Origin of the sequence: Halovenus halobia (assembly GCF_051414135.1) — an archaeon.
Classification (GTDB): Archaea; Halobacteriota; Halobacteria; order Halobacteriales; family Haloarculaceae; genus Halovenus; species Halovenus halobia.
In genome coordinates this window covers 53562-162505 of record NZ_JBLKOA010000004.1, presented here as the reverse complement: position 1 = coordinate 162505, position 108944 = coordinate 53562, and the positions used below count along the sequence as shown (strand labels likewise).

The window sequence follows — 108944 nt, the reverse complement described above, 5'->3', positions numbered from 1 at the left end:
TCAACTACTCGGCGGCTGCCCGATTCCTCGATGTCGGCGAAGAGGAGGCGGTTGCGGCCGCACTCCGGCGCTACGGCGAGCAACTTGACGCCCCGGCGAGGGAGGCTGACGTCCGAGTGACGATGGAGACAGGTCTCGGCCGTGGCGACGGTGGACTGTTGACCGTCGGCGACACCGGCTTCGTGCCCGGAGACGGCTCGCTAACTGCGATTCTCGTCAGTGGCGAGGTATCGCTGGGGCTCTGTCGGCGCGTGCTCGGTAGCTGCGAGACCGCCGAAATTGACGTTCTCGGCGCTGGGTTCGGTGAATCTGTAATTCTCGTGGTCGTCGAGCGTCGTGACGGGCCGGACGCGCTTCGGCTCGTCGAATCGGTCTGTTCCTGAGAGTGCAGTCGCCGGGGATTGGGCGGTAATTAGTAACGATAAATGCTATGGCGCTATATAGAATTGGCAGAACGGCGAGAGAGCCGGGGTCGATGAGCGAGCGATTAGCTGTCGGTCGGTTCCTCTGGGATTCGCTCGATTGGCGCCTCCCACAGCAGGATGCCCAGCGAGCAGGCGACGAGAACAACACCGGCCACCGCGAGCGCGAACAGCGGCGAGACTGCGTCAGAGATGACGCCACTGGTGAGTTGAAATGGGACGACAGCGAAGCCGCTGACCATCGCCATCGCACTGAGGACCGTTGCGCGGCCAATCGTTTCAATACGGTCGTTGATATACTGGCCGGCGAACGACCGCGTAACGTCCGAGAGGCCGCGAATCAGCAGGAACGTCGGCAACGCAAGCACTGGGACGAAGTACATCCCGATCAGCGCGCCACCGACGACGAACGGCAGCCACAGGAACCACGTTCGGAGTCCGAGTCGGTCGCGAATCGCCCCGGTGTAATAGCTCAGCCCAGCCCCGAAGAGACTGTAGGCGGCGTAGAACCACCCCAGCAGTGACCGAACTTGGGTCTCGGCCACACCGAAGTCAACGACGACGGTCTCGAAAATCGGCTGGAGAAAGACGAACACGAGGTAGGTCACTGCCGCGTACAGAACGTAGTAGTAGAGCACGAACGCGCGAATGTTACGCTGTGCAAGCGTGCGGCGGACGATGCCGACGGTCCGACGAAAGGTCAACGCCGCCGTCTCGGTCTGCTCGTAGGTCTCCGGTTCCTCGACTGTCAGGAGCACAACCACACCGAGTGCCGTGACCGCGGCGGCGACGAACCACGGGTACGAGAGGTCGATACTCCCCAGATAGCCGCCAGTGATTGCGGCACCGGCACCGATGGCCAGCGAGACAGATTCGCCGCGTCCGCGGACGTGTGCGAACTCGTCTTCCGAGAGGTCGTCGGTGAGGGTGTCGTACAGCCAAGCGTCTTCGCTGCCCGAGCGGAAGTTGTACCCCGCCGACCAGCAGACGTACAGGACCGCAAGCGCGAGGAAGGAACTGGCAAGGCCGATGCCGAGCAGTGTGAGTGAGATGAGCGTCGTACCGATGAGCAGGCTGTTGCGCCGGCCGAGTCTGTCGCCGACGTAGCCGGTCGGAATCTCGCCGACCAGCGTCGTCAGGTTGTATATCGCTTCGAGGGCAGCAATCTGTGTGAAATCGAGGCCCTGCGCGAGAAAAAAGAGGTACATAATCGGCCGATAGAATTCGACGGCCTTCGTCGACTTGTAGAGATAGTACTTCAGAACGCTTCGGGGTGGGAACTCGGCGCTCAGCGACTGCGATGGCACGGCCACATCGAGGCTGTTGCCGCCGGGAAGATGGTTGTTGTGTTATGACGTGTTCGGCGTTTCGTAATACCCGTCCAGGATGACTAGAGTTGGATGTGTTGCTCGCTGCACTGCTTCGGAGCGGTACTGTCTAAGCGACCAGTATCTTGCGCAACCTCGGACGTAAGTAAGAAGTGTATAACTACGGGCACCCAGCAATCAGTTGTGGATATGTCAAGCGAGCAGACAGGCGACTCGAATGGGAGACGGTCAGGCTCGTCGGCGGAGCCGAGCTACCAGCTTCGCTGTGCCACGGCGCGGTTAGAGGCTGCGCTGCAGTCGCTGGACCTCAAATCGGAGACTGAGCGAGCAAAGGAAATTATCACAGCGCTGCGCGCAACGGACCGGGCGAGCAGACTCGAAACAGACCGGGACGATTGAACGCTCACTCGCCGCGAAAGTCCGGGTCCCGTCCTTCGAGGCGTGCCTCGACACCTTCGCGGTAGTCCGCCGTTCGGTAGGTTTCCTTCGCGAGTGCCCGCTCGAATTCGAGCCCTTCGTCGAGCCCCATGTCCCCGGCAGCGTTGAGCGCCTGCTTGGCCATCCGCATCCCGATGGGTCCGTTGTCGGCCAACTCCGCAGCCAGTTCTCGCGCAGTTTCGACGACAGTGCCGGGTTCGACCACCTCGCGGACGAGACCAGCGTCGGCGGCAGCCTCCGGGTCGACGTACTCACCAGTGAGCACGATTTCTTTGGCCTTCGCGAGGCCGACGAGTCGCGGGAGTCGCTGGGTCGCGCCGCCGTGTGGGAAGGTGCCGAGCTTGACCTCGACAACGCCGTATTTTGCCTCACTGTCGATAATCCGGAAGTCGAACGGCAGCGTCAACTCGAAAGCCCCGGCCGGCGCAGCGCCGTGGATGGCTGCGATTGTCGGCACCGAACAGCGCTCGATTGTGTCGAGCAGGTCGGGGAACAGCGAGTCCGTCACCGCGTGGTTGGTCGACTCGTCAGCCAGACCTCGCATCATTTCGAGGTCCATCCCGGCGCTCAGGACTGGTCCCTCGCCGCGGAGGATTGCAGCGCGACACTCCGTGTCTCCGTCGAGGTGCTCGAACGCCTGCGCGAGGTCAGCCATGAGCGATTCGTTCATCGCGTTGCGTTTCTCAGGGCGCTGGATGACCACCTCTGCGCGGTAGCCCTCGCGGTCGATTCGGACGAGTTCGTTGTCCATCTCGGTCGTTGTGTCCATAGTTCGGTCTGCGGCTGACAGTACTGTAAAACCACAGGCCGATCAGTTGCGTCTGGTTTAGCGGGGGTTGGTGGTATTTTTGACTTAAACAACCAGAAAGCCCCGAGGCTCTCGACTCAGGGGACTCGCTGTCTCAGAAAATCGGAGATTTTCAGGATGACGAGAGAGCAAAGCTCTCTCGAACCACGCGCGCTCCTTCCAGTCGCGTGCTTACGTCGTCCGCCGTCGCCGAGACCCTCGCCCCTTTTCAGTCCCACCCTGTTGCCTGTGTCACGGGCCACCGCGGGTGGGATTGAAAGGGGCCGTCGGCTTGGTCTGTCCCGGACGAAGTAAGCACCTACTGGAGCGCAGCGAGTGGCGAGGGACCGTAGGTCCCTCGAACACTGTGAATTGCGCGGAACGGAGTTCCGCGAACCATTCGAGCGGCGATGCCGCGAGAAGACGGCGGCACTGCCGCCGTGAACAGGTCCCGGACAGCCAAGCCGACGGGGGCTTTCTGGTTTTCGAAGCCCAGTTTGCGTACTTAGAGACTACAAACCGAACCCACGAGTTTAAGCTTCGTCGGGCGGCAGTACGACCGTGGAGCCGTCACGTCTCTTCGAGGAGTTTCCCGCCCCCTCTTACCGCGGCGCACAGGAGCAAGCGCTCGCGGATATCCGCGACGCCTTCGAGGCTGGCAACGACGTGGTCCTCGTCCGCGCACCGACCGGCAGCGGCAAGTCGCTACTGGCTCGGGCCGTGGCTGGCTGTGGTGCGCGCCCGAGTGAGGTCGGCCCAGAAGAGCCCATTGGCTCGTACTACACCACCCCACAGGTGTCCCAGCTCGACGACGTTGCCAGCGACCCGCTGCTCGAAGACCTGAATATCATCCGTGGCAAGAACAACTACAGCTGTATCCTCCCCGGCGAGACGGACACGCCGGTCAACCAGGCGCCGTGTGCCCGCGAACGCGAGTTCGACTGTCAGGTGAAACACCGCTGTCCGTACTTTTCTGACCGCTCGATTGCCGCCAACCGTGAAATTGCGGCGATGACACTCGCGTATTTCATGCAAACGGCCGGCTCGGACGTGTTCGGCCAGCGTGACGTAGTCGTCATCGACGAAGCACACGGCCTTGGCGAGTGGGCCGAGATGTACGCCGCCATCGAACTCGGCCCCGCGACGATTCCGCCGTGGGAAGATGTCAAGCCCGACGTAATCGATGGACTCGACGACGCCGCAGAGTACGCAGAGTATCTGACGACAATCTGTGACCGTGGCCTCGATGGCTTGCGGGGCAACGCCGAACTCACGCCCGAAGAAGTCGCCAAACGCGACCAGTTGACGAAACTGCGCACCGACCTGAACTGGTTTCTGGAGGACTACCGCGACCCCGAGAGCGCAACGACGTGGGTCGTCGACCAGCACGGCGACGCGGGCGCGCCGGCGACGATCAAGCCGGTCAACCCAGAGCGCTATCTCAAACACACGGTCTGGGACCGCGGGAAGAAGTTCTTGCTTCTGTCGGCGACGATTCTCAGCCGAGATTCCTTCTGTGCGGGTGTCGGTCTCGACCCGGACCGCGTCGGGATGGTCGAAGTGCCACACACATTCCCACTGGAGCACCGGCCGCTGTTCGACGTGACACAGGGGAAGATGACCTACGAGCACCGCGACGAAACGCTGCCGAAGATTGCCCGCATACTCGTCCGGCTGATGGCCAAACATAGCGACGAGAAAGGCCTCGTTCACTGCCACTCGTACGCGATTCAGGACCAACTGGAAACGCTCCTTCGAGAACACGGTGTCGGCGAACGGATTCGCAGTCACGACCGCGAGGACCGCGACGGCCAACTTGGGGCGTGGCAACGAAGCGACGAGCCGACGGTCTTTCTCTCGGTCAAGATGGAGGAAGCCCTGGACTTGGAGGGTGACCTCTGTCGGTGGCAACTGCTCTGTAAGGCACCGTATCCGAACACGAACGATTCCCGTGTGGCCCGCCGGCTCGAAGACGGCCAGTGGGGCTGGTACTACCGGACTGCGCTGCGAACAGTGATTCAGGCCTGCGGTCGCGTCGTGCGTGCCCCTGACGACTACGGTCACACCTACCTCGGTGACAGTTCGTTACTGGAGTTGTTCGACCTCGCTCGGACAGACACGCCGGACTGGTTTCGCGCACAGGTCGAGGCGATGGAACAGCCAGAGCTGCCGCCGTTCTCGGCAAATGCGGCGCTCAGCACGGGGACCACAGAACGACGGACGCGAAAAACGAATCAGTCGACACAGCAGAGTGCCGACGACCACCCGCTCTCTGATGTCTGGGACTAGAGCCCGCGGGCCATCATCACCTCGTCGATGTAGTGCCCGTTGAGTTTGTAGTGGTCCTCGCGAACGGCTTCAGTCTCGAAGCCGTGGTCGTCGAGGAATGCAATTGCTGACTCGTTCGAGGCGGGAATCGCGTTGTAAATCTTTTCCAACCCCTGTTCGTCGGCCCAGCTAACCCCCCGGTCGAGCAGTTGGCTGCCGATGCCCATCCCCCGATAGGCTTCGAGCACGCCCAAGGTCAGTTCTGCCGTGTGTTTCAGCTTTTCGAGGTCGACGTGTTTCAGGTGGACCCAGCCGACGACGTCGCCCTCGACACAGGCGACGAAGAACATTCGTGACTCGATTTCGTTGTGTCGAATCAGCACCCCCTCGCTGTCGACGATGTCTGCGACTGTCTCGGCTTTGACGTACTCGCCGCTGCCGATGGCCTCCCGAATCGCGCCGACGAGGCCTGTCAGGTCTTCCTCGCGGGCCTGTCGTATGGTGTAAGAAACGTCCTTCGTCTCGTACTCTTCTTGCTCGCCCGCGTCGAAGGCAACACGGAGTTTCCCCTCGACTTCTTCGATCACGCTGTCGCGTTTGAGAATCGCGACGTGGTGACCGAACTGCCGCGGTTCCATCCCCAGTGCGCGACGCACACTATCTGGTTTCGTTGCCCCCTCTCGCTCGACGTATTCGTAGAGATCACGCCGGTCGTCGTGGCTGATCTCTGGTTGTTCCAGTACCTCCATGGCGTGATATACCACACCATAGTACTTAATTCATCCGGCGAAACATGCCGGAGTTGTGCTGACAGTTTGAGTGCCCCAAACGTATAGTCAACCCCGTGTGTACAACCCGCATGGTCTGTCCACACCTCTCGTACCGGAGTTCGGCTAACGACAGAGAGTTCGACCACGAGCGAGCGTACTGTGCCGTCGCCGAGCAGTTCGTCCAGCCAATGCGGGCTGATATCTGCAACGACCGCTACGACCTCGCACACGACGAGCACTGTGAAATCTACCGGGAGTCATGAGCTACGAGCAGTATCTCGCGGGCGAGCCACTCATCATTACCGCCGCGCTGACCGGCGGCGTCCACGGCAAAGAGACCTCGGCCAACCTCCCAGAAACGCCTGAAGAAATCGGGCAGGCAGCGGCCGCCGTCGCAGCGGCTGGTGCCGCGGTTGTCCACATCCACGCCCGCCGCCCGAACGGCGAACGGTCCTTCTCGACCGAGCGATTCCAGGCAATCGACGACGAGATTCGCGCCCGGACAGACGACGTCATCATCCAGCACTCGACAGGCGGGACGGGCGCGCCCGCGGAGCAACGCCACCAGCCACTCCGAACTGACTCGCCACCCGAAATGGCCTCACTCGATATGGGGCCGCTAAATCGCTACGACCATCTGACAAGCGAGAACACCCGCGGGCTCGTCGACTCGCTGCACGAGGAGATGGTCGAGCGCGGCATCAAACCAGAGATGGAGGTGTTCAACGACGGCCACCTCAACGAAGTGTACGGGTTGCTGGACCGGCGGGAGATGGCCGAGCCAGTCTACGCGACGCTGATATTCGGCGGCGGCACGCTGACCCGACCTCGCCCGCGGAACCTACTCAACGCCGTCGACAATCTCCCCGATGGCGCGCTGTTCAACACGCTCGGCTTCGGTCGCCACCAGCTGCCGCTGACGACGATGGGGCTGCTGCTGGGCGGCCACGTCCGCGTTGGTCTCGAAGACAACGTCTACTACCGCGACGGCGAGTTGGCGACGAACGCACAACTCGTCGAGCGAACTGCCCGTCTCGCAGACGAGTTGGGTCGACCGGTCGCCACGCCTGCCGAGGCGCGAGCGATTCTCAATCTCTAGGTCTGTTTGGCGTTCGGCACGGTCAACTGGACAGTCGTGCCGTCGTCGTTAGTGATACTGACCGTTCCGTTGAGCTTCTTGATTCCCCACTTGATCCGCCAGAGGCCAAGTCCGGTTCCGTGTTGCAACGGTGTCTCTGAGCCAGCGTCGATGGCGGCCAGTTCCGACTCGGGGATGCCCGAGCCATCGTCTGTGACCACGATTCGGTAGCCAGTGGCGTACTCAGTGAGGCTGACTTCGACCGTCGTCTCAGCGTGTTGGACAGCGTTGCCGACGGCGCTGTCCAGTGCCGCAGTCAGCGCTTCCCAGTCAGTTACCAGCGGCGCAGTCTCGGGACTGTCGAGTTCGATGGCAACGTCACCGTTCGTCCGGCGTTTGCGGTCCGCGATCACCTCGGTGACCGCAGTGACGAGGTCGCGCTCGGTTTCGTGGAGACGCCGAGAGACAAATCGGTCGATGGAGCGCGCCTTGTGGCCCAGGTCAGCGAGGTCGTCCGCAGAGTCGATAATCGCTTCTGCGCGGTCGTCGTGGCCAGTCTCCTCGAGTACCTCGGCGTTGCTTTTGATTACGTCGACGTTGTTCCGGAGGTTGTGCCTGAGCACGCGGTTCAGCACCTCGAGTCGCTGTTTGCGTAGTTCACGCTCGGTCACGTCGTGGAGGCTCACGATGTTGCCCAGCTGGCGGCCGTGCTGGTCGGTGAACGTCGAAATCTCGGGGTCGAACTGCTGTCTGCTGACGCCCGAACTGCGCTCGTAGGTTTCCATCCCGCGCAGTTCCTCAAGTGTGAGCCCGAGGAGGTCGCTGAGTGGTTCGCCAAGCGGTTCTGTCGGGGCAACACCAAACTCCTCGGCCGCCTTGGGGTTGAGTTTGATCACCCGCTCGTTGTCGTCAACGACAACGATCAGGTCGTCGGTCTCGCGGGCAATTGCCTGCTCGCCGACGGTCCCGGCGGCGGGCGTGGACTCGAACATGTCGTATCGAACGAGCGCGAAGGTAAGCAGGCCACACGGGATGGCGAACCCGGAGGCGTAGCCGGCCGCCGCCGCGGTGAGGCTCACGTCATCAAGCAACACTGGCGTGATGTTGAGCACGAGCAACGGCACGATAGCACTGGTTCCGAGACAGACGCCCTGCGTCAGCGAGAGGTGGCCGTACTCGTGGGTCGTGCGGACGACGAGATAGACGCCAATAATCGCCAGAAACAGCACGTGAACCGTCGCGAGTGAGCCGATAGTCTGGAGCGCAACGCTACTCGTGTTAAGGTCCAGCGAGGAAATAATCACCAGCCCTGCGACGGCAGCCAGCGGCAGCGACAGCAACGCGATGGTTCGGCGCCGGACACGTGTGTACGTACCCGTGTACTGCAGCGCAAACACCAGCCACGGCAGCATGGCGAACGACCACGAGAGGAAAGCAAGGTCGGACCACAGTGGCTGGCCGCTGCTCGGGCCCTCGGCGCCAAAGATAACGCCGGCCGCGCCGCCAGCGAACGCACCGAGTCCAATAAACAGCGTGAACATCCCGAATGCTGTCACGCCCGGTTCGTTCCAGCGGCGGACACAGTACACCCCCAGCGAGCACAGCACCAGCCCCGAAAGCAGGGCCACAGCGAACAGTCCAGCAGCAAGCGGGGGTGTCATTATAGAGATGTTTATCCGGATTGGGTAAAAAACTGTACTCCTTTTGCTGTCGGAGAGACAACGCCGCTATCGCTCCGGCACGCCGGTCAGAATCTGGGCCACATCTGCGATATTTTCGGTGTCGAGCAGCAGTTCGGCGGCCTCTCGGAGGGTGTACGTTGCTGCGCTGTCGACACCGTAGCAGGCCGCATACAGCGCCAGCCAGTCGTTCATCGCACCCTCCAGCGCGTGGTACTGGTCGGGCGGAAACTGGACCATCTGCCCGCCAGTGCGGGCTTCGATGTACAGCGAGATTGCTGGCCCGGCCCCGTCGCGGAGGTAGTCCATCGCCTGTGCTGTGTCCGGCGGCGTCTCCGGTTGCTCGAAGGCTGCGCAGTCGCTGGTCGCGCGGTCGGCCAACTCGTCGATGCGCGCGCCGAAGCGTTCAGCCGCCGACTCGCCCTCGACTGAATCACTCATCCCTGTTTGAACTCGACGCCTTTGCCGCCGCTCGGGTGTTCCCACTTCGTGTCGGCGACAACTGCACAGGTACCACACTCGACGCAGGGCTGCGTGTCGAGGCTGACTTTCTTTTGTTCGCTCCCGTTCGATTTCACAGATTCTTCGCGGTAACAGCCACCACCGAACCCTTCGGCGCTGACTGGGCAGGCCGTGACGGCAACGCCGCTGGCCTCGAAGCTGTTGTCGAGTACTTCGATGTGCGGGTCGTCGACGTTGTAGGTCAGGTCGCCAATCCGGTCGTCCAGTTCCGGCGGTTCGATGTCGCTGTACTCGTCCACTTCGGTTCCGAGTACCTCGCCAATTTTGCTGGGGACGTCGACGTAGGTCAGCCGCGTGTCGGGAATCATCCCGAGCAGCGTCGGCGAGTTAAAGCCGCGCTCGACCAGCCCGCCGAACAGTTTCAGTCCCGCTGTCCCGACTGGCGAGTCGAGAAGTTTGCTTCCCACCGCCGTTACGGTATCGCTCTCCGAGAGCGCCCGCGTTGCTCGGTACCGCCGGGGTCGGAGTTTCGCCATTACGCCCTCGTCGTAGAGTTTCTGCTCGTAGCGGTGCCCCGCAGCCATCGGATTGCCGCGGCTTCTGGCCTCCGCAATCGCTTCGGCGGCCAGCCCACCCGCGGTGACAGCGTGGTTCATTCCCTTGATCACCGGCCCCTGTGCCTGCATCTGGCCGGCCGCGTCGCCGACCAGCAGGAGTCGCCCGCGGTGTGGCGAGGGGTGGGCTGCTTTTTTCGAGTCTGGGACGAGTTTCGCCGAGTATTCGCGCTCGTGGTACTCGCCGTCGAACCACTGTTCCATCAGCGGGTGCGTCAACAGCGAGTCCAACAGTTCGTGTGGCTCGGCGCGGCTCTCGGCAATCGAATCCAGATGGAAGACGGTTCCAATCGACAGCGAGGACTCGTTGGTGTAGAGGAAGCCACCGCCGCGAACGCCTTCGAAGAGGTCACCCGAAAAGAGGTGGGCGTCACCCTCGCTATCATCGAGTCCGAACCGCTCGTTGATTGTCTCCGGCTCCATCTCGACGACAGCCTTGACACCCTGGAACCACTCCTCTGGTTCCTCCCAGTCCATCAGGCCAGCGTCGCGGGCCAGCTCCGAGTTGACCCCGTCGGCCGCGACAATCACGTCCGCCCGAATCGGGTCGAGTTCGTCCAGCGTGACGCCGGTAATCTGGCCGCCCTCTCGCAGGAGCCCGTTGACTCGGACGTCGGTCAAGACGCCGCCGCCTGTCTCTCGTGTCGATTCGTGGACTCGCTCGGCGACCCACGAATCCAGTTTCCGGCGCAGGACCGCGTCACACCAGTCTGTGTCGTGGTGGTGGAGTTTCCCCAGGTCGAACGTTTTCACCTTCCGACCGGAGATGTTGTGGATGTAGTGGTCGTCGACGGGTCGTTCGGTCGCCGCGTCGCGGACGCCCGGAAACACGTCGTCGAGCGTGTAGGGGGCCGACGACTCACCGTAGAGCAATCCCCCGGAGACGTTTTTCGAGCCGGCGTCTGTGCCGCGTTCGAGCACGAGTGTTTCGACGCCGTGCTCGGCCAGTACCTGTGCCGCCGTTGCGCCGCCGGGACCAGCCCCGACGACGACTGCTTCGTAGTGTTCGTATTCAGTCATCGTTAGTCGTCACTCGCCTGTGCGGTCAGTTTGGCGAACTCGCCCGCTTCGAGTGCGTCGGTCAGTCGCGGCAGCACCTCGAACAGGTCACCCTCGATGAAGTAATTCGAGAAACCACGGATGTCGGCGTCGGGGTCGGTGTTGATTGCGATAATCGTGTCCGATTCATCCATCCCGACCTTGTGCTGGACCGCACCAGAGACCCCAGCAGCGATGTACAGGTCCGGTTCGACAACCTGTCCGGATTCGCCGATCTGTCGTTCCTCGGTGATGTACTGCTCGACGTGGCCCTCGAACTCGTAGGAGGCCGTGATGACACCCCGAGTCAGGCCGAAGCCAGCGTCCTCGAATCGGTCCGCGAGTTCGAGACCGAGTTCGATCCCGTGAGTTGGGTCTTCGCGGTCGATTCCCCGTCCCATGCAGACGACGACATCGTGGCCCGAGAGGTCGACACCGTCGTCGAGACGGTCGTAGTCGGTTACCTCGATCTGGAACCAGTCGTCAGGAAGGTCGATATCGTGTTCGACCACCTCGCCCTCGCGGTCAGGCTCTGGCTCTGGCAGGTCGAACGTCCCCGGAATGACGCTTGCGCCCTGCGGATGGAAGTCCCGGTGCGGTTTGTCGATACAGAGAATCGTCGAGTACTCGAAGCCCGAGAAGTCCGGCCGGGGCATGTGCAGGACGCGCTGGAAGCGCTTGGATTCGCCCGGTGCGCCGGTCTTCGCAGGATTCGAGATCATCGTCTCGTCGATGTACAGGTCCGAGCAGTCCGACGCCAGCCCAGAGTCGAGTTCGCCCTGCACGAGCGCCGAGAGGTCACGGCCGTTGTGCGTCGCCGGGAAAATATTGTACCGGGGTTCGTGATAGTCGCGCCAGTCCGTCTCGAAGTCCCGGCACATGTGACAGAAGATTTCAGTGTAGGGCTTGTGTCGGAATCGCCCGAGGCGGTCGTCTTCGTGATAGACAACCCGGTCGGCGCCGTAGGCGATTGCTTCCTCGGTGAGGTCGGCAACGTCGTCGCCGATGAGCACCGCAACGACATCCTCGGGAGCGCCCTCCTCGTCGCCACCGTAGGCAGCGGTGTCGGCCTCGTCACTGCCAGATGGCTCGCTGTTGTAGCGGTCCATCATCTCGCGAGCGCGACCGAGCATCTCCTTCGAGACATCGAGCAGGTCGCCCTGCTGAGTCTCGCAGTAGACCCACATATCCCGGTAGCTCTCGCCGGCGACACCCTCGACGTACTGTTTGTCTGCCGTTGGGTGGTCGAGGTCAGGGTACTTCTCTTCCGGCGGGACGTACTCGACTTCGATGGCTTCCTCCTCGTCGGTGCCGGCAACGGATTCGATGCGGTCTTCGATTTGGCTGATTGCGCCCTTTCGGTCCTTTCCGTCTTTCTCGCGCTCCAGCAGGTCTTCGAGTATCGCCACGTCGTCGATGTCTCGGACCATGTTCGCCACGTCGGCAATCGTCAACTCCGTCAGGTCGACATCGCTCGGATCGGCGTCCTCGTCGTCTTCCTCGACAGCCTCGATACGGCTCTCGATGAGTTGTTTGACCGGCATCCGGTCCTCGGCGTCCTCTTCGAGCGCCAGCATCTCCCGGAGTTCGTCGGCGTCCTCGATATCTTTGATCTTCGGGCCGAGCTCTGCAATCTCGTGTTCAGTCGGGTCGAGGTCGACCATCGTTAGTCACCCCCCGCGTGAGCGTTCATCGTTTGGAAGACATCTTCCATCGCCGACTCGTCGTCGGGGTCGACCATCGTCGCCTCGCGCTCGTCCGGTCCCTTCGGAATCGGGTCGACACCCGCGACGATTGTTGGCGAGCCATCCAGCCCGATGAAGTCTGGGTCGAGGTTGAGGTCTTTCTGATTCCAGACAGTCACGTCGTCGTCGAAATCGAGCTCTGCTGCCCGCTCCTCTGCGTCTTCACGCAGGTCTTTGTACCGGAGACGGTGTTCCGCCCGGCGGTAGGTTGGCTCGAACTCCGGGTCCGTGACGATGAACGCCGGCAGGTCCGCCTCCACAGTCTCAATTTCAGAGACATCGCCCTCGACGAGTCGTTTCGCCCGAACGCGGCGCTGTTCGGGGTCGACTTCGAGCGAGATAACGTGTGTAATAATCGGTCGGTCGGTCAGTTCGTCGTTGATGTCGATACACCAGTTCGTCTGCGGGCCGGTGTGGCCGGTTTCGCCGTCTGCGGTCTTGAAGCCAGCGAAAATCAGGTCTGGTTCGTCGTCGAACATCGCCAGCCCTGTTGCGATTGTCATCGCTGTCGCCCACGTGTCGGCCGCACCCATCTCCCGGTCTGAAAGCAGGTAGAGGTCGTCGGCGTAGACATCACCCATTCCCTCCTGCAGGACTTCCTTGTAGCCCGGCGGCCCCATACTCATCAGCGAGACGCGACCCCCGGCGCGGACTTTCGTCTGCAGCGCTGCCTGCAGGGCCGTCTTGTCGTTGGGGTTCATCACCGTCGGCGTCTTCCCCCGTTCGAGGTGGCCATCCTCGTCGAACGATACCTTCCCTTCCCTGAAGTCGGGTACTCCCTTCGTAAGTGTAACCATGTGCATTTCTACCACGACTCTAGGTTCAAGAGGTGCCCCACTATGTTGTAAGTGTTTTGTTCTCATCACCGACACAAACGGTCGACGGGAGTGTTGGTTCCCCAGCCACGAATGTCCTAAATTTCAAGCTGTGATAATAACGAGCAACTATTACATTATCAGGGGGAGATATTCGAGTGTATGACCCTGTTCGAGAACGGATTCGCGCTTGCCGTTCTCTCAACCGGAGTGTTTTCGCTGATATTCGCGGGATTTGCGTACCGAAAGCGAGCGGAACCGGGGGGGAGCCCACTTGCGATTTTCAATATCGCAATTACAATTGCGCTCTTTGCCTACGGCGTGGACATCCTCTCGACAGACCGGACGGTCCAGTTGCTTTCGTTCGGTATTTGGTTTCCGCTACAGGCTGTCGTTGGGGTGACCTGGCTCTATATCGCGCTCGAATACGCCGGCATCAAGCGCTTCGCGACTCGACGGACGGCGGGAGTGCTCTGTCTCGAACCGATACTCGTCACAGTGCTCGTTATCGTTCCGTCGACACGTCCGCTGTTGGTCGATCTGCCGGCAACGGGCACCGAGGGGTCGTTGTTTTTCACCAGTGCGACCGGTGGGCCGTTGCTCGTCATCCATTACGTGTTTCTCAACGTCACGTTGCTCGCCGGCACCGTCCTGTTACTCCGTCTCATCTTCCAGTCGAACTATCTCTATCGACTGCAGGCGGTTGCGGTCGCAATCGCTGCCGTCGCGCCCTGGTCGGCGCTGGCTATCCAGGCACTCGGTCTGAGCCCGGCACTGCAAGCGCTGGGGGCCAGCCCACAGGAAGACCCGAGCGCAATCGCCTTCGCGGTTTCGGGGATTGCACTGACAGCGGGACTCTACCGGTTCAACACCCTCAATCCGGTACCGGTCGCACGGGAGGCAGTCGTCGAGGAGATGGGCGACGGGGTGGTCGTCCTCACGACCGACGGTGCGGTGAGCAACTGCAATCCGGCAGCGCGGGAGTTACTGGCTCCGGGAACCGACAAGGACGAGCTTCTCGGGACACACATCGCCGAACTGCTCCCGGACTGGGAGCCTCCCGACGGTGTCGCAACCGAACGGAGCGAGTGGCAGCAACTGTCGATAACTGTCGAGGGAGCCGAACGGTTTCTCGAGGTGCAGGTCTCACCGCTGCGGGATCGGTTCGATCGGCTGGTCGGTCAGTTCGTCGTCGTTCGTGATGTCACCGAGCAAACCAGACGCGAGCAGAATCTCGCCCGGTACAAGACGATCTTCGAGTCCGTTACCGACCGCGTGTTCGTCCTCGATGCTGACGACCGGTTTGTCGTCGTCAACGACCGGTTTGCAGAGTTTCTCGGTGCTGACGCCGTCGACCTGGAAGGAACGCAGTTTGCGACGATGCTCACGTCCGACCAGCCGCTTCCGACTGACGCTGCCCCGACGACAGTCGAGCGCCAACTCGAAACCGCCGACGGCGAACAACTTCCCTGCGAGATTCGACTTGCCCCGATCTCCTTCGAGGGAGTCGAGGCCGGGACAGTGGGCATTCTCCGAGACATTTCCCGCCGTCGCCAGATCGAGAGTTCGCTCAAGGAGACGACAGAACGGCTCGAAACCATCGTCGAGGCCTCACCGCTTGCGATTATTGCGACCGACGTTGACGGGTCGGTCGAGGTCTGGAACCAGGCAGCGACGGAGATGTTCGGCTGGTCGTCGGCGGAGGTCCGCGGTTCGTTCTTGCCAGTGGTCTCCGGCGAGGCGGAGACGCGACTCCGCTCGCTCGCCGACCAGGTCGCCGACGGCGAACGGATCACGGGCGAAGAAATGACCCTCGACTGTAAGGATGGCAGCGTCATCGAAGCCAGTTTCTCGCTGGCACCGCTCTCTGACGAATCCGGGACCGTCCAGGGCATTGTCGGCATCGTGACGGACATTACCGACCAGAAGGAGCAACAACGCCGACTCGAACGACAGAACGAGCGGCTAGACAAGTTTGCCAGCCTGCTCTCACACGACCTCCGGAGTCCACTTCAGGTCGCGTCCTCCCGACTCGAACTGCTCGCAGCGGACGTTGACGGCGACCCGGACCACCTCGAACGCTCACAGGCCGCGTTAGGTCGGATGGAGACGTTGATCGACGACGCGCTCGCACTCGCACGCGAAGGCGACGACATCGGCGAGACTCGGCCGTTCGTACTCGCAGATGTCGCGGAGCGCGCCTGGGAGATGGTCGAGACGCCAGCCAGCAACCTCGTCGTCGACGATAGGTCGGACCCAATCGAAGGAGATCCGACACGGGTTGTCGAACTCTTCGAGAATCTCTTTCGGAATGCAATCGAGCACGGACGTGACAGCCAGGACGAACCACTGGAGATTCGTGTCGAACGGCTCGAAGATGGGTTCGCCGTCGAGGATGACGGAGTCGGCATCGACGAGTCGGTGGCCGATCAACTGTTCGAGACGGGCTATACGACCAATCCCAAGGGGACGGGCTTCGGGTTGGCAATCGTCGAACGGATTGCGAATGCCCACGGTTGGACTGCTCGGGCGACGACAGGAACTGACGGCGGTGCTCGGTTCGAGTTTCGGAGCTAGATCCGGCCAGCGCGGCTTGGGTCGACGTCGATAGCGTCGACGGGACAAACGTCGACACAGAGCATACAGTCGATACACTGTTCTTCGTGTGTCGGGTGGGCTTTGATCTCACTTTCCGGGTGGCCCGGCGTGTCGACCCACTCGAAGACGTCGACTGGGCAGTCTTCGAGACAGGCACCGTCGGCGATACAGATGTCGAAATCGACCGCGACGTGCGTGCCGTGAATCCCCTGTTTGTCTTCGGTCAACTCCTCCCCGTCTGGCGACCAGATTGCGACATCGTCGTTCTCCCCAATCTGCTCGTAGCTCCCTTCGAACTCCGGATCGATTGCCATTGGTACTTACACCCACTCCCGCCGGGTAGTTAAAACTTCCACCGAATCAGACGGTGTACTCCCGCAGCGCCGTCTTGATGTCGCTAATCTTCCGGCGCTGGTCGCCGGTGGCTTCGGCAATCTCTTCGACTTCGAGCGCCACTTCGTCGGCTTTAGTCGTCGCCTCGTCGACCATACTCGCGATCTCCTCGGCGCTGGCGGCCTGGTCGTCGGTGGCGCGGGCGACTTCCTCGATGCCCTCGGAGGCTTCGGTCACGGCCTCGACGATCGCTTCGAGATTCTCCATGACGGTTTCGACCTCTTCGATGCCCTCCTCGACTTCTTCGACAGTCTGTTCGATACCGCCGATTGTCTCGGTGGCGTCGGACTGAATGTTCTCGATTGTCTGTTCGATATCGCTGGCGTGACTCTTCGACTCCTCGGCGAGTGATTTCACCTCGTCGGCGACGACAGCGAACCCTTCGCCGGCCTGTCCGGCGCGGGCAGCCTCGATGTTGGCGTTCAGCGCGAGCATGTTCGTCTGCTCGGCGATGTCGTTGATAACGGCGGCAATCTCGTCGATTTCGCCGACACGCTCGTTGAGTTGTTCGACATCGTCGGCGACGGTGTTGGTCGTCTCCTCGACAGAGCCCATCGCCTCGAGGGCGTCTGCGGCCGAATCCCTCCCCTCGCGAGCGAGGTCGTCGGCCACATTGCCGCGACTCTTCACCTGGTCGGCCGTCGAGGCAATCTCCTCGACCGTCGCGGAGAGATTCGAGATTTCGCCGTCGATTGTCGACATCGTCTCTGATTGCTCGTCAGCAATGTCGGTAATCTCTCGTGCCCGGTTGGCCACCTCGTCGGCGGTGTCGTCGAGGTCTTCCACCTCGCTGGCGACGTGTGTCGAGAGTTGACCGAGTTGCTCTGCGAGACTGTTCAGGTCATCGAGAAGTTTGAGGTCCTCTTCCTCGAAAAAGTCGCCGCGGTCGAAGGAGGCCCGCACGTCGTGGTTGCCTTCGCTGATTGCGCTAATCGTCTCTCTGAGTTCCGCCACCAACTCCTCGACGGCCTGACGCTGTTCGACATCCTCAGTCCGGTCGAGCACCATCTCGACGACCCCGACGAGGTCACCGTCGCGGTACAGCGGCGCGGCGCTGAACTCGATATGTCGCTCGACGTCGTTGCGGTCGACCATCGTCGAGCGGTCCCGATACATCGTGACCGACCCGCTCTCGACCCGGTCGAGGCCGTACTGCTGGTCGGCCGAGTCAGGGTGTTCGAGCACCTTGTCGGCCAGCGTCTCCCCACGCCGACCGTCCGGATAGAACGCCTGACTCGCCATCTCCATCGACCGAGCGTCCTCGCGGTCGACGCCGGTCAGTTCCTCGATGCCCGCGTTCCAGTGGACGACGTTGCCCTCGGCGTCGAGCGTGAACAGCGACGTGCCGATGCGGTCGAGCAGTGTCTCCTGAACGACCGGCAGGTCACCGCCCGCAGACGTGGCGGCGACACCGCCGTCAGCGACCACTGGCTCCGCTCCGCTGTCGTCGGTCAGTTCTGAGTTGAGTTCGTTTCGAGCGGTGTCGAGCGGGTCGGTCGGTGTCTCGGCTGGTAGTTCTGTTTCCAGTTCGTCGAAGACGCGGTCGACGACCCCACCGTCGACCCCCGTCGATTGCTCCCCGTTCGGTTCACCTGATAACAGTCGATAGATACCTGACTTCATCCGTGACGTCTACCACATATTCGTGCTGTACGGCCATAATAGCCGCTCCTCAGTCTCAGATTTGATAGACTGAGTCAGGAGTGAGTGTAGTAGGCCACGTACTCCTCGCCGGTGGCGTCGATGCGGGCGAACCCAACACGCTCGAACTGCAGCAAGTCGTCGGGGTCGTAGTCGGCAACGCCGGGTTCGGCGTAGCCCGACACGTCACCGTCGGGCGTCCGCAGGCGGAGCGGTACCGCTTCGTCGGCGGGCACCCAGTGAACGATGTCGACGCCCTCCTCGCGAGTGACATCCAGCGAGTCATCAGTGTAGACGAAACCATCGTCAGTGTGGCGGACACAGCCGTAGCCTTTCAGCCAGACGCGGTCGCCAACCGCCGGCAAGTCCGCCGATTCGACGAACACGCCGCCGGTGGCCGGCAGTTCTCGCGTGCCACGGTCCTCGTGGTCCGGGTGGACCGGAACGCTCCCCGTCGTCGGCCCGCCCGACACCGACAGTTCGACTGCGTCGTCGCCGTTCCGGACGAAAAACGCCCGGTCGGTGTCGTCGTCAATCAACTGGAGGTTGTTCGCGTACACCGTCGACATCGCCAGGTCGACATTCGAGGTGGACATTCCCAGTCCAGTCATCGCCTCGACGAGTGCTTCTCCGCGGATGCCGCGGCGTCGAAGGCTGGCGAGCGTCGGCGCTCGCGGGTCGTCCCAGCCGTCCAGCTCGCCGTCTTCGATCAGTTCTGCAATTGTCGAGGTGGACATCGGCACGTCGTAGGCGTCGACCTGGACGTGACCCCAGTGGATAACCTCGGGGTACTCCCAGTCGAAGTAGTCGTAGACGAAGCGCTGTTTTTTCGCGGAGTCCTGCAGGTCGATCCCCCGGATGATGTGGGTGACGCCGGTGAGATGGTCGTCGATACCGGACTGGAAATCGAGCATCGGCCAGCAGCGGTAGTCGCTGGCCTCCGGTCGTGGATGGGGTGTGTCGATCATCCGAAAGCCGACAAAGTCACGCAGTGCCGGGTTCTTGTGGCTGATATCGGTCTTCACCCGGAGCACCATCTCGCCGCTTTCGTACTCGCCGTCGACCATCTCGGTGAACTCCTCGTGGACCTGTTCCACGGGCTTGTCTCGGTGTGGACAGGGTTCGCCGGCGTTTTTTAGTTCCGAGAACTTCTCGGCCGGACAGGAACAGGTGTAGGCGCCACCAGCGTCGACCAGGTCTCGCGCGTGGTCGTAGTACGTCTCGACGCGGTCGCTCGCTAACAAGACTTCGTCTGGTTCGAAGCCGAGATACTCGATTGCGTCGAGAATCTGGTCGTATGCGTCCAGGTCCGGTCGTTTCGTTTCGGGGTCGGTATCGTCAAACCGGCAGATGAAGCTCCCGTCGTAGAGCTCTTTGTACGTCCCGACGACGGCGGCCATTCGGGCGTGGCCGATATGCCACGGGCCGTTAGGGTTCGGAGCGACGCGCATGCGAACCTCGCCATCCTCGGCGTTGGGCAAATCCGGCAGTACCTGGTCGTCCTCTTCGTCCTCGGCGTCGATTTCTTCGAGCAGTTCGGGAGCGAGTTCACCAAGTCGGTCGCGGCGCTCGCTGTGGCTCAGTCCGTTGACCCGCTCGATGACCGGTGCGATGATACCGGGAATCTCGTCGCCGTACTGTCGGAAGTCGGGATTGTCGCCCATTAGCGGCCCCATAATCGCGCCCACCTGCGCCTCGCTTTCGTGCTCGACGGCGTTGTACAGCGCGTCGATCTCTGCCTGTTCTTTGATCCGCTCACGAAGGTCGTCGTCCATTAGTCTCACTTTGAGAGCGGGGACGTGAAAACTCGGCCGGTCTCTGTCGAGGTGGTGTTTGCTCCAGCGGGACGGGGGCCTTTTTAGCTCCAATCTCACTTCTGCGCGATTGGTTGATCCCGATTACAGTCTTTTTACTGGTGTTTGGCGGCGGTGCCTACCTGCTAGTCACTGGGATTTAGTCACAGACTGCTCGGTTGAAGCTCTCAAACAGTGAGATGTTCTTGTAGCCGTGCTGAATACAGAACGCGTATGTAGTACGGTCGTCGCCGTCGGCGAAGTCGTTGGATCCCACCATGTCATCGCCTCCACCCCGATAATTGAAATGAACTGCCTGACAATGTGCCGCTATGCCAGAATGTGAACGGTGTGGCGCGTTCACCGACAATCGTCGGAGTGGGAAATATCATTACTGCTCAGATTGCTTGGATACCTTCGACGAGGTTCGGCATGGTGGCGTTGTAGTCAAAGGTGAAGATGAATACGACGTTTTAGTAAACGTCGACGGGCATGAGGAGAAAGGCGGACAAGAGTACTCACAGGCGGATGCACTTGCCCGTGGGAAGCTCGTCGCTGATGAACTCGGTGTTGATGGACTATTCGAATACGATGGGACTGGGTCGATATGGCTGATCGAGGAGTATCTGAATACCCACCCAAGTATCCAGAACGACGTCTCCAGACGGTTGAATCGGGTCCCCGAGGATGATAGCGGCCTACTCTCGAAGCTCCGTAGCGTGTTCGGTTGATTATCGACCCCGACTCACCATTTGCGAGTGAGGTATGCCTTCAGACGAGCACTAACTCTCTGAAAACCACTGGGTGATGGAGCGAGGTCGTCGTGGTCATCATGCGCGGTATGTTGCTGAAGCGCCTTCTCTGTCTGTTGCCACGCCTGAACGGTCGTCGCCTCATCTGAACGTAGATATTCTCCGCGCGGGACGTCGTACTCCCACATCATCGACCGATTATGGAGGCTCGTAATCCGATTGGCATAGCAATCGAACTGCGGGTCGTACTGAGTCTGGGCGTATTCCAAAATCTCGTCTAACCTGCCGCCGACATCTTTGAACGCCAGCGTGATATGAAACTCGTGGAAGTAGTTCGCGTCGTAGTCAGGATAGTCGTAGCAGATCGGGCGTAACTCACGCGAGATATCCCGTCGAAGTGAACGCAATTCCTCTGATGGGACGACATCAAAGTAGACAACGTTTGAATCCCGAAATACGTCGAATCCATCAATCCGATACGGGACAGCGTCGTAGTCCTCGTATATTTCGAGCAGGCGGGACTTGACTGTCTTACCATTGTCAGTGTCATACGGACCGAACAATGTGATATGTGGTACTGGTCGTGGGTCAACAGCTCCCCGAACGCCGAACTCCTCGGCAACATCATACATAATGTCGCGGAGTCGCTGTTTCACTTCGCCGCCCGTTCGAATCTCATTAAGATATGGTCCTGACATCCGTGTTTAACAAAATCACCTATTATCGGACCATTCCAGACATCGCCAAATTGTAGTACGACTCCGTTTCCTCGTCTTCTATCATCGTCTTCTGATGCATACGATCTGGGAGTGGGAACGAACCTTTTTATTAGTATGTGCAGAGTTGTTCATATGGCTCGCTGCAACCACTGTGGCGACGCTATTGAGCATCCATTTACCTGCAATCACTGTGAGCGGAGTCACTGCTCAGATCACCGGCTCCCGGAGCAGCACGACTGCCTGCTTCACAACCCGGAGACTGACAAACGATTCGAGTCTGCTGCGCCGAATACCCGTGAGAGGGGCACTGGTCGCAGCCGGAAGACTGGCCGACAACCAGAATCGAAGGAAGATACCGGACAGTCAAAAAATCACTGTGAGGAGTGTAATCGCGTGATCCCACCGACGGAGAAGAAATGTGCCCAGTGCCGAGCATCGACCCCAACACCATCATCGCCAGATGTCGCGCCGGACGGCTCAGTTGTTGGTAGTAAACGGCAAGTTGACAACGACTCTGTCGGCTCAATTGGGGCTGGAAGACGAATCTGGTACAAACTCCGTGGGGCCTTTCTGGCACCAATCTCCCTTCTGCGCGACTGGTTGATCCCGATTACAGTCTTTTTACTGGTGCTTGGCGGCGGTGCCTACCTGCTATTCACTGGGATTTAGTCGCAGACTGCTCTGTTGAACTGCTCAACCGGTGATATACCTTTGGAGCTGTGCTGAATACAGGGCGCATACGCAGCATTCTCTGATCGTTGAGTAGCAAAGGATGGTGAGCAGTCAATACATGACGAGTGATTATTAGATGTAGCGTGGATAACGGTCTTTGAACATCTCTACACCAATGCGATACCGGAACCGACGAAAACACACGTCAGCGCGAGGCTGGCAAGTGCAACTGTTGTCCAGTCACGGCGGTTGTCATCATCGTCAGAATCGAATCCACCGAAGCCGGTCAAAACACCGAAACCGACAGCGACCGCGGAGAGACCACCAGTGAGCGCCAATACCGTCCAGATTTCGAGTCCGTGCTGTGCGACTTCCCGCGCAGCTGTCCCAGCGAGGATAGTTCCAGTTGCTATCGGGGCTGCAGCTGTCGCCTTGTTGGAGGCCATATGTGGATGTTTCCCCGTATTCGCATAAACCCGGGGAAGGGTCAAGTCGCCCTTTTACCCATTATTAGTACTTTTGCGAGACTCACCCCTCTGTATCGTTCACGCGTTATCTGACAGCATATCGGCAGATCGATTCGGGATGTGCAAGATGGAAGGCGCGCATCTCGCGTGGGGGTGTTTGAAGGACATGGTCTGTTCGAATCAGCCAGTACCGGATACAAGTACGGTGATGGGAGATACGTGAATTCGGTTACTCTGGCAGTTGGCCCAGTCGTCTCACTATTGACGGTTGTCAAGCACGAACTCTTGGAGTTCCTCAAGAAGATCCGGGCGTTCATCGACGATCTGCTTCATGCGTGAGTGTACCTCAGTATGACAATCACTACAGAGAACGATGAGATTGTCAACATGGTCAGGGCCACCAGCTGAAAACGGAATAATATGGTGTACTTCGAAGGAGGGGCCGTCCTCGTTAGTGAAGGTAACTTCGTCACCACATCGTTGACATTTTTGTTCGTCTCGTTCGATGACCCGTTCGCGTAGTGATTGAGGCAGTCGTCTGGTTTCCGCGATGCTCTCGGAGTGGGCTATTTTGTGGTGTGCGCGCATCCCTCCCTCATTGGCAAACACCTCCCCGCACGTTGGGCACTCTCTTGGGTTGTTATAGTCGGCGAGTTTCTCTCCATGAGCGATTGTATGGTGTGCCTTCATATCTCGTTCATGGACGAAATCATCTCGTCCACAGGACGGGCATACGTGTTTACTCATTACGGGATATTTAGTAAACAGAGTAGTATAACTGTTCAGGTAGGATTTTCGCCGCTTAATATAAATTTCGAGTACTACAGGCCAGAGGTAAAATGAATGCATTCTTCATGCTGTATACATCCTCTCTATCTTGCACGGTAGTGCTGTCAGTTGTTGGAGATTTCCGCAGATCTGTTCCGATTGAGTAAACGCTGCGTTTCCGCGATACCCTTATGTCACGCTGGGCAGTACGCGATGTCATGAGCGAGGACGACGACGGTATCGAGCCGTACGGTCGCTCGCGGCGGCCCCAGAGGCGGGACGACGACAGCCCCGTCAGCACGGACCGGGATGGGCACCCGCCAGCGGCCGCAACGTCGCTCGCAGACGCGGTTGCACAGACAGCCAGTCGCCCGACAACCGTCGACACAGGGTCGCTGTCTGCCACACTCGTCGGCGTCCCACGAATCGATCTGCAGGAATTCGTCTATCCACACCAGCTCGACCCGGACCGAGAAGAAGGGCCGCGGCCGGTCGCGCTGTTCGACATCGAGAACTGTAGTGACCAGCGGCTTCGCTGGCGCAGCGCCCGCACGAAGTTCATCGGCTCCGACGAGTACGCCTACCAGCCCGCACGGCTCTCGCTCGAACCCGACCAGCTCGGGCCGGGCTGTCACACCCGGCAGGTCGAACTCGAACCCAACAGCAAGGCGCGGATGGTCACACTCGTCGAGCAGTTGCCACAGGGCGTCGAGGTGGCGAAGGTCGTTCAGACGGTCCCGCGGGCTGGCGCGGCACAGAACGAGCGACTCGTTTTCGCTGTCGAGTGATTCTGGGGGATATTCAATAGGGAGGTTCAGGAGGCGTGAGGAAACAGAAGGCCCTCGGCTGTCTTGACTGTTGCTCGCGGCTGTGCCGCTCGCACGTTACGAGAGACGGAGTCTCTCGCAGCCCGGGACGCGACCGTTGAAGTACCTGGCGTCCAACAGGCGGGCATGCAGCTTCATTGGCATCGTCGTGACCTCCGGCTCGCAGACAACCGCGGTCTCGCAGCCGCCACAGAAACCGGGAAGGCGGCTGGCGTCTTCATTTTCGACCCGACAGTCCTCGAACACGGCGCGTCGCCGCGGATGGCGTTCATGCTCGACGCGCTCGACTCGCTCAGAACGGCATATCGCGAGCGCGATAGCGACCTCCTGATTGCGCACGGCAATCCAACCGAGGTACTTCCAGAGATTGCGGCGGACCTCGGCGCCGACGGCGTGACGTGGTGTCGGGATTACACCGGGCTGGCTCGCAAGCGAGACGCGGCGGTCCGACAGGCGCTGGACGATGTCGATATCGAGCGCACCGCGGTACAGGACGCAGTGCATCACGAACCCGGCGAAATCACGACCAACGACGGCGACCCGTACAAGGTGTTCACCTACTTCTCGAAGAAGTGGCACGACCGGGAGAAACTCGCCCCAGCCGAACCACCGACGAGCGGCGAGCTCGCGGCTGTCGAATCCGGTGACGTGGCCGAGACACGCGAGTCGATTCCCACGCTTTCAGAGCTCGAGTTCGAGGAGCCAGCGGCGACGATTCTCGAGGCGAGCACCGCGGCCGCCCGCGAGCGCCTCGAGGCGTTCTGCGCTGATGACATCTACCAGTACGACGACCGGCGGGATTACCCGGCCGACGAGTGTACCTCAGGATTATCGGTCCACCTGAAGTACGGGACCATCGGGATTCGTGAGGTGTACGACGCCACCGACCGTGCCCACGCCGACGCCGGCAGTGAGAGCGCCCGCGAGTCGGTGTTCGAGTTTCAGGACCAACTCGCCTGGCGGGAGTTCTACACACAGGTGTTGTGGGACCGGCCAGACGCCGTCACGGAGAACTACAAATCCTACGAGAACGACATCGAGTGGCGCGAGGACCCCGAGGCGTTGCAGGCGTGGAAGGACGGCAAGACGGGCTATCCCATCGTCGACGCGGGAATGCGTCAACTGCGCGAGGAAGCGTTCATGCACAACCGCGTCCGGATGCTTGTCGCGGCCTTCCTGACGAAGGACCTGCTCATCGACTGGCGGGAGGGGTACGACTGGTTCCGAGAGAAGTTGGTCGACCACGACACCGCCAACGACAACGGCGGGTGGCAGTGGGCCGCCTCGACGGGAACCGACGCACAGCCGTATTTCCGGGTGTTCAATCCGATGACGCAGGGCGAGCGCTACGACGCTGACGCGGAGTACATCAAGGAGTACGTTCCTGAGTTGCGAGACGCTGACCCGGAGATTATCCACGAGTGGCACGAGGCGTCGTTGACACAGCGTCGGAGTGCTGCGCCGGAGTATCCCGACCCGATTGTCGACCACAGTGAGCGGCGGGAGGAGGCGATCACGATGTTCGAGAGGGCGCGTGGTGACAAATGAGCGCTAGCGAGTGAGTCACCACGAGGCGAAGCGGCGAACGGAGTGAGCCGTGGAGCAAGCGAGGGGCGATGAATGACGCGAGGACGACCAGCGGGAGTCCTCGGAACGAGCGAGCGGCACCGCCGCGAGCAGCGCCAGCGAGCGAATCGGCCCTCGACGGAACGGTGAGCGGGTGGACGAGCGAAGTGAGTCCACCGACTGCTCGAACGGAGTGAGCCGTGGAGCGCGTGGTGACGAATGACGCGAGGACGACCATCGGGAGTCCTCGGAGCGGGCGAGCAGCAGGACCAGAATGTCAGCCGTGGCGCCGGTCGTATTCGAGCGCCGTCTGGTAGGCAAGCAAGTATGCAACAGCGCCGAAGACAACTGCGAGCACGAGGTTTCCGACAAGCAGGCGCGTAATAACCACTCGTCCGGCGTCGAACCCAATTTCGGCCGCGCTACTGCCTGCAACCGGACCGAGCAGTTGGACGCCGAGCAGAAAACTCCCGACGTAGACGGTTCCCTTGGCCAGCGGATTCATGATCGCCATCGCCGCAAGTAACGAGAGTCGGTTGGCACGGTCAAAGCGTGCACCGACCCACGTGAGCACCGGAAGGATGAGCCCAAACGACGGTAGCGTCGTCAGGAAAATCCCAGCAGCGAAGTACCGGGCAACCACCCGTGGGGGATGGTCCTCGGCGAGCGCACCTCGTAGCCTGCGTTGCATCCGCTGGAGGTGCCCACCGAAGCGAGTCAGTTCCATTGAGTTCGCAGACGTAACTGACAGAGACGGATAAGGTTTGATTTTGCAGCGTGATAGAGTACGGGTATATCACCGCCTCGGGAAGCTTTTTCACACTGCCAGCCGAGTAACAAATGGAGGGATTACAATGCCAGAACACTCAGACCCAGCACTGCCGGAACTACCGTATGATTACGACGCGCTCGAACCGCACATCTCCGAACAGGTTGTGACGTGGCATCACGACACACACCATCAGGGATACGTCAACGGCCTCGCAAGCGCCGAAGAGACACTCGCCGAGAACCGCGAAGCAGGTGAGTTTGGATCATCCGCGGGCGCAATCGGAAACGTCACCCACAACGGCTGTGGACATTATCTCCACACACTGTTCTGGGAGAACATGCACCCAGACGGCGGCGGCGAACCAGCGGGTGAACTCGCTGACAGAATCGAAGAAGACTTCGGTTCCTACGAAGGTTGGAAAGGCGAGTTCGAGGCTGCCGCGTCCGCAGCAGGCGGGTGGGCGCTGCTGGTCTACGACCCGGTTGCGAAACAGCTTCGCAACGTCAAAGTCGACAAACACGACCAGGGCGCGCTCTGGGGCGCACATCCGATTCTCGCCTGCGACGTGTGGGAGCACTCCTACTACTACGACTACGGTCCGGCCCGCGGCGAGTTCATCGACGGCTTCTTCGAGGTCGTCAACTGGGACAAAGTCGCTGACGAGTACGCGACTGTCGTCGAACTGTTCGAGTAGAGTTGTCGCTGCCGGAATCGAGCGCAACACCACCACAATTTTTTCGACACTATCCCGGTAGCTCTGCTATCGAGACACAGCAAGCGTTCGAGAATCGACCGCTGACGCCGGGTTATCAGCCGAAAATCACTCCATCGGCTCGATCAGTTCGACGACGTGGCCGTCAGGGTCGTTGATGAACGCCGTCCGCGCGCCGGCCGCAGGCTGGTCTGCTGGCTCTTTGACGACGCCGTGGTTGTCGATATCCTCGAAGGCGGCGTCGACATCTTGAACGTGGACTGCGAAGTGGTCCCAAGCAGTGCCGGCCTCGAAGTCGTCCTCACTCTCGGTGTCCGACAACTGCAGCTCGAAGCCGTTACCGTCAGCGACGTAGACGTTTCGTGTCTCGCCGTCTTCGCTGGTGAACTCCCAGGAATCCTCGAAACCAAGCTGGTCTTTGTACCACTGTGCGAGTTCGTCGGCGTCCGAGACGTTCAGACAGACGTGGAGTGCGTCCATGCTATCGAGTGGGTCGGCACCGAAAATAAACACGTCGAAGGGCTACTCGGCAGTCTTGGCGGTGCGGCCGTCCGGTGCGGTTTCGACGCCGGTGAACTCGAAGCGAGCGCCGCCGTCTGCAGAGTCGGTGACGGAGACGGTCCAGCCGTGAGCTTCTGCGATACCGGAGACGATTGCGAGTCCGAGTCCGGTCCCCTCGTCGCCGGCAGTGTAGCCAGCCTCGAAGATTGCGTTGCGGTCCGTCGGGTCGATTCCCGGGCCGTCGTCAGCGACGAAAAAGCCTGCTTCCCCGTCGAGACTCCCGACGACGATCGAAACATCGTCAGGGCCGTGCTCGACGGCGTTCCGAAAGAGGTTCTCGAGAACTCTGACGAGGCGCTGTTCGTTCGCCTCGATAACGAGTTGCGTTTCGACCGAGACCGTTGCCCCGTTGGTGTCGACGTGTGACCACGCGTCCATCGCCGCTGTTTCCAGCGGGACAGCCTCCAACTCGCCAACATCCTGGTCGCCCCGGGCCAGTGTGAGCACGTCGGTAATGATCTGTTGCATCCGTTTGTGAGCGTCCTGTGTGCGAGCGAGATGAGCGTCGAGGTCAGGGTCCTCGGCCATCTCTCTGATGGCGTTCGTCCGGCCGATGGCGACATCGAGCGGATTCCGAAGGTCGTGAGAGATGAGACTCGCAAACTGCTCTAGCTGTTCGTTTTCGGCTTCGAGTTCGCGCTGGCGGGTCTCGTGTTCGGTCACGTCGTGCAGAACGACAACCCACTTTCGGGGTGGTCGTGGCTGCGCACCGATTGGGTACAATCGGAGCTGATAGGTCCGTGTGTCTCCCTCATTTTGAAGCTCAGTCGTAATTTCTTCTTTGTCGGCGACAGCCGTCACGAGGTCCGAGTGGCCCTCGAAGACAGTTTCGGCGGCGTCACCCTCGACCTCGCTGCCGAATATCATCCGGAACGGAACATTTGCCAGCAATACGTCGTCGCTGGGGTCAAGGACAGCAACAGGTTCCTCGAAGGCGTTGAGCAGGCGTTCGGAGTCGACAGGCTGGTCGCCAGCGTCGGTCCGGACCCACCAGACACCGAGCCCTGCCCCGAGAACGAGTAAGGCGAGAATAAACGCGATCACGTAGTAGGTGAATGACAGCCCTCCGGCGGAAAGCGGCGCCACGAGAGGCTGACCCAACCAACTCATTACACAATGTTGGTACCAGAGACTCATATATGTTCAGCAACCGCTTCGAGGCGCAGAGACGAGCCACACACGACGGAATGAACACAGCGGTCGACCGGAGTGTTTACCAGTTTCTTGCTACTACGGGTCGGCATGCCGATTGAACGAGCCGCTGCGGACGATTTGCGAGCGCTCGAATTCCGAGACCCCGAGGAAGTGCTGGACCCAGAGAAGCTGTACACTGTCTACGAAATTGGCCGGTTGTTGCAGGGACTCGACCCCGAGGCAGAACTCGATATCGAGACGGAAAATGTCTTGCTCGACTGGGCGATTCCGTGGATGATGAACCACGCCGACGAGTTCGTCTTCGCGGAGCCAACTGACGAGACGGACCCGGGCTACTACGGACTGGCCCAATGACGCTGCTTGTCGTCGGGTCCGAACGCGTCGACGCCGGAAAAACGACGTTCTCGACTGGACTAGTCGCACAGACAGGCGCCGTCGGGTTCAAACCGCGAGCCGGCAACGACTACTGGTATCACCACGACGACTACCGCAACGCAGTCGAAGCGGGGAGTATCTACGGTAAGGACGCCCGCCGGCTGGCAGCGGCGAGTCCGGGCGCGTTCGACCCGACCGATATCAATCCTGTCCACCGCCTCTGGCAGCCGACCCCAGAGAGCGGAGAGATACTCGGACAGGATGGCCGGGAATTTCTCCTCGACCGGGCCGGCGACCAGTACGTCTACAATGGGACGGCTGACATCCCCGAGTCTGCACGCGAGCAACTCCCGCTGTCTGAAGCTGTCGCCGTCGCTGATGTTGACCAGCTCAATCACGTGATGGAACGCGCCCACGTCCCGGCACTGCAGAATCTCGCGCGAATCGTCGAGACGACCGACCGGGCAGTCGTCGAGTCCTACAGCGACGTTGCCCGACCGCTGCAGGGAATCGAGCCTGGCGCCGTTGCCGTCGTTGCGCCGAGCCAGGCACGAATCTTCGATGGCTCTCGGTTCATCAAGGCCTGTACAGTTTCCTCTGGGACAGCAAGTTCGTTCCACGGCCAGCTCGAAGAGCGCGTGTCATCGGTCATCGACCTCGCTGACCCCGTTGCAACGGTTTCGTTGCCGGCACTCACTGACGAGCAACGCCACGACCCCGAGATGGTCGCAACAGAGTACGGTGAAGCCTACGACGCACTGCTGGAGACTGCCGAGTGGTAGCTAGGTCGACAGCACACTTTTTGCGACGGCGCACAACAACAGAACGTGAAACAGATAGACGTAAGCGGACTGGAGACAGGCGAAATGAACAGTGCAAGTGTTGCTGACAAACTTGAGGCAGACGACTTTGCGCTAAACTACTACGTGCTGGACCCGGGCGAGGAGTTCACCGGTGGCCTCCACGCCCATCTCGACCAGGAAGAGGCCTTCTACATACTGGAAGGAGAGGCAACCTTCGAGTACGCCGACGGGCCGACTGCCGACACAGAGACGACCACCGTCGACGAGGGGGCAATGGTCAGATTCCCGCCAGGAGAGTTCCAGCAGGGTCGCAACGACTCCGACGAAACGGTGCGCGCACTCGCGCTCGGTGCACCACAGGAGTCGAGCGATATCCGCGTCGCTGCCCCGTGTCGGGCCTGTGGCGACAGCGAGTATCTGGCGTTCGTCCCGACTGACGAGGGCCCGATGATGGAATGTCCTGAGTGCGGCGAGTCCTTCGAAGCCTGAGCTACCGCATCTGGGCGGCCTGCAGCGCGAGTTCGATATCCTGTCTTGGAGTGGCGTCGACGCTCGGGCCGTGACCGGTGTGCATCGCTGTGAGATTCTCATCGACGCCGTCGAGTAGTCGCTGGATGCTCTTGATCAGCACCTCGCGGTTGCCTTCGTCCAAGTCAGTCCGACCGAATCCACCGTTGGCGAAGACCAGGTCACCCGCGAAGAGCACCCCAGAGGCTGGAGAGTACAGACAGAGATGGTCGTTCTTGTGGCCCGGAGTATGCAGTGCCTCGTAGGAGTGGTCGCCAATTTTGACCTGCGCTTCGTCTGCGATTTTGTGGTCGACGCCCGGTTGGTCAGTATCGTATCCCCAGACATCGACGCCGAACGCGTCGGTCACGTCACCGAGATTTCCGATGTGGTCTGGGTGGGTGTGTGTCAGCACGACGGCGTCGATATCGTCGACGTATTTTCGTGTTTCACTGACGACGTCGAACTGCATGCCAACATCGACCAGTACTGTGCGCTCGCCGTCGACGAGAAAGACGTTGCTCGTCATTCCGGCCTGTCCCGCCGCGAGATTCTGAATCATACCCCCGATAGGAGTGGGATTGGTTTGGGGATATCGGTCCGCTCGCTCAATCTGCCTGCTCGGGAGCGGCGCTGGCCGTCGAAGGCTCCGAGTACGTGTCAGTGTACCACAGCGCCCACGCGACGAGGACGGCCTGCAGTGGAAGCCGGCCCCACTGGACGAGTTCACTCCCCATAACATCAGCAACGGCCATGTAGATGTTTGCGGGGTAGACCGCAACCAACAGCGCAACCGTCCCCAGCGCCGCGTAGTGTCGCGTCTGTGGAATCAGCACGCCGACACCGACGACAATTTCGGCGACACCGGAGAGATAGACCAGAAGCAACGGTGCCGGTAGCATCGGCGGCACAATCTGGAGGAACCACTCTGGGTTGAGGAAATGTGTCACACCTGCAGTGATGTAGAACAGCCCCATCACGTAGCGCAACGGAGTCTTGAGGCGAGCGAGAATGGAATTCATGGGAATCGATAGTTGTTGCTTGGATAAAATCCGACCGATTACCAGAAGCCGCGCCGTCGCTCCGCTATTTCCTCGAGCACCGCTGAGAGTACGTCTCGCCAGTCTGTCGGGTGTGTCGCGTCGTCGCCTGGGGTTGGCGCGTCCGGTCCCGGGTGGACGTGCTCGCGCGTATTGTGTTCTGAGGGGTGTCTATCCCACCGATGGTCGAACGTGCTGGCGTCGTGGTCCTCGTGGTAGTGAATCGAGAAATCGCCGTTCTGGAACCACGTGATTTCGAGCCGAGCCTCCTGCACCTGCTGCGGGTAGAGCGTCGGGTCGTAGACACAGACGACGCGCTCTGGCGCGACTGCTGGCTCTGACTCGACGCAGCGGAACCGCTCGTTCGAAGCGAGTCGCTCTGCGATGCGGTCGAGACGGTCCCAGTCGACGGGCGCACCGTCGGTCATACTGCCGGCGTGCTCCCGCTGGCTTCGGTAGTCCCTGTCAGCGCCCGTTCGAGGAGTGCAATGCGGCGGCGGGTCGTTTGCCACGCCGTCACGTCTTCCCAGACTTCCGTGACCGACTGCTCCGTCTCGGCTGCGTAGTCGGTAATCGAAACCGCACTGGGAGCCTCGACACCGAACGCCTCGGCGAACGCTGCGTCGCGCTCGGCCGCCCGTTCGAGCAGTTCGACCAACTCCTCGTCGGTGTACTCCTCCCGGATGCGCTGGACGCGACGCCAGTCCAGATACTCTTGGTTTCGCCGGTACGTGGCTGGCGACTCCCCAACCTGTGTGACGATGCCCATCTGCTCGAACCACTCTAGATACTCCCGGGCAGCGTCGACACCGTGGCCTGCCCGGTCGGCGACCTCCCCGGCAGTCTGTGGACTGTCGAGGGAGAGCACCGCGTCGAAGAAGTCGTCTCGCGTTCGCTCGCCACGGACGAGTTCGTCGGCCGGAACTGGGTCGAACTCCGGCACCTGCTCGTCGTCGGCCTGTAACTCCGGGCGTGGCTCTTTCATACCGCCACGTACGCCGGCAAACGGAATAAACCTTTTTCAAGGCGATTATTTCCGCCCTACCACCTTTTTCAGCGTCGGGTGCGCTTCGCGCACCACTCCTTGAAAAACGTGGGCGAAAAAAGCCGGACGCTCACTGCGTTCGCGTCCGGTGAGAAATCGTGGTAATAAAACCGCGCCTTACTGATAGTCGAGTTCGCCTTCACCTTCGCCGACCCACGCTTCGCGGTCAGGTTCACGCGTTTGCACCGGGTCGATATCGTTGTACCACGGGACGTTTTTCAGTTCCTCCATGTTCAGCGCGAACTCGTCTTTCGTGTCGGCGACGAACTCGAAGTTCTGGGTGAGGACAATCGCCTCGACGGGACAGACTTCCTCACAGAGCCGGCAGTAGATACACTGGCCGATATGGAGGTTGTACTGCTCGCCGTTGCGCTTGTCGTCCATCACAATCTGAATCGTATCGTTCGGACAGACGTTCTCGCACTGGCGACACCAGATACAGCGCTCCTGGCTGAACTTGTGGACCCCACGGAACCGCGGCGAGACTTCGGGTTCGTCCTCGGGGTAGGCAACGGTAAACGTCTCTCCGTCCAGCGCGTGTTTCATCGTCGTCGCCATGCCTTTTAGGACCCCAATCATTGTTCGGTACCCCCGTCTACGTCCTCGACGGTTGAATAGCTCACGTTCATGATGGGAGCACCCCGACGATAATCGCGGTCAGGAAGAGATTTGCAATCGAGAGCACGAGCATTCCCTTCCAGCCAATCTCGATCAACTGGTCGATTCGGACACGCGGCACCGCCGAGCGGAGCCACTGCGTGAAGAAGAACACACCCCAGATTTTGACCAGGAACCAGATGAAGCCGGGAATGACGCTCAGCGCCCCAATCGGCGCGGCCGGGCCACCGAGGAAGATGGTCGCAATCAGCGCGCCGCCGAGGAAGATGTGAACGAACTCCCCGAGATACAGCAGGACGAAGTAGACTGAGGAATATTCGGTCTGGAAGCCAGCGACAATTTCGGTTGGGGCTTCGGGAATGTCGAAGGGGTTACGGCCGACCTCCGCAACGTTTGCAATCATAAAGAGCACGAACGCGAAGGGGTTGACAAGCCCGAACCACGCTGGAATCCCGACGGGGCCAAGCACCAGCGTCTCCTGCTGGGCAGCCACAATCTCGCTCATCTGTAGCGACCCCGCGAACAGCACCACCGAGAGGCCGGTAAGAATCAGTGGAATCTCGTAGGCGAGGTTCTGTGCGACTGCCCGCAACCCACCGAGGAAGGAGTACTTGTTGTTCGAGGAGTAGCCCGCCATCACGAGGCTCACGGAGGCGATGGAGGCAACAGCGAAGGCAAAGATGAGTCCGACCGGCGGGTCGGCCAGATGGATGCCGCTGCCCATCGGAATCACGGCAAAGCCAAGCAGTGCCGAGAAGACCATCACGATGGGTGCGATGTCCCACGCCGGGCGGTCGACGCCCTCGGGAACGATCAGTTCCTTCGAGAGCAGTCGGACCGAGTCGGGGATGATAATCCCAATCCCGCCGGGACCGAACTTGTTGACTGAAATGCGGTCGGTGAAGGCGGCAGTAATCTTTCGCTTGGCCCACGGGCCAGCGAGGGCGGCGTTGGCGAGCATAATCGTCCCGATTAGTGCGGCCCCGATGAAGGAGCCAATAATCGTCCCGGCCAGCCCCTCGATACCGAGTAGGCCGCTAATCGTGTCCGGGAGTGTCATCGGTCCACCTCCCCGAGCACGATGTCGAGACTGCCAAGCGCCGCAATCATGTCGGGGACGTACTCGCCCTCGGCCATGACTTCCAGCGACTGCAAGTTCGAGAAGGCCGGACTGCGAATCTTGAATCGCGCGGGCTTGTCGGTCCCGTCAGCACGCATATAGATGCCGAGTTCACCTTTTGCGGCCTCGACAGCCTTGTAAATCTCCGTGTCAGGTTCGGGTTTGAGCGTTCGGGGAACGTTGGCCTGAATCTCGCGCTCGTCTTCGGGGTAGTCTTCGAGTGCGTCGACACACTGCTCGATGATCTTTGCGGATTCGCGCATCTCCTCCAGACGCACCAGCGCTCGCGAGAAGTTGTCACACCCGTCGTCGGTGATGATATCGAAATCGAGTTCCGGATAGTAGCCGTAGGGGTCGTCTCGGCGGAGGTCGTAGTCGACGCCCGACCCGCGGGCGACCGGGCCGGTACAGCCGTAGTTTTTGGCTTCTTCCGGCGGCAGGATGCCCGTATCCATCACCCGCATCTGGAACAGTTCGTTCGAGGACAGCAGGTTGTGATACTCCTCCAGTCGCTCGGGAATGTACGAACAGAACTCCCGAACCTTCTCGAAGTACTGGTCGCGGGGTTCGGGCAGGTCCCACGCCGTCCCGCCCAGTCGGAGATAGTTGAACATCAACCGCTGGCCGGTCAGGTCCTCCAAGAGGTTCTGGATGCGCTCGCGGTCCGTAATCGCGTACATGAAGATGGCGGTGAAGTCGCCGTAGATGTCCAGCGCGAACGTCCCAATCGCGAGCAGGTGGGCAGCAATCCGGCACATCTCGGCAGACATCGTCCGGAGAATCTGTGCGTACTCGGGCACCTCGATATCGGCCATCGTCTCGGCCGTGCGGGCGTACGCCCACTCGTTGAGGATACCCGCCGAGATGTAGTCCCACCGGTCAGGGTAGGGCATAATCTGGTGGCGGTAGGTCGACTGCTGGCACATCTGCTCCTCACAGCGGTGCAGATAGCCGATATCTGGGTCAACGTCGACGACCTGCTCGCCGTCCAACACAGTCTTCAGGTGGAGCACACCGTGAGTCGCCGGGTGGTGTGGCCCGATGTTGACGAACATCGTGTCGGACTCTCCGGGTACCTTCGTCTTCTCCTCGACAGGGTTGGCGTGTTCACGCAGCGGAACGACCTGTGGCTTCTTCTGGTTGTAATCCAGCCCGAGCGGGTGGCCCTGCCAGGTCTCGGGCAAGAGAATTCGGCGCTGGTCGGGGTGGTCGTCGTACTCGATGCCCACGAGGTCGTAGGCTTCGCGTTCGTGCCAGTTGGCTGTCTCGTAGACGCCAGACGCGCTCTGGCTCAGCGGAGCGTCCGACGGCGTCGGGACGACAACCGACAGTTCCTGTGTTGGGTCTTTGTACTTCTTGAGGTGGTAAATCGACTCGTAGCGGTCCTGGTACTGCTGGGCGGTGACACACGAACAGTGGTCGAACCCGGCCTCGCGTTTCAACGTCGCCAGCACTGTCTCAACCTCGTCTGGCCGGACGACGAACCCCTCGGCGTTGACGTGCTGTTCGCGGTCGAGGACGTGGTCGCCGAGCAGGTCGGCGAGTACGTCGTAATCGAGTCCGTCTGGCGTCTCGCCGGTGTCCAGCTCGGGGGAGGGCTCCTGCAGGCTCATGGTGAGTCAGCCCAGTTGTACCGCATCACGAGGTCGTCTTCGTCGATGTCGCTCGCCAGTTCCTGGACGAGTTCGTCGCGGTCGAGGTCCCCGAACTGCTGGAGTTCGTACGGTTTGACCGTCACCGGTGCGCTCTCGCCGTTGCGAATCTGTTCCTGCAGTTTGAGCACGCCGTAGACCAGCGCCTCGGGACGGGGCGGACAGCCCGGCACGTGAATGTCGACCGGAATAATCTCCTCGACACCTTTGACAACGTTGTACCCCTCCTGAAACGGGCCGCCCGAAATCGTACACGAGCCCATCGAAACGACGAACTTCGGCTCTGGCATCTGGTCGTAGACGCGTTTCATCCGCGGCCCGAACTTCGAGACGATGGTGCCCGGGACGATAATCACATCTGCCTGCCGGGGTGATGCCCGCGGGACGCCGGCCCCGAACCGGTCGAGGTCGTGTTTCGTCGCGTAGGTGTGCATCATCTCGATGGAACAGCAGGCAATCCCAAAGAGTAGCATGAACATCGAGTTCCCCCGTACCCAGTTCATGAACTTGTCGAACTTGGTGAGAATGAAGGGGGTACTCCCGAAGGCCTGCCGCAGTTTCGAGTTGAACCGCTCGTCTGCCCCCGACCCCATCCGGTCGGACTGGGTCGACCCGTTCGTCTGTGCCTGTTCCAGCGTATCGTGAAGCTGTTGGTCTTTACTCATGATTACTCTATCCGCTGGCGTTCGGCCCGCACACTACGGACCCATTCGACTGCGCCGTTGCGCCACGCCCACGCGAGGCCGACGACGAGCAGTCCGAGAAAGACCGCCATCGGCGCGAACGCCCGCAGAAAGCCCACCTCGCCGGTTGCGCGGTCGAAGATGACCGTCCACGGGACGATGAAGGCAGTCTCGATGTCGAAGATGACGAACAGCAGCGCGACCATGTAGTACTGGATGTTGAACTTCACATGGCGGCTGCTGCCCGTCGGAATCTCGCCGCTCTCGTAGGTGGCGCGTTTACCCTGTTCCGGAACGCTCGGTCGAATCAACCACGAAATGAACATCATCGACAGCGGGATGACCACTGCGACGACCGCGAGCGCTCCAATCGCGATCCAATCACTCATTCGAGTCTCTATGTGGGGGTTTGAAGCCGGTGCACATAAGGGTTCAGTGTTCGGTGCTCTCAGCCCGGGACTCGTCGGCAAGTACGGACAGACACCCACGATTGTCCAGTCTCAGCCGTCAGCTGCGAGAGACCCCCAGTTCGTCGGGCAGACGTCAGACGGACCGACGCCATTTAGGGTGGTGCTCCCATAGCCATCGGTGTGACAGCGGTCGACGAGTGGGAACGACAACTGGCCGACGCGGGCACGCTTACCCCCGACACAGTCGACCGTATCATGCGCTTGCACGGTGACCGCGGCGACCAGGCCATCGAGGCCGTCTCCGAGGGCCGCGTCAAGGAGTACCGCGACTTTACCGTCGTCGTCGGCCACGCTGACGAGTACGTTGTCGAGGACGACGGCTGCACCTGCAAAGACGCCGAGTACAACCTCGACGCGGAAGACCCCGAAGAACTCTGCTGGCACGCGATAGCGGTCAGAATCGCCCGGGCGATCGGCGAAACAGACGAACACGACATGTGGTACTCCGACGTCCGGGAGTTTCTCTGAACGGAGTCGCTTATCAACGCTGGACGCCAACGTGATGTATGGCCGGCGAACAGCCACAGCGTGACGCTGCAACGGGAACGGTCTGTCCGGAGTGTGACAAGCAGACCATCCGTGGCAGTGACAAGTGCCACCACTGCGGTGCTCCGGTTGATTCTGGGGAGACCATCTCACTGGCGATGTGGGAGTACGGCGGCGGACTGATTGCGGCCTTTGGGTTTTTCATGACGCCGGTAATCACTGGGTTGCCAGCGATCTACTGCGCCTACAAAGTGTACGACCGCAGTCCGAATTCTGCCTACGGGATTCTCGCCGTCTTTATCAGCACCATCATTTTCTGGATTGTGCTGCCGACAGTCATTCTGCCGGGTTAATCCGTCGCGAAGACACTGATTATCTCCTCCAGTTCGGGAGAGAGACAACCAATCAGGTCCGTCGTCGACACGACACCGACTGGCTCCTCGTCTTCAGTGACGACGAGTCGTTTGATCCTGTGTTCGTCCATCAGTTCCGCGGCGTGCTGTAACTCGGCGTCGACTGCGATGGTCACGACCGGACTGCTCCGCAGTTCCGCAACAGTGGTCGTCGCAGGCTCTTTGCCGTCTTTGACCGCGCGTACGATATCTGTGTCAGTGAGAATGCCGTCCGGTGTGCCACGGACGAGTACCGAGCCGATGTGTTCCTCACAGAGCAGTCGCGCGGCCTCTGTCGCCGGCATACTCCCCTCAGCCTCCCGTATCGGCGAGGACATCACCTTCCTGACTGGTATGTCTTCCCAATCCATGGTGCTCTCGATATACGGATTCATCCATAGAGTAGTTTTCTATTGTTTTCACCAGAACCAAATCCTTCCTTGCGTTTGTCAGTGTGCTACGGACAGTAATAGTATATTCAACAACTGACTTTCGTATTTTGCGGTCATACATCCAAAAGTATTTAGTACTCTTGGTGATATCAGGTAGATATGAGACGAAATACTGACGGAAGCTGGCTTGCACCGCACACCGAGTACGCACGTACCCGGCCGCCAGAGCAGCGCGACGAAACCGACGACGAATCCTCCACCTAATTAGCTGATGTCTCTCCGACAACCAACCGACGAAGACGCACTGACCGACGAACCGAACTTCGAGCTAGAGTGTCTGTACGACGACATGGACAACCCCGAAGAGGTCACAATTTTCACGCCCGATGGGAAGGCAACGGCTTCGGAGTGGATTACCGTCGACCGAGACAGCGCGATTGCAGTGACAGAGATTCGGTGAGCCGAGCCGAACGGATGGTTTCAAGTCTGCCCGCGCGATAGCTCGGAGCATGAACGAAGGCGACAGGGTCCACGTCGAACGCGGCGGCGAAGAGTTCGAGGGTGTGCTGTTACCCTCCTCGACGCCCGAGCAGTTAGTTGTGAAGCTAGAGAGCGGGTACAACGTCGGCATCGACCGCGAGGAGGCGACCGTCGATGTGCTCGAATCTGGCGTCTACGACATCGAAAGCGCACAGGACGAGGACAGCACTTCAAAGATCGAGTTCGAGGACGACCTCCCGACAATTTCGCTCATCTCCACCGGTGGGACAATCGCGTCGACGGTCGATTACCGGACAGGTGCGGTGACTGCCCAGTTCGACGCCGAAGACGTGCTTCGGGCGGTACCGGACCTGGCCGGCCGCGCGAACTACCGTGGTCGTGTCGTCGCGAACATCCTCTCGGAGAACATGACGCCCGACGTGTGGCAGGACCTCGCCCACGCGATTCACGACGAAATCGAAGCCGGTGCCGACGGCGTCGTCGTGATGCACGGGACCGACACGATGCAGTTCTCGGCGAGTGCAATGGCCTTCATGCTCGATACGCCGGTGCCGATTGTCTTCACCGGGAGCCAGCGCTCGGCGGACCGACCGTCTTCGGATAACGTGATGAACGCAGTCTGTGCAGTTGAGGCCGCAAAAAGCGACTGTGCGGAGGTACTGGTCTGCATGCACGCCGGCCAGTCCGACAACCACTGTGCACTGCACCGCGGCACCCGCGCACGAAAGAACCACACCTCACGCCGGGACGCCTTCGAGACGATTGGACAGCAGCCACTCGGAACGGTCAGCTACGGCGGCGGCGACACCGAGATTGAGTTTCGCCGCGAGTACCGCAAGCGCGACGAAACTGAGCTCGACATCAGACCAGAACTCGAAACCAGCGTCGAGTTAGTCAAGTTCACCCCCGGCACCGACCCAGCGATGCTCGACGCTATCGCCGACAGCGCTGGCGTGGTTATCGAGGGGACTGGCCTCGGCCACGTCAACACAGACTGGATCGACCACGTCGAGGAGCTGACCGACTCCGGGACCAGAGTCGTTATGACGAGCCAGTGTCTCGACGGCCGCGTCTGTGACCGTGTCTACGACACTGGCCGTGACCTGCTGGACGCCGGCGTCATCGAGGGTGAAGACCTGTTGCCCGGCACCGCGAAAGTCAAACTCATGTGGGCGCTGGCGAACACTGACTCGATTGCGGAGACGATGCGCCGACCGCTAGCTGGCGAAATCACCGAGCGGTCGGTCTCGGAGTAGCGAACGCTCTTTTTCGTTCGGATCGTAGACGCAGACCGTGACAGTCCGGTACCGCGACGGCATCGAAATCGAACTCTCTGACGGCACCCGCGTCGTCTGTGACGCCGACGACCCAGACGGCGACGTGAATATTGTCTCCCACGCCCACGGCGACCACCTCCCTACCGGCGAGCGAACGGTCGTCTGCTCAGCGCTGACCGCGGCGCTGGGCACTGCCCGCCGGGAGGAGCCACTCCACCGGACGACGGACGAGCGGGTCGAACTCGTTCCGGCGGGCCACGTCGCTGGCTCGCGGGCCGCAGTGATTACCGACCCCGACGGCACCCGGTACTGCTACACCGGCGACGTCTGCACCCGCTCGCGGTGCTATCTCGATGGCTTCGAGGCCCCGGACGTGGACGTGCTCGTGACCGAAGCCACCTACGGCGAACCGGAGTACGTCTTTCCCGACCACGACAGCGTCGTCGCCGACATCGACGAGTGGCTCACGGCGACCGAGGAGCCAGTCTTGCTCTTTGGCTACGCGCTCGGGCGGGCACAGAAACTGCAACTGCTCGCCGACCGAGCAGGCAAGCAGGTCTATACGACAGACGCAGTGCAGCGCGTTAACGACGCTATCGAGGACCACCTCGACGTGCGCTTTCCAGTGGACTCCTACGACGAAGAGACTGACCTGACCACTGGCGACGCGGTCGTCCTTCCGATGACGACGACCAGAATCGACTGGATCGAACAACTTGCGGAGAACGCGGGCGCGGCAACGGCCGGCTTCTCGGGATGGGCAGTCGATTCCTCCTTTCGGTTCCGTGGCAACTTCGACGCGGCCTTCCCGCTCTCAGACCACTGTGATTTCGAGGAACTCTGTGGGCTGGTCGCGGCCGCCGACCCCGAGCAGGTGTACACCCAACACGGCTCCGGCGACGCCTTCGCCGAGCACCTGACGAGCGAGGGCTACGACGCACGGACGATCAAACAGAACCAGACGACACTCGGGGACTTCTAAATCGATGCACCGTACACCGAGCAGTCAGAAATCCGCGATAGAGGCCTGCCCGTGTGCTCCGCGTTCCTCCTCGGGGACGTTGGTGGCAATGATTTCGTCTACTTCTCCCCGGGCAGTTTCGTCGCTGTTGATACTCCGGGTTGCGCCCTCCTTTTCGACCAGAAATCCCGCATCGTCGTACAGTTCGTACATCACGCCGCTGTTGCTCAGAATGAAGGAGACACCGTCGTTGTCGAGTTGCGTGACGGTCTCCAGCAGTCGCTGCTGGTCTTCCCGACCGAACCCGTCAGCGGAGTACTCGGCAAAGTTCGCGGTCGCACTCATTGGCTGGTATGGCGGGTCCAGGTAGACCAAGTCCCCCGTCTGAGCGGCCTCGAGAATGTATTCGAAGTCCTCGTTTCGGATGTCGGTGTCGGCGAGGGTGCGACTGGCGGCGCGGACGCGGTCAGCCATCACCCAGTCTGGGTCGCTGTACCGCCCGATAGGAACGTTGAACCCGCCGTTGCTGTTCTCGCGGTAGAGGCCGTTGTAACAGGTTCGGTTGAGATAGAGGAGCAGTGCCGCCTCTTCGATTCGGTCGTGGGCTGTCTGGGGCCACTCTCCGTCGCCGTAGGCACGGCGATTGAACCGGGCACGTTGCTGGTAGAAGTACTCGCCGATATCTTTGCCTTTCCAGTTCTCGTCGACGAAGTCCTGGGCAGGGTCGGGGTCGGCGTCGGGGTCGTCGAACGTCCGGAGACGTGAGACCAGTTCGTCGGGATGGTCTCGAAGCACACGATAGAAGTTGACGAGGCGAGGGTTGGTGTCGTTGACCGTTCCATCGTCTGGTTCGAGGTCGAAAAAGACGGCACCACCGCCGAAAAACGGCTCGTGGTACTGTTCGTACTCGGCGGGGAAGCGAGCATAGATTTCGTCGAGGAGTTGGCGCTTGCCGCCTGCCCACTTGAGAACCGGTTTGACCATCTACCTCAGAATGCTCGTGGCGGATTATAAACCTCCTGTTGCAGTCGACGCGTCGGTGAATTCGGCGACGAGGTCGTCGGTAAGACGCTGGTCGGCCTGCGAGAGGTTGTAGACGTCGACGATGTCGTTGTACGATTCAGCGAGTACGTTCTCCATCGACTCCCAGCCCTGTCCGTCGGTAATCCAGACGAAGACCACGCCATCGTCTCGCATTCGCTGTGCGACGTGGTTGTACGACCGGCGGATTTCGGAGGGTTTGCTCCCCTGTACCTTGTAGCAGTTCGCCTCGAAGGCGACGGCGAGGTCACCGTCCTCGAAGATAGCAAAGTCGACTGTCTTCTCCTGGCCAGAGTCATCGTTGTACGCCGTCGTGTACTCGTCGTCGTAGGACACGTCGTGGCCTGCCTCACGCAGTCGGTCAGTCGCCTCGGCGACCCGTTCACCGACTTCATCCTCGAAGCAACTGCCCTGTCGGTTCTTCCGTGCGTGCGATTCCATCCCGACGAGCATGCCGCGGTAGTGGTTGCGGACGTTTCCCTGGTCTACGATGTACTGGAGGCCGACATCTCGAAGTACGCCAGCGAGGTCACGGGCTTTCTCGCGGTCACCGGAGTCGATTGCTCGCTGGATCGGGTAGAACTTCCAGACGCCTTCGAGAGAGCTGTACTTGTTGCCACGCTCGCCAACCAGCTCGAAGTAGAAGTCGATCCACTCGCGGGTATCTTCAGCGGCCATCAGTGCGTCCGCGACACCGTCAACGAACTCCGCTTCGCTCACGTCTTCGAGACTGGTGATAGCTGCAATCTGTTCGCTGTATTTGTCGATATCATCAGCGAGCGACTCCCAGTCGATGAAGCGGTCGTTCGGGATAGCCGATGGCACTGCGGTGTCGAGAAAGTCTGCAACGAACTCCTCAGTCGGCGGGCGGTGTTGACGAATCGGCATCTGCCAGCCAGAAGACAGCCCCGCGGAATAATACTACCGTTCGGGCTCGATGTCGACGATCTCGAACTGCTCGTCGACGGTAATGGTGAGTTCATCGCCGTCGACTCTGAAGGTGGCGCTCGCTCTGAACGGGTCCTCGCTGTCGATCTGTTCGGCGTCACTGCCGAAGACCGGAAACTCCCAGACCGGGCGGTCGCGGATATCGATACCGTGGTCGTGATAGAAGGCAACGACAGCCGGGTGTGAGAACAGCCCGATGGTCAGCCCACTGGTTGGCTCGGCACCGCACTGCCGGCACTCGTATCTGATGACCGGGAACTGCTCGTCGACTCCCTGGAGCGGTTCGTCCGGTTCCGGCGGGCCGACGTGGCGCTCGATGCGTCCGTCACAGTACGGACAGAACCCGTTTTCGAGCCGAGAGAGTTCGGCCCGGAGATAGCGGCTCGCAACGGCAGGAATTTCCTCGCGCTCGCGGTCAGCGAAGGCCGCCGGTGGGACCCCAAACGCCGCTCTTGCGTCACAGGAATCACACTCGACACGGACGCGGTCGGCCTCGTATTCGAGTGTGCGCTGCCCGCCACAGGTTGGACAGGGCGGTTCGATCTGGATTGGGGCCATCGAGCCGTCGGCGGTGTAGGAGCCGCCATCGATTGCACCGTTTATCTGATTGCCTGGTTCGGTGAGGCTGTAGCCCGCCTGGCTTTTCTGGACGAACTGACCGACGAGTTTGCCGAGGTGGTAGTTGAACTGTCCCGAGTCCTCGATGTCGACAGCGTCGTGTAACTCCGAAAAGGAGAGTTCCTCGTCTGCTTGCCACAGCGCGCGGAGAATCGCGACGCGCTTTTTGTCTGCGAGCGACGAGAAAACTGCTTCCGGTTCTGTCTGCTCGACAAACGATGGCATTACTCCTCCTGTTACCCACCCGGGATAAAAAAGCCTCGCGCCGAGTCGCTGGGTCAGTCCGAAACGCCAACGAGCGCGGAGATTTCTCGCAGCTCCTCGACGTGATGATCGACTGCCGGGCCGTCTTCGGCACCGAAGCTAATCGTTGTCATGTCCAGCGCGTCTGCGCCCTCCATATCGTTGGCGTAGCGGTCACCGATCATCACGGCCTGTTCGCCCTCGACATCGGCTTTCTGTAGTGCGGTTTCGAACATCCGGCGGTCCGGCTTCTTGTAGCCGACAGCCTCCGAACTCGTGAATGAGTCGAACGACGACCACGCGCCGAACTTTTCGAGCATACGTTGTCCCTCGTCGTCGTCGACATCGCTGATAACGCCGACGTGGAGGGAACTGTCGGCGAGGCGCTGAATCGTCTCGACGGCCCCGTCGTGCGGTTCGGCGTACTCGTCGTGAATCTGCTGAAAGAGTGGCTCCCACGCGACATCGTCGACATCTGCGTCCAGAATTTCGTCGATGGCTTCGCGGTAGCCGGCACGCGCGGGAAGATACTCGGTTCCCTCGCCGCTCCGGAAGTACTCACCCAGCGTACTTCGCCACTGGTCGAGCGCTTCAGCTGTCGACAGCGGCGAGTCGTACTCCTCTAGCAGCGACTCGATGAACGCCATGTGGCCGGCCTGAATACTTTGCAGGTCCACGATGACGCCTCCGATGTCCCAGAACACGGCCGCCGGCTCGGTCTCTGTCATACGAACGCCTTCTCGACGGCTGGAAATAGTTCCATCGACCATCTTTTTCTCGGTCGGGTTGCTCGCTCCGCTCGCAACCGCTCCCGACAAAAACGTGGTTCTCACGAACGCAGTGAGTGAGAGCTCGGGAGAGTTGGCTCTCCCCGGTGGTGAAAAAGGCCGGACGCGCCTGTGGCGCGTCCGGAGAAACGTCTCGCTTCGCGCTCGCGGCTTCGCCGTTCGCGCAGCGCTCGCCGTATGCCCACTGCTCTACAGGCCGGTCTCATGGCTCTTTATCTGGTAATATGCTACTGTTAAATACCACCCACCATTTCGTGGGTGTTTGGTTTACATTGTACAGCATAATTCATAGATACACACCGATGTTCGAGTTTAACGATTCAGACAAAGCAGAGGAGTTAGCTGAGCGGGCAGAATCACTGATGGAGGAGGTCGTCCTCCCGAAAGAGCGCGAACTCGAGGGGGGAACCACCGTCTCAGACGGGACAATTTCAGAGTTGCAGGCCGCCGCCAAGGAGTACGGCGTCTACGCCCCACAGATTGGCGAGGAGTACGGCGGCATGGGCTACGAGTTCAACGACTGTCTGCCGACGTTCGAGCAGGCTGGCCGGAGTCTCCTCGGGCCGGCAGCAATGCGCGTCGACGCACCCGACGAAGGGAACATGCACCTGCTCGAACTCCACGGCACCGAACTGCAAAAAGAGGAGTACCTGCGGCCGCTGGTCGAGGGGGAACTGCACTCCGGCTTCTCGATGACCGAACCGATGCAGGGCGCTGGCTCGGACCCGAAGATGATCCAGACAACCGCCGAAAAAGACGGCGATGAGTGGGTCATCAACGGCCACAAGTGGTGGACCTCGAACGGTATTCGAGCAGACGTACTGCTGGTCCTCGCCCGGACCGACCCCGAAGCCCACCCTTACGAGGGCTGTACTGTCTTCCTCGTCCCCGTGGAAGCCGATGGCGTCGATATCGTCCGAAACGTGCCCCATCTGGGGAGTGAACTCCACGGCACCGGCCACGCCGAAATCAAGTACCACGACGTTCGCGTCTCCGAGGAGAACGTCCTCGGGAATGTTGGTGACGGGTTCACGCACGTTCAGGAGCGACTCGGTCCGGCCCGGCTCACTCACTGCATGCGGTTCTCTGGGATGGCCGAGCGCGCACTGACGGTCACGCGAAGCTATCTCGAAGAACGCGAGGGATTCGGGAGTTCGCTGGCAGACAAACAGAGCGCTCGCTTCGAGATTGCCCGCCGAGAGGCCGAAGTGAACGCCGCCCGGTCGCTCGTTCGCCACACCGCCGACAAGATTGCCGCCGGCGAAGAGGCACGCATCGGCGTCTCGATGAGCAAAGTCTACGCCGCACAGGCGACGCAGGACGCCATCGACACCGCCTTACAGTACCTCGGTGGCAACGGAATCGGAAAGGACCTCCCGATTGCGGACTTCTACGAGTCGATCCGACCGTTCCGCATCGTCGATGGTGCCGACGAGGTCCACCTCCGGACCATCGCTCGCGAGGCCTTCAACGAGAACACCGACCCCGAGGAACTCGACCCGATTACGCGGTTCGGGCAGTAGGTACCACTCACTGCCGGTCCGCGACGGCGTCGGCGATTTCTTCAACTGCTTCGATCGACACGTCGTGTTCCTCGGCGAGGGTCTGTGCCGTTGCGGCCGAGAGTTGCCCATTTTGCTGGACACCCATCGAACCGTCTTTTCGTCTCGCGGGTTCGAGCGTCTCGTCGCTGATCGACAGCGAAACGGCGTCCCATCGTGTGTAGTGGCCCATCGCGTCGAAGTACGCTTTCGTCGCGCGGCGCTCGTCGCGCTCGAAGTCCGCGGTCAGGAGCCCCTCTTCCCCGATCAGCGGGCCTGCCTTGACGATGCCCGCCGGATTGATTAGCATGCTCCCGCCCGCAGCGACGTTGAAGCCTAGTTCCTCCTCGGTGAATCCCTCGGGTACGTCCTCGCTCATGTACGCCGAGCAGGCCGCGACGAACGACTGGGTCTCGAAGGCGTACTCGCGCATCGCCGGGTAGATGTCGCAGGTGTCGACGGCCTCAGCTGTTTCCGCCCGACTTTTGTCGCCCGGATGGCCGTGTTGCTCCCAGAAGCCCGGCCAGACGGCGGCGTGGATCTCCTCGCCCATGGCGGTCAGCGCTGCCTTCGAGAGGGTCATGTGGTTCTCGAAGCAGATCAGTCCCCCTAACTGGCCGATATCTGTGTCGTAGGTCTGCAGACTGGAGGGATCGCCCCGCCCCCAGATCGCTCGCTCCTCTTGGGTCGGCATCAGTTTCCGGTGCCGTCCTACAAGGTCCCCGCCGCGGTCGAAGTAGAAGATGCTGTTATAAATGGTCTCGCTACCTGCCCGGTCGCTGAGTTCGTTGGTTCCGAGGGCGACGTGGACGTCCGCCTCGGCGGCGACCTCACCCAGTATCGCCACGGCTTCGTCCTCGACGTGAAGGCTGTTCTTCTGGAGCTCGACCATCAGATCCGTCCAGCGGGGGATCGAGACGCTGCCCCGCCAGTACGGGTAGCCCGGGAAGTACGTCTCCGGAAAGACGAGCAGGTCGACCCCCTCGTTGCCCGCCTGTTCGATATACCGACAGGTCTTGTTGAGTGTCCCCTCTTTGTCGTGGTAGACCGGTTCGATCTGTGCCGCCCCGAGCGTGAACGATTCGGCTGGCATACCCGGGATTTCGCCGGCCTGGTACTTAATCCCAACCGCAGAACTACTGCTCGCCCATCGCCTCGCCGGCGACTTTCCGACCCTGTGGCGTCAGCGAGACTTCCTTGCGCTCGCGGACGACCCGGATGACTTCGAGTTCGAGCAACTGGTCGTAGATTTCTTCGACACGCTCGACATCGATACCGACGAAATCACTGATGGCAAACGGCGAGACGCCGGAGTACAGCGCCATTACGACCCGCTGTTCGGTCGCCGTGAGGTCCAGGTCAGCACGGTTGCGCTCGGCACCCTCCTCCAGTAGTTGTTTGAGCACCGAGATGTGGTACTGCCGACCGGAGAGGTACGTCTCGACGCTGGTGCCCTCGTCGTCGGTGTGTTCGACCTCGATAACACTGCGGTCCTCGCCGGCCACCTCGCGCTCGTCGGTCTCCATCTCGCCGATGTCGTCGCGCTCGATGATGAACTTCTGGCCATCCTCCAGAACCATCCTGACAGTCTCTTTGGTGAGGCTCAGTCGGCCACGCTGCCACTCGCTGGATTTGACAACGCCGCCGACAACCGCGGGATGTTTGACGTAGATGACCGCCTCGTCGAGAATTGCCCGGAAGAAGTTCGTCCGGAAGCCCTGGTAGTCTGCTGTCGTGATGAGCAACACATCCCCGCCGACATCGAGTGCTGTGTAGTACGACTCAGAGGCCGCATTGCGGTTGACATCGACGCGCTCGTCGAGGACGTCAATATCCTCCAGCGGCATCGAGATCTTCGAGTCCGTGATGATCATCAGCCGCTGGTTGGTCAGGACAATCCGGCAGTTCTCCCACTCGGCGTCGGTCAACTCCCGACCAGCCTTGATAGCGTGGAGGTACTTGCCCTGCGTGTCCTCGATTTTCTTTTCAGTGTTACTCATGACAGCACCGCTCTCTCGTGGGTAGGGTACAGGGGCAATTATAGGTTATGTCCGGTTATCAGCGACGAGAGCCAAGTCACTGCTCGTTCATCGCTTCACTCGCGAGATTTCGCCCTTTCGCGTTCAGCGACACTTCGGTCCGCTCGCGAACCTTGTCGACGGCACCCGCGTCGAGGAGTCTCTGGTAAATTTCCTCGACTTCCTCGACATCGGTGCCGACGAAGTCAGCCATCTCGAACGGCGCAACACCGGAGTACAGGGCCATCAGAACCTGATTCTCTAGGTCGTCGAGTTCGTACTCGTCCTGGCGAGTCTCGATAGTATTCCGAAGGAGTGTCCCGAGTGCCCGGGGATGCCACTGCACGCCCGAAAAGTGAGTCTCGACGCTACGGCCCTCCTCGTCAGTGTGTTCGGCTTTGACGACTTCCCGCTGTTCGCCTGCGACCTGTTCCGTCGCGGTGTCGACAGTCCCAACATTGTCAATCCGAAACCGAACCGTCTCGTTGTCGGGCAGCCCGAGGACAATTTCGTCGTCGTCCAGTCGAAACCGGGCCTTCGACCACGACGCGTCCTCCTGGACGACGCCGCCGACGATGGCCGGGTACTTGACGAGGATTACCTCGTCGTGGAGTGCGGCCCGACAGTATTCTGACTCGAAGTCACTCAGTTCCTGCGCGTCGACAAGAATGACGTTGTTCCCGATTTTCAGCGGCGTTGCGCCCGGCGCGTCCATCCCATCTGGGATGAGGTCTTCGCCGTCGTCGGGGACGAGAATCTTCGAGTGGGGAATGGCCTGTTTGTTGCTGCTCGTCGACAGCACAAGCCGCTCGTCGGTGATGACGATTCGGCAGGAGCGCCACTGCGCGTCAGGCAGTGGCTCACCGCCTTTCACGGCGTAGAGATAATCCCCCTGCGTATCGACGAGTTTCTGTTCCCCTTCGCTCATGGCCGCATTCTGGCGATAGCTAACGCACCCACGTACATAACTCTCAACATCTGCTAGGAGTGGAATTGGATTCTATTGGAGAGGGCGTGGCCGTGAACAGCCAGAAAGCCCCCGCCCGCTTGCCCATCCGGGACTCGTTGCGCTCCTCACTTCGTTGTCATTCGAAAGAGCCTGTAGCTCTTTCGTGATGACGAGAGAGCTTCGCTCTCTCGAACCACGGTGCTTACGTCGTCCGGGATGGAGCAAGGCGGGCGACCCCTTTCAGTCCCACCCGCGGTGGCCTGTGACACAAGCAACAGGGTGGGACTGAAAGGGGCGACTCTCTCGGCGAACCCAGCCGACGCAAGCACCTACTGGAGCGCAGCGAGGCTCGGGAGTCGAGAGAGTCGGGGCTTTCTGGCTGTTTGCGCTCAAGAATTCCCAAACAACCCTTCACACACATCCTCCAGATCATCGCTCCGAAACTGAATTACGGACCCGGAACGACCCTCCGATAATGGACGTTCTGTCGCTTGCTCGTCGGGCACTGGAAACGGGCCCGCTCTGTGACCCCTGTCTGGGCCGCCTCGTTGCCGACCGAAGTTTCGGACTGACGAACCGCGACCGAGGCAACGGCCTCCGAACCGCGCTCGCGCTGGCCGACGACGACGATTTCGAGGCTGGTGAGGACTGCTGGGTCTGTGAAGGAGCGTGCGAACGGTTCGACTGGTGGGCCAAACAGGCCGCAAGCGCCGTCCGGGGCTACCAGTTCGAGAGCTATCAGATTGGGACTCGTGTGCCGCCGCTGATCGAAGAAAACGACCGCCTCCTCCGGGAGGATGTCGGTCTCGACCCGGAGGCTGGCGAGCTGCTCAAAAGCGAGTACAACCGCGAAGTTGGCAAGCGCTTCGGCCAGGAAACTGGAACCGAGGTCGATTTCGGCCGGCCGGATGTGCTCGTGCTCTGTGACCTCGCAACTGACGAAGTGGAGGTGCAGGTCAACTCCGCGTTCGTCTACGGTCGCTATCGAAAACTCGAGCGGAATATTCCACAGACAGAGTGGCCGTGCCGAGAGTGCAACGGCACCGGAATCAACCGCGACGAGGAGTGTTCGGGCTGTGACGGCACCGGCTACCGCTACGACGAGAGCGTCGAACAGTTGAGCGTCCCGCCAGTGCTAGAGGCGATGAACGGCGAAGCGGGCACGTTCCACGGCGCTGGCCGAGAGGATGTCGACGCGAAGATGGTCGGAACCGGTCGTCCGTTCGTCATCGAAATCGACGAGCCACGGAAGCGGGATGTCGACACCGACGCGCTGGAAGCGGAAATCAACGAGTTCGCCGACGGCAAGGTCGAAGTCGAGGGACTGCGACTCGCTACCCACGAGATGGTCGAGCGCGTCAAGGAACACGACGCGAGCAAGACCTACCGGATGGATGTGGACTTCGACACAGCAGTCAAAGCGGAGGAGTTCGAGGCCGCTCTCGACGCGCTCGACGGCGCGACAATCGAGCAGGACACGCCACAGCGAGTGTCACACCGCCGCGCCGCCAAGACCCGAATCCGTGAAGTCTACGATATCTCCGGTGAACTCGAACGCGAGACCACCGCCACCATTGAGGTCCACGGCGAGGGCGGCCTCTACGTGAAAGAACTGGTCAGCAGCGACGAGGGTCGGACGGAGCCGAGTCTCGCCGGCGAACTCGGCGTCGGCGCGGAAGTCACCGCACTCGATGTCCTCCGCGTCGAGGGCGAAGACGAACCGTTCGTCAAGCCTGAATACGTCCGGGAGTAATCGGCCACCACAGCTATTTTCCTCGCTACCCGAGTAGGCGTGTGCGCAGTCGAACGCTTCAGGTCGTCATTTTGGGTCTCGCTGTCGCTGGACTGTTGACCGCCGGTGTTGGCGGTGTTGCCGCCTCCCACGGCGAGGATGTTGGTGACAGAGAGATTGTCGAAGTGCAGAGCGTCTCGAATGCACCCGAACAGGGGATAGTCGCTGTCGAACTCCGGTACCACATCGGCGACGATGTTGCCGAATTCGAGACGAACATCGGTGGCGAGCGGTACGAAGTCGTGGGGATTGACGGGTTCGACCGGGTCGACGGCGCCTACGAGTGGGACGAGCAAACATCGACCCCAACGGTCAGATTACGCGTGGCGATCAACGAGCAGGCAGGTGACGCCTACGATTACGTCGACGCGGGTGAGTGGGCGATAACCGACAAGCCAGTCAGGACGGGCCTTGGGTGGAGAGCGTACGAACCCGAGACAATTGAAATCGACAAACGGACAACTGTTGATGGACCCGGCGTCGTCGCGGGCGGAATGGTCTATCTCGGCGAGTACGAGGACTACGAGTTCAGCTCTGAAAGCGAACAGTTCAGACTCGTCGTGAGCGACGCCGCAAATCCCGAGTGGACCGTCGAGGAGATTCAGCAGCGACTGGTCACCGCCTCGAACCAGTTCGACGGCGGCGGCCGCTCCCAGCGCCTGACGCTGTTCGTTCTCACCGACCCGCTCCGGCGCGGCGGGCTGGCAATCAGCACCAACGCCGCCGCCTGGGTCCACGAGGCTGGCTTGGAGAGTCCTCAGACCACGCTCTTTCACGAGTACATCCACAGCAGGCAGGACTACAAGCGGACCGACGCTACCGAGTGGACTATTGAGGGCAGCGCCGACTACTTCGGGAAGTTACTCGCGCTGAAAGACGGGACAATCCAGTACCACCGCTTCCACAGGCTGCTGGAACGTGGCAACGACTACGACGACGTGATACTCGCCGACAGGGCCAGTTGGCGAGGAACGTTTGCAAACTACGAACTCGGCGCGCTGACGCTTGCGACGATGGACGAGCGGCTTCGCAACAGCGGCGGTCGCTACGTCGATGTCTTCCGTGCGAAGAACGCGGCCGATAACGAAATCAGCGACAGCGACTTCGAGGCCCTCGCAGCACAAGCAGGCAACGTCGACGGCTTCTTCGACGAGTATATCCGCTCGACACCACCGACAATTTCGGTTCCGGAGCCGACAGTCTACGACGGGCCGAACACAGGCGCAGCACTCGACCTGCAGGTATCCGAACTCGACGTGCAAGCGGGCAGAACCGAGCGCGTGACAGCCACGATAGCGAACACCGGGACCGAGCAAAGTCTCGCACCACAGCTGTCAGTTGCGTCTTCCGATGTCGTGGACGTTTCGCTGATTGATTCCGACGGCTCGGGCGTTACCGAGACAGAGTCGGGTTGGGTCTTCGACCATCTCTCGGCAGGCGAACAGTACGAACTGACGCTGACCATCGACGCCGAGTCAGTCGACGGTGAACAGGTCGAGTTCACGGCGGCCGACCTCAGCAACAACCGCGACGCAGTCAGCGCGACCCTCGACAGCGCGGAACCACTTGGCGCGACGCTTTCGCTGCCGACAGAGCCAACCGTCGGGACAGCAGTCAACGCCACCGTCGCGACGACACCAGAGGACGCCGACGTCAAGCAGTACGAGTTCATCATCTCTGGCCCAAGTGGCGAGCAGACCCTAGCCACCGCGACGCCGACAGCGACGTTCACGCCGGAAACTGCCGGGACGTACACACTCTCGGTGGCTGTCACCGCGGCAGACGGTCGGACGACCAGCGCCGAGGGTAGCCTCGACGTGCTCGAAAACGAGACAACCGAAAGCGGAACTGGAGACGACACCGCAGACGACACAGACAACACTAGCGATGACACAGACGGGACAGATGACACTGGCGACAATACCGGCGACAGGACGAGTGACGGAACGAGCGCCGACGACGGCCCGGCAGAAACCGATGCCACTGAGGACAGTCCGGAAGATGGGTCGGCGGACGGATTCGGTGATGGATTCGGGCCGGCAGTAGTCGTGAGCGGACTCCTCGGGGTTGCCCTGCTCGCTCGTTACCGGAACTGATCGACAGCCGTCGCGCCAGAGAGCAGGTTGTGTGCGTCCTCGACGGCGCTAAGCAATTGCTCACGCGTCGAGGCGAAAAACAGGTGTGTCTCACAGGAACAATCCGAGCAACCAAAGTCCGTGATTGTGGGGCTGTCGAGCGCGCTTGCGACTGCACACTCGCCGTCGACGCTGGTCGTTTTGACAACGCTATCCAGTCGGCTCTCGGAGTGGCCGAGCAGGTAATCAATGTGCCAGTGGCGGGTGTCGCGCTTGCCAGCCGCGAGTTCGCGGTGGCGCTCGACTCGCGAGAAGCCGCCGGAGCCGAGCGCACTTCCAACGTAGGCGTACCACCCAGAGTCAAATGAGTTCGCTCCCAGTGCCCCAACCTCAATTTCGGCTGGTGTGGCGAGTTCAAGACAAAGCGTGTAGGTACCTCCCTCCTGTTCACCCATCACATCGGTCGTTGCCGATGGAGATAGAAATACGAATCGACGTGTGTCTGATGACCGCCTATCGGCGGACTTCTGCGAGCGTTCAGGGGCTCCAAGAGATGTCGGCGCGCTCGTTCAGGCACACTGTTACTTTCTCTATTAATCACCAATAGTGGCCAATGTCAACGGTATACACGTTTGCAGGAGGGAAGGGCGGGACCGGCAAGACGACCGTGACAGCAAACGTGGCAACGGCGCTCTCTGCAGAGGGGTACGATGTCGCAGCGGTAGATGTTGACCTTCGGATGCCAAATCTCGGTCAACTGTTTGAAATTGCAGGCGACGGCGGCGTCCACGAAGTCCTCGCAGGCGAGGCCACCGTCGCGGACGTCAGCGTCCACTCCAAACACGGGCCAGCAGTCGTCCCGGGATCGATGGCGCTCGAGTCCGTCGAGCAGGCCGACCCCTCAAACCTTCGTCGAGCGCTCAACTCACTGACAGACCGTCACGAGGTCGTGCTATTAGACACCGGGCCCGGATTGAGCCACGAAAATAGCGTGGCGTATGGGTTGGCCGACGCGGTCGTGCTCGTCAGTACGCCCAGCGAGGCTGCCACCAGGGATATCCGGACGACCCGCGAGATGGTTGCGCAGGTCGACGGCACCGTCGGCGGATTGGTCCTGACCCGCAGCCACGGTGAGTGTGACCCCACAGCACTGGCAAATGCCGCCGGAACAGACCTGTTCGGCGTCGTTCCGGAGTACGGTGACGCCAAGGAACCACGGGTGGCTGTCGAGCCGACAACCCCGGCCGCTACCGAATACGAGCGGGTCGCGACATCACTGGCAGTGTACCACCAGACCGGGTCACGAGAACAGGCGCTTGCTGCGGAGAGCAACACTGGAGAAGCAGACGGGTTGCTGCAGCAGATTATGGACGCGTTGGGACGGTAACTTATCCGAACTTGCCGGTGATGTAATCCTCGACGCGCTGGTGTTCGGGATTCTCGAAGATTTTCTGGGTGTTGTCGTACTCGACGAGTTTGCCGCCGGTGAGGAAGACGGCGGTCATGTCCGAGATTCGTGCTGCCTGCTGCATGTTGTGGGTGACGACAACCACGGTGTAGTCCGTCGCCAGGTCTTCGATCAGGTCTTCGATTTTCGAGGTGGCAACTGGGTCCAGCGCGGAGGCGGGTTCGTCCATCAGCAGGACTTCCGGGTCAGGCGCGATAGCGCGGGCGATGCAGAGCCGCTGTTGCTGGCCACCCGAGAGGTCCATCCCGGAGGTGTGGAGTTGGTCTTTGACCTCGTCCCACAGCGCCGCCCGGCGGAGGGCGTCCTCGACCTGTTCGTCTAGGTCTTCAACTTTGTCCTGGACGCGGAGTCCGTACGCGACGTTGTCGTAGATGCTCTTGGGGAACGGATTTGGTTCCTGGAACACCATTCCGACCGTCCGACGGAGCGCAACCGGGTCGACATCCTCGTCGTAGAGATTCTTGCCGCGGAAATACAGGTCTCCCTCGACGCGAGCGCTCGTGATGAGGTCGTTCATCCGGTTGACACAGCGCAAGAATGTCGACTTTCCACAGCCAGAGGGCCCAATCAGCGCGGTGACCTGCTGTTCGGGAATCGGGAAGGTGATGTCGTCTAGCGCCTGTTCTTCGCCGTAGAACACATCGAGATTATCCGCCTCGATAATGGTCTCACCGAGCGTGTCTGCCCCCGCGTCGTCGGGAACTGTCGTCTGTGGCTGTGTGATCGATTCACTCATCTCCGTGGATTCGGTTTCGTTCTGGAAGCTCATGGTGTAGGTATTCTCAGCCGCCACAGCGTGGCAGTCGCGTACTGTGGGTCACTGTCTACCCCGGCCACAGCAGACACAGTACGGCGTCTCATTATTCGCCTCTACCGGTGAGATACATAAATACTGTACTATTAATTATATAGAGCTAGCGTAAGTGAACAATAGGCATATATAGACGGCGGCGTCAGCTGCCGGCTGCGTCGTCCTCGCCACGGTCGGTAAGTTGTCGAGCACCCGGCAGGCGAGCGACGATATCGGTCACCCACCCGAGTTTAAACAGGCCAAACTGCGAGAGGACACCGAGGACGAACAGCCCAAGGAAGATGGGTGACGTTGGTTCGAAGGTAAGGGGGTCGACGGCAACATTGCTCTGGGCCGTTCGCAGCGCACCAATCGTGAGTTTTCGTGAGACGAGCGCTGCACCCACCGCCGAGGTGATGATAACCATCATCGTCTTGGTCATCAGCGAACCGATGACGGCGGCGGCAAGGCCCATCCCGAGAACGATTGCAATCCCAACTGGACTCACCAGATTCCCGAACATCGGCGCAACCGCAGTCGCTCCGAAGTACATTCCAACGGCGAAGCTAATCGCGCCAACAGCCAGTGAGAGCAGCATATAGGTGGCCAGAATGCCGGCAATCGCGCCGATTGGAATCGCAACAGCCGTCGCGAGCAACCCCTGAACACCGACGAACCCCCCGATTGTCGGTGCAATGAGATAGCCCCCAGCAGCGCCGACGACGGCCCCGAGCAGTCCAACGCCGTACACGGAGAGCACAGCGCCGAAAAACAACAGCACAGCCCCGCCGAGTACGAACGCAATATCTAGTAGTTCTACCATACCACTCCGTTCCCAACGAGGGGGAAAAACCTTTGTGCCTTTGCGAACGGCTGGTTACAGCCCCTCGGCGGCGTCACGGTCGATGAGCAGCGACGCATTGCTCTCGGGTAGGGTAACAATATCGTCGCGCGCAAGGTCGTAATCGCGTTCGTCAGAGCCAACGAAGGTGCCGACATCGTCAGTGATGCGGACCGTCCGACGCTCGACTGCCGGGGGTTCGCTGGTTGGCTGGCCGCCGTCGTTTCTGAGCGCCTCCTCGCCCTGTGGCGGCGGGCTTGCAGTCTCCCCTGTGGACTCGACGCGAGTCGTATCGCGTGGAGACACATCACGGTCAGCCTGTTGTGGTTGTTCGGGTGGTTGGTCACCGCCGGGCGGTGACACCTCGCCTGCGGTCGGTTCGGGCGACTCTGTGGCGGGTGGCTCCGGGTCGGTTGTGGTGGACTCCGCCGAGGGCGGTTCGGGGTCAGGTGACTCGGCCTGTGTCGGCGGCCCACCCGTGGGCGCTGTCGTCTCACCGCCCGACCCCATCAGGTCGGCGGCGGAGACGTCCGGTTCCTCCGGTGCTGTCGTCGTGGCTTCTTCGTTTCCGCCGGACGGTGAGTCTCCGTCGAGCACGTTGAGGACGTGCTGGCGGTTGGATTTGATATTATCGACCAGTGTATCGAACAGGTCCTGTTCTTCTTTGGTCATCCCGTCAGCTTCGGCCGGGAGGTCCGCAGCGGCGAAGGAGGCGGCTTTGACAATTTTGCCGACGCGTTTCTCGTAAATTGCCTCGACAGTCTGTTCTGCGGTGTTAATTTCGTCGGTGAGCTGGCCGACTTCTGTCGAATCGAAGGGGTCATCAGCGCGCTCGGCAGCGCGGTCACGTTCGGTCTGAAGCTGTTGAATGAACTCGCCCGCGTCCGCGTAAAAGCTCTCGCGCAGCTGCTGGAGCTTGTCGGTCTGTCGCTCGCGGTCGCGCGCTGCTTGTAGTTCTTCGAGGTTCATTCGTGTCTCTCGCTCATTCTTGCCCCTTTTCGGCCCGTCCCCGTGTCATCAGGAACACGCCAACGTACTCCGGAACGGTATGAACACCCTCCTCCAGTGTAAAACTATCGCCCGCGAGTTCGACCGTCCCGCCGTCGGTCACAGCAATACTGATGTCGTGATTCGTGAATGTCTCCGGCACAGCGTCAACCAGCGGGTCGAACGTCTCGATATTGTCGCGGGGAATCCGCGTGACTGCCAGTCCGCTGCCGCCGTGGAGGCTGCCGGGCAGTCGAATCAGTCGGTTGGTATCAGTCGAGACTGGTTCGTCGATTGGCGCGTTCTCCTCGGCGACAACCTCAGTCGCGAACTGTCTGGCGAGCTGGGCGAACACAGCGTGGGCCGAGAGGTTCCCCCGCTCGATTTCGACGAAGCGGTCCTGTGTGAGGTTGTACGCTGCCTGCGCTCGGCCCTCGCCGATGCCCTCGTACTCCTGCAGTCGTTCGAGCGCTTCCTCCTCGGGCATATCTCGCACGTCGCCCAGAATTTCGAGGAGTCGCTGGTGGATGCGACGGCCCCAGCCACCCTCGGTCGGCAGATAGCGGTTCTCCGCGGGTGTCTTTCGGCCCAGCCCCGCGACGGTTTCCTCGTCGAGGAGTTCGTCGAATTCGAGGCCGATGCCGCGGACGTAATCGACGATTTCGCGGCGCGCGTCGCTGTCGAGGTGTTGGATTGTCGCGTCGCGGACGTGGACGTGATAGCCACGACTGCCAGAGAAGACAATCTGCAACTCCTCGAATCCGAAGTCGGATTCCAGAAAGTCGAGCAATCGGAGGAGGGCGTCCTTACACGTTTCGAGCATCTCGGCGTAGCTATCGTCGGGTGTCGTTGCGGGGAGATGGTCGGCGTCGAGGTCGAAGATGAGGTCAGAACTGCGCCAGCCTTTCTCGCTCATCGTCGTCACGCCGGGGTCGTCGTACCGGCCGGCCGAGAAGTAGACGTGTTTCGGGCGCTCGCGGGCGAGGAAATCGTCGAGATTGCCGAGGTCAATCATCGCGTTGTGGCGGCTGTAGGTCTCGCCGGGGCCGTCGGTCCAGGGGACATAGCCCCACTCGCGTTCGTTGGCCTCCGGCGGCGGAGTGAGTGACTTGTTGCGGTAGTGGTCACCGAACCGCCCGCGAAGATACGCCTGTGTCCGCTCGTGCACGCACACCACTTGCTGGAGTACTCAGATAGGCGTTGCGCTTGGCTCACCGCGAGAGCAGGTTCGCCAGTCGTTCCCGAATCCCCTCGCCTTCGCCGAGTTTGAGATAAAAGGCGTCGCCGCCGTCTTCGTAGTAGTTGTCGATACGACGTTTGACCCGAAAGCCAAGCGCGCGGTAGAAATCCAGCGCTTCTCGGTTGGTCGTCCGTGCGTGACAGGTGACGGAGCCATACTCGTCGGCGACGTTGGCAACGAGTCGTTTCCCGAAGCCTTCACCGCGGTAGTTGTCGGCAACAGCGAGGAAGAGAATGTAGCCGTCCCGCCGGACTGCCGCAAACCCAACGAGGCGGTCGTTGGCGCGGTCAGCGTAGAGATAAACCGTCGAGCGCTGGTAGGCGTTGTCGAAAAAGTTGCGTCGCTGTCTGAGGACCCCCTCGTTCTGGCGGATCTGCTCTTTCAGTTGCCAGGCAGCGTCGACGTGGTCGTCATCTCCCGGCCCCACCTCAATCCGCTGGACATTGACGCTCACTACTGCTACCTATGTGGGCGGGGAATAATAATTCTGCTGAGTGCGAGGCGTGAGCGAAGCGAACGCCTCGAGTGAGCGGCGACGGCAGGAGCCGCGAGTTGCGAGATCGACCGACGGGATATCTCGATATTGCGAGCAGGGAGACCGAGCGAAGCGAGGTCTCCGTAACACGAACAGCGACGGCCGTCAGGGACGTCGCAGCTGCCAGTATCGGATCGCAAGATAGAGGATAATGAAGCCAAGCGTCACCGCGCCGAAGGTCTGGCCGCCGCGGACCGCAAAGACGACAGCAACAAGATTGAGCGCGATGCCGGCGATATACACCCACCCCAACTGCGTTGCCGAAATCGGGAGTGAGTCCAGCGGGTTCGACTTCTCTTCACTCATGTGACCACCAGTTCATACGCGCTCTTCGGCCCGCGGCGAAAAAGTCTCTCTGTTCCGGAGTCTGAACGGAACCCATTAGCCCGTCGGCGACCGACAGCCAGGCAATGGGCTACGAACTCCGTCCACACACCGCCGACGTCGCTGTCGAGGCGACCGGCGAGACACTCGGAGCAGCCTTCGGCGCAGCGGCGGACGGAATGGCCGCCGCGATGGCCGAAGAGTGGCCAGCGGGCGGCGAGCGGTACGACATCAGCGTTCGTGCGGAAAGCCGAGAGGCACTATTGTTCGATTACCTTGACGAACTTATCTACAAACGCGATGTTCGCTCGGTGCTGCCCGTCGACAACGAGGGGACCGTGACCGAGGGCGACGACTGGCAGTTCGACGGCCACTTCCGCGGCGTCGACCTCGCAACAGTGACCGCCCGCGACCTGAAGGCAATCACCTACTCCGAGATGGAAATCGAAGACACAGCCGACGGCTGGCGGGTCTACGTCGTCTTCGACGTGTAAGTATACGGCTGACGTAACATCTCCTTGCCCTCCAATGGCACAGAATGGTTTTCTTTACCAACAGTGCTTTATTCGTCGGCGCCGTAGTCAGATCAATGTCACACACTCAGCACTGTTTGCCCGCCCAAGACAGCGGCACCGAGTCGCTCCACGAGCGGCGCAAGGCAGTGCTCACCTGTCCCCGCTGTGCCCACGCAAGCCCCCCTGACGGTGACTGGCGCACGCAGCGATGTGACCGCGGCACCGAACTGCGCTGTCCCGGTTGCATGACGGTGTTGACGGTCCGCGAGCAGTTCGCTGACAGCGATACACCGAAGTAGGCCAGTCCCTAACAGCCAGTCGTGACCGACCCGCCAGCACGCCGCGAGCGTGGCGACGCCGGCCAACCCCTCCGTTCGGACGGCGGCGACCCGATCAAAGCGTTCGAGCGCAAGCAGTTGCTCGAACGAATCGAGCGCGAGAGCGCCACCGTCGGCGCGTCAATCCCCGAACAGATCACGATTCAGGGCGAACAGATCGATCTCCAGGAGTTCGTCTTCGAGATTCGCCGTCGTGACACTATCCCCCCGGGGGAGCGCGAACGCGTCGAACAGGCAAAGAAAAATCTCCGTCGTGAGCGTCTGCAGCGCAAACAGCGCATCGAGGACGAGCCAATCACCTACGAAGAGGGTGACCGTCTCACGGAGGCAATTATCGGCATCGACCGTGCGCTGAACGAACTCGAATCGCTCGGCCCTGTCGACATCGAAGGTGAAGCACAGGCACAGGAAGCCGCCGACCGCAAGCGCTGGATGAAGTTTCTCCAGAAAGCGCTGGGTCACGCTGACGACAACAGCGGCCACGGCGTCGGCGGGCGTCGTTAGACAAGCGACTCGACCATCCCGCTCACGTAGTCGAGTTCGTCCTGATTGACGCCGTGACCCATCCCCTCGTAGATGCGCGTTTCAACGTCGCCGTTCAGTTGCTCGAACACTGTTGCCGTCGTGTGGACACGCTCCTCTGGAATGTGTGGGTCAACATCGCTACAGCCAAGGAATGCCGGCGTTTCGTCCAGGTCACCGTCGTAGTCGTCAGTGTTGATCGTCTCGCCAATCAGCCCGCCACTGAGCGCGACGACACCGCCGTAGCGCGTTGGGTTGCGCGCGACGAACTCGCTGGCGAGACAGGCCCCCTGTGAGAACCCAAGGACGACGATCTGGTCGATGGGAATATCGGCGTCGTTGGCGCGGTCGATTGCCGACTGGATAGCCGCCAGTCCCGAACTCCGGCCGGGTTCGTTGCGCTCGACTGGCGCGGTGAAGGGGTTCGGATACCAGGTGTTGCCGGCGGCCTGGGGGGCCAACAGCGCGAGGCCGTCGTGGTGGAACTGCAGGCCAGTCTGGGCGATACTTCGGGCAGTCGCGCCGCGGCCGTGGAGCAAAATTGCGGCTGCCGAGGCGTCAGCGAGCTCTGTCCCGGCGGCAACGAGTTGTTGGTCGCCGTGTGGGTCGTCCTGATCACCGTGTGGATTACGCATTGACACGGTATTGGCGGCCCGGCGGGATAAGCGCCACCGCGACGGCGACCCAACCAGATGACACCGCTGTCACTGCTCAGGCCTTGCCGATGGCAGTGAGCAAAGAGAGAAAGAGGATCATCGGCAGTTGGCAGAACAGCAGCACGATGAGCAAGATATCGAAGGAGAGGTCGGGGCTAAACCGGAACAGCAGTTCGGGGACGAGCCACCAGGCAGTCGACGCAAACAAAAACGAGAGTGCAACCAGTACCGAAAGGAGGTCGGTCGGCGCAACCAGAAACTTGTTATACCGGCTCACGCCCTCGCTCGCCAGCACGAGCGCTGTGAGAACGACCAGTCCGGCAGTGCCGACGACGGCAACCAACACCACATCGACGGTGCCGAGTCGGTCTCGAACTGCGGAGAGCACCGATTGATTGAGCACCAGAAACGGCACAAGCGAGAGGAATAGATACAGCGTCGTGAACACCACAATATCTCGGTACTGGCGGCTCATGTCTACACTCTGGTGGCAGGGTTATGTATGCTTTATTGCCAGCAGACCCCGGCACTGATACCGCGGGGTCTTCTAGGACAGGTATGACCACAGCACAATCCGAGAGCGAGCGAGACCGACAACTGGTGACTGACGGCGGCGGCTACGTCGCCGAACTCCGGGCGAACCGTGCCGAGAAAGACGAATTCTTTGCCGACCACCCGCAATCGCCGATTCCGCCGGAAAAGCGCGAGGAGTTCGACGGACTGGCGTACTTCGACCCCGACCCCGAGTACCGGGTCGAAGCAACTGTGACAGTCATCAGCGAGCCCGAGGAGGTGGAGATGGAAACCTCCGACGGCCGGCAGATAACCTACCGACGACCGTTCCGCTTCGAGTTCGAGATTGACGGCGAGACGTACGAACTGAGCGGCTACCGGCGCGACGCCGACGACCCGATTTTCGTCCCGTTCCGCGACAAGACGACCGGCCAGCAGAGCTACAAAGACGGCCGGTACATGGAACTCGAACACGAGGAGGAACTGACCGACGGCACGAGTATCGACATCGATTTCAATCTCGCGTACTCGCCGTTCTGTGCCTACAGCGAGACCTTTTCGTGTCCGCTGCCGCCCGAGGAGAACTGGCTCGATACGACGATTTCCGCCGGCGAACGAGCGCCGCCGCTAGAGTAAAACTGGAACACATTTAGGCCCGCCGGGCATACCGAAGATAGATGGACGGAGTCCGGTTTCGGCCGGCCCGGCGGGAGGACGCACGGGCTGTGCTCGCTATCAAGCGAGCAGCAATCGACGGAATCGACGACAGCACCTACACCGACCAGCAGCTGTCGGCGTGGCAGCCCGAACAGAGCGCCGTCTCTGACTTTCGTCGAGCGATCGAGAGTGACACATTCGATATATTACTCGCCGAGACTGACGGTGAACTGGCCGGCTACGGTGTGCTCAACACCGACGACGACCGCATCGACGCGGTGTTTGTCGACCCTGCCTATGCTGGCAACGGGGTCGCGTCGTCGCTGGTCCGACAGTTCGAGTCCCGCGCCCGGATGCGCGCCGTGGCCGAGTTGACTATCGTCTCCTCGCTGAACGCAAAGGGATTTTACGAGTCGCTGCAGTACTGGGATTTCGGCCGGAAGACTCGACAGATCGACGGCGTCGATATCGAGTTTGCAATCATGCGAAAGCAGTTCTAGACGACCCAAAGATTCAGAATCCCTCCAGTCGTTGTTCCGACAACTGGATGGCGAACACGTCACTCGATTCCGTGTCCGTGCTGTATGTCGGCCGGGACGAGGCTGCAGCAGAGACGCTCGTCACCGCGCTCAGAGAGACGAGCGAGCTATTCGAGGTTGAAACCGTGCTCTCGACAGCTACTGCTGTCGAATTCGTCGAATCGAACCACGTCGACTGTATCGTGTCACGATACGAGCTGCCGGGCTCTGATGACGGAATCACGTTGCTCGAACAACTCCGGAACCAGCGAGTCTGGCTGCCGTTCGTGCTCGTCCCGCGCGATGGCCTGGACGTCGCCAGCCAGGCCGTGGCAGCTGATGTCGACCGCTACGTCGAGCGGACAACAGCCGAGGAGACGGCCACGCAACTGTCGACAGCGATCACGGGCGTCGTCGAAGAGTACCGACCCAGCGCCGACCTCGTCGACCGGATGACCGACGCCTTTCTCGCCGTCGACGACCAGTGGCGGATCACGTACCTCAACCAGCGGGCCCGCGAGCTGGCTGCCGACGCAGTCGAGGGCGAAGCGGCGCTTCGCGGGCAGTCGATCTGGGAGTCGATTCCTGGCCTCACCGACACCGAGTTCGAGGACAACTGTCGGCTGGCACTGGATTCACAGGAGACGCGCTCGTTCGAGAGCTACTACGAACCGCTTGACCGTTGGTTCGATATTCGGCTGTTTCCCTCCCCAACCGGGCTCTCGATGTACTTCTACGAGATAACCGACCGCCGGGAGTACGAGCAGGTTCTCGAAAGCCGCGAACGTGTGCTCCGGGACATCTACAGCATCATCTCTGACAAGGAGCTCTCGTTCAAGCGCAAGGTCGAACGGTTGCTGGAAATCGGCCGCGAGGAACTGGGAATGACCTACGGCAGCCTCTCACAGATCGACGAAGAGGAGTACACGCTGGCTGTCGTCGCCGGCCCAGAACACGAGATGATCGCCGAAGGAACGACCGTCGACCTCGACGAAACGAACTGTCAGCGCGTCGCCCAGAGTGGCGATAGCCTCGCACTGACCGACACCGCCGAAGAGGCACCCGACTTGACCGACCGACTGGTCTACGAACTCGGCGTCGAAACCTATCTTGGCACACCGATTTTTGTCGACAACGACGTCGAAGGAACATTTTGCTTCTACGATTTCGGCACCCGCTCGGAGCCGTTCTCCCAGTGGGAGATGACGCTGGTCGACCTGATGGGGAGCTGGGTTAGCTACGAGCGCGAGCGCGAACACCAACAGGCCGAACTCGAACGCGAACGCAACCGTCTCGAGGCTGTTGCAGGGACGCTGTCGCACGACCTCCGGAACCCACTGACGACGGCGAATCTCCGGCTCGAACTCGCCGCCGAAGAGTGTTCGAGTGACCACCTCGACGAACTCGACGCGTCACTGGAACGAATCGACGAACTCATCGACAACACCCTCTCGATGGCTCGGCTCGGTCCCGACGCGCTCGACCCGAAACGACACCAACTGGGGGTCATCGTCAACAAAGCGTGGGAGACTGCAGGGTCACCGGCGGCGGCACTCGAACTCGATAGCGGACTGGGGACCATCGTCGCCGACGAAAGCACGCTCCAGCAGTTGTTCGAGAATCTCTTTGCTAATGCTGTGGAACACGGGAAGCCAGACGCGAGCGAGCTCTTGGTCCGGGTCGGACAACTCGATGACGGCTTCTACGTCGCCGACAACGGCTCGGGACTTCCAGACGAGAGTCAGGCTGAGATTTTCGAGCGCGGCTACTCTACCGACGACACCGGCACTGGATTTGGACTCTCGATTGTCGACCGTATCGTCGACGCCCACGGCGGCGAGATTACCGCGACAACCAGCGAGGCTGGCGGCGCACGCTTCGAGATTCGAGGCTTTCGGGTGCGCTAAATACTGTGGACGGCCACGTCTCCGGGTAACTCGGCGAGTACCTCCGCCGACCAGCCGTCGTGAACGACTGTCAGGTCGGTGTCGGGGTTGGCCGCCGCCAGCCGCCGGATACCTCGCACGGCAGCCTCGTAGGCAGGTCGCTCCAGCGCGTCAGGACAACCAGCCGTGAGCGGATACACGTCTGAGAGGGCGGGCGGCACGGGACCAAAGGGCGGGACCAACCGCCAGCCGTCGCCCGGCGAGCCAACACTCAGTCGCAGTTCGTCTGGGGCGTCGAGTCGCCCCAGTCGCTCGTGGTGACGACGGACCTCCGGACGGCGCGCGCTCTCTCCCGAGACGTAGAAGAAGGCGTCCTTGGCAGTGGGGTCAGTTTGGCGGAGTTGGTCGGCGTAGTGCAGGAGCGTCCGGTAGCCGTCGAGCATCGCCGGGTGGCCGCGGGCGCGGGCGTCGACGAGTTCGAGCAGATTGCCGGAGCGGATTGCCTGCCTGACTCGCCGAATCTCGGCGAAACTCACCGCGAGGTTGTGCTCGGCGAGCAGGCGGTAGCGCTCGTCTTCGCTCGCCGCGCGCAGGTCTGCGGGCGTGTGTTCCAGACAGACTGAACACGAGCAGGGGAACTGTTCGAGTTCTTCCAAGTGTTCGGTGCCGCGGACGGTGAGATAGCGCTCGTCGCGGGCATACAGCGCGTAGGCCGCGGAGTCGAACAGGTCACAGCCGATTGCGGCCGCCAGCGCGAACATCATCGGGTGGCCAGCGCCGAACAGGTGGACGGGGGCGTCTTCGCCCAGTCCGCGTTTGGCTGCCGCGACGATGTGCACCAGGTCATCGAAGCGGTACTCGTTCATCAGTGGCACCATCGCGCCGACCGGGAAAACGTTGAGGTCTGTGGCGTAGGCCTCTCGGGCGGCACGCTGGCGGATATCGAGATGGGTCGAGCCCTGAATCGGCGCGGTCACGAGCATCTCACCGGTGTCGACAGTCTCGGCGAGTTCGTTTCGCTGCTGGGTGGTGCGCTGTTCCTCCGCGGCTTGCTCGCGAGGAACGTCGGGTGGTGTCGGAATGTCGATTGGTGTGCCAATATCGGAGCCAATCTCCTGTTGGAACTGAAGAATTTCCTCGGTCGTCACGTCGATTTCGCCGTACTCGGCGAGTTGAAAGGAGCCAGAGTCGGTCATAATCGCGCCCGAGAAGTCGAGCAACTCGTGCAGGCCGTCTTCGAGGGCTGGCTCACGGAGTTCGTCGCTGCCGTGGAGCACGTAGCTGTTCGTGATGAGAATCTCCGCGCCGAAGGTCGACTCCAGTTCGGCTGGCGGCACCGTCTGGACATGGGGGTTGACCACCGGCAACAGCGCCGGCGTCTGGATTGTCGTGTCCGCCCGCGGTACGTCTAATCGTCCGAGTCGTCCGGCACCGTCGTAGCGCTGAATCTCGAAAATCTCTCTCATTGGGTGCCTCCGGCGAGTCGTCCCATCAGTCTTCACCCGTCTCGATGACGATTCGGTCGCGGTCGATAGCGAGTCGGAACGTCGGGACGGTCTTGCGGACGCGCTCAACCAGTCCTTTGTCGGTCAGTGTGTGCAGCGCCGAGCGCACCTCGTCGACTGACGTGTCGGTGCCGGTGTCTTCGATGTCGTGCAGCGTTGCAACGACACTCTGTGGGTCCTCGTCTGGCCCTGGGAGGATTGCGATAATCTCTTTTTGTAATGCAGTTCCCGTGACCGAGCGCTCGCCACTCGCGTCACCGCCGCCGACGAGTGCTTCGGCCTCTGGCGTTGCACAGATCATCGAGTTCTCGTCGCGATAGTAGTACTCGCCGAGTTCGGATTCGAGATACTGGTGTACCTCGCTGCCGCTGTCCATCCCCCACTTCTCTTGGAGGTCCGCGTTCTTGGTCGGCTGGAGTGCCACCACGTCCGCGAGACGCTCCGTTGCCTCCTCGGAGAGACTCATTACCTTCTGTACTCGGTAGCTTCTAAAGCGAGTTGTGATCTGTTTCGCCGACACCAGCGACGATATCGCCCATTCGCTCCCAGTGACTCCCCTTCCAGAAATGTTGGTCACAGGCCCGGCACTGCCAGACGGGGTCGATGTCGTCGGGAGCGTGCTCCGGTCTGTCCTCCTCCTCTCCGAGCGTGCGCACCAGACCGTTACAGACGCTGCACCGGGTTGGCTCCTCAGGGAATCCGACCGAAACACCGTCGGCAGCGAGTTCGGCGAGTTGGTCCGCAACGTCGCGGGTTTCGAGCAAGAGTGCGCCGTCGGTTCGGGCAGCCAACTCTCGGTCGCGGGTCACCAACCGTCGCTGCTCGGACTCGGCAAATTGTTTGAGTGCGTCGTCAGCCTCGATGTTCTCGTCCTGTGCGTACACCGTGTCGTAGCCACAGAACCGCAGGTAGGTCGCGAGTTTCCCCAACATCACGTCGAGGAGAAACTGATCGTCGGTCATCGTGCCAGAAATGCCCGGAGTTCCGCCGCTGAGTCGGTGTTGAGCACATCACCAGCCTCGGCCCAGCCACGCCGGGCGGTGTGGACACCGTATCGGCAGTACGCGAAGCTCGCGGGGTCGTGGGCGTCGGTGTCGATGACAATGGTCGCACCTGTCTCGAGAGCCTGTTTGACAGCGTGGCCCGACAGGTCCAATCGGCCGGGGTTGGAGTTGACCTCCAAGGCAGTGTCGTGGTCGGTGGCGACCGACGCCAGTCGTTCAATGTCGATATCCATGCCCTCACGGCGGTTGAGTCGCCGGCCCGACGGATGACCGATAATGTCGGTCTCGGGGTGGCGGGCCGCTTCGGCAAGCCGCTCGGTCCCGTCACCCGAGAGGTCGCTGTGTGGCGCGGCAACCACGATGTCCATCTCCGCAAGCACATCGTCGCCAACAGAGAGCCCACCGTCTGCCTCGATGTTTGCTTCGACGCCAGCAAACACCTCGATGTCGGCGTCGGCAGCAACCGCTTCGATTCGGCCGATTTGCTCACGTAGTTCGTCATCATCGAGACCGACGCCGCTGAGAATCCCAGGGCCGCTAGCGTGGTCGGTGACCGCGAGATACTCGTGGCCAAAGTCGGCTGCGCCGTCGACCATCTCCGCGATTGAGACCGCGCCGTCGGACCACTCGCTGTGGGTATGCAGGTCCCCGCGCAGGTTGCCCTCTGTGAGCAGGTTGGGCAGCGTCCCAGCAGCGGCGGCCGCAACTTCGCCGCGGTCCTCGCGCAACTCCGGCGACACCCACGCCATATCGAGGGCGTCGTACATCCCCTCCTCGTCGGGGCCAGCAACGCGCTCGCCGACGCGCTGGCCAGCGTCGGGGCCCTCAGTTTCGGAGACATCGAAGACGCCGTACTCGTTGACTTTCAGGTCGCGGTCGAGTGCCCGGTTTCGGACCGCAACGTTGTGTTGTTTGCTCCCGGTGAAATACTGCAGCGCTGCGCCGAACTCTGGCTCTTCGACGACGCGCAGGTCCACCCGAACCTGCTCGATGCGCAGACTCGCTTTCGAGGTGCCCGCTTCGATGACCCGGTCGGCGAACTCGAGGTCAGTGAACGCCTCGACGACAGCCTCGGGGTCGTCGCTGCCAACGAGCACGTCGACGTCGCCGACAGTCGGTTTCCAGCGGCGAATCGAGCCCGCGAGTTCACAGCGCTGGACCGCCTCGGCGTCCAGCAGTGCCTCGCGAACCTGCTCGCCGCGCGGTCGTGCCTGGTCGAGCAGTTGGCGGTCGTGGGCCTGCCGGGCGAAGTCGATGCCATCGAGAATGTTCTGTTCGGTCGTTGCGCCGAATCCGGAGACTTCCTGTATCTCGCCGGCGCGGGCGGCCGATTCCAGGTCATCGAGTGTCTGGATACCCAGCGCCTCGTAGAGTGACCCCACGGATTTCGGGCCGACACCCTCGACGCGGGTGAGTGCCTCCATCTCGACGGGCATCTCGGCGCGTAGTTCTTCCAGTTCCTCGATTTCGCCAGTTTCGACGTACTCGACAATTTTGGCGGAGATAGCGTCGCCGACGCCGTCGATTTCGGCGACAGCGTCCTGTCCCTGCTCGGCGAGCGCACCAACGTCGTCGGTGTACTCTCGAATGTTCTCGGCGGCCCGGCGGTAGGTCCGGGGTTTGTAGGAGACATCTTGGGCCTCGAGGAGGTCCGCGAAGGCTTCGAGACGGCGAGCAATCTCGTCGTTACGGCTCATACCTCCTCTCGGGTCGGGAGGAAAATAAAATGCCGCCGGCTCAGTCGAGTTGTCTGGCGCAGTCGGCGAAGCGTTCGCTGCCGCCGCGTTTGAACGGCACGCCATGGCCCGGGGCCGCCACCTCGAACGCTGGAAGGTCCTCGGCGAGCGACCGAATTGACGACCGAACCGCCGCAGTGTCGTAACTGATGCTGTACGGCGAGGGGACGAATCTGCCGTCGTTTTCGCGGACGAGGTCACCGAGCACGGCCGTCGAGAGTTCCTCGCTCACGTAGACAGTGTGACCGGGCGTGTGGCCCGGCGCGTGGTGTGCGGTGAAACTGCCGAGTTGGTCGCCGTCGTCGACGGGTTCGACCGGTCCTGCCGGCGGGTCGGTCAGCCAGCCAAATGCCCGCTGGAAGGCACCCTTGTGGTTTCGCCACGGCGGTGCGCGCTCGCCGGTCACGAACGGGTAGTCATCGCGGCCGACGTAGACCGGCGCGTCGAGGTCAGCAAGTTTCGCGAGCGTGCCGACGTGGTCGATATCGTAGTGGGTGAGCAGAACGCGGTCGATTTCGGCGAGTGACCCAGCAGCGTCGGAGACAGCCTGCTGGATCGTCTTGCGGTTCCACGGCAACCCCGCGTCAATCAGCGTGAGTGTGCCACCGTCGTCGACGAGATACGCGTTGACGCCGCCGCAGTCAATCCACCAGACACCTTCCCGCAGTTCTCTCATGTGAGGGGGTTGGACGCGACGAGCAAAAATTTCGGTGGCGTCGTGGTTCGTGCTAGCACACGTTCAGCAGGATTTTTGCACCGGGCGGGCAAGCACTCGAAAATGCCCGGCCCAGTCTTCATCGACGGCGACCAGGTGACGTTGCGGACAATCGAGGAGGAGGACCTGCCCTTCCTGCAGCAGCAGGTCAACGACCCCACGGTGTGGCGCGCAATCGGCCGCGCAGACCCGGTCAACGCGAACCAAGAAGAGGGGTTTTTCGAGGATGTCGTCTGCGAGGATGGGTCGGTGCAGTTGCTCGTCTGTGCCGACGACCAGCCTGTCGGGACCGTCGGAATCCATCTCGAGGAGGGTGCCGTTCGAGCGGCCGAGCTGGGCTACTGGATTGCCCCCGACCACCACGGCAACGGCTACGGGAGCGAGGCCGCCGAACTGCTGACGACGTATGGCTTCGACCAGCGGGGCTGTCACCGCATCGGCGCCCGCGTCTTCGAGTTCAACGACGCCTCACAGGCGTTGCTCGAATCGATTGGCTTCCAGCACGAGGGCCGACGCCGTGAAGCCACGTTCATCGACGGCGAGTATCAGGACATCCTCTGGTACGGCGTGCTGGCCGAGGAGTGGTGACGGTGGGGCCGGTCTTTCTCCGCGGTGAGACGGTGACGCTGCGCCCGGTCGAGCGCGAGGACCTCGAGTTCTTCAGAGCACAGAAAAACGACAGACGAGTCTGGCAGCCCCTGGGCTGGCCCAGACCTGAGAACAGCACGCAACTGGAGACGTTCTTCGAGGAGACAATCTGTGACGACGACGGCGTCCACCTGCTGATTGCAGTCGACGGCGAACCTGTCGGGCACGTGAGTTTCCAGACACTCGACAGTCACAGCGCAGAACTGGGCTACTGGATTGCCCCCGCAAAGCAGGGGAACGGCTACGGAGCCGACGCTGTCGAGACACTGGTCGAGTATGGCTTCGAGCAGCGCGGACTCCACCGGGTCGAAGCTGGTGTCTTCGAGTCCAACGACGCCTCACAAGGGTTACTGGAATCGGTCGGTTTCAGTCGGGAATTGCGCCAGCGCGAAGCCGTCTTCGTCGACGGCGAGTATCAGGACCTCCTCCGGTACGACGTGCTGGCCGAGGAGTGAGAGTAGCTACCAGTCGACCGACAGCGTCCCGTCGCCCTCGGGGTCTGGGGCGAGTTCCTCTCCGGTTTCGCGGTCGATGACGTGAATCACGCCAACGTCTTTTTTCGCAGGACAGACCTCAGCAGCCCGAATGTTCTCGTCTAGCTCAGACTCGTCGATAAAGTAGGTGTTCGGGCTAGCGATGCCCGTCGAAAGGTCAAGCGCCCAGTTCCCGGAGACTTCGGCGCACTTGCCCGCGCCGATGCACTTGTTGGCCTCGAAGATGATCTTGTAGGGTTTCTCCGCAACTGGCGGCCCGTCGTCGCCGCCGATATCCGCAGGGTCAATCGGCTCCTCGCTCATCTCAGTCGTGAATCTCGACAGATTCCAGCAGAATTTCGTTAGTTGGTTTATCCTGCCCGTCGACGTCGGCCGAGCCAATTGCCTCGACAACGTCCATTCCGTCGGTCACTTCGCCGAAGACAGCGTGTTTGTCGTCGAGATGTGGCTGGGCGGCAAGTGTGATGAAAAACTGCGAGCCGTTGGTGTTCGGGCCGCGGTTTGCCATCGACACCTTGCCCGCGCCGTCGTGGCGCAGGTCGTCGTGGAACTCGTCGTCGAAGGTGTAGCCCGGGCCGCCGCGACCGGTGCCGGTCGGGTCGCCTGTCTGGATCATGAAGTTCCCGATGACGCGGTGGAACAGAATGTCATCGTACATCGGGTCGACCCGCTTCTCACCGCTGTCGGGGTCTTCCCACGCGCCGGTACCGGGGCCGATATCGGTCCCCTCGTAGTCGTTTGCTCCCTCAGCGAGCCCGACGAAATTCTCGACTGTGTTCGGGACTTTGTCGTCGAACAGTTCGATTTCGATGTCGCCTTCGCTGGTGTGAAGCGTCGCAGTTAGGTCACTCATAGCTAACAGGTCGGCGGCGACGAGTAAATGGCTGGCGGTACTAGAGATTGTACCGTTTGCTCCCGAGCCGCTCGCGTTCGGTCCGGATGGATTCGGCGTCGCCGGCACGGAACTCTCGGGCCAGTTGGTGGGCCTTATCGAGTTGTTCGAGCGCCTCGTCATGGTGCTCGCGGGCGGTGTCAGGATGCCCGCGGCGGTGTTTGTCTCCCTCCGCTTCGAGCTGTTCGGCGAGCTCCTGCCGGCCCTCGATCAGATGGCCAACAACAGTTTCGATCCGCGAGCGAAGTTCGTCTACATCCCCGGAGAAGTCGATGTCGGTCCCCCAGCCCGCAGTCAGCGCGTCGCGGTACTGCTCGAAGGCTTCCTGCCAGGCCTCGAGTTCCACAGGGAGTTTGTCGGTTCCGCGGGCCCGCTCGCAGGCCTGCTGTGCGAGCGCCCGTGGTCTAACTTCCAGATGTGAGAGTCGATTCTCGATCGTGTTGAGTTTCGTCTCGATTTCTGCGGGCTCGGAGATTTCGCCCTTCCGGGCGATAGCCTGTGCGGTTTCGAGGTTGTCACGGGCGTACCAGAAGCTGCGGTAGGCCTGGGTGTACTCGCGGTTTTTGGTGTGATGGTCCGCTTCAGTTATCAGTGTCTCTGCGCGGGCAATCCGGGTTCGCACTTCAGTTCGGTTCCGCTCGCGTTCGACCGACCGAATGTGTTCCTGGAGTGCTGCCGGGGAGTCGATGTCGAACCGGTCGAGGTAGTCACGAGCCTTCTCAATTTTTTCGGCGGCGTCCTGTCGGCGGTCCCGTGCCGTCTCTATGTCGCCGGCCTCGATGGCTTCGCCCATCTCCGCACTGTGGTCACGGGCGTCGTCGAGTGTGGCGATCACCTGGTCCCAGCACCGACTGGCCTGCTGGAGATAGTTGACTGCCGCCCCGAGATTCGAGGAATCGGAAATCTTGAACCGGTACTCGCCCGCCCCCCAGACTTCGACGGTCAGTTTCGAGCGCAACAGCCCGTCTTTCGCGTCGATAGCCTTGAGTTCGGTATAAGAAATTGCGACCGCCGAGGACTGCTGGTCGGAGGCAACGACAAAGACCAGTTTCCGGTCGGTAACGACTGCGCGAGCGGTCGCGTTCCCCGGGACAGTGGTCGTGTTCGTCTTGCCGTCTTCCGCTTTGACGACGCTGCCTTTGCCCGGTAATCGGTAGTGGATCTGTTCGTCGGATTCGATATACCCATCCAACGCATCGACGACTACCGATTCCGGTTCACCAGCCCCGGTTCCAGGGGTGAGTTTTTCTCGAAGTGTGTTGCGTGTGAGTGACATTTCCGCCGCCCCAGGCGTCCGTACACCCGATTTAGAGAGTCCAGAGTAAAATGCTTCCTGATATATCAGTTATCGATAGTGATAGTGACCTACTCCGCAAGCGGGTCACGTTCCCAGAACTCGGAGGATTTGTTCAGTTTTGGGACCCACGTGTCCGACTCAGCCGCCAGCATCGCAACCCGGGAGGCTGGCACCTGTTTGAGTTCGTCGTGTGGGAGATACTGTTGCATCTCTTCGGCGAACGCGACGACATCCTCGTGGTCGGGCATCGAATCTCGGTCGAGACGGCCGCGAGAGTGGCCGACGTGCATGTAGGCTTTCAACTCGACAAAATCCGCACGAGCGCGTTCGACCATCGTTGCGTACCACTCCGGATGGTGCATATTGTGGCCGTTGACGAGAGTGGTCCGAATGACGGTCCGGGTCTCGTCTTTCTCGGCTAACACGTCGAGTGTCTCGATTAACTTCTCCCAGGCGTCGTCGTCGACAGCTTTGACCGTCGAGTCGAAGGTCTGGCGGTCCGGCGCGTCCACTGACACGTACAGCTGCGTGGGGTCGCAGTCGGCGAGTACCTCGGGTTTCGTGCCGTTCGAGACGAGGAAGGTTGTGATGTCGCGGTCGTGGAATTCCTCGATCAGTTCGTCGAGATAGGGGTACAGTGAGGGTTCGCCGTCCAGTGAGATGGCGACGTGGCGTGGTTCCATCGCCTCGTCGAAGCGCTCACGCGGGACCTCTTCGTTGCCGCCAAAGCCAGAGAGAAGTTTCGTCTGGAGTTCGATCGAGGCGTCGGCCACCGCCGCGGGGTCGTCCCACTCGACATCGCCGAGTTCGTAGGCGTGGCCGGCGTGGTCTCGCCAACAGAAGACACACCGCTCGTTGCACTTGACGACCGGCGTCATCTGAATGCAGCGGTGTGATTCGATGCCATAGAATATGTTCTTGTAACATTTTCCTTCGCCACGGAGGGCGTTTTTCGTCCAGCCGCAGGTCTGGACAGCCGTGTGATTCTCGCTGTGGTAGTTGGGGTCGTCTACCTGTTTTGGGCCACCGTCCGAGTCGCTCATACAGCGTTGTACCCTGTCCGGGAGTGTTAACACCCACGGTCAGGTTGCTGGCCAGCGGGGTTATATGTAAACCAGCCGTACAACCAACCAAACAAGGGTGAACCAAGAGATGAACCTGTTCAGCCGCTCTGATGACAGTCTCCTGTGTGATACGCTCGGCCTGCACACGTATCGATACAACCGCCTCCAGCTCGGAGAGGTGTACGCAACAGAAAAAGTCTGTCTGCGCTGTGGGAAGACACAGTTGCAAAATCCGAGTCCGCGGGCCAACCCGTAATAATCGGGTTATTCGGGAGCAATTTCGACGGCCTGTTCCGCGCCGGACGCAGTGACCCCATCCTGTGCCGCGAGCGCCTCGTGAAGTCGGTCGTAAGTATCGTTCACAGCCTCGACGATGACCGTCGTGTCGCCGATAACCGGCATGAAATTGGTGTCGCCCTGCCAGCGCGGGACGATGTGGGCGTGGAGGTGGTCGCCGATAGAACCGCCGGCAGCGGCGTGACCGAGGTTGTACCCGACGTTGTAGCCATTGGGGTCGAGTGCCTCGTCCATCGCGTCGATTGTCCGCTGGACGAGACGCTCCTTGGCGAGCAAACTCTCCGCGTCGAGGTCACGGTAGTCGCCGGTGTGTTCGTGCGGAATGACCATCGCGTGGCCGGGGTTGTACGGGTAGTTATTCAGCAAGACGAAGGCGTGCTCGCCGCGAGCGAGGAGATTGTACTCTCGGTCCGGAGCGGCCACGTCGGGGAGTTCACAGAACACGCAGTCCTCGAACTCGTCGTTCCCGCCGCGTTCGACCCAGTCAATACGCCACGGGGCGAAGATTTGGTCCATATCTGCTCTGTGGGAGCCAGCCACTTGAACGCACCCTCGCCGAGTTCTCCACCGTCGACCCTAGTCAACTCGTGACAACCTGCGACGCCACTCCTGAGACATATAAATCCATCGGCCGTTCAGGGAGAAAACAGTCCAGCGAGTGGATTCAGACCGACAAAACGGGGCTCATCCCCGGAGAAACCCACGATCTCCACGCTGTCGGAAAGGTTGTGTATTGAACAAACTCAACAATCGTCCTTTTTTATATCCTTACGTTACCGAAGTAAGGTCACAATGGCAACGACAGACGAGTCCGTCGCAGGCGTCACCGAGGATTGCCCCCGGTGTGAACGACAGACGACCCATCAGGTATCGGTCGAGATTCTCACCGAAAGCGGTAAACAGGAAAACGCCGAGTACTCCCGCGAACCGTACCGCGTCAGCGAATGTGACGAGTGCGGGGCAACAACAAAGCGGCGGATGAACAACGCCTGACGCTGTCACGCCAGCAGGTTACCGAGTCGTGACTTCACAGCCGTCTTCGGTGACGATGACAGTGTGTTCTTTTTGACTGACGTAGTAGCCAGCCTGCTCTTTGAGTACCGGATAGCCGTGGACGATATCTTCCTGTTTGAGTCGGCGCAGTGCCATCTCTGGCCGGTCAACATCTAGCCACCGGGTTGCGAACGGAAGCGTCCGAAACTCTTCGGTAATCTGGTCGAGGGCCGCCCGTGCCTGTCGGTCTCGAATCGATTTGTCTTTCTCCAGCGCAAAAATCTCCTCTTCACTGCCCTCCTGTACCTTGCCGCCACCGTCGGTCGCGAAGGGCTCGATTGCGACCACGTCACCGACTTCCAGTGTCGTGCCCTGGGGAACCTTCCGGTTCGGGATATTCGGTTTGGTGTGTTGTTCCCAGTGACCCAGTCCGTGGCCCGTGAGGTTGACGACAGGGTTGTAGCCGTACCCGTCGATTGTTCGGCCAATCACGTCACCCAGTGTGCCGGTGTCGATGCCGGGTTCAACCATCTCGACGGCGGCGTTCAGTGCCTCTGCGGAGGCTTCGACGAGTTCGTCGTGGCCCGACAGGTCGACGGTGATGGCCGAGTCAGCCAGCCAGCCGTCGACGTGGACGCCGATGTCGAAGTTGACCATCTCCTCGCCGAACGTCGAGTCGTCGTCGATACTCGGGGTGGCGTGTGCGGCCTCCTCGTCGATTGAGATGTTCAGCGGGAAGGCGGGTTCGCCGCCGAGTTCGCGGATGCGGTTCTCTGCAAACTCGGCAATTTCGAGGTGGCTCGCGCCGACTTCGATTCGGTCGACGGTCTCCTCTCGGACGGTGGCGAGAATCTCCCCGGCCTCTCGGTGTTTCTGGTACTGCTCGGAATCGAGATCCACGTCGGTCATGCCAGCCGATTCGGGGCAGACAGTCAAAGTGTTACCGCTCTTGGACTGCAGTCTGCATTCCCTCGGAGTTGAACGCAGTTCCTGTCCGTCCGTCGTCGTCGATGACGATTACACCAGCCTCTTCGCCAGTCTCCGTTCCGAAGCCACGGATTGTCCGCTGGGCGGCGGTCTCGGGGTCGTCGCCGTCCTCGATTGCGTCGACAACCCGCCGCGCGAGTCCGTACCGGGCGATTGCCTCGCCGGCCCCGGTTGCGCTTGCTGCGGCCCGCTCAGTTGCGTAGAAGCCGCTGCCGACCTGGGGCACATCACCAACCCGACCAGCCAGCGCGGCCCACCGACCGCCGGTCGAGGTTGCCGCGGCGAGGTGGGTTCCATCGGTGGCGACTGCGCCGACAGTGTCGATACCGCCGAACTGGTCGCGGACCCACGCGAGTTGCTCGGTGATTCCCTCGTCGCTGCGGTCGGGCGTCTCCGCCCAACGCTGTCGGGACTGTTCGCTCCAGAGGTCACAGTTCGTTTCAATCTCGTTCGCCCGCGCGAGTTCGACAGCGTGGTCACCGGAGATGAGGATGTGTGGCGTCTGTTCGGCGACAACCTGTGCAACATCGACGGCGTGTTCGACGCCGAGCATCGAGCAGGCCGCGCCGGTTGTCCCGTCGCTGTACATGACTCCTGCGTCGGTGCGAATCTGACCGTCGCTTTGGACGGCGCTGCCGACGCCGGCGTTAAACTGCGGGTCTGATTCCAGGACGCGTACCGCCTCGACAATGGCAGCCATGGGCGTGTCGGCGTCCGTTCCGGCCGACACGGCTCGGTCGAGGACCGCCTGGCGTTGTGCTGGCTCCGCAGGTGTTCCACCAGCACCGCCGTGGACGAGGACATTCATACCAAGCGATTGGCCGAAGCCCTAATAATTCACACGACAGGAGCAATTGGCCCGTAGGAGCCGCGGAGACAACTACAAGGAAAGACCATGACAGACTCTGGCGAAGAAAGCGGCATTACTTTACACCCGCAAAGAGAAAGCTCGATATATGGAATTCGACAAAATCGAGGTACCCGATGAGGGACAGCGGGTAGAGGTACTCGACGAGGAAGCAGACGAGTTCGAGGTACCGGACCATCCGATCATTCCGATTCTGTACGGGGACGGAATCGGGACAGATGTTGGACCGGCAGCACAGAAGGTCCTCACCGCTGCTGCACAGGAAACGGGTCGAGACGTGAGTTGGATGCGGGTGTACGCGGGAGAGAGCGCTCGCGAAAAGTACGACGAGAACCTGCCACAGGATACCGTCGACGCGATCAAGGAGTTCCGAATCGCAATCAAGGGGCCGCTTACGACGCCGGTCGGGGCCGGCTTTCGCTCGCTGAACGTCGCCCTGCGAAAACGGCTCGATACCTACGCGAACGTCCGACCAACCTACCACCTCGACGGTGTGCCGTCGCCGGTTACACACCCCGAGCAGATGGATATGGTGAACTTCCGTGAGAACACCGAGGACGTCTACGCCGGTATTGAGTGGGAAGAAGGAACCGAAGACGTCGAGAAGGTTCGAGAGTTCGTCGAAGAGGAGATGGGCTTCGACGAGACAATTCACGAGGGAGCGGTCGGAATTGGAATCAAGCCGATCACCGAGTTCGGCACGAAACGACTCGTTCGCCGAGCAATTGACTACGCGCTGGAACACGACCGTGACTCGGTGACTCTTGTCCACAAGGGCAACATCATGAAGTTCACCGAGGGTCAGTTCCGCGACTGGGGCTACGAGGTTGCTGTCGAAGAGTACGGCGACGAGGTCATTACCGAGGATACGCTGTGGGAAGAACGCGACGGCGAACAGCCAGACGACGCCGTCGTCGTCAACGACCGCATCGCCGACAACATGCTCCAGCAGATTCTCACCCGAACCGAGAACTACGATGTGCTGGCGATGCCGAACCTCAACGGCGACTACCTCTCAGACGCCTGTGGCGCACAGATTGGCGGACTTGGTATCGCACCCGGCGCCAACTTCGGTAACGCGCTCTGTCTCGCCGAACCAGTCCACGGCTCCGCACCGAAATACGCCGGCCAGGACAAGGTCAACCCGAGTGCCATCATCCTCTCTGGTGTGCTCCTGTACGAGTACATGGGCTGGAACGACGCCGCACAGCTCATCAAAGACGCCGTCGAGGAGACCATCTCCTCGAAGAAAGTCACCTACGACCTGCACCGGCAGATCGAGGGCGGCGAGAAACTCGCCACCAGCGAGTACGCCGACGAGATTGTGAAGAATATCGAGAAACTCGCATAACGAGTTTCTCGTCCTCTCGCGGTACAACCGCGAGAACATCGAAAAGCTGGCGTAGCCAGCGTTTCGTACTCTGACGGCGCAGCCGTCAGAACATCGAGAAACTCGCACAGCGGGCCGATTTTCCACCGATAGCGCTCTCAGCGTATCGGGCGATTCTGCAGAACCGTCTGTAGCGGCGGTGACACTCTCTGCTGATGTAGTGGCCAGTCACTGGCTGCCTCATCTACCTTTAAGTGTATAATCGATAATAGGACCATAAGGATTTAATATCACGATTGTGAATGTCGGAGTGTAATGCCCGAGTGCACATCGTGTGGAACGCGGATGAGCCACAACGACGAGACCACAAAACTCACAGAGTACGTTTGTCCGAGCTGTCACGAGACCGAAATCACGTACAAGCAGTCCTTTCGCGTAACCGCGTAAGGTCACGGGGGACGGGGGGATTTTTTGACGAGACAACCGGTCAGCGGCTGCTGTCGCGGTCAGCGAGTTCCGCTGAGTTCCCGGACTGACCAGCAAATACGACAAACACTGACCAGTTTTAGGTGCGCTTAAATATTTGGAGCAGTCAGCGGTTCGTATGGGAACACCAGCCGGCGAGCGCAAGCGTCTGTTCACACAGCGTCGGCTCAGCCTGCTGGGAACGGTGCTCGTAGTTGTCGTTGGCTGTGCTATCGCAGTCCGCACCGTCGACGTTGACGAGGTAATCGATGCTATCCGTGTCGCCGATCCACGACTAGTGCTCGCAGCCGTATTCGTCTACACGCTGTCGTGGCCGGTACGCGGACATCGGTACGGCGAGATTCTCGATAGCATCGGACACCGCTGTGGGCAGCGGTTTCTGACGGCGGCAGTCTTCGTGAGTCAACTCGCGAATCTCGTGGTGCCGGCGCGAGCAGGCGACGGCGTCCGAGCATACCTGCTCAAGACGCGGCGGGACGTCCCATACGCCACCGGTGCCGCCTCGCTGACAGTTGAACGACTCTTCGACCTTCTCGCGCTGGCCTGTCTGGGCGCGTTCGCGGCTGGCTGGCTTGCCGTCGAAGGAAGTGGGCTGCCGGTTGGTCGGTCCGTCCCGGTGATACTCGCTGCCGGCGTTGTTGCCGGCGTGGCAGTTTGTTGTAGCCTGCTGGTTGTCGTCCTCGCACGGAGCGACCTGGAACTTGGCCGGCGACTGCAGACGTGGGCCGATGGCTCGGGGCTGTCGAAAGCAGTCGACGCGGTTGTCAGCTTCGGGGCCGATGTTCGTGTGGTTGCGGCCGACCCCCGGGCAATTGGGCGAATCGGTGCAGGAAGCCTCGCTGTCTGGGTGCTTGACGTCCTAACGGCGGTGCTCGTCTTGCAGGCGATAACCGACCAGTTAGCCCCGACAGCACTGCTTGCGGTGGGGACACTCGCAGTAACGGTTGGCAATCTCTCGAAAGTGTTGCCGCTCTCACAGGGTGGAATTGGGCTGTACGAGGCCGCCTTCACTGCGCTGGTTGTCGCTGTCTCCCCGGTCACCCCGGCGACGGCGCTGGCCGCTGCCGTCGTCGACCACGCGCTGAAAAACGGCGTGACAGTGCTCGGCGGGGCAGCGAGTGGGCTGCTGTTGAACCTGTCTCCCAGTGTGGTCGGAAACCAGTCAGGGAGCCGAGAACCCGAATCGTCAAATCTTTAGGTAAGCCTAAAAAATAGCCGAGTATGGAGCAGCGAACAGAACAGGACATTTGCGTAATTGTCCCGACAATTCGGGAGTACGACTGCGTGCGAGCCTACGTCGAGAATGCCCGCGAGCACGGCTTCGATACCTCACGGCTGTTTTTCGTCCTGGTGACGGAGGACTTCTGTGAGACCGAGGAGATGAAGTCGATGCTTACAGAGTTAGACGTGGCGGGCGAAGTGTTCGACGGCAGTCGTCGAGAAGAGTGGTACGAAGACCAGGATGTCGAGGAATACGGCCACATCGTTCCGGCGGCAAGTCACGCCGAGACGAGTTTCGGCCTGCTGTACATGTGGAACAACTCCCGCTTCGAGTACGGTGTGTTCATCGACGACGACACCCTCCCGCACGAGACCGATTTCTTCGGCGGCCACATGGAGAATCTCGCCTTCGAGGGCGACATCGAATCTGTCTCATCTGACACACAGTGGGTGAACGTGCTCTACCAGGAAGCTGACGAGCACGGCCTGTACCCACGCGGCTATCCCTACTCCGCGATGGATGAGACGGTGACGACCGAGACGGAAACCATCGAGCGCGGGGAGATTGTTGCCTCACAGGGACTGTGGACGAACGTGCCCGACCTCGACGCAGTGCGCATCCTGATGGACGGCGACCTGCAAGGACAGGCCCAGACTCGAACGGAAATCGACGACTTCGGCGAGGACTTCGTCGCCGCAGAGGACAACTACCTCACGGTCTGTTCGATGAATCTTGCCTTCCGCCGCGAGGTGATCCCAGCGTTCTATCAGTTGCCAATGGACGACAACGAGTGGGACGTTGGCCGGTTCGACGATATCTGGAGCGGCGTCTTCCTCAAGCGAGCCTGCGACCTGCTCGGGAAGCAGATCTACAACGGCCGACCGCTCTGTGAGCACAACAAGGCCGCCCGGTCGACGTTCGACGACCTGCACAACGAGGTTGCTGGCCTCGAACTGAACGAGCACGTCTGGGAGTATGTTGACGAGGTTGGTGAGGATGCAGCGAGCTACGAAGACGCCTTCGGCGCGATGGCCGACTCGCTCTGTGACGCCGACCCCGAGGCCTACCGCAACGGCGAGTTCCTGCCCTACGTCGGCGAGCATATGCACGACTGGCTGGATTGTCTCGAAGAACTACAGCGCGTCCCCGCCGCGGCAGACGACTGAACCGACAGCGATAACCATCATTTGAGCAAGCCTACATCAACAACAATGACCAACGAACACGGACGAACGGACGACCGACACGCATCGACAGACAGACGACGGTTTCTCGCAGGTGCAGCCGCAGCCGGAACGGCTGGCCTCGCGGGTTGTTTCGGCATGTTTGGCGGCGATGGCAGCGACGGCGACGCCCTAGATTTCAGCCTCGCCACCTTCCGCGGCTCCGGTCCTCTCGTCTCGGGCCGACCCGAGCCGAGTGGAACCTCGATTGCAGACCTTCCGGACCTCGAGGGAGAGTTGAACTTCTACCTCGGCGGCGGCGAGGGTGGGCTGTATCTCGACCTCATCGACATCTTCTCGCAAATTTACCCGGACTTCTCCTACCAGCAGTCACTCGACGCCTCGAGTCAGCTCTCGAACCGCATCGTCGAGGAAGTCGACGCCGGCGCGAGCCAGGCCGACCTCTTCCTCGCAGTCGACGCCGGCTCGCTGGGCAACGTTGCACAGAACGGAGCGGCACTGTCGCTCCCGTCGGAGATTACCGGTGAAGTCCCGTCGAGTCTACAGTCTGAGGGCTGGATTGGCTTCGCTGGACGCGCCCGAGCAGTGCCGTACAACTCCAGCCAGCTCAGCCGCTCGGATATTCCTGACACTGTGCAGGAGTTCCCGGAGGCCGGCGTTCTGCAGAACAGCACGGGCTGGGCACCGACCTACAGTGCGTTCCAGGCGTTCGTCACGGCGATGCGGCTGATTCGCGGCGAGTCCGAGACGCGCTCGTGGCTCAACGCGATGGTCGACGCCGGGATCGAGCAGTACCCCAACGAGTTCGCTATCTCGAACGAGGTTGCAAACGGTGCACTGAACGCTGGCTTCGCGAACCACTACTACTCGCTTCGCGTGCGCAGTCAGCGCCAGAACGCGCCGGTCAAACTCGCCTTTACCAGCGGTGACGCCGGCGCGCTGATCAACGTCTCCGGTGCACAGATTGTCGAGGGCGCCAGCGATGTCGAACTCGCGGAGAACTTCATCCGCCACCTGCTCTCGGCGGAGGCACAGGAGTTCTTCGCGACACGAACCTTCGCGTACCCGACCATTCCCGGCGTGCAGCCTGTCGGCGGCCTGCCGACCATCGACGAACTGAACCCGCCGGATATCGACCTCGCAGAACTCGCAGACACCGAACCAACGCTCGAACTGTTGAGCGAAACCGGAATCCTCTAAGGAGCAGCTACCGAATCTTCGATGGATGGACAGCACAACAGACGCCGGCGACGACGGGCCCTCGTGGCCACAGCAGCTCCACGCCAGAGCCGCGCTGGTCCGCCAGCGATTCAGAGAGCTCGGACTCGCAGCCGTCGCGACGCTGATCGCGGCGCTGTTGTTGATTCCGTTCGTCTGGCTGCTCGAAGAGGCCAGAATCGTTGGCTTCGACGAAGTCGTCGCGATCGTCTTCAGCGCGAGCACCGGAGAGATTATTCTCAACTCGCTGCTTTTGACCGGGTCGGTAACCGCGTGCTCGATTCTCATCGGTGTGCCACTGGCAGTCCTGACTGTCCAGACCGACCTGCCCTTCCGTCGGTTCTGGACCGTCGTCGCGGCGCTCCCGCTGGTGATTCCAAGCTACATCGGGGCCTTCGCCTTCGTCTCCGCGTTCGGTCCCCGGGGTGTGTTGCAGGGAGCGCTCGCGCCGCTGGGCATCCAGGAATTGCCCGAGATCTACGGCCTGTTCGGCGCGACGCTGGTGTTGACACTGTACACCTACCCGTACGTCTACCTGACGACGCGAGCTTCGCTCCTTTCCTTCGACGGCACCGTCGTCGAGGCGGCCCGGACGCTGAATCACTCCCGCTGGGAGGCATTTCGGCGAGTGACTCTGCCACAGATCAAGCCCGGTATCGCCGCCGGCGCACTGCTGGTGGCGCTGTACACGCTGTCGGATTTCGGGACGCCACAGATCATGCGCTACGACGTGTTCACGCGGATGATTTACGTCCGCTACAACAACTTCCTGCTGGGCCGGGCGGCCGTGCTGTCGCTACTGCTGTTGGTGTTGACAATCGTCATCTTGACCCTGGAATCGCGTATCAGCGCGAACAGCGAGGGCGCACACGTCTCGAGCGGCAGTCGACGCGCGGGTCGTATCAATCTCGGCTGGTGGAAACTGCCCGCGGTCGGGTTCTGTGCGCTGATTGCCGGACTCGGACTCGCACTGCCGGTCGGAATTTTGGTGATGTGGCTTCGACGGCCGTCACCGGGCTTCGCCGAGGGTGGGTTCACCTTCCAGTTCGGCTACGTCCTCAACTCGATGAGCGTCTCGCTGGCGGCGGCCGTCATCGCGGTCATCGTCGGCCTGCCGCTGGCGTATCTCTCGGCGCGCAGCAGTTCCCGATTTGGCTCACTGCCGGAGCGAGCGAGCTACATCGGCTACGCGACGCCGGGCGTCGTCGTCGGACTCGCCCTGCTCGTGTTCGGAATTCGATACGCACGGGTGCTATACGGGACGATATTCGTCCTCGTGTTCGCGTACGTGATTCGGTTCGTGCCACAGGCCGTCGGAACGATGAAGTCCTCAGTGTTGCAGGTCGACCCCACGTACGTCGAGGCGGCGCGGTCGATGGGCGACACGCCGCTGCGGTCGTTCCGACGTGTCGTGTTGCCACAGATTACGCCCGGAATCATCGCCGGCGGGGCGCTGGTCTTCCTGACGACGATGAAGGAACTCCCAGCGACGCTCATCCTGAAGCCGCTGGGCAGCGAGACTGTCGTGACCTACGTCTGGCAGGTGCAGGAGGCCGCGTACTACGGCCAGGCCGCCGTGCCGGCGCTGGCACTCATCGGTGTCTCCGCGCTGTCGATGCTGATTATCCTCCGTCAGAACGGCTACGACGGGACCTAATCCGGAGGGGACAATGAGCCGAGACCGACTGTCGGCCGTCGTATCGTGGTTGACCCGGGACAGACAGGCGACGCTCGTGCTTGCAGTGCTGACCGGCGTGGGGATATTTCTCATCGGTGAAACGGTCTTTCCGTACTACACCACGAACCACGACGAAGCCGTCTATCTCCAGCAAGCAGAGATGCTGCTGGAAGGACAGTTGCGGATGCGACCGCCGGTCTCGGAGTCGTTTCATCCGTGGTTTTTCGTCATCGACGGCGACACATTCTACCCGAAGTACACACCGGTGACGGCCGCCCTGTTCGCTCTCGGTAAGCTCGTGGGGAGTTTCCGCCTCACGCTTGCGGTGCTCGCGGCGCTGGCGGTTGCACTGACCGACGGCATCGTGAGCGAGTTGTTCGACGACCGGACGGGGCTGGTGGCTGCAGGACTGCTCGCTCTCTCGCCGCTTTTCATCCTCCAGTCGAGCGCCTTCCTACCGTACGTGCCCGCGTTTACGCTGAATCTGCTGTTCGTGTGGGCCTATCTCCGTGCCGACCGAACCGGACGCCGGCGGTTCGCTGCCCTCGCCGGCGGCGCAATTGCCCTCTCTTTTTGGGCGCGACCGTACACGGCGGTGCTGTTTGCGACGCCGTTTATCTGTCACGCGCTGTGGACGCTTCGAACGCTCGACCGGGACGTGATTGTCCGTCAGAGCGTCGTCGCGGCGCTTGGACTCGTCGGCGTCGGCGCTGCACTGGGCTACAACGCGGTCATCACCGGCGACCCGATGACCTTCCCCTACGAGGCCTTCGCACCCCGTGATGGGCTGGGCTTTGGCGAGCGTGAAATCGTCGGCTACGAGCGCGAGTACACTCCGGAACTGGCACTCGAAGCCAACGGGCGCAATCTCTGGCAGTACGCCACCCGATGGACCCCCGGCGGGGTCTTCGGAACCCTGCTTGCAGTCGTCGGCCTCGCCACGGTGCTGCGCCGGCGTGAACACCGGCGAGACCCGCACACACTTGCGGTACTCGCCGTCTTCCTCACCATCACCGTTGGAAACGTCTACTTCTGGGGGACGCTGAACGTGCTGGGTGACCTCTCGAACCCGAACGACGGCCTCATCTCGCTTCTGGGGCCGTACTACCACGTCGGACTGCTGTTGCCAACAGTCACTCTCGGTGCGGTTGGGGCGACCAGCCTGTTCGACACTGCGAGGGGCGTCCGCAAGCGTGTGGACGGTCCCGCCAGACGAGCGGTGCCGGCGCTTGCGGTCGTTGCGGTGCTCGTCTTCGCCGGGGTGACTGCCGGTGCCGTCGGGGCGCCACTGTCGGAGAACTACGAAACCACCGAGCAGTACGAGCGCGCCTACGAACCCTTCGAGGACCAGCAGTTCGAGAACGGGCTCGTCTTCCTGCCGACGCCGTACGGCGACTGGCTCAACCACCCCTTCCAGAAACTGCGCAACGACCCCGACTTCGACGACGAGGTGGTCTACGCCCTCCAGCACCGCGAGTTCGCGGTTGTCGACGCCTTCCCGGAGCGACAGCTCTACCGGTACACCTTCCGCGGCGAGTGGTTGCCCTTCGAGGGTCGGTCGGTCGACCCCCGACTCCGCGAAATCGAGCACGTCAGCGGCGAGCAGGTCGAACTGAACCTTACCCTCGGTATCCCAGACGCGGTCGAGATTATCGAAGTGCGGGCCAGCGTCGGCGAGGACGGCGACCGGACCGCGGCGTCGCTGAACGACGACCTCGAGATAGCCACCACCGTCACCGATGGGACTGCCACGGTTCGGTCGCCAGCGTTCTCGGAAAACCTGACCGTTGCCCACGAGGGTGGTGACGAACTTCGAATCGTCGTCTTCGTCGATTACGGCGCGCTGGGCGGGTTCGAGTACGTCGCCGAACTACCGGTGCTCGAAGACGACGGGGAGTACCGAGCGCTATCACCGTACCTCGAAGTGTGTCGCGGACCCGCCCGGTGTGGCGGCGAGGCAGCTTACGTCCCCGGACAGCACCGGACTGGCGTGTCGATGAACGCGACGGTGTCGGCGGAGTAGTGATCAAACGTCGTCGGTCACGTTGCCGCGTCGGGCAAACAGCCATCCGCGAGAGACGGAGACGGCAATCAACAACCCGACCAGGAACGGGTACGCAATCCTGGCGGCAACGCGGCTCTTGAGCAATTCGACGGCCATCATATGACAGATGAGGCTCACAGACCGGAGCCGTTCGTTTGCGACCGGCACCATATCCAGAACTGGCGTGAAATAATCGACGAGCGTGTAGAGCGCACCGAGGGTGAGACCGCCAGCGAACGTGAGAAAACCAGCAGCAGGCGGCATCCAGCCACCTTTGAGGACGACCGGCGCGAGAAGGAGCGCGAGAATGGTAGTCGGGAACAAGAGGGCCCCGAACTCTGGGGTTCGTCGCGGCGTGGGGAACCCGGACATTACCGGGATGTCCGCCACAACTAACAAAAAGCTAACTACTTCGGCGCTACTTGAACCGCTCTTCGAGCGCGACTTTCACGATGGATTTCGCAATCGCCGCACCGCCTTCGAGTGGGTCAAGTTTCGTCTCACCTTTGCGTTCGGCGTAGCTAATTGGTTGCTCGCGCACGTCGTAGCCACGCATCAGCGGTCGAATGAGCAGTTCTGCGGAGAGTCCAGTGTTCTCGGTCCACTCGATTTCCTGGACCACCTCTTGGCGGTAGGCTCGCATTCCGGTCGTGGTGTCGTGGACGCGCGTGCCCATCAGCACGCTCGCCCCCAGCGCAAAGAGCTGGTTGCCCAGTCGATTGAACGCCGGCATTGCTTCTGCGCCGTGGTACAGTCGGTCACCGCTGACCACGTCGTAGCCCTCGTTGATGCGTTCGAGAAACTCCGGCAGTTGCTCCATCGGGTAGGTATCGTCGCAGTCTGTCGTGACGACAATCGGACGGTCTGGGGTGAGAATGGCCTCGCGAACCGCGACGCCGTAACCCTGTGGCTCCTGTTCGATGACCGTGGCGCCGTGCTCACGAGCAATCTCCGGCGTCCGGTCGGACGAGCCGTCGACACAGACGACTTCGGCCTTCCCGTGGGTAACCTCCTCGATATCGGTCAGCACCGTCTCGATTGCTTCTTCTTCGTTGTAGGTCCCCATAACGACACTCAGGTCGTCGAAGGTGTACTCAGAGGGTGTTGACTCCGTTGTCCCGTTGACTGGGGCGTCGAGCTGACTCATTGTCCACGCTTACCGCCCGCGCGGTTTAAGCTTTTAGGTATGCCTAAAATCAAGTCATCGAGTTGAACTGTCTCCGAGTGCGCGGTCGATGTGGTCGGCCGTTCGCAGCGCAAGCGCCGCAATGGTAAGCGTCGGGTTGACAGCGCCACCGGTCGGGAAGACGCTGCTCGAAGCAATCCAGCAGTTTGCGAGGTCGTGGGTACGGCCGGTCGAGTCGACGACGCTGTCTCCCGGGTCGGTTCCCATCCGCGTCGTGCCCATGTGGTGGTAGGCAGGCCCAGTCTCGTCGGGACCGACCTGCCAGCTAATCTCTGCGCCAAGTTCGGTCAGAATCTCCCCTTGAATCTCGTTCGCGCGTTCGATGGTCCGAAGCGCCCGGTCGTCGACCGTCCAGTGCACGTCTGGGACCGGGTTGCCGTGGTCATCAGTCTGGTCCTCAGCCAGTCCGATGTAACTCGCTTCCTGCGGGCGTTGCTCGACCAGTCCACCGATACCGAGATGGTTGCCGTAACCCTCCCGAAGTCGTGCTAACAGGTCATCGCCCCAGTCTTCACCGGACAGCGCCATCTCGACGGGGGAGGGGCCGTCGTAGTTGAAAAACTCCAGTTTGAACGGGGCGTACTCCTTGTCAGCCTCGTCGTAGAACTGCTGTGAGGAACTGGTGTAGAAGCCGACGTGGTTCTGTCTGGTTTGGGCGTCGAGAACGCCGCCAGTCCCGGCAAAGAGATGGTCCATGAAGTACCGGCCCACCGCGCCGCTGGTGTTGGCGAGGCCGTCGGGGTACGTCTCCGAAGCCGACAACAAGAGCAGTCGTGGCGTTTCGACACCACCGCAGGCCAGCACAAACACCTCGGCAGACTGGGTGTGTTCCTCGCCGCCAGGGGTGGCGTAGACCGCAGATTCGATTCGGTCGGGGCCGTGTTCGAGATACTGGACCGGCGCGCGGTCGATGACGGTCGCACCCTTCTCCTCGGCGCGTTCGGTGTGGACCGTTGCGTCGTACTTTGCGCCGGAGGGACAGACTGGCTGGCAGGTTCCGTAGCCAACGCACTGGCTGCGGCCCTCGTAAGATTCAGAGTTGCGGGCGTTGGGCACCGAGTGCATATCGATTCCGAGTTCTTCGCAGGCCTCGGCGAACAGCGAATCGCTGTAAGAGGGCGGAAACGCAGGCATAGGATACGGTTCCTCCCGCGGTGGGCCGTACGGGTTGTCCGCAGCCCCAGCAACGCCGAGTTCGCGCTCTGCCTCGGCGTAGTACGGCCGCAGGTCCTCGTAGTCGATCGGCCAGTCCGGACCGACACCGCGCGTACTTCCTGAATTAAAATCGGCTTCGTGCAACCGCATCACCATCCCCTGCCAGTGCAGCGTCGACCCGCCAATACCCTTGACGCGGGCGTGGTTCAGCGGGTAGGACCACTCGCCGCTCGTTGCGTGGTCGTCGCGCGGACCACCCATCTCCCAGACATCGGGTCGGCCGTAGTGTGGTCTGATTGCTCGCTCCTGTCGCTCGGGGCGGTCCTCGAAGTCGAATCGCGGGCCGGCGTCCAGCACGACTACCTCGTAGTCGCCGGCGAGTTTGTCGGCGACGATACCGCCGGCCGGGCCAGCGCCGACAACACAAACATCTGCGTCGGGGACAGGTGTGCGGTCCATGGTTAGTCGAGTCCGTTGGGGCCACGCTGGTAGCTCTGGATTCCGCCGGGGTGGCCCTGTGGGTTTTCGATGCCGACGAGTGTTCCACCGGTCGGCGAACTGTACAGCGCGAGTAGTAACTCGTTGACGACGTAGTACCGAACCCGCTCGGCTGTCGAGCCGTCGGGGTTCTCGTCAGCGACATCAGCACCCAATCCGTCGAGTGCCTCCTCGCGAGGGTCAGCGGACAGGTCGGCGAAGGGTTGGTCGTGCCAGGTCAAACTGTGCTCGTCGAGAATCGCGACTGCCTCGCGGATGCCTGCTGCGTGGTCGTCGTCTTCGGCCAGCCGAGCGTCGATAAACTCCTCAACAAATACGTCGATGCCCGACAGCTCGCTGGGGTAGACAATCTCTGCGGTCGCAATCATCGTTTCGCGAACGTGGTCGTCCGATGGGGGCGTTGATTCAGGGTCGTCGCTATCATCACGGAGACGACTGTAGCCGTAGGTTGCGCCACCGGCACCACCGAGTGCTGCCAGCGCGGCAACTGCGTCGCGCCGAGTCAGCTCCATAGATGGATTAGGCTGGCCTAAACTCTTATACCCGTCGAAAAAGCGTCGTTCGTGGCAGTTACAGTTCTTCGAGCAGTTCGCGGGTGGCCATCCGAATTGCTTTGTCACTGGAGTGCGTCGCCTCCCAGCCCAGCGCCGAGAGTTTCTCCACAGAGAGTCGCATCTTCGGCACGTCGCCGGTCCAGCCCCGGTCACCACCGGTGTAAGACCGTTCGGGGTCGACGCCCATCTCATCGGCGACAATAGCTGCGATGCGGTCGACAGACGTGGTCGTTCGCGTCCCGAGATTGAACGTGTTGACTGGCTCGTTGCTGTGTTCGATGACGTGCAACATTGCGTCGAGACAGTCCTCGATATAGAGATAGGATTTCTCCTGGCGACCGTTGCCGAGAATTTCCAGGTGTTCGGGGTCAGCCTGGAGTTTTTCGATGAAGTCCGGGACGACAGCGCCGCGGAGGCGCGGGCCGACGACGTTCGCAAAGCGGAACGTCCACACGGTGAAGTCGTGGCTGTGGCCGTAGACCGACAGCAGGGCTTCCTCGGCGAGTTTGCCCGCGCCGTAGATACTGATTGGCTCCAGCGGGGCGTAATCTTCCGGCGTCGGTCGCGGTGCCTCGCCGTAGACTGTCGACGAAGAGGTGAAGGCGATTTTATCGAGGCCGACTGCTTCCATCCGGTCGAGGACAGTTTCAGTCAGTGTGGTGTTCGACTGGAACTGCGCGATGTCATCGCGGGACGCGTCCTTGTCGGCAGCGAGGTGGATGACAAGATCGAGATCAGATGTGATTGCCGCTGCTGCTGTCTCGGGGTCAGAGAGGTCGCCTTCGACCAGCGTTGCCTCGTCAGGAAGCCATGCTTCGTGGCCCGTCGAGAGGTTGTCAACAACCCGGACTTCGTGGCCGTCTCCAACGAGACGTTCGACGAGATGCGAGCCAACGAAACCCGCACCGCCGGTAACGAGAATGCGCTCGGCTGACAGTGACATATCCCACTCTTCCTCGCGGATAACCTATGTGTTCTGGTCGACGGTGATAAACCGCACATGTACTGTAGAAAGTTTATTGATAATTTCATAATAAAATAGACACTTTAATGGAGGGCTACGAGAAATCGGAGAACAGATCATGTTCAACAAACAGTCGGTTCGCGTGCTCGGGCGCGTCTCGATCGTCATGTTGTTTGTGGGGGTCGGGGTTGGGATTGCGAGCCTGCTAACCTGGGAGTGGATCGAAGCCTCAGTGACCAGTTCGTCGAGTTTGAGTACCATCCAGACACGAGTCATCAACGGCTACACGCCGCTCGCCTTCCTCATCATCGCGTCGATCACGGCACCTGTCGTCGCGGGGATGCTCGGGATTCTCGAAGGATTGCGGATGGACCAGCCGCGGACGACGCTGTTCGTCAGTCTGGGCTGTCTCGTCGGGGCGGCGCTACTGGTGTTCGTTGCGGGAATTTTCATCGGGATGACCGGTCCAGAGGGCGGCGACAGCCCAATCGGACCGACAGAGCTGGTGAGTCTGGCCGGCCTCAGTGGGCTCGTGAGCGTCCTCACTGGGTCGCTGACTGCTCTCTTCGGCGCGCGGTAGGGGACGTGGCGCTGTTGAAATCCGCTACAAGTGATATATTTGAGCACCACTTTGCTCAGTACAGCCATCTTTTTCATCGTCGGGTGTCCTCGCTCACGCTGTTCGCTGTGGGCACCACTCTCTGCTCACGGCGCGAAGCGCCGTTCGCATGGTCAGCGAGACCTTCGGTCTCGCTCGACTCGAAAAACATGGGTGAAAAAGCCTGAAGCCTCACTTCGTTCGGCTTCAGTGAACTGCGCTCACTCCGTTCGCGCGGATGCTTGCTACATCCCAAATCGCTCAATACGCAGCCCGCATCGACCGGTTGTTTCAGGTGACAATCTGTCTGAAGAAGAGAAGTTCAATAGAGCTTTTTTGAGACGTTGACTCCCGAGTAGGTCACTTCTGTCGAGTCGGCGCAGTCTTCTACCGTGAACAGATACGCAAAAGCAGCGGCAAATCAAGCGATAAAAACAGAGGCAGCTCCGCAGTGTCTACGTGTTCGGGTCAGGGTCAAGCATACTGATGAGCCGTCGTGCGAACACGAGCAGGACGAAGCCACCGCCAAGACCGAGACCTGCAACGCCGCCGGCGAGGCCGAGTGTTGTGAACATCGAACTGCCGTCGTCGTCGGGTTTGTCGGGCTGGTCGGTCGTGTTGCTGCCAGCGCTGCTGACATTGTCACTTGCGACGAAATCGAGCGCGAGTTCGAGCTCGAACCAGTTCTCGCCGGGCGTCTCGGTCGGCAGCCCGAGTTGCTGGTCGATGATTGCCTCTCCAGTCGTTTCGGAGACGGTGAACTCGTTGTCGACGAGCGTCACCGTCGGCGGGTCACCGCCGAAGTTCGTGTTGCCCGAGAGCGCGCCACTGTTCTCGCTCGTCGCGTCGAACTCGAAGGTGAAGCTGTTCCCGTCGCCGATTTCGACCTTGAGTGTGCCCGTTGCGGTCATCTCGCCGCTCTCGCGGTCAATCTGCCCTTCGAGTCCGTTCGGCGCACTCACCTGCACTTCCAGCCCCTGCGTCGTCAGCGTCGGGAAGCTGATATTCCCTGCGCTGGCGCTCCACGTGTTGCCGTCGATTGTCGCGCCAATCTCGATTGGCGTCCCCTCATCGGCCGAGGGATAGGTGACGCCAGCGTTCTCGCGTGCCGAGGACTCCGAGGATTCCGTAAAGGAGGTGAAGCCACCGCGGCTCGTGGCGATGAAGCCAGCCGCGTCACCGGGTTCACCACCTGCAGCGTCGTTTCCGTCTTGACTGTCGACGACAACGTTCGCGCGGGCAGCCTCGGTCTGTTCGCCGACGGCCATCGAGGCGCTGTATTCGCCAGCGGTCTCAGTCTGGAAGTCGAACTCAACGGTGGTCGATTCGCCCGGACCGAGTTCGACCATCTCCGTCGTCGTCTGCTCGCCGACGGTGATTGTCACTTCTTCACTGCCGGGGCCGCCAGTGTTTTCGACGGTACCGGTGACAGTAACCGAGTTTCCGGCCGTTGTCGGTGGTGCTGACAGCGACGCCTCGAAGTTCGGCGCACGCGGAGTGAGCGAAAAGTCACTGCGAGTTGTGCTGTCAGTTTCAACCGCCACCTCTCGCGTCGTCGCTTCGTAGCCCTGCGCCTCGACGCCAAGCGTCTGCGTGCCTGCCGACACGCCAGAGAGTTCGTACGACCCGTCGCTGTCGGTTGTCGTGCGCTCGCTCTGGACAGCAACCGTCGCGCCCGCAACTGGTTGGCCCGACTCGTCGGTAACGGTGCCAGTCACTGTACCTGTCTCGCTCGGTCCGGTCGTGATATCCATCGAGAGGCCGAGTTCGAGCCACGCCAACCCGGATTCTGTGATCGGCAGTCCGAGTCGGGTGTTCAGCAGGTCACTGCTTGTCGTCGTGTCGACTGTGTACTCGTTGTCAACCAGACTGACATCGACCGGTTCACCCGCCGAGAACGAGCCCTCCAGCCCGTTACTGCTGGCCCCACCGTTGCTCGTTGCCGTCGTCATCGCGATGTCGAACTGGAAGGTGTCGCCAGTCAGCGCAAGCTTGATTTTCAGCGTGCCCTCGGCGGTCATGCGACCGGTCTCGGGGTTGAACTCTCCTTCGAGGCCGTCCGGGAACGTCGCCTGTGCGTCGAAGCCACTGCCGTCCTCGGCAGTGTTCAACACGGGGAACTCGATGTTTGTCGACTCCCACGTTCCGTCGGGGAAGATTTTCCCTTTGATGACGACTGGCTCGCCCTCGCTGCCGTCAGGGAAGCCGATACCGTTTTTGCGAGCAGAGTCGAGCGTGCTCTCGTCGAAGGAGATGAACCCGCCAGTGCTGGTCGCTCTGAACGTGGCCGCGGTGCCTGTGCCGCTCGTCTCATCTTCATCCTCTGCCGGGTCGACCGTAACCGTCGTCTCGGCCGTCTCGTCCTCGACTCGCAGGATGACGGTGTACTCACCAGCGTCGCCCTCGCTCGTCTCGATTTCATCCGTGATGGCCGCGTCGTCCTGTGGCCCGAGTTCGAACGTTTCGGCCTTCGTTGCCGTTCCGACAACCGTGAGTCGTGCGTCAGCGGTCCCGGTTGCCGTACCAACGTTTGCGACAGCACCGGTCACCGTAATCGTCCCGCCTTCGGTCACGCCCGCCGCGTCGACAGCGAGTTTGTACTCGGGTGAGCCGGGCGTCAGTTCGAGGTCCTGCTCGGTTGTGCTGTCCTCTGTGACCGTAATATCAGCGCTTGCCTCTTCGTACTCGGGGGCAGCGGCCGTCACCGTCACCTCGCCGGCAGTCACGTCACTCAGGGAGTATTGTCCCTGTGCGTCGGTTCGGGTTTCCTGACCGCCAGCCTGCACGCTCGCGTTCTCGACCGGGTTGCCGTTCTCGTCTGTGACTGTGCCGGTGACCGTCCCGCCACCGGGGTTGCCCTCACGAATCTGCATATCGAGGTTGAGTTTGAACCAGTTATTCGAGGGTGTTGTCGAGGGGAGGCTGAGCGACTTGTCGGCGAAGGCGTTCCCCGTCTTGTCGTCGACGGCGAAGTCGTTGTCGACCAGCGAGACTGACGCGCCGAAGCTCTCGCCGTCATCGAGGTCGAGCGTGTTGCGGTCGAACTCAGCCGACCCCGAGAGAGCGTTGCTCTCGCCGGTGCCAGCCCCGATTCCGAACTTGAAGTTCGGTTTACCCTCGACGAGAATCGTGGTCAGGAAGTCCGCGTCGACGCTCATCGTTCCTGACGCGGGGTCGATGGTGCCGGTCAGTTGCGAGCGGTTCTTTACGGAGATATCCAGCCCGCTCTTTTTGAGATTCGGGAAGTTGAGGTCGGTGGAGCGCCAGGTGCCGCCTTCGAGAATCTCACCCTCGATATACAGCACCTCGTCGCCCGAAACTTCGTTTGCGTCGGGGAATCTCGTGGCGTCACCCGTGGCTGACTCTTTGTCACCCTTTCCGAAGGAGACGTAACTATCCCCAACAGCCTCTGCGCGGAAGGTGGCAACGACGCCGCCGCCAGCGACGGTGAGTGTTCCCGTAGCGCGTTGCTCACCGACAGTCGCGACAATCGGGAACTCACCGCTGGCAGATGGCGTCACTGCGAGCGTGATCTGCTGTGACTCGCCAGGCTCGATTTCGACCTGCTGGTTGGTCGAGACGATGTCGCCAATCGACAGTGTCACCGTTTTGCTCGCGCGTGCTGCGCCAACGTTTTTCAGGGTTGCAGTCACTTCGGTTGGTGTTCCTTCCGAGGTCTGAACGTCGCCGACCGTCACGTCCAGTTCTGCCTGACTGAGTTCGAGTGTCTGTTCAGTCGTTGCGCCCGGTTCGACCGTAATCGTTGCTCGCTGACTGCCGCTGTCGCCGCCATCTGCGATAAGTCCGTACTCACCGGCCTGCACGCCAGTGAACTCGTAGACACCATCGCTACCAGTGGTCGTCTCGCCGACAGTCTGGCGGTTCTCGTCCACGAGTTCGACCGTCGCACCCTCGAAAGGCGAGCCGACTGCGGTGATGACGGTTCCAGTCACCGTGCCGGCCAAATCGAGCGTGATGTCTCGTTGTTGTTGCTCGCCGGAGACGATATCGACCGAAATCTCCTGTGCGTCGACTTTTGGTGGGTCGACGACCAGTGTCTGCGTGCCGACCGGCAGTCCCTCGATGGTGTACGACCCATCGTCAGCAGTGGTCGTCTCGACGTCAGTGCCCGTGACGCTAATTGGAACGTCCGGCACGGGTTCGCCGCTGGCGGTTGTGACCACGCCGGTCACGCCGCCAACCTGCTCGAAGGTCAGCGAGCCGTCGGCCTGCTCGCCGCCGACAATATCGACTTCTGTCGTGCGTTCGGCGCCGTCGGGTGTGGTGACCGTCAGCGTTTGTGTCCCAATCCCGACGCCACTGATGCTGTACTGGCCAGTCGCGTCAGTCTGGGCAGTCTGGGAATCGATACTGACGGTGGCACCCTCGATAGGATTGCCATCCTGATTCGTGACGGTCCCGGCGACACTACCGGTGACGGTCAGTGCAACGTCACGAGTGCGTTGGGTATCTGCCTCGACAGTCACCGACGTGGATTTGGTCTCTGCTCCGGGTGCAGAGACCAGCAGGTCGTAGCTGCCAACAGCAGCACCGGAGAATTCGTACGTTCCGTCGCTGCCCGTCGTGGTCTCAGTACCAGCGAGCGTGACCGTTGCACCAGAGACCGGGTCGCCGGTCTGGTCGGTCACCGTCCCGGTCAGGGTGCCAGTTGGGTTGTCGTCGAACTGCATATCGAGGACGAGCGAGAACCAGTTCTCGCCGGATTCGTCCGCCGGCAGCTCCAGCCCCGTGTCGACGAGGTCATCGCCGGTGGTCTGGTCGACGGTGAACTCGTTGTCCATAAGTGTTGCCTGGCCCGTATCACCCTCGAAGTTGGCTTCGCCGAACAGTCCGCCGCTCTGTCCGGTTGTCGCGTCGATGACGAACTGGAAGGAGGCGTCACGTCCGACGACTGAAACGTCGAACTCGGCGTCTGCGGTCATCGTCTCCGACTCGCGGTCGAGGGTGCCGGTGATGCCACCGGGCACATCGACTGTAACCTGTACTTGGTCGGCAGACGTCTGGAGCTGTGGAATCTGGATATTCGTCGACTGCCAGGTGCCGTCGGCGTACACTTCCCCTTCGACGATAATCTCGTCTGCTGGGAAGTACGCGCCCTCAGCAACTGCTTCGATGAACGTAGACGAGAAGGAGATGAGTCCCTCGCCGGCGTTCTCGGCGGTGAACGTTGCTACCGGCTGCTTCTTGTCGAAGGGGTCCCGGACGACCGCTTCGGTGGTTGCCCGCTTGTCGCCAGCAGTCAGTTCGGCGGTGTACTCGCCGACCGTTTGCTCGGTGGTCTCGACACGCTCGGTGAGTTGGACCGACTCACCTGGCGCGAGTTCGACCGACTGCTCGCTGCCAGTCAGGTCACCAATCGAAATCGTGGCTGTCTCTGTCGCCGTTGTTCCGCCAGTGTTGGTAATCGTGCCGACGACTTCGAGCGTCTCGCCAGCCGTGACAACGCTTCCGTCAATCGAGAGAGCGAGATTCGCCGGTTCGGGCTGGAGAGTCACGCTGCGTTCGGTCTGTTCGCCGCCGACCACCTCGATGGACACCGTGGTCGTCTGGTACCGGTCGGCGCTGATCGCCACATCGTAGGTACCAGTCTGCAGTTCCGAGAAGCGAAACGAGCCGTCAGAACCGGTCTCGGTCGACTTGGCAGAGCCCTGTACGTCGACGGTGGCGCCAGAGACCCGGTCCCCGTTCTCGTTGGTCACCGTCCCAGTGAAACTGCCCGTGTCGGGCGCGACTGACTCCGTGTTCATGTCCAAGTGGAGGTCGAACCAAGCAAGCCCTGGATCCTCGATAGGAAGGCCAAGCTGCTGGTTCAGCAGGTCGCTGTCAGTCGTATCGGGGACAGTGTACTCGTTGTCGACGAGGTTCACAAATCCGCCGTTGTCGATAGTGGCGTCAAACTGCCCCTGGAGACCATCACTGCTCGCGGCCCCGTTCGAGGTGCCAGTGACCATCGCAAGGTCGAACTGAAAGTTATCGCCGGTCAACGGCAGTGTGATTTTGAGTCGTCCGTTGGCGGTCATCCGACCCGTCTCGGGGTCGAAGGTGCCTTCGAGGCCGTCGGGTGCGCTGGGTTGGGCGTCGAACCCGCTGCCGTCAGAAGCGGTGTTCAGCGTCTTGAACGAGGTATCCGTCGACGACCAACTTCCGTTGTCGTAGATTTCTCCTTCGATGACGATATCGCCCTGAGAAAAGCTCAATCCTTCTGCTTTGGCGTCATCGAGGTTGTCTTCGTCGAACGAGATGAATCCGTCCCCGACGTTCGTTGCACTGAAAGTTGCGACCACGTCACTGGACTGTGTGGCTGTCGTCGATTCGAGCACCAGTCCGGACTGGTCAGTCGTCGCCTGCAGTGAGTTGTCGTCGGTTTCGTCGTCTACCGTCTCCCCGGCAACGACCGGGACGGTTGCGACCGCAACCCCAAGCAGACAGACCAAAACGAGTGTGATTGTCGTGCGATACCCGGGCGAAAACCGCCGCCACGCCCCATCTGTTGTCGAACTCATCGGTAGAACCCCCATTGTTCATGCAAAAGGTTGGTTAATTCACTTAAGGGTACGTAAACACGGGGAATGTGGAAAGGAATTTTCAATAACCAATACTGATAACTGGTCGGCAAATCAACAGACAAGAGTCGATTTGGGCGCTGTCTCGCCCAAAAACGCCCTCAGCGCTGTGGCTCGATGTAGATGAGTTTCACGCGGTCGTCGATTGTCTTGAGTTTGGCTTCCAGTTGCTGGATATCCTCGTCGAGGTCACGGGTTTCCAGGCCACCGTCGAAACTCACGTCGGCGGTGACAAGTACCCGCCCAGTCCCGATGAACATCGTCCGGAAATCCGCAACGCCAGCAACGCCATCGTGGTCAGTTATCGCCGCCTCGAGTTCAGATTCGACATCTGCGGTGAGACTCTCACCGAGGATGAGCCGCTTGTTCTCGAAGGCGAGTAGGGCGGCAAAGACCATCAGCAAGACACCGATAACGATTGCACCAATCGAGTCGAAGGCTGGATTGCCGGTCACACGCGAAAGCGTCTGTCCGGCAAGGGCAACGACGAGGCCGAGCAGCGCAATCGTATCCTCGGTGAATGCCGTCAGCGTCGTGATATCGCTGGACCGGCTGAACGCCTCGCGGTAGCCAGACCAGTCGTACTCGTTGATCTGGCGTTTCAGTTCGGCCCGGGCCTTTGCGAAGGCGTACGTCTCGAAGACGATTGCGCCGAGCAGGATAGCAACAGAGAGCCAGAACGGGTCGATGGGCAGGGGAAGGTTGAACGTGAACCCGAGAAATTCGGCCGCTTCAGCCTCACCGCCGCCGTGGCCGCCTTCGCGGAGCTTCGAGATACCGTGAGTCAGGCTCTCCCAGCCCGCCACGCCAAAGAGAAGCACCGACACGAGAAAGGCGAAGAAAAACTGCGCTTTCCCGTAGCCGAAGGGGTGAACCTGGGAGGCGCTGCGCTGGCTGTACTTGATTCCGACCAACAGCAACACCTGGTTACCGGTGTCGGAAATGGAGTGATACGTCTCGGCGAGCATCGACGGACTCCCGGTGAATAGATAGCCGATAAACTTTAGCACCGCAATTGCGCCGTTGGCGAACATCGCCGCGAGCACGACGCCGGTGTTTTGACCTGCCATACCCACCTGTCAGGATGTTCGCACAAACAGGTTTCGGTCCCGTCAGAACGCGTCGAGTGGGACGCGAATCAGTTTGTCGTCGTTGTTGCCCGCGTCACCACGACCGTCGGTGTTGCTCGTCGTGAAGTAGAGGTACTCGCCGTCGGGACCGACAGTCACAGCCCGAATCCTGCCGAAGTCACCTGAGAAGTGTGCGGTGAAGCTACTCACTCGGTCGCCAGTGACGCCAGCCTCGTACAGGCGTTCGCCCCGGAGGCCGGCGAAGAAGACGCTACCGTCAGCAGCGGCCGTCCCGGCGGGTGCCCACGTATCGTACGGACCGGAGTGATACACTGGCGACTGCGTCTCGGGGTCGGTATCGTCGCCGCTACTTTTTGGCCAGCCGTAGTTCTCGCCGGCCTCGATGAGATTCAGTTCGTCACGGGCCTGCGAGCCGTGTTCGGTCGCCCAGAGTCGTCCGTCCTCGTCCCACGCCAGCCCTTGGGCGTTGCGGTGGCCGTAAGAGTAAACCTCGTTGCCGAAGGGGTTGTCGTCGGGAATGCCGCCGTCGTCGGTGAGGCGGAGAATCTTCCCCGCCAGCGACTCGCGGTCCTGTGCGAGTTCGGCGTTTTTCGCGTCGCCAGTGGTGACGTAGAGATAGTCGTCGGGACCGAACGCGATGCGACCGCCGTTGTGAAAGCGGTGACTCGGGATGCCGTCGATGATTCCCGTCTCGTCGCGGAGTTCGTTCGACTCGAAATCGACCTCGTAGCGCCGGACAGTGTTCTCGACTGACTCGCGGTCGACAGTCTGGTAGACGTAGAGATAGTTGTTCTCGGCGAAGTTCGGGTGCGTCGCGATACCGAGCAATCCGCCCTCGCCCAGCGGCGGGTTGTCGAGTTGGTCGAACTGTTCGAGCACCCGTTTCTCGCCGTCCTCGATGAGCACCAGGGCACCGGAGCGTTCAGTAACGAGATAGCGGTCCTCGCCGAGCACCTCGACTTCCCACGGCACATTCAAATTCTCCGCAAGAACCTCGTGCTCGACCTCAGCCGCGTCGAGTCCGGGCGACGCACCGGTTTCGGTTGGCTCGAAAAACTGGCCGACTGGCAGTCCAAAGACAGCAATCCCGATGGCAACCAGCACGACGAGCAAGACGACAGTTGCGATGGCGCCGGCACCCATCCCGACGCCGAAGCTACGGTTATCCACAGCAGTTGTTGGGTCGCGCAAGTCATAACCCTTAGTCTACTCGTCGTCACGGTGTTCGTCGCCCTCGGGGTGACTGGCCGGGTGGTCGGGGTCAGCCTCGCGGTGTTTGGTTGGCCACGTCACGCTGCCGAGGAAGGGTACGCCAATTTCCTGGGCCGCGCGGGCAATCATGTGTGCACCCGTCGGAACGGTCAGGAACAGGAAGATGATGCCGACCAGCGAGGTCAATCCAGCCCCAGCGGGCCCGAACTGGACGAAGCCAGCGAGGAAGATAGCAGCAGTGCCGAGTGTCGTCGGCTTGCTCGTGGCGTGCATGCGGTTGTAGACGTTGGGCAACCGAAGCAATCCGAGTGTGCCAACCGCGAGGAAGAAACAGCCGATGATGACGAGGATGCTGATTGTCGCCTGCTCGACGAGCGCGAGGTCAACCCCAGTCATTCTCTCCTCCGCGTGATGATATCGCCCTCGGTGACGTACTTCGCGACAGTCACCGTCGAGAGAAAGCCGATAATTGCAAGCACGATGCTGACGGTGATGAACAGTCCGCGGTCGGTCTTCAGCGCGACCAGAACGGCGATGGCGATGACGTTGGTGGCAATCGTATCGAGGCCGACGACGCGGTCGGGAACCGTCGGCCCACGGATGACGCGGTAGCCACAGAGCAAGCACAGCCCCGCCACCAGCAGCAAGGCCCCGTCGATAACTGCAGCCGTCACCTCAGTCATTGGACTCACCTCCGTCATCGAGTCGCTCTGAGTGGTCAACCTCGCCGACAGTCTTCGGCGCTGGTGGGTGGTCCGGCGGATGGATGGTAATCTGTGGGGCCGGGTCGTCGGGCGAGCGCTGTTCGTCGAAAATGCGCAGCGCGTACCGTTCCCACTGGCGGATGGGTTCCACGACTGCCTCGGGGTCCCGGCCGTCAATCATGTGGACGTACAGGGCGTTCTGGTCTGGGTCGTGGTCCAGCGTTATCGTCCCCGGCGTAATCGTGATGCTGTTGGCGATAGTCGTCACACCCAGCGCCGTTTCGACGCGAAGCGGCACCAGAATAACCTGTGGTTCGAGCGCCCGGCCGGGTACGAGGACGCGGTAGGCAACGTCCACATTCGCGATGAGAACCTCTTTGAGGAAGACGAGGATGTACAGCAGGATGTACGGCACGGAGGTGAGCGTCTGGCGGATGTCGATTTCCTCGCTGTAGAGTCGCCGGAAGACGTAGGCGACCGGGAGGCCAACAGCGAGGCCAACGAGGAAGGTGGTCACGAGACCTTTCGGCGTCGGTTTTGGGGCAGAGACGAACAGCCACAGCACCGCAAAGAGCAGTCCCGCAACGAGCCACCGGCGAGTTTTCACGACGCCTCACCTCCGAGCACCGTCTCGACGTAGCCATCAGTGTCCAGTGCCGCCGCCGCTGCGGCGTCGGCGAACTGGAACAGTGGCTCGAAGCCGACACCGACGAGGACAACCACGACAGCGAGCGTCGTGAGGATGGCAATTTCAAATCTGTCGACCCGCCCGCGCATCACTGCCTCACTTGGCGACCCCCAGAAGGTAGTCATCCAGGCACGCGTCGAGTAGAGAATTGTCAGCACAGCCCCGAGCAGCAGAACCAACAGGATAGCGGCCGCACCCGCACTCGTTCCCGGACCGGCCCCAGCGGCGGCGAACTGCCGGGCCGCGGCGTCGAAGACGAACAGTTTCCCGAAGAAGCCAGCGAGGGGCGGAATGCCGACGAGCGAGAGGCCGCCAACGAGCATAATGCTGGCAAAGACAGGGGAATCCTCCGCGAGGCCGCCGAGTTGCGAGAGGTGTGTCGTCCCCACAGCGTCACGGATAACCCCTGTCGACAGGAAAAGCAGGCCCTTCGTCACCGCGTGGTGGAAGGCGAAGATGAGCGCGGCGAGAAGGCCGAGGTGTTGCAGCGACGGGTCGGTCGTTGCGGCGGCGATGCCGACTGGAATCGCAATGAAGCCAATCTGTGCGATGCTCGAATACGCGAACAACTCTTCGAGAGAGTCGCGGTTGACGGCCGCAAGACCGCCGACAAGAATGCTCGCAACACCCATCACGATGAGCGTCGGTGCAAGGAAGGCAATCGGCGAGTCGCCGGGGACTCCCGGCACAGTCGGCGAGAGGTCGGCGTTGCCGAAGACGGTGAAGTACAGGCGGATAATAGCGTAGATGCCGACCTTTTTCGTCGCGCCAGCAAAGACAGCAACGACCGGCAGCGGTGCGGCGCGATAGGCCGAGGGCACCCAGAACTGGAAGGGGACGAGGCCGGCTTTCAGCGCAAAGGTGACGAACACCAGCGCAGAGAGGCCAACAACTGGAGCAGTGACAGCGCCGGGAGCGGCGAGGATGCGCGCCATATCGGCCATGTTGAGCGTGCCGGTGACCGCATAGAGGCCGCCAACACCCAGCAGCATGAACACACCGCCGATGATATTGAGGACGACGTAGCGCACTGCTGCGGCGGTGTGCTGGGCGTTACCGTAGAAGGCGACGAAGACGTAACTCGACATCAGCATCACCTCGAACCAGACGAAGAGGTTGAACAGGTCACCGGTCAGCACAGCACCGGTCGCGCCGAGCAACAGAAACTGGAAGGTCGGGTGGTAGTAGACGCGCTGGTTGCGGTCGTCGATGAACCGAACGGAGAAGACGACAGCGTAGACGGCGACGATAGCGGTCATCGCAAGCACGAACGCCGCGAGCGCGTCCGCGACGACGGTAATCCCGAAAGGTGCTGGCCAGCCACCGACCTGATAGGCGAGGGCGCTGGCGTCGGCGGCGAAGACCACCTGCCAGCCGAGGACGCCGACAGTGCCAGCGTAGGAGAGGGTTCCGAGAACGCTGACCGCTTGCTGAACGCGGGGCCAGGCGCGGACCAGCAACGCAGCCGTCCCGGTGAGCAAAACGACCAACAGCGGAGCCACAGCGAGTAGATTCATTGTGGCCACTCCGTCACATCGATGGTTTCGTTTTCCTGATACGCGCGATAGGAGAGCGTGAGTGCAAACGCCGTCATTCCGAAACTGATGACGATGGCTGTCAGGACCAGCGCCTGTACGACTGGGTCTGCTGTCTGTGGAAATGGTGCGTAGTAGTCAGCCAGCACCGGCACCGTATCGGCAGTCGGTTCGGTGATGCCGCCCATCGAAATCAGGTAGATGTTGGCGGCCTGAGAGAGAATCGCCACCCCCCAGATGACCTTTACGAGGTCGTCGCGAAGAAGCAAGAAGGTACCCAGCGCGAACAGCAGGCCAACGGTTGCGGCCAGCACGAAGGTCATTCTGCGCCCACCACCGAGAAGACAGTCAACAGGCCGCCAACGACGATACAGAAAATCCCGAAGTCGAAGACGACAGCGCTGGCGAACTCGACCTCGCCGAACAGCGGGAGGTGGACGTAGGTGTACGCCTGTGCGAGAAACGATTCACCGAGGACGATGCCGGCGACGCCGCTGGCGACGACGACGACGAGTCCGAACATGAACAGGCGTCGGTAGGCGGTAACTGTCCGGTGCTGGCCAATAGTGCGGTCGTACTCCACCTCGCGGTCGAGCACCCCCGATTCCAGATAGTCGAGGTTGTACGCGACGTAAATGAGCCCAAAGGCGGCGACAGTCAACACGCCGCCGATGAAGCCGCCGCCGGGGAGGCTGTGGCCCTGCAGGAACAGCGAGACGGCAACGACGAGGATAATCGGAACGACGATGCGGGCAGTCGTTCGCATGATTACTGTCGTCATCGCGTTTCACCCCTGTCACGCATCGTCAGCAACACCAGCACTGACAGCGCAGCGAGGACGATCACGATCGACTCACCAAGTGTATCGAACGCCCGGAAGTCCGTAAGAATCACGTTGACGATGTTCGCGCCACCGCCCTCGGGAATTGCATTGTTGGTGAAGTACGTAGCCGTCTCAGTCGGCGGCCCCGTGGCGTCCCGAGCAGCGTACAGCACCGAGACGAACGTTGTTGCGCCGACAGCAACCGAGAGGACTACGTCACGAGATACCCGCGGCCAGTCACTCTCGCCGTAGAACGCGGGAAGTTCCTCGATGACAAGCAGGAAGATGAGCAGCAAAAGCGTCTCCACGACCAGTTGCGTGAGCGCCAGGTCAGCCCCGCTGGCGAGGATGTAGAAAATCGCCACCATAAATCCGAGAATACCAAGCGTAAGCACGCCAGTCACGTGACTGTCCGCGGTCGTGACAGCCACGGCCGCGACGACAGCCACCGCGAGGACGAGCACAAGCGCCGCCGGCGTCTCCGCAATCGCCGGTTCGGGAAGCCCTGTGGCAGTCGTCGCGAAGCCCGCAAGCGTCAGCACGCAGGCCGCCGAGAGGACCCACCAGACGTAGGTGCGAATCAAGCCGTTGTGTACGCCCCTCCCAGCAACAGCACTTCCCCGGTCCGCCGCCGTCAGGAGTGCATCGTAGATTGTCGTCGGGTGGACGGCCGTCGTTGCCGAGCGGACGCGGTTGAGGGTTGCCTGAATGCGGTCGTAAAACGGGAAGGCGGCGACGCCAGCGGTAATGGTAATCGCGCTCATAACGACCGGCCCGGAGAGATAGGTCGGAAGGCCAGCGTGAATCTCGACGGGACCCACCGCCGTGACCGCCGCCGCGTCGTCGAGAATGAGGTCAACAGCAACGTCGGGAAACAGGCTCACGACGAGGACGCCAACCGCCAGCACCGCCGGCGGCGCGAGCAGGCCGAGCGGCGGGCGGTGCACAGCGCCGAGGTCAGTGGGTCGGTCACCGAAAAACAGCCACAGGAACCGCAACGAGTAGAGTACGGTAAAAATACTCGCAAACACGGCCGTCACGGGGTACAGCCACGCGAGTCCACCGCCCGCCTGCGCTGCGTCCCAGGCAGCCTCGAACATAATTTCCTTCGAGTAAAAGCCGCTGAACGGCGGAATCCCCGCCATACTCAGCGCCGCGAGAAACGTGACCGCTGCAGTAATCGGCAGGTCAGCCCGGAGGCCGCCGAGGTCATCGATCATTCGCGTGCCGGACTCGTGGGCGATGATTCCGGCGACCAGAAAGAGCGCGGCCTTGAACAGCGCGTGGTTGAACAGGTGGAAGGCCCCGGCCTCCGCGCCGTAGTGCGAGTCGAAGCCGAAGGCGGCAACCAGCAATCCGAGATGGCTGGCCGTCGAGTACGCAAGGAGTTCCTTGATATCTGTCGAGATGACCGCGAGCATCGCGCCGACGGTCATCGTCACCAGGCCGAGCGTGGCCACCACGGCTGTCCACTCGGGACTGTGAAAGAGCGGGCGGAGTCGACCCAGCGCGTAGACGCCGACTTTCACCATCGTCGCAGAGTGCAGGAAGGCAGAGACGGGCGTCGGCGCGACCATCGCGCCGGGCAACCAGAAGTACAGCGGCACCTGTGCGGATTTCGCGCCGGCGGCGACGACGACCAGTGCAAGCGTGGGAACGAACAGTCCACGGGCGCGCAGCGCCTCGGCGACGGCCTCGCGGTTGGCGAGAATCGCCGACAGGTCGAAGCGGGCGAGACCCACCGCGTCGGCCCCGACACCGAGGAGGAGAATTGCGACGAGCAAGCAGAGCCCACCGCCGACAGTGATGAGCATCGCCATCCGGGCGGAGTATCGTGACTCTTCGTCAGCGGTGTAGTAGCCAATCAGCACGAACGAGCAGACGCTCGTGAGTTCCCAGAAGACGAAGAGCACGACGAGGTCAGCAGCGAGCGCGAGGCCGATAATCGAGCCCATGAACGCGAGCAGCGCCGAGTAGAACCGACCGAGGTCGGGCTTTCCGTGCATGTACTCGCTCGCGTACGCGAAGATAAGGACACCAATCCCGCTTGCCAGCAGCGCGAACAGCAGGCCGAGGCCGTCGACAGTCAGGCGAACGGCGACATCCATCGAGGGAATCCACGGGACGGAGACAGTCCCGTCCGCGCCCAGCTGGGTGAGCAGGAGGACAAACGACGCCGCGGCGATGGCTGCTCCGGCGAGTCCAACGCGGTCGTCGAGCAAGCGGTACAGAAACGGCGCCAGCGCAGCACCGAGAAAGGGGAGGGCAATCGCCGCGGCGAGGGCGGAAAACTGCGCCATGAAATACGCCAACGGACAGAACCGACTTAAGCCGACCGGAACTGGTGGCTCAGGACCGCCTGTTCGAAAGCGAGGGCTGCGGAGGCAAAATTTGGCCCGGCGTGACGTCGCGGAGCCCAAGAGAGTGAGATTTTAAGCCCTGACACGTAACGCAAGGTAATGAATTCTAGATATACGCGCCGGGAGGTGCTGGGTGCACTCGGGACGGCCGCCGCAGGTGCGGCCGTTGCCGGGAGCGCGAGCGGCCAGCAGTCGACGGCGGAGTCGTGGCCGACCTTCGGCTACGACCGGGCGCGGTCGGGCCACAATCCCGACGGAACCAGCCTCGACAGCGACCCCGGCGGTGCGTGGCAGTCCACCACCGCGACTGACGCCTTTCGCGCCAGCGCGGTCGTCGCCGACGGTACAGTGTACGCCGCCAATCTGGACGGCAATCTCTACGCGTTCGACGCGGTGAGCGGCGACCCGCTGGATGGCTGGCCAGTCGCGCTGGGTGCGAGTTCACAGGCGACCCCGACCGTTGCCGGCGGAACGGTGTATGTCGGCAACGAAAACGGCACACTCAGAGCAATTGACGGGACGAGCGGCGAGACCCAGTGGCGGTTCGATACCGAAGGTGCGATTCGAGGTGCGCCGGCCGTCCACGACGGCGTCGTCTACGCGACAGGTGGCGATGGCGTCGTCTACGCTATCGACGCCGAGACAGGCGCAGAGACGCTATGGGAGTTCGATACCGGCCAGGGCGTCTCCGGAGACGTAGCGATTCGTGGCGGCCCGGCGGTGACGACTGGTGAGACGGTGACGGTCTACGTCGCGAACACCGGTGGCGTCGTCTACGCCATCGAGAACGGCGAGCAGCAGTGGGAACAGATCGTCGAATCGGGACAGGTGCAGTCGACGCCGGTTGTCGCCAACGGGTCGGTCTACGTCGGTGCCGTCCAGAGCGCCGCCGGATTTCTCTACGCGCTCGACGCGGCAAGCGGCCAGCGCGACTGGCAGTTCGAGGCCGATGGAGCGATACTCGCAGCGCCGGCAGCGACCAGCGACTACGTCTACGTCGGGAGCCGTGACCAGTATCTCCACGCGCTCGACCCCCGAAACGGCGACGAACTGTGGTCGTTCGAGACCGACCGGCAGATCAATTCCTCGCCGGTGGTCGTCGACGAGACGGTCTACGTGACGAATTTCAGCAACAGCCTGTACGCGCTGACGACCGACGGCGAGCAGCGCTGGCAGACCGAGACGTCCGGGTCGGTTTCGGCCTCACCGGTACTCGCCGACGGGCGGGTCTACCTTGGAAGCGAGAACACCGGATTTTATGCGGTCGAATCCGGCGGCAGCGTGGCCTTCGTCTCGGGAACACAGACCGACGAAGAAGTCGAGGATAGCCCGCTGGCAACACCAGAAACCGGCCCGTATGCGTTCCTCGCGCTCCCGGCCGGCGCGCTTGCGCTTTTCGGACTGCTTGGGGGCGGTCTCTATTACCTGTTCAAATCCGAGTGGGCCGAGCAGTTCATCGTGGACGAGGCCCCCATCGAGAAACTCTACGAAGACGAGGAAGATCAGCCGGAGATGCCGGGCTTCGACGACCGCAAGGAGACCGGTGTCTGGTCGGTCATCGTCGGTGACGTCATCGCCCGGGCCGAGGAGAGCCAGACCGTTGCACAGGAGAACGTCATCGTCACGAAACATATCGACAACGCACTGGAGTCGCCAGTGACCGCCTACGAAATCCAATCCGCGCGCGATGAGCCAGTCCGGATTACGCTTGAAGAACCGCTGTTCGAGGACAGCGAGGCGCTCGCCGACCAGCCGCTCAACGAGGGGTGGCAGCTCGGCGAGACCCTCACTTTCGAGGCAGTGGTTGAACCGGGACAGACGGTCAAAACGATGGTCGGCCGTCCCGACGCGCCGGATGACTTCGAGGCGCTGCTGGAACGGCCTGGCGTCACAATCGAACGTGAGGATGGTGAAACAGTGACAGTTCCGGCCGGCGGCGAAGAAAGCGACTCCTAACGTTCCCTATCTGCCGTTCAGCGAGATGTACTTCGTGTCGATGATGCGCTCGTCATCGTTGAGCGACGCGAGCACGTCCTCCGAAACCGGGTCGTCGAGGTTGTAGACCGACAGCGCCTCGCCGCCAATGGTTTCACGGCCGTTGAACATCCCCGCGATGTTGATGTCGGCGTCGCCGAGCACGCTGCCGATAAAGCCGATGACGCCGGGTGCGTCCTCGTTGCGGGCAACGAGCATGTGTCCGTGGGGGATGGCGTCGACGCGGTAGCCGTCGATTTTGATGATGCGCGGGTCGTTGCCAGCGAACTGCGTCCCGCAGACGCTGACGCTATTCTCGTCGTTGCTCACGGTGACGGTCACCCGAGACTGGAAGTCCTCGCTCTGGCGGGATTTCGACTCGGTCACGTCG

At 61.4% G+C, this 108944-nt stretch carries 112 protein-coding genes and 1 pseudogene (2 of these 113 cut by a window edge); 41 read left to right on the top strand and 72 right to left on the bottom strand.

The features are described 5' to 3' along the window. Window positions 1–383, top strand: the 3' portion of a protein-coding gene (locus ACMGFM_RS11655; protein WP_436902788.1) for a DUF7523 family protein. Its footprint begins 76 nt before the window's first position; the window shows 383 of its 459 coding nt (coding positions 77–459); the start codon falls outside the window, past its left edge; the stop codon is at window positions 381–383. A gap of 104 nt (window positions 384–487) precedes the next feature. On the opposite strand, the gene ACMGFM_RS11650 is transcribed toward ACMGFM_RS11655, so the two are convergent. Next, complete coding sequence (locus ACMGFM_RS11650; protein WP_436902811.1) at window positions 488–1630, bottom strand: MFS transporter; 1143 nt, start codon at window positions 1628–1630, stop codon at window positions 488–490. A gap of 309 nt (window positions 1631–1939) precedes the next feature. Between ACMGFM_RS11650 and ACMGFM_RS11645 the strand changes: the two genes are divergently transcribed. Beyond that, window positions 1940–2149: a hypothetical protein gene (locus tag ACMGFM_RS11645; protein WP_436902787.1), complete on the top strand. Its 210-nt coding sequence runs from the start codon at window positions 1940–1942 to the stop codon at window positions 2147–2149. Window positions 2150–2153: 4 nt separating this feature from the next. Here the strand turns inward: ACMGFM_RS11645 and ACMGFM_RS11640 are convergent, their stop codons facing one another. Continuing rightward, a complete protein-coding gene (locus tag ACMGFM_RS11640) occupies window positions 2154–2957 on the bottom strand; it encodes an enoyl-CoA hydratase/isomerase family protein (protein WP_436902786.1) in 804 nt (267 codons plus the stop codon). Window positions 2958–3536: 579 nt separating this feature from the next. Here ACMGFM_RS11640 and ACMGFM_RS11635 point away from each other — a divergent pair. Then, window positions 3537–5264, top strand: coding sequence for a helicase C-terminal domain-containing protein (locus ACMGFM_RS11635; protein ID WP_436902785.1), 1728 nt, complete (start codon window positions 3537–3539; stop codon window positions 5262–5264). Here the strand turns inward: ACMGFM_RS11635 and ACMGFM_RS11630 are convergent. Further along, window positions 5261–5992 carry a GNAT family N-acetyltransferase gene (locus ACMGFM_RS11630; protein WP_436902784.1) on the bottom strand — a complete coding sequence of 244 codons (732 nt, stop codon included), beginning with the start codon at window positions 5990–5992 and terminating at the stop codon, window positions 5261–5263. The genes ACMGFM_RS11635 and ACMGFM_RS11630 overlap by 4 nt on opposite strands. Window positions 5993–6102: 110 nt before the next feature. Between ACMGFM_RS11630 and ACMGFM_RS11625 the strand changes: the two genes are divergently transcribed. Both ACMGFM_RS11625 and ACMGFM_RS11620 read left to right on the top strand, forming a co-directional pair. Next, window positions 6103–6276, top strand: coding sequence for a hypothetical protein (locus tag ACMGFM_RS11625; RefSeq protein ID WP_436902783.1), 174 nt, complete (start codon window positions 6103–6105; stop codon window positions 6274–6276). Next, window positions 6273–7112, top strand: coding sequence for a beta-keto acid cleavage family enzyme (locus ACMGFM_RS11620; RefSeq protein ID WP_436902782.1), 840 nt, complete (start codon window positions 6273–6275; stop codon window positions 7110–7112). Before ACMGFM_RS11625 ends, ACMGFM_RS11620 begins: the two co-directional genes overlap by 4 nt. Here the strand turns inward: ACMGFM_RS11620 and ACMGFM_RS11615 are convergent. From ACMGFM_RS11615 to ACMGFM_RS11595, 5 genes are all read right to left on the bottom strand, one after another. Next, window positions 7109–8752 (bottom strand): sensor histidine kinase, encoded by a 1644-nt coding sequence (locus ACMGFM_RS11615; protein ID WP_436902781.1) that lies wholly within the window; start codon window positions 8750–8752, stop codon window positions 7109–7111. The two genes, ACMGFM_RS11620 and ACMGFM_RS11615, sit on opposite strands and share 4 nt — an antisense overlap. 66 nt (window positions 8753–8818) lie before the next feature. Next, window positions 8819–9211, bottom strand: coding sequence for a DUF8055 family protein (locus ACMGFM_RS11610; protein WP_436902780.1), 393 nt, complete (start codon window positions 9209–9211; stop codon window positions 8819–8821). Continuing rightward, the gene (locus tag ACMGFM_RS11605; RefSeq protein ID WP_436902779.1) at window positions 9208–10866 is read right to left on the bottom strand and encodes an FAD-dependent monooxygenase; all 1659 of its coding nucleotides are present in this window, start codon (window positions 10864–10866) and stop codon (window positions 9208–9210) included. The genes ACMGFM_RS11610 and ACMGFM_RS11605 overlap by 4 nt, the downstream gene beginning before the upstream one ends. 2 nt (window positions 10867–10868) lie before the next feature. Further along, complete coding sequence (locus ACMGFM_RS11600; RefSeq protein WP_436902778.1) at window positions 10869–12548, bottom strand: electron transfer flavoprotein subunit alpha/FixB family protein; 1680 nt, start codon at window positions 12546–12548, stop codon at window positions 10869–10871. A gap of 2 nt (window positions 12549–12550) precedes the next feature. Further along, on the bottom strand, window positions 12551–13432 hold the full coding sequence (locus tag ACMGFM_RS11595) for an electron transfer flavoprotein subunit beta/FixA family protein (RefSeq protein ID WP_436902777.1): 882 nt from the start codon (window positions 13430–13432) through the stop codon (window positions 12551–12553). Between the two features lie 174 nt (window positions 13433–13606). Here ACMGFM_RS11595 and ACMGFM_RS11590 point away from each other — a divergent pair, with 174 nt between their 5' ends. Further along, window positions 13607–16021 (top strand): PAS domain S-box protein, encoded by a 2415-nt coding sequence (locus ACMGFM_RS11590; RefSeq protein WP_436902776.1) that lies wholly within the window; start codon window positions 13607–13609, stop codon window positions 16019–16021. Here the strand turns inward: ACMGFM_RS11590 and ACMGFM_RS11585 are convergent. From ACMGFM_RS11585 to ACMGFM_RS11575, 3 genes are all read right to left on the bottom strand, one after another. Further along, a complete protein-coding gene (locus ACMGFM_RS11585) occupies window positions 16018–16356 on the bottom strand; it encodes a 4Fe-4S dicluster domain-containing protein (RefSeq protein ID WP_436902774.1) in 339 nt (112 codons plus the stop codon). The genes ACMGFM_RS11590 and ACMGFM_RS11585 overlap by 4 nt on opposite strands. A gap of 46 nt (window positions 16357–16402) precedes the next feature. Continuing rightward, entirely contained in the window at window positions 16403–18058 is a 1656-nt protein-coding gene (locus ACMGFM_RS11580; RefSeq protein WP_436902773.1) for a methyl-accepting chemotaxis protein, read from the bottom strand. A gap of 74 nt (window positions 18059–18132) precedes the next feature. After that, a complete protein-coding gene (locus tag ACMGFM_RS11575; RefSeq protein ID WP_436902772.1) occupies window positions 18133–19851 on the bottom strand; it encodes a glutamate--tRNA ligase in 1719 nt (572 codons plus the stop codon). A 350-nt stretch (window positions 19852–20201) separates the two neighbouring features. On the opposite strand from ACMGFM_RS11575, the gene ACMGFM_RS11570 reads away from it, so the two are divergent. Continuing rightward, window positions 20202–20600 (top strand): hypothetical protein, encoded by a 399-nt coding sequence (locus tag ACMGFM_RS11570; RefSeq protein ID WP_436902771.1) that lies wholly within the window; start codon window positions 20202–20204, stop codon window positions 20598–20600. Window positions 20601–20614: 14 nt separating this feature from the next. Here ACMGFM_RS11570 and ACMGFM_RS11565 read toward each other — a convergent pair whose 3' ends face one another. Then, entirely contained in the window at window positions 20615–21319 is a 705-nt protein-coding gene (locus ACMGFM_RS11565; RefSeq protein ID WP_436902770.1) for a 2'-5' RNA ligase family protein, read from the bottom strand. 135 nt (window positions 21320–21454) lie between these two features. On the opposite strand from ACMGFM_RS11565, the gene ACMGFM_RS11560 reads away from it, so the two are divergent. Beyond that, window positions 21455–22009 (top strand): AN1-type zinc finger domain-containing protein, encoded by a 555-nt coding sequence (locus ACMGFM_RS11560; protein WP_436902769.1) that lies wholly within the window; start codon window positions 21455–21457, stop codon window positions 22007–22009. A gap of 170 nt (window positions 22010–22179) precedes the next feature. On the opposite strand, the gene ACMGFM_RS11555 is transcribed toward ACMGFM_RS11560, so the two are convergent. Next, on the bottom strand, window positions 22180–22458 hold the full coding sequence (locus tag ACMGFM_RS11555; protein WP_436902768.1) for a hypothetical protein: 279 nt from the start codon (window positions 22456–22458) through the stop codon (window positions 22180–22182). Window positions 22459–22839: 381 nt separating this feature from the next. Continuing rightward, window positions 22840–23067 (bottom strand): annotated as a pseudogene (locus ACMGFM_RS11550) (HNH endonuclease); the annotation flags it as partial. Between the two features lie 398 nt (window positions 23068–23465). Between ACMGFM_RS11550 and ACMGFM_RS11545 the strand changes: the two are divergent. Both ACMGFM_RS11545 and ACMGFM_RS11540 read left to right on the top strand, forming a co-directional pair. After that, on the top strand, window positions 23466–24035 hold the full coding sequence (locus ACMGFM_RS11545; RefSeq protein ID WP_436902767.1) for a hypothetical protein: 570 nt from the start codon (window positions 23466–23468) through the stop codon (window positions 24033–24035). Window positions 24036–24200: 165 nt separating this feature from the next. Next, window positions 24201–25622, top strand: coding sequence for a cryptochrome/photolyase family protein (locus ACMGFM_RS11540; RefSeq protein ID WP_436902766.1), 1422 nt, complete (start codon window positions 24201–24203; stop codon window positions 25620–25622). Here ACMGFM_RS11540 and ACMGFM_RS11535 read toward each other — a convergent pair. Together ACMGFM_RS11535 and ACMGFM_RS11530 are read right to left on the bottom strand one after the other, a co-directional pair. Continuing rightward, window positions 25588–25878: a hypothetical protein gene (locus ACMGFM_RS11535; RefSeq protein WP_436902765.1), complete on the bottom strand. Its 291-nt coding sequence runs from the start codon at window positions 25876–25878 to the stop codon at window positions 25588–25590. The two genes, ACMGFM_RS11540 and ACMGFM_RS11535, sit on opposite strands and share 35 nt — an antisense overlap. Before the next feature lie 39 nt (window positions 25879–25917). Beyond that, window positions 25918–26367: a DUF2062 domain-containing protein gene (locus tag ACMGFM_RS11530; protein ID WP_436902764.1), complete on the bottom strand. Its 450-nt coding sequence runs from the start codon at window positions 26365–26367 to the stop codon at window positions 25918–25920. Window positions 26368–26494: 127 nt separating this feature from the next. On the opposite strand from ACMGFM_RS11530, the gene sod reads away from it, so the two are divergent. Next, window positions 26495–27106: a superoxide dismutase [Mn] gene (sod, locus tag ACMGFM_RS11525; RefSeq protein ID WP_436902763.1), complete on the top strand. Its 612-nt coding sequence runs from the start codon at window positions 26495–26497 to the stop codon at window positions 27104–27106. Window positions 27107–27232: 126 nt separating this feature from the next. On the opposite strand, the gene ACMGFM_RS11520 is transcribed toward sod, so the two are convergent. Both ACMGFM_RS11520 and ACMGFM_RS11515 read right to left on the bottom strand, forming a co-directional pair. Next, window positions 27233–27604 carry a VOC family protein gene (locus ACMGFM_RS11520; protein ID WP_436902762.1) on the bottom strand — a complete coding sequence of 124 codons (372 nt, stop codon included), beginning with the start codon at window positions 27602–27604 and terminating at the stop codon, window positions 27233–27235. 42 nt (window positions 27605–27646) lie between these two features. After that, window positions 27647–28795 (bottom strand): sensor histidine kinase, encoded by a 1149-nt coding sequence (locus ACMGFM_RS11515; protein WP_436902761.1) that lies wholly within the window; start codon window positions 28793–28795, stop codon window positions 27647–27649. Between the two features lie 132 nt (window positions 28796–28927). On the opposite strand from ACMGFM_RS11515, the gene ACMGFM_RS11510 reads away from it, so the two are divergent. From ACMGFM_RS11510 to ACMGFM_RS11500, 3 genes are read left to right on the top strand one after another with little or no spacing between them, the layout of a single operon-like run. Further along, window positions 28928–29194 (top strand): DUF5827 family protein, encoded by a 267-nt coding sequence (locus tag ACMGFM_RS11510; protein ID WP_436902760.1) that lies wholly within the window; start codon window positions 28928–28930, stop codon window positions 29192–29194. After that, on the top strand, window positions 29191–29997 hold the full coding sequence (locus tag ACMGFM_RS11505) for an ATPase (protein ID WP_436902759.1): 807 nt from the start codon (window positions 29191–29193) through the stop codon (window positions 29995–29997). Before ACMGFM_RS11510 ends, ACMGFM_RS11505 begins: the two co-directional genes overlap by 4 nt. Before the next feature lie 45 nt (window positions 29998–30042). Then, window positions 30043–30507, top strand: a complete 465-nt coding sequence (locus ACMGFM_RS11500) for a cupin domain-containing protein (protein WP_436902758.1) — start codon at window positions 30043–30045, stop codon at window positions 30505–30507. A 1-nt stretch (window position 30508) separates the two neighbouring features. Here ACMGFM_RS11500 and ACMGFM_RS11495 read toward each other — a convergent pair whose 3' ends face one another. From ACMGFM_RS11495 to ACMGFM_RS11455, 9 genes are all read right to left on the bottom strand, one after another. Further along, window positions 30509–31087 carry an MBL fold metallo-hydrolase gene (locus ACMGFM_RS11495; RefSeq protein WP_436902757.1) on the bottom strand — a complete coding sequence of 193 codons (579 nt, stop codon included), beginning with the start codon at window positions 31085–31087 and terminating at the stop codon, window positions 30509–30511. Between the two features lie 46 nt (window positions 31088–31133). Next, entirely contained in the window at window positions 31134–31547 is a 414-nt protein-coding gene (locus tag ACMGFM_RS11490) for a DoxX family protein (protein ID WP_436902756.1), read from the bottom strand. Window positions 31548–31585: 38 nt separating this feature from the next. Continuing rightward, entirely contained in the window at window positions 31586–31993 is a 408-nt protein-coding gene (locus ACMGFM_RS11485) for a toxin-antitoxin system TumE family protein (RefSeq protein ID WP_436902755.1), read from the bottom strand. After that, window positions 31990–32550 carry a DUF7342 family protein gene (locus ACMGFM_RS11480; RefSeq protein ID WP_436902754.1) on the bottom strand — a complete coding sequence of 187 codons (561 nt, stop codon included), beginning with the start codon at window positions 32548–32550 and terminating at the stop codon, window positions 31990–31992. The genes ACMGFM_RS11485 and ACMGFM_RS11480 overlap by 4 nt, the downstream gene beginning before the upstream one ends. A gap of 177 nt (window positions 32551–32727) precedes the next feature. Then, window positions 32728–33189 carry a NuoI/complex I 23 kDa subunit family protein gene (locus ACMGFM_RS11475; RefSeq protein ID WP_436902753.1) on the bottom strand — a complete coding sequence of 154 codons (462 nt, stop codon included), beginning with the start codon at window positions 33187–33189 and terminating at the stop codon, window positions 32728–32730. Window positions 33190–33235: 46 nt separating this feature from the next. Then, window positions 33236–34288: a complex I subunit 1/NuoH family protein gene (locus tag ACMGFM_RS11470; RefSeq protein ID WP_436902752.1), complete on the bottom strand. Its 1053-nt coding sequence runs from the start codon at window positions 34286–34288 to the stop codon at window positions 33236–33238. Beyond that, window positions 34285–35961, bottom strand: a complete 1677-nt coding sequence (locus ACMGFM_RS11465; RefSeq protein ID WP_436902751.1) for an NADH-quinone oxidoreductase subunit D — start codon at window positions 35959–35961, stop codon at window positions 34285–34287. The genes ACMGFM_RS11470 and ACMGFM_RS11465 overlap by 4 nt, the downstream gene beginning before the upstream one ends. Then, complete coding sequence (locus ACMGFM_RS11460) at window positions 35958–36593, bottom strand: NADH-quinone oxidoreductase subunit B (RefSeq protein ID WP_436902810.1); 636 nt, start codon at window positions 36591–36593, stop codon at window positions 35958–35960. Before ACMGFM_RS11460 ends, ACMGFM_RS11465 begins: the two co-directional genes overlap by 4 nt. A 74-nt stretch (window positions 36594–36667) precedes the next feature. Continuing rightward, the gene (locus ACMGFM_RS11455; protein ID WP_436902750.1) at window positions 36668–37072 is read right to left on the bottom strand and encodes an NADH-quinone oxidoreductase subunit A; all 405 of its coding nucleotides are present in this window, start codon (window positions 37070–37072) and stop codon (window positions 36668–36670) included. Window positions 37073–37273: 201 nt separating this feature from the next. Between ACMGFM_RS11455 and ACMGFM_RS11450 the strand changes: the two genes are divergently transcribed. Together ACMGFM_RS11450 and ACMGFM_RS11445 are read left to right on the top strand one after the other, a co-directional pair. Then, window positions 37274–37621, top strand: a complete 348-nt coding sequence (locus tag ACMGFM_RS11450; protein ID WP_436902749.1) for a hypothetical protein — start codon at window positions 37274–37276, stop codon at window positions 37619–37621. Window positions 37622–37659: 38 nt separating this feature from the next. Further along, on the top strand, window positions 37660–37992 hold the full coding sequence (locus ACMGFM_RS11445) for a hypothetical protein (protein ID WP_436902748.1): 333 nt from the start codon (window positions 37660–37662) through the stop codon (window positions 37990–37992). On the opposite strand, the gene ACMGFM_RS11440 is transcribed toward ACMGFM_RS11445, so the two are convergent. Continuing rightward, window positions 37989–38402, bottom strand: coding sequence for a CBS domain-containing protein (locus tag ACMGFM_RS11440; RefSeq protein WP_436902747.1), 414 nt, complete (start codon window positions 38400–38402; stop codon window positions 37989–37991). The genes ACMGFM_RS11445 and ACMGFM_RS11440 overlap by 4 nt on opposite strands. A gap of 292 nt (window positions 38403–38694) precedes the next feature. Here ACMGFM_RS11440 and ACMGFM_RS11435 point away from each other — a divergent pair, with 292 nt between their 5' ends. The 3 genes from ACMGFM_RS11435 to ACMGFM_RS11425 are packed head-to-tail and all read left to right on the top strand — an operon-like array spanning window position 38695 to window position 41183. Continuing rightward, entirely contained in the window at window positions 38695–38883 is a 189-nt protein-coding gene (locus tag ACMGFM_RS11435; protein WP_436902746.1) for a hypothetical protein, read from the top strand. A gap of 49 nt (window positions 38884–38932) precedes the next feature. Then, window positions 38933–40180 carry a Glu-tRNA(Gln) amidotransferase subunit GatD gene (gene gatD, locus ACMGFM_RS11430; RefSeq protein ID WP_436902745.1) on the top strand — a complete coding sequence of 416 codons (1248 nt, stop codon included), beginning with the start codon at window positions 38933–38935 and terminating at the stop codon, window positions 40178–40180. A 37-nt stretch (window positions 40181–40217) separates the two neighbouring features. Beyond that, the gene (locus ACMGFM_RS11425) at window positions 40218–41183 is read left to right on the top strand and encodes an mRNA 3'-end processing factor (protein ID WP_436902744.1); all 966 of its coding nucleotides are present in this window, start codon (window positions 40218–40220) and stop codon (window positions 41181–41183) included. 24 nt (window positions 41184–41207) lie between these two features. On the opposite strand, the gene ACMGFM_RS11420 is transcribed toward ACMGFM_RS11425, so the two are convergent. From ACMGFM_RS11420 to ACMGFM_RS11405, 4 genes are read right to left on the bottom strand one after another with little or no spacing between them, the layout of a single operon-like run. Further along, entirely contained in the window at window positions 41208–42146 is a 939-nt protein-coding gene (locus ACMGFM_RS11420; RefSeq protein ID WP_436902743.1) for a DNA adenine methylase, read from the bottom strand. A 24-nt stretch (window positions 42147–42170) separates the two neighbouring features. Next, a complete protein-coding gene (locus tag ACMGFM_RS11415; protein WP_436902742.1) occupies window positions 42171–43091 on the bottom strand; it encodes a DpnII family type II restriction endonuclease in 921 nt (306 codons plus the stop codon). Window positions 43092–43124: 33 nt separating this feature from the next. Further along, window positions 43125–43994 (bottom strand): ArsR/SmtB family transcription factor, encoded by an 870-nt coding sequence (locus tag ACMGFM_RS11410; protein WP_436902741.1) that lies wholly within the window; start codon window positions 43992–43994, stop codon window positions 43125–43127. Window positions 43995–44047: 53 nt separating this feature from the next. Then, complete coding sequence (locus tag ACMGFM_RS11405) at window positions 44048–44740, bottom strand: HAD family hydrolase (RefSeq protein ID WP_436902740.1); 693 nt, start codon at window positions 44738–44740, stop codon at window positions 44048–44050. A gap of 362 nt (window positions 44741–45102) precedes the next feature. On the opposite strand from ACMGFM_RS11405, the gene ACMGFM_RS11400 reads away from it, so the two are divergent. Next, complete coding sequence (locus ACMGFM_RS11400) at window positions 45103–46323, top strand: acyl-CoA dehydrogenase family protein (RefSeq protein WP_436902739.1); 1221 nt, start codon at window positions 45103–45105, stop codon at window positions 46321–46323. Window positions 46324–46330: 7 nt separating this feature from the next. On the opposite strand, the gene ACMGFM_RS11395 is transcribed toward ACMGFM_RS11400, so the two are convergent. From ACMGFM_RS11395 to ACMGFM_RS11385, 3 genes are all read right to left on the bottom strand, one after another. Then, window positions 46331–47434: a carbon-nitrogen hydrolase family protein gene (locus tag ACMGFM_RS11395; RefSeq protein ID WP_436902738.1), complete on the bottom strand. Its 1104-nt coding sequence runs from the start codon at window positions 47432–47434 to the stop codon at window positions 46331–46333. A 43-nt stretch (window positions 47435–47477) separates the two neighbouring features. Continuing rightward, window positions 47478–48341 (bottom strand): CheF family chemotaxis protein, encoded by an 864-nt coding sequence (locus tag ACMGFM_RS11390; RefSeq protein WP_436902737.1) that lies wholly within the window; start codon window positions 48339–48341, stop codon window positions 47478–47480. Window positions 48342–48417: 76 nt separating this feature from the next. After that, window positions 48418–49287: a CheF family chemotaxis protein gene (locus tag ACMGFM_RS11385; RefSeq protein WP_436902736.1), complete on the bottom strand. Its 870-nt coding sequence runs from the start codon at window positions 49285–49287 to the stop codon at window positions 48418–48420. Window positions 49288–49783: 496 nt separating this feature from the next. Between ACMGFM_RS11385 and ACMGFM_RS11380 the strand changes: the two genes are divergently transcribed. Then, a complete protein-coding gene (locus ACMGFM_RS11380) occupies window positions 49784–51061 on the top strand; it encodes a tRNA pseudouridine(54/55) synthase Pus10 (RefSeq protein ID WP_436902735.1) in 1278 nt (425 codons plus the stop codon). Window positions 51062–51102: 41 nt separating this feature from the next. After that, window positions 51103–53196, top strand: coding sequence for a hypothetical protein (locus ACMGFM_RS11375; RefSeq protein ID WP_436902734.1), 2094 nt, complete (start codon window positions 51103–51105; stop codon window positions 53194–53196). Here the strand turns inward: ACMGFM_RS11375 and ACMGFM_RS11370 are convergent. Further along, window positions 53184–53630 carry a GIY-YIG nuclease family protein gene (locus tag ACMGFM_RS11370; protein ID WP_436902733.1) on the bottom strand — a complete coding sequence of 149 codons (447 nt, stop codon included), beginning with the start codon at window positions 53628–53630 and terminating at the stop codon, window positions 53184–53186. The two genes, ACMGFM_RS11375 and ACMGFM_RS11370, sit on opposite strands and share 13 nt — an antisense overlap. A 158-nt stretch (window positions 53631–53788) precedes the next feature. On the opposite strand from ACMGFM_RS11370, the gene ACMGFM_RS11365 reads away from it, so the two are divergent. Further along, complete coding sequence (locus ACMGFM_RS11365) at window positions 53789–54562, top strand: MinD/ParA family ATP-binding protein (RefSeq protein WP_436902732.1); 774 nt, start codon at window positions 53789–53791, stop codon at window positions 54560–54562. Between the two features lies 1 nt (window position 54563). On the opposite strand, the gene pstB is transcribed toward ACMGFM_RS11365, so the two are convergent. From pstB to ACMGFM_RS11335, 6 genes are all read right to left on the bottom strand, one after another. Further along, window positions 54564–55412 (bottom strand): phosphate ABC transporter ATP-binding protein PstB, encoded by an 849-nt coding sequence (pstB, locus tag ACMGFM_RS11360; RefSeq protein WP_436902731.1) that lies wholly within the window; start codon window positions 55410–55412, stop codon window positions 54564–54566. Between the two features lie 184 nt (window positions 55413–55596). Then, window positions 55597–56256 (bottom strand): phosphate ABC transporter permease, encoded by a 660-nt coding sequence (locus ACMGFM_RS11355; protein WP_436902730.1) that lies wholly within the window; start codon window positions 56254–56256, stop codon window positions 55597–55599. A 54-nt stretch (window positions 56257–56310) separates the two neighbouring features. After that, window positions 56311–57243 (bottom strand): DNA replication complex subunit Gins51, encoded by a 933-nt coding sequence (locus tag ACMGFM_RS11350; RefSeq protein WP_436902729.1) that lies wholly within the window; start codon window positions 57241–57243, stop codon window positions 56311–56313. Between the two features lie 13 nt (window positions 57244–57256). Then, the gene (priS, locus tag ACMGFM_RS11345; protein ID WP_436902728.1) at window positions 57257–58429 is read right to left on the bottom strand and encodes a DNA primase small subunit PriS; all 1173 of its coding nucleotides are present in this window, start codon (window positions 58427–58429) and stop codon (window positions 57257–57259) included. A 43-nt stretch (window positions 58430–58472) separates the two neighbouring features. Further along, the gene (locus ACMGFM_RS11340; RefSeq protein WP_436902727.1) at window positions 58473–58955 is read right to left on the bottom strand and encodes a GNAT family N-acetyltransferase; all 483 of its coding nucleotides are present in this window, start codon (window positions 58953–58955) and stop codon (window positions 58473–58475) included. Between the two features lie 186 nt (window positions 58956–59141). Next, window positions 59142–59342, bottom strand: coding sequence for a hypothetical protein (locus ACMGFM_RS11335; protein WP_436902726.1), 201 nt, complete (start codon window positions 59340–59342; stop codon window positions 59142–59144). Between the two features lie 104 nt (window positions 59343–59446). Here ACMGFM_RS11335 and ACMGFM_RS11330 point away from each other — a divergent pair, with 104 nt between their 5' ends. The 3 genes from ACMGFM_RS11330 to ACMGFM_RS11320 all read left to right on the top strand — a co-directional run bounded on the left by ACMGFM_RS11330 (window position 59447) and on the right by ACMGFM_RS11320 (window position 60717). Further along, a complete protein-coding gene (locus ACMGFM_RS11330; protein ID WP_436902725.1) occupies window positions 59447–59854 on the top strand; it encodes an archease in 408 nt (135 codons plus the stop codon). A gap of 95 nt (window positions 59855–59949) precedes the next feature. Next, the gene (locus ACMGFM_RS11325; RefSeq protein ID WP_436902724.1) at window positions 59950–60174 is read left to right on the top strand and encodes a DUF8106 domain-containing protein; all 225 of its coding nucleotides are present in this window, start codon (window positions 59950–59952) and stop codon (window positions 60172–60174) included. 93 nt (window positions 60175–60267) lie between these two features. After that, on the top strand, window positions 60268–60717 hold the full coding sequence (locus ACMGFM_RS11320) for a DUF5788 family protein (RefSeq protein ID WP_436902809.1): 450 nt from the start codon (window positions 60268–60270) through the stop codon (window positions 60715–60717). Here the strand turns inward: ACMGFM_RS11320 and ACMGFM_RS11315 are convergent. Continuing rightward, entirely contained in the window at window positions 60714–61370 is a 657-nt protein-coding gene (locus ACMGFM_RS11315) for an alpha/beta hydrolase (protein ID WP_436902723.1), read from the bottom strand. The genes ACMGFM_RS11320 and ACMGFM_RS11315 overlap by 4 nt on opposite strands. A 76-nt stretch (window positions 61371–61446) precedes the next feature. Then, on the bottom strand, window positions 61447–61866 hold the full coding sequence (locus ACMGFM_RS11310; protein WP_436902722.1) for a hypothetical protein: 420 nt from the start codon (window positions 61864–61866) through the stop codon (window positions 61447–61449). A gap of 83 nt (window positions 61867–61949) precedes the next feature. On the opposite strand from ACMGFM_RS11310, the gene ACMGFM_RS11305 reads away from it, so the two are divergent. From ACMGFM_RS11305 to ACMGFM_RS11295, 3 genes are read left to right on the top strand one after another with little or no spacing between them, the layout of a single operon-like run. Next, entirely contained in the window at window positions 61950–62540 is a 591-nt protein-coding gene (locus tag ACMGFM_RS11305; RefSeq protein ID WP_436902721.1) for a DUF1684 domain-containing protein, read from the top strand. A 41-nt stretch (window positions 62541–62581) separates the two neighbouring features. Continuing rightward, window positions 62582–63061: a GNAT family N-acetyltransferase gene (locus ACMGFM_RS11300; RefSeq protein WP_436902720.1), complete on the top strand. Its 480-nt coding sequence runs from the start codon at window positions 62582–62584 to the stop codon at window positions 63059–63061. Between the two features lie 47 nt (window positions 63062–63108). Further along, window positions 63109–64986, top strand: coding sequence for a sensor histidine kinase (locus tag ACMGFM_RS11295; protein ID WP_436902719.1), 1878 nt, complete (start codon window positions 63109–63111; stop codon window positions 64984–64986). On the opposite strand, the gene tgtA is transcribed toward ACMGFM_RS11295, so the two are convergent. The 5 genes from tgtA to ACMGFM_RS11270 are packed head-to-tail and all read right to left on the bottom strand — an operon-like array spanning window position 64983 to window position 69886. After that, a complete protein-coding gene (tgtA, locus tag ACMGFM_RS11290; RefSeq protein ID WP_436902718.1) occupies window positions 64983–66431 on the bottom strand; it encodes a tRNA guanosine(15) transglycosylase TgtA in 1449 nt (482 codons plus the stop codon). The genes ACMGFM_RS11295 and tgtA overlap by 4 nt on opposite strands. 25 nt (window positions 66432–66456) lie before the next feature. Next, window positions 66457–66936, bottom strand: a complete 480-nt coding sequence (locus ACMGFM_RS11285) for a DUF5797 family protein (protein ID WP_436902717.1) — start codon at window positions 66934–66936, stop codon at window positions 66457–66459. A 22-nt stretch (window positions 66937–66958) separates the two neighbouring features. Further along, entirely contained in the window at window positions 66959–67432 is a 474-nt protein-coding gene (locus ACMGFM_RS11280; RefSeq protein WP_436902716.1) for a Mut7-C RNAse domain-containing protein, read from the bottom strand. After that, window positions 67429–69171 (bottom strand): DNA polymerase/3'-5' exonuclease PolX, encoded by a 1743-nt coding sequence (gene polX, locus ACMGFM_RS11275; RefSeq protein ID WP_436902715.1) that lies wholly within the window; start codon window positions 69169–69171, stop codon window positions 67429–67431. Before polX ends, ACMGFM_RS11280 begins: the two co-directional genes overlap by 4 nt. A 40-nt stretch (window positions 69172–69211) precedes the next feature. Then, the gene (locus ACMGFM_RS11270; protein ID WP_436902714.1) at window positions 69212–69886 is read right to left on the bottom strand and encodes an MBL fold metallo-hydrolase; all 675 of its coding nucleotides are present in this window, start codon (window positions 69884–69886) and stop codon (window positions 69212–69214) included. A gap of 102 nt (window positions 69887–69988) precedes the next feature. Between ACMGFM_RS11270 and ACMGFM_RS11265 the strand changes: the two genes are divergently transcribed. Both ACMGFM_RS11265 and ACMGFM_RS11260 read left to right on the top strand, forming a co-directional pair. Further along, window positions 69989–70513 carry a GNAT family N-acetyltransferase gene (locus ACMGFM_RS11265; protein WP_436902712.1) on the top strand — a complete coding sequence of 175 codons (525 nt, stop codon included), beginning with the start codon at window positions 69989–69991 and terminating at the stop codon, window positions 70511–70513. After that, window positions 70510–71028 carry a GNAT family N-acetyltransferase gene (locus ACMGFM_RS11260; RefSeq protein WP_436902711.1) on the top strand — a complete coding sequence of 173 codons (519 nt, stop codon included), beginning with the start codon at window positions 70510–70512 and terminating at the stop codon, window positions 71026–71028. Before ACMGFM_RS11265 ends, ACMGFM_RS11260 begins: the two co-directional genes overlap by 4 nt. A gap of 6 nt (window positions 71029–71034) precedes the next feature. Here ACMGFM_RS11260 and ACMGFM_RS11255 read toward each other — a convergent pair whose 3' ends face one another. The 5 genes from ACMGFM_RS11255 to ACMGFM_RS11235 all read right to left on the bottom strand — a co-directional run bounded on the left by ACMGFM_RS11255 (window position 71035) and on the right by ACMGFM_RS11235 (window position 75133). Next, window positions 71035–71370 carry a ferredoxin gene (locus tag ACMGFM_RS11255; protein WP_436902710.1) on the bottom strand — a complete coding sequence of 112 codons (336 nt, stop codon included), beginning with the start codon at window positions 71368–71370 and terminating at the stop codon, window positions 71035–71037. Between the two features lies 1 nt (window position 71371). Further along, entirely contained in the window at window positions 71372–71920 is a 549-nt protein-coding gene (locus ACMGFM_RS11250; RefSeq protein WP_436902709.1) for a peptidylprolyl isomerase, read from the bottom strand. 40 nt (window positions 71921–71960) lie between these two features. Continuing rightward, window positions 71961–73235 (bottom strand): PH domain-containing protein, encoded by a 1275-nt coding sequence (locus ACMGFM_RS11245; protein ID WP_436902708.1) that lies wholly within the window; start codon window positions 73233–73235, stop codon window positions 71961–71963. An 89-nt stretch (window positions 73236–73324) separates the two neighbouring features. After that, the gene (twy1, locus tag ACMGFM_RS11240) at window positions 73325–74299 is read right to left on the bottom strand and encodes a 4-demethylwyosine synthase TYW1 (RefSeq protein ID WP_436902707.1); all 975 of its coding nucleotides are present in this window, start codon (window positions 74297–74299) and stop codon (window positions 73325–73327) included. A 285-nt stretch (window positions 74300–74584) separates the two neighbouring features. Next, on the bottom strand, window positions 74585–75133 hold the full coding sequence (locus ACMGFM_RS11235) for an HIT family protein (RefSeq protein ID WP_436902706.1): 549 nt from the start codon (window positions 75131–75133) through the stop codon (window positions 74585–74587). A gap of 276 nt (window positions 75134–75409) precedes the next feature. Here ACMGFM_RS11235 and ACMGFM_RS11230 point away from each other — a divergent pair, with 276 nt between their 5' ends. Beyond that, a complete protein-coding gene (locus ACMGFM_RS11230; RefSeq protein WP_436902705.1) occupies window positions 75410–75610 on the top strand; it encodes a DUF7835 family putative zinc beta-ribbon protein in 201 nt (66 codons plus the stop codon). 18 nt (window positions 75611–75628) lie between these two features. On the opposite strand, the gene map is transcribed toward ACMGFM_RS11230, so the two are convergent. Together map and ACMGFM_RS11220 are read right to left on the bottom strand one after the other, a co-directional pair. Then, window positions 75629–76519, bottom strand: a complete 891-nt coding sequence (gene map / locus ACMGFM_RS11225; RefSeq protein ID WP_436902704.1) for a type II methionyl aminopeptidase — start codon at window positions 76517–76519, stop codon at window positions 75629–75631. A gap of 31 nt (window positions 76520–76550) precedes the next feature. Beyond that, window positions 76551–77405, bottom strand: a complete 855-nt coding sequence (locus tag ACMGFM_RS11220; RefSeq protein ID WP_436902703.1) for an isoaspartyl peptidase/L-asparaginase — start codon at window positions 77403–77405, stop codon at window positions 76551–76553. Between the two features lie 148 nt (window positions 77406–77553). Between ACMGFM_RS11220 and icd the strand changes: the two genes are divergently transcribed. The 7 genes from icd to ACMGFM_RS11185 all read left to right on the top strand — a co-directional run bounded on the left by icd (window position 77554) and on the right by ACMGFM_RS11185 (window position 86606). Beyond that, complete coding sequence (gene icd / locus ACMGFM_RS11215; RefSeq protein ID WP_436902702.1) at window positions 77554–78816, top strand: isocitrate dehydrogenase (NADP(+)); 1263 nt, start codon at window positions 77554–77556, stop codon at window positions 78814–78816. A gap of 294 nt (window positions 78817–79110) precedes the next feature. Continuing rightward, a complete protein-coding gene (locus tag ACMGFM_RS11210) occupies window positions 79111–79242 on the top strand; it encodes a hypothetical protein (RefSeq protein ID WP_436902701.1) in 132 nt (43 codons plus the stop codon). A gap of 157 nt (window positions 79243–79399) precedes the next feature. After that, window positions 79400–80479, top strand: coding sequence for a lysylphosphatidylglycerol synthase transmembrane domain-containing protein (locus ACMGFM_RS11205; protein WP_436902700.1), 1080 nt, complete (start codon window positions 79400–79402; stop codon window positions 80477–80479). Between the two features lie 23 nt (window positions 80480–80502). Then, entirely contained in the window at window positions 80503–81669 is a 1167-nt protein-coding gene (locus tag ACMGFM_RS11200; protein WP_436902699.1) for an alpha-1 4-glucan-protein synthase, read from the top strand. Window positions 81670–81714: 45 nt separating this feature from the next. Next, entirely contained in the window at window positions 81715–82887 is a 1173-nt protein-coding gene (locus ACMGFM_RS11195) for an extracellular solute-binding protein (protein WP_436902698.1), read from the top strand. Between the two features lie 25 nt (window positions 82888–82912). Further along, window positions 82913–84562, top strand: coding sequence for an ABC transporter permease (locus ACMGFM_RS11190; protein ID WP_436902697.1), 1650 nt, complete (start codon window positions 82913–82915; stop codon window positions 84560–84562). Between the two features lie 13 nt (window positions 84563–84575). After that, window positions 84576–86606 (top strand): DUF7846 domain-containing protein, encoded by a 2031-nt coding sequence (locus ACMGFM_RS11185; protein ID WP_436902696.1) that lies wholly within the window; start codon window positions 84576–84578, stop codon window positions 86604–86606. A 3-nt stretch (window positions 86607–86609) separates the two neighbouring features. On the opposite strand, the gene ACMGFM_RS11180 is transcribed toward ACMGFM_RS11185, so the two are convergent. The 5 genes from ACMGFM_RS11180 to ACMGFM_RS11160 are packed head-to-tail and all read right to left on the bottom strand — an operon-like array spanning window position 86610 to window position 90963. Further along, window positions 86610–86999, bottom strand: coding sequence for a hypothetical protein (locus ACMGFM_RS11180; protein WP_436902695.1), 390 nt, complete (start codon window positions 86997–86999; stop codon window positions 86610–86612). 46 nt (window positions 87000–87045) lie between these two features. Then, the gene (locus ACMGFM_RS11175; RefSeq protein ID WP_436902694.1) at window positions 87046–87774 is read right to left on the bottom strand and encodes a dolichyl-phosphate hexose transferase; all 729 of its coding nucleotides are present in this window, start codon (window positions 87772–87774) and stop codon (window positions 87046–87048) included. A 54-nt stretch (window positions 87775–87828) separates the two neighbouring features. Continuing rightward, window positions 87829–89427: a GMC family oxidoreductase gene (locus ACMGFM_RS11170; protein WP_436902693.1), complete on the bottom strand. Its 1599-nt coding sequence runs from the start codon at window positions 89425–89427 to the stop codon at window positions 87829–87831. A gap of 2 nt (window positions 89428–89429) precedes the next feature. Beyond that, on the bottom strand, window positions 89430–89978 hold the full coding sequence (locus tag ACMGFM_RS11165) for a gluconate 2-dehydrogenase subunit 3 family protein (RefSeq protein WP_436902691.1): 549 nt from the start codon (window positions 89976–89978) through the stop codon (window positions 89430–89432). 58 nt (window positions 89979–90036) lie between these two features. Beyond that, window positions 90037–90963, bottom strand: coding sequence for an NAD-dependent epimerase/dehydratase family protein (locus tag ACMGFM_RS11160; protein ID WP_436902690.1), 927 nt, complete (start codon window positions 90961–90963; stop codon window positions 90037–90039). A 139-nt stretch (window positions 90964–91102) separates the two neighbouring features. Here ACMGFM_RS11160 and ACMGFM_RS11155 point away from each other — a divergent pair, with 139 nt between their 5' ends. Next, window positions 91103–91564 (top strand): hypothetical protein, encoded by a 462-nt coding sequence (locus ACMGFM_RS11155; protein WP_436902689.1) that lies wholly within the window; start codon window positions 91103–91105, stop codon window positions 91562–91564. Window positions 91565–92037: 473 nt separating this feature from the next. Here the strand turns inward: ACMGFM_RS11155 and ACMGFM_RS11150 are convergent, their stop codons facing one another. The 10 genes from ACMGFM_RS11150 to mbhE form a co-directional block, all read right to left on the bottom strand. Continuing rightward, on the bottom strand, window positions 92038–98106 hold the full coding sequence (locus ACMGFM_RS11150) for a carboxypeptidase regulatory-like domain-containing protein (protein WP_436902688.1): 6069 nt from the start codon (window positions 98104–98106) through the stop codon (window positions 92038–92040). Between the two features lie 161 nt (window positions 98107–98267). Next, on the bottom strand, window positions 98268–99236 hold the full coding sequence (locus ACMGFM_RS11145; RefSeq protein ID WP_436902687.1) for a cation diffusion facilitator family transporter: 969 nt from the start codon (window positions 99234–99236) through the stop codon (window positions 98268–98270). A gap of 42 nt (window positions 99237–99278) precedes the next feature. Then, window positions 99279–100427: a PQQ-dependent sugar dehydrogenase gene (locus ACMGFM_RS11140; RefSeq protein ID WP_436902686.1), complete on the bottom strand. Its 1149-nt coding sequence runs from the start codon at window positions 100425–100427 to the stop codon at window positions 99279–99281. A 36-nt stretch (window positions 100428–100463) separates the two neighbouring features. Then, window positions 100464–100865, bottom strand: a complete 402-nt coding sequence (gene mnhG, locus ACMGFM_RS11135; protein WP_436902685.1) for a monovalent cation/H(+) antiporter subunit G — start codon at window positions 100863–100865, stop codon at window positions 100464–100466. After that, entirely contained in the window at window positions 100862–101170 is a 309-nt protein-coding gene (locus ACMGFM_RS11130) for an MrpF/PhaF family protein (protein WP_436902684.1), read from the bottom strand. The genes mnhG and ACMGFM_RS11130 overlap by 4 nt, the downstream gene beginning before the upstream one ends. Further along, window positions 101145–101780, bottom strand: coding sequence for a Na+/H+ antiporter subunit E (locus tag ACMGFM_RS11125; protein WP_436902683.1), 636 nt, complete (start codon window positions 101778–101780; stop codon window positions 101145–101147). Before ACMGFM_RS11125 ends, ACMGFM_RS11130 begins: the two co-directional genes overlap by 26 nt. Beyond that, window positions 101777–103378 carry a complex I subunit 5 family protein gene (locus ACMGFM_RS11120; protein ID WP_436902682.1) on the bottom strand — a complete coding sequence of 534 codons (1602 nt, stop codon included), beginning with the start codon at window positions 103376–103378 and terminating at the stop codon, window positions 101777–101779. The genes ACMGFM_RS11125 and ACMGFM_RS11120 overlap by 4 nt, the downstream gene beginning before the upstream one ends. Further along, window positions 103375–103719: a sodium:proton antiporter gene (locus ACMGFM_RS11115; RefSeq protein ID WP_436902681.1), complete on the bottom strand. Its 345-nt coding sequence runs from the start codon at window positions 103717–103719 to the stop codon at window positions 103375–103377. Before ACMGFM_RS11115 ends, ACMGFM_RS11120 begins: the two co-directional genes overlap by 4 nt. Further along, window positions 103716–104177 carry an MnhB domain-containing protein gene (locus ACMGFM_RS11110; RefSeq protein ID WP_436902680.1) on the bottom strand — a complete coding sequence of 154 codons (462 nt, stop codon included), beginning with the start codon at window positions 104175–104177 and terminating at the stop codon, window positions 103716–103718. The genes ACMGFM_RS11115 and ACMGFM_RS11110 overlap by 4 nt, the downstream gene beginning before the upstream one ends. Continuing rightward, entirely contained in the window at window positions 104174–106519 is a 2346-nt protein-coding gene (gene mbhE / locus ACMGFM_RS11105; protein ID WP_436902679.1) for a hydrogen gas-evolving membrane-bound hydrogenase subunit E, read from the bottom strand. Before mbhE ends, ACMGFM_RS11110 begins: the two co-directional genes overlap by 4 nt. A gap of 159 nt (window positions 106520–106678) precedes the next feature. Between mbhE and ACMGFM_RS11100 the strand changes: the two genes are divergently transcribed. Next, window positions 106679–108535, top strand: a complete 1857-nt coding sequence (locus ACMGFM_RS11100) for an outer membrane protein assembly factor BamB family protein (protein ID WP_436902678.1) — start codon at window positions 106679–106681, stop codon at window positions 108533–108535. 6 nt (window positions 108536–108541) lie between these two features. Here the strand turns inward: ACMGFM_RS11100 and serA are convergent, their stop codons facing one another. Further along, window positions 108542–108944, bottom strand: partial view of a phosphoglycerate dehydrogenase gene (gene serA, locus ACMGFM_RS11095; RefSeq protein WP_436902677.1) — the 3' end only. 1184 nt of this gene lie beyond the right edge of the window; 403 of the gene's 1587 nt are visible here — the last part of the coding sequence; the start codon falls outside the window, past its right edge — the gene reads right to left on this strand; the stop codon is at window positions 108542–108544.

What these genes read in the sequence shown, in the direction of transcription:
- ACMGFM_RS11115 (WP_436902681.1), bottom strand. Translation starts at nt 103,719, where the DNA reads ATGACCTTCGTGCTGGCCGCAACCGTTGGCCTGCTGTTCGCGCTGGGT.
- ACMGFM_RS11175 (WP_436902694.1), bottom strand. Translation starts at nt 87,774, where the DNA reads ATGAGTCAGCTCGACGCCCCAGTCAACGGGACAACGGAGTCAACACCC.
- ACMGFM_RS11195 (WP_436902698.1), top strand. Translation starts at nt 81,715, where the DNA reads ATGACCAACGAACACGGACGAACGGACGACCGACACGCATCGACAGAC.
- ACMGFM_RS11555 (WP_436902768.1), bottom strand. Translation starts at nt 22,458, where the DNA reads ATGGCCTCCAACAAGGCGACAGCTGCAGCCCCGATAGCAACTGGAACT.
- ACMGFM_RS11440 (WP_436902747.1), bottom strand. Translation starts at nt 38,402, where the DNA reads ATGGATTGGGAAGACATACCAGTCAGGAAGGTGATGTCCTCGCCGATA.
- ACMGFM_RS11510 (WP_436902760.1), top strand. Translation starts at nt 28,928, where the DNA reads ATGCCGATTGAACGAGCCGCTGCGGACGATTTGCGAGCGCTCGAATTC.
- ACMGFM_RS11200 (WP_436902699.1), top strand. Translation starts at nt 80,503, where the DNA reads ATGGAGCAGCGAACAGAACAGGACATTTGCGTAATTGTCCCGACAATT.
- ACMGFM_RS11455 (WP_436902750.1), bottom strand. Translation starts at nt 37,072, where the DNA reads ATGAGTGATTGGATCGCGATTGGAGCGCTCGCGGTCGTCGCAGTGGTC.
- ACMGFM_RS11390 (WP_436902737.1), bottom strand. Translation starts at nt 48,341, where the DNA reads ATGAGTAACACTGAAAAGAAAATCGAGGACACGCAGGGCAAGTACCTC.
- map (WP_436902704.1), bottom strand. Translation starts at nt 76,519, where the DNA reads ATGACCGACGTGGATCTCGATTCCGAGCAGTACCAGAAACACCGAGAG.
- ACMGFM_RS11495 (WP_436902757.1), bottom strand. Translation starts at nt 31,087, where the DNA reads ATGATTCAGAATCTCGCGGCGGGACAGGCCGGAATGACGAGCAACGTC.
- ACMGFM_RS11505 (WP_436902759.1), top strand. Translation starts at nt 29,191, where the DNA reads ATGACGCTGCTTGTCGTCGGGTCCGAACGCGTCGACGCCGGAAAAACG.
- mbhE (WP_436902679.1), bottom strand. Translation starts at nt 106,519, where the DNA reads ATGGCGCAGTTTTCCGCCCTCGCCGCGGCGATTGCCCTCCCCTTTCTC.
- pstB (WP_436902731.1), bottom strand. Translation starts at nt 55,412, where the DNA reads ATGAGCTTCCAGAACGAAACCGAATCCACGGAGATGAGTGAATCGATC.
- ACMGFM_RS11560 (WP_436902769.1), top strand. Translation starts at nt 21,455, where the DNA reads ATGTGCAGAGTTGTTCATATGGCTCGCTGCAACCACTGTGGCGACGCT.
- ACMGFM_RS11315 (WP_436902723.1), bottom strand. Translation starts at nt 61,370, where the DNA reads ATGCGTAATCCACACGGTGATCAGGACGACCCACACGGCGACCAACAA.
- ACMGFM_RS11190 (WP_436902697.1), top strand. Translation starts at nt 82,913, where the DNA reads ATGGACAGCACAACAGACGCCGGCGACGACGGGCCCTCGTGGCCACAG.
- ACMGFM_RS11295 (WP_436902719.1), top strand. Translation starts at nt 63,109, where the DNA reads ATGGCGAACACGTCACTCGATTCCGTGTCCGTGCTGTATGTCGGCCGG.
- ACMGFM_RS11395 (WP_436902738.1), bottom strand. Translation starts at nt 47,434, where the DNA reads ATGCCAGCCGAATCGTTCACGCTCGGGGCGGCACAGATCGAACCGGTC.
- ACMGFM_RS11265 (WP_436902712.1), top strand. Translation starts at nt 69,989, where the DNA reads ATGCCCGGCCCAGTCTTCATCGACGGCGACCAGGTGACGTTGCGGACA.
- ACMGFM_RS11205 (WP_436902700.1), top strand. Translation starts at nt 79,400, where the DNA reads ATGGGAACACCAGCCGGCGAGCGCAAGCGTCTGTTCACACAGCGTCGG.
- ACMGFM_RS11480 (WP_436902754.1), bottom strand. Translation starts at nt 32,550, where the DNA reads ATGAAAGAGCCACGCCCGGAGTTACAGGCCGACGACGAGCAGGTGCCG.
- gatD (WP_436902745.1), top strand. Translation starts at nt 38,933, where the DNA reads ATGAACGAAGGCGACAGGGTCCACGTCGAACGCGGCGGCGAAGAGTTC.
- ACMGFM_RS11185 (WP_436902696.1), top strand. Translation starts at nt 84,576, where the DNA reads ATGAGCCGAGACCGACTGTCGGCCGTCGTATCGTGGTTGACCCGGGAC.
- ACMGFM_RS11575 (WP_436902772.1), bottom strand. Translation starts at nt 19,851, where the DNA reads ATGGACGACGACCTTCGTGAGCGGATCAAAGAACAGGCAGAGATCGAC.
- ACMGFM_RS11570 (WP_436902771.1), top strand. Translation starts at nt 20,202, where the DNA reads ATGCCAGAATGTGAACGGTGTGGCGCGTTCACCGACAATCGTCGGAGT.
- ACMGFM_RS11645 (WP_436902787.1), top strand. Translation starts at nt 1,940, where the DNA reads ATGTCAAGCGAGCAGACAGGCGACTCGAATGGGAGACGGTCAGGCTCG.
- ACMGFM_RS11520 (WP_436902762.1), bottom strand. Translation starts at nt 27,604, where the DNA reads ATGGACGCACTCCACGTCTGTCTGAACGTCTCGGACGCCGACGAACTC.
- tgtA (WP_436902718.1), bottom strand. Translation starts at nt 66,431, where the DNA reads ATGAGAGAGATTTTCGAGATTCAGCGCTACGACGGTGCCGGACGACTC.
- ACMGFM_RS11100 (WP_436902678.1), top strand. Translation starts at nt 106,679, where the DNA reads ATGAATTCTAGATATACGCGCCGGGAGGTGCTGGGTGCACTCGGGACG.
- ACMGFM_RS11230 (WP_436902705.1), top strand. Translation starts at nt 75,410, where the DNA reads ATGGCAACGACAGACGAGTCCGTCGCAGGCGTCACCGAGGATTGCCCC.
- ACMGFM_RS11165 (WP_436902691.1), bottom strand. Translation starts at nt 89,978, where the DNA reads ATGGAGCTGACTCGGCGCGACGCAGTTGCCGCGCTGGCAGCACTCGGT.
- ACMGFM_RS11460 (WP_436902810.1), bottom strand. Translation starts at nt 36,593, where the DNA reads ATGGGGTCGGGGGCAGACGAGCGGTTCAACTCGAAACTGCGGCAGGCC.
- ACMGFM_RS11640 (WP_436902786.1), bottom strand. Translation starts at nt 2,957, where the DNA reads ATGGACACAACGACCGAGATGGACAACGAACTCGTCCGAATCGACCGC.
- ACMGFM_RS11155 (WP_436902689.1), top strand. Translation starts at nt 91,103, where the DNA reads ATGTTCAACAAACAGTCGGTTCGCGTGCTCGGGCGCGTCTCGATCGTC.
- ACMGFM_RS11625 (WP_436902783.1), top strand. Translation starts at nt 6,103, where the DNA reads ATGGTCTGTCCACACCTCTCGTACCGGAGTTCGGCTAACGACAGAGAG.
- ACMGFM_RS11485 (WP_436902755.1), bottom strand. Translation starts at nt 31,993, where the DNA reads ATGACCGACGGTGCGCCCGTCGACTGGGACCGTCTCGACCGCATCGCA.
- ACMGFM_RS11470 (WP_436902752.1), bottom strand. Translation starts at nt 34,288, where the DNA reads ATGACACTCCCGGACACGATTAGCGGCCTACTCGGTATCGAGGGGCTG.
- ACMGFM_RS11365 (WP_436902732.1), top strand. Translation starts at nt 53,789, where the DNA reads ATGTCAACGGTATACACGTTTGCAGGAGGGAAGGGCGGGACCGGCAAG.
- ACMGFM_RS11145 (WP_436902687.1), bottom strand. Translation starts at nt 99,236, where the DNA reads ATGGCAGGTCAAAACACCGGCGTCGTGCTCGCGGCGATGTTCGCCAAC.
- ACMGFM_RS11595 (WP_436902777.1), bottom strand. Translation starts at nt 13,432, where the DNA reads ATGCACATGGTTACACTTACGAAGGGAGTACCCGACTTCAGGGAAGGG.
- ACMGFM_RS11435 (WP_436902746.1), top strand. Translation starts at nt 38,695, where the DNA reads ATGTCTCTCCGACAACCAACCGACGAAGACGCACTGACCGACGAACCG.
- polX (WP_436902715.1), bottom strand. Translation starts at nt 69,171, where the DNA reads ATGAGCCGTAACGACGAGATTGCTCGCCGTCTCGAAGCCTTCGCGGAC.
- ACMGFM_RS11515 (WP_436902761.1), bottom strand. Translation starts at nt 28,795, where the DNA reads ATGAGTTGGTTGGGTCAGCCTCTCGTGGCGCCGCTTTCCGCCGGAGGG.
- ACMGFM_RS11475 (WP_436902753.1), bottom strand. Translation starts at nt 33,189, where the DNA reads ATGATTGGGGTCCTAAAAGGCATGGCGACGACGATGAAACACGCGCTG.
- ACMGFM_RS11120 (WP_436902682.1), bottom strand. Translation starts at nt 103,378, where the DNA reads ATGAATCTACTCGCTGTGGCTCCGCTGTTGGTCGTTTTGCTCACCGGG.
- ACMGFM_RS11150 (WP_436902688.1), bottom strand. Translation starts at nt 98,106, where the DNA reads ATGAGTTCGACAACAGATGGGGCGTGGCGGCGGTTTTCGCCCGGGTAT.
- ACMGFM_RS11350 (WP_436902729.1), bottom strand. Translation starts at nt 57,243, where the DNA reads ATGAACCTCGAAGAACTACAAGCAGCGCGCGACCGCGAGCGACAGACC.
- ACMGFM_RS11630 (WP_436902784.1), bottom strand. Translation starts at nt 5,992, where the DNA reads ATGGAGGTACTGGAACAACCAGAGATCAGCCACGACGACCGGCGTGAT.
- ACMGFM_RS11335 (WP_436902726.1), bottom strand. Translation starts at nt 59,342, where the DNA reads ATGAGTGAAGAGAAGTCGAACCCGCTGGACTCACTCCCGATTTCGGCA.
- ACMGFM_RS11530 (WP_436902764.1), bottom strand. Translation starts at nt 26,367, where the DNA reads ATGGAACTGACTCGCTTCGGTGGGCACCTCCAGCGGATGCAACGCAGG.
- ACMGFM_RS11465 (WP_436902751.1), bottom strand. Translation starts at nt 35,961, where the DNA reads ATGAGCCTGCAGGAGCCCTCCCCCGAGCTGGACACCGGCGAGACGCCA.
- ACMGFM_RS11270 (WP_436902714.1), bottom strand. Translation starts at nt 69,886, where the DNA reads ATGAGAGAACTGCGGGAAGGTGTCTGGTGGATTGACTGCGGCGGCGTC.
- icd (WP_436902702.1), top strand. Translation starts at nt 77,554, where the DNA reads ATGGAATTCGACAAAATCGAGGTACCCGATGAGGGACAGCGGGTAGAG.
- ACMGFM_RS11405 (WP_436902740.1), bottom strand. Translation starts at nt 44,740, where the DNA reads ATGACAGAGACCGAGCCGGCGGCCGTGTTCTGGGACATCGGAGGCGTC.
- ACMGFM_RS11220 (WP_436902703.1), bottom strand. Translation starts at nt 77,405, where the DNA reads ATGAATGTCCTCGTCCACGGCGGTGCTGGTGGAACACCTGCGGAGCCA.
- ACMGFM_RS11330 (WP_436902725.1), top strand. Translation starts at nt 59,447, where the DNA reads ATGGGCTACGAACTCCGTCCACACACCGCCGACGTCGCTGTCGAGGCG.
- ACMGFM_RS11380 (WP_436902735.1), top strand. Translation starts at nt 49,784, where the DNA reads ATGGACGTTCTGTCGCTTGCTCGTCGGGCACTGGAAACGGGCCCGCTC.
- ACMGFM_RS11620 (WP_436902782.1), top strand. Translation starts at nt 6,273, where the DNA reads ATGAGCTACGAGCAGTATCTCGCGGGCGAGCCACTCATCATTACCGCC.
- ACMGFM_RS11650 (WP_436902811.1), bottom strand. Translation starts at nt 1,630, where the DNA reads ATGTACCTCTTTTTTCTCGCGCAGGGCCTCGATTTCACACAGATTGCT.
- ACMGFM_RS11610 (WP_436902780.1), bottom strand. Translation starts at nt 9,211, where the DNA reads ATGAGTGATTCAGTCGAGGGCGAGTCGGCGGCTGAACGCTTCGGCGCG.
- ACMGFM_RS11210 (WP_436902701.1), top strand. Translation starts at nt 79,111, where the DNA reads ATGCCCGAGTGCACATCGTGTGGAACGCGGATGAGCCACAACGACGAG.
- ACMGFM_RS11235 (WP_436902706.1), bottom strand. Translation starts at nt 75,133, where the DNA reads ATGGACCAAATCTTCGCCCCGTGGCGTATTGACTGGGTCGAACGCGGC.
- ACMGFM_RS11280 (WP_436902716.1), bottom strand. Translation starts at nt 67,432, where the DNA reads ATGACCGACGATCAGTTTCTCCTCGACGTGATGTTGGGGAAACTCGCG.
- twy1 (WP_436902707.1), bottom strand. Translation starts at nt 74,299, where the DNA reads ATGAGCGACTCGGACGGTGGCCCAAAACAGGTAGACGACCCCAACTAC.
- ACMGFM_RS11535 (WP_436902765.1), bottom strand. Translation starts at nt 25,878, where the DNA reads ATGGTCGTCCTCGCGTCATTCGTCACCACGCGCTCCACGGCTCACTCC.
- ACMGFM_RS11545 (WP_436902767.1), top strand. Translation starts at nt 23,466, where the DNA reads ATGAGCGAGGACGACGACGGTATCGAGCCGTACGGTCGCTCGCGGCGG.
- mnhG (WP_436902685.1), bottom strand. Translation starts at nt 100,865, where the DNA reads ATGACTGGGGTTGACCTCGCGCTCGTCGAGCAGGCGACAATCAGCATC.
- ACMGFM_RS11300 (WP_436902720.1), top strand. Translation starts at nt 62,582, where the DNA reads ATGGACGGAGTCCGGTTTCGGCCGGCCCGGCGGGAGGACGCACGGGCT.
- ACMGFM_RS11605 (WP_436902779.1), bottom strand. Translation starts at nt 10,866, where the DNA reads ATGACTGAATACGAACACTACGAAGCAGTCGTCGTCGGGGCTGGTCCC.
- ACMGFM_RS11305 (WP_436902721.1), top strand. Translation starts at nt 61,950, where the DNA reads ATGACCACAGCACAATCCGAGAGCGAGCGAGACCGACAACTGGTGACT.
- ACMGFM_RS11400 (WP_436902739.1), top strand. Translation starts at nt 45,103, where the DNA reads ATGTTCGAGTTTAACGATTCAGACAAAGCAGAGGAGTTAGCTGAGCGG.
- ACMGFM_RS11255 (WP_436902710.1), bottom strand. Translation starts at nt 71,370, where the DNA reads ATGAGCGAGGAGCCGATTGACCCTGCGGATATCGGCGGCGACGACGGG.
- ACMGFM_RS11600 (WP_436902778.1), bottom strand. Translation starts at nt 12,548, where the DNA reads ATGGTCGACCTCGACCCGACTGAACACGAGATTGCAGAGCTCGGCCCG.
- ACMGFM_RS11285 (WP_436902717.1), bottom strand. Translation starts at nt 66,936, where the DNA reads ATGAGTCTCTCCGAGGAGGCAACGGAGCGTCTCGCGGACGTGGTGGCA.
- sod (WP_436902763.1), top strand. Translation starts at nt 26,495, where the DNA reads ATGCCAGAACACTCAGACCCAGCACTGCCGGAACTACCGTATGATTAC.
- ACMGFM_RS11415 (WP_436902742.1), bottom strand. Translation starts at nt 43,091, where the DNA reads ATGCCGATTCGTCAACACCGCCCGCCGACTGAGGAGTTCGTTGCAGAC.
- ACMGFM_RS11325 (WP_436902724.1), top strand. Translation starts at nt 59,950, where the DNA reads ATGTCACACACTCAGCACTGTTTGCCCGCCCAAGACAGCGGCACCGAG.
- ACMGFM_RS11410 (WP_436902741.1), bottom strand. Translation starts at nt 43,994, where the DNA reads ATGCCATCGTTTGTCGAGCAGACAGAACCGGAAGCAGTTTTCTCGTCG.
- ACMGFM_RS11615 (WP_436902781.1), bottom strand. Translation starts at nt 8,752, where the DNA reads ATGACACCCCCGCTTGCTGCTGGACTGTTCGCTGTGGCCCTGCTTTCG.
- ACMGFM_RS11250 (WP_436902709.1), bottom strand. Translation starts at nt 71,920, where the DNA reads ATGAGTGACCTAACTGCGACGCTTCACACCAGCGAAGGCGACATCGAA.
- ACMGFM_RS11580 (WP_436902773.1), bottom strand. Translation starts at nt 18,058, where the DNA reads ATGAAGTCAGGTATCTATCGACTGTTATCAGGTGAACCGAACGGGGAG.
- ACMGFM_RS11160 (WP_436902690.1), bottom strand. Translation starts at nt 90,963, where the DNA reads ATGTCACTGTCAGCCGAGCGCATTCTCGTTACCGGCGGTGCGGGTTTC.
- ACMGFM_RS11110 (WP_436902680.1), bottom strand. Translation starts at nt 104,177, where the DNA reads ATGACGACAGTAATCATGCGAACGACTGCCCGCATCGTCGTTCCGATT.
- ACMGFM_RS11130 (WP_436902684.1), bottom strand. Translation starts at nt 101,170, where the DNA reads ATGACGGAGGTGAGTCCAATGACTGAGGTGACGGCTGCAGTTATCGAC.
- ACMGFM_RS11385 (WP_436902736.1), bottom strand. Translation starts at nt 49,287, where the DNA reads ATGAGCGAAGGGGAACAGAAACTCGTCGATACGCAGGGGGATTATCTC.
- ACMGFM_RS11355 (WP_436902730.1), bottom strand. Translation starts at nt 56,256, where the DNA reads ATGGTAGAACTACTAGATATTGCGTTCGTACTCGGCGGGGCTGTGCTG.
- ACMGFM_RS11245 (WP_436902708.1), bottom strand. Translation starts at nt 73,235, where the DNA reads ATGTCACTCACACGCAACACACTTCGAGAAAAACTCACCCCTGGAACC.
- ACMGFM_RS11420 (WP_436902743.1), bottom strand. Translation starts at nt 42,146, where the DNA reads ATGGTCAAACCGGTTCTCAAGTGGGCAGGCGGCAAGCGCCAACTCCTC.
- ACMGFM_RS11170 (WP_436902693.1), bottom strand. Translation starts at nt 89,427, where the DNA reads ATGGACCGCACACCTGTCCCCGACGCAGATGTTTGTGTTGTCGGCGCT.
- ACMGFM_RS11490 (WP_436902756.1), bottom strand. Translation starts at nt 31,547, where the DNA reads ATGAATTCCATTCTCGCTCGCCTCAAGACTCCGTTGCGCTACGTGATG.
- ACMGFM_RS11310 (WP_436902722.1), bottom strand. Translation starts at nt 61,866, where the DNA reads ATGAGCCGCCAGTACCGAGATATTGTGGTGTTCACGACGCTGTATCTA.
- ACMGFM_RS11590 (WP_436902776.1), top strand. Translation starts at nt 13,607, where the DNA reads ATGACCCTGTTCGAGAACGGATTCGCGCTTGCCGTTCTCTCAACCGGA.
- ACMGFM_RS11370 (WP_436902733.1), bottom strand. Translation starts at nt 53,630, where the DNA reads ATGGGTGAACAGGAGGGAGGTACCTACACGCTTTGTCTTGAACTCGCC.
- ACMGFM_RS11445 (WP_436902748.1), top strand. Translation starts at nt 37,660, where the DNA reads ATGGCCGGCGAACAGCCACAGCGTGACGCTGCAACGGGAACGGTCTGT.
- ACMGFM_RS11180 (WP_436902695.1), bottom strand. Translation starts at nt 86,999, where the DNA reads ATGTCCGGGTTCCCCACGCCGCGACGAACCCCAGAGTTCGGGGCCCTC.
- ACMGFM_RS11585 (WP_436902774.1), bottom strand. Translation starts at nt 16,356, where the DNA reads ATGGCAATCGATCCGGAGTTCGAAGGGAGCTACGAGCAGATTGGGGAG.
- ACMGFM_RS11565 (WP_436902770.1), bottom strand. Translation starts at nt 21,319, where the DNA reads ATGTCAGGACCATATCTTAATGAGATTCGAACGGGCGGCGAAGTGAAA.
- ACMGFM_RS11540 (WP_436902766.1), top strand. Translation starts at nt 24,201, where the DNA reads ATGCAGCTTCATTGGCATCGTCGTGACCTCCGGCTCGCAGACAACCGC.